Source organism: Micromonospora fiedleri (genome assembly GCF_016774385.1).
Lineage (GTDB): Bacteria > Actinomycetota > Actinomycetes > Mycobacteriales > Micromonosporaceae > Micromonospora > Micromonospora gifhornensis.
On the sequence record NZ_JAETXL010000006.1, the window covers coordinates 511,764 to 615,150 of the forward strand.

The 103,387-nt window shown below is 71.3% G+C and carries 70 protein-coding genes and 1 pseudogene (1 of these 71 running past the window's edge); 38 read left to right on the top strand and 33 right to left on the bottom strand.

Annotated features, from left to right (window positions below; translation table 11 throughout):
* Positions 1 to 546, bottom strand: the 5' portion of a protein-coding gene (locus tag JMF97_RS19425) for a DegT/DnrJ/EryC1/StrS aminotransferase family protein (RefSeq protein WP_203222813.1). It extends 597 nt beyond the left edge of the window; only the first 546 of its 1,143 coding nucleotides appear in the window; its start codon is at positions 544 to 546; its stop codon lies beyond the left edge, outside the window.
* Positions 547 to 676: 130 nt separating this feature from the next.
* Here JMF97_RS19425 and JMF97_RS19430 point away from each other — a divergent pair, with 130 nt between their 5' ends.
* The gene (locus JMF97_RS19430) at positions 677 to 1,891 is read left to right on the top strand and encodes a class I SAM-dependent methyltransferase (RefSeq protein ID WP_203222814.1); all 1,215 of its coding nucleotides are present in this window, start codon (positions 677 to 679) and stop codon (positions 1,889 to 1,891) included.
* A 68-nt stretch (positions 1,892 to 1,959) separates the two neighbouring features.
* On the opposite strand, the gene JMF97_RS19435 is transcribed toward JMF97_RS19430, so the two are convergent.
* The 14 genes from JMF97_RS19435 to JMF97_RS19500 form a co-directional block, all read right to left on the bottom strand.
* The gene (locus tag JMF97_RS19435) at positions 1,960 to 3,540 is read right to left on the bottom strand and encodes a GMC family oxidoreductase (RefSeq protein ID WP_203222815.1); all 1,581 of its coding nucleotides are present in this window, start codon (positions 3,538 to 3,540) and stop codon (positions 1,960 to 1,962) included.
* A 14-nt stretch (positions 3,541 to 3,554) separates the two neighbouring features.
* Positions 3,555 to 4,748 (bottom strand): acyl-CoA dehydrogenase family protein, encoded by a 1,194-nt coding sequence (locus JMF97_RS19440; RefSeq protein WP_203222816.1) that lies wholly within the window; start codon positions 4,746 to 4,748, stop codon positions 3,555 to 3,557.
* A 26-nt stretch (positions 4,749 to 4,774) separates the two neighbouring features.
* Positions 4,775 to 6,073 (bottom strand): aminotransferase family protein, encoded by a 1,299-nt coding sequence (locus JMF97_RS19445; RefSeq protein ID WP_238359726.1) that lies wholly within the window; start codon positions 6,071 to 6,073, stop codon positions 4,775 to 4,777.
* A gap of 179 nt (positions 6,074 to 6,252) precedes the next feature.
* The gene (locus JMF97_RS19450) at positions 6,253 to 7,146 is read right to left on the bottom strand and encodes a hypothetical protein (protein WP_203222818.1); all 894 of its coding nucleotides are present in this window, start codon (positions 7,144 to 7,146) and stop codon (positions 6,253 to 6,255) included.
* A gap of 32 nt (positions 7,147 to 7,178) precedes the next feature.
* Complete coding sequence (locus JMF97_RS19455; protein ID WP_203222819.1) at positions 7,179 to 8,108, bottom strand: 3-oxoacyl-[acyl-carrier-protein] synthase III C-terminal domain-containing protein; 930 nt, start codon at positions 8,106 to 8,108, stop codon at positions 7,179 to 7,181.
* Positions 8,105 to 8,911, bottom strand: coding sequence for a hypothetical protein (locus tag JMF97_RS19460; RefSeq protein WP_203222820.1), 807 nt, complete (start codon positions 8,909 to 8,911; stop codon positions 8,105 to 8,107). The genes JMF97_RS19455 and JMF97_RS19460 overlap by 4 nt, the downstream gene beginning before the upstream one ends.
* Before the next feature lie 148 nt (positions 8,912 to 9,059).
* The gene (locus JMF97_RS19465) at positions 9,060 to 9,896 is read right to left on the bottom strand and encodes an alpha/beta fold hydrolase (protein ID WP_203222821.1); all 837 of its coding nucleotides are present in this window, start codon (positions 9,894 to 9,896) and stop codon (positions 9,060 to 9,062) included.
* A 72-nt stretch (positions 9,897 to 9,968) separates the two neighbouring features.
* Entirely contained in the window at positions 9,969 to 10,889 is a 921-nt protein-coding gene (locus JMF97_RS19470) for a YobF C-terminal domain-containing protein (RefSeq protein ID WP_203222822.1), read from the bottom strand.
* 151 nt (positions 10,890 to 11,040) lie between these two features.
* Positions 11,041 to 11,817, bottom strand: a complete 777-nt coding sequence (locus tag JMF97_RS19475; protein ID WP_126710632.1) for an ABC transporter permease — start codon at positions 11,815 to 11,817, stop codon at positions 11,041 to 11,043.
* Complete coding sequence (locus JMF97_RS19480; protein ID WP_203222823.1) at positions 11,817 to 12,884, bottom strand: ABC transporter ATP-binding protein; 1,068 nt, start codon at positions 12,882 to 12,884, stop codon at positions 11,817 to 11,819. Before JMF97_RS19480 ends, JMF97_RS19475 begins: the two co-directional genes overlap by 1 nt.
* Positions 12,885 to 12,893: 9 nt before the next feature.
* Positions 12,894 to 13,601, bottom strand: a complete 708-nt coding sequence (locus JMF97_RS19485; RefSeq protein ID WP_203222824.1) for an alpha/beta fold hydrolase — start codon at positions 13,599 to 13,601, stop codon at positions 12,894 to 12,896.
* A gap of 114 nt (positions 13,602 to 13,715) precedes the next feature.
* Positions 13,716 to 14,984 (bottom strand): nucleotide sugar dehydrogenase, encoded by a 1,269-nt coding sequence (locus JMF97_RS19490; RefSeq protein WP_203222825.1) that lies wholly within the window; start codon positions 14,982 to 14,984, stop codon positions 13,716 to 13,718.
* Positions 14,981 to 17,083: a glycosyltransferase gene (locus JMF97_RS19495; RefSeq protein ID WP_203222826.1), complete on the bottom strand. Its 2,103-nt coding sequence runs from the start codon at positions 17,081 to 17,083 to the stop codon at positions 14,981 to 14,983. Before JMF97_RS19495 ends, JMF97_RS19490 begins: the two co-directional genes overlap by 4 nt.
* 16 nt (positions 17,084 to 17,099) lie before the next feature.
* Positions 17,100 to 18,170 (bottom strand): alpha-hydroxy acid oxidase, encoded by a 1,071-nt coding sequence (locus tag JMF97_RS19500; protein WP_203222827.1) that lies wholly within the window; start codon positions 18,168 to 18,170, stop codon positions 17,100 to 17,102.
* Positions 18,171 to 18,329: 159 nt separating this feature from the next.
* Between JMF97_RS19500 and JMF97_RS19505 the strand changes: the two genes are divergently transcribed.
* From JMF97_RS19505 to JMF97_RS31400, 4 genes are all read left to right on the top strand, one after another.
* Complete coding sequence (locus JMF97_RS19505) at positions 18,330 to 19,253, top strand: alpha/beta hydrolase (protein ID WP_203222828.1); 924 nt, start codon at positions 18,330 to 18,332, stop codon at positions 19,251 to 19,253.
* Positions 19,254 to 19,326: 73 nt separating this feature from the next.
* Positions 19,327 to 19,596, top strand: coding sequence for a phosphopantetheine-binding protein (locus tag JMF97_RS19510; protein WP_013734709.1), 270 nt, complete (start codon positions 19,327 to 19,329; stop codon positions 19,594 to 19,596).
* A gap of 6 nt (positions 19,597 to 19,602) precedes the next feature.
* Entirely contained in the window at positions 19,603 to 21,105 is a 1,503-nt protein-coding gene (locus JMF97_RS31395; protein ID WP_238359607.1) for a class I adenylate-forming enzyme family protein, read from the top strand.
* Positions 21,102 to 21,953, top strand: coding sequence for an SAM-dependent methyltransferase (locus tag JMF97_RS31400; protein ID WP_238359608.1), 852 nt, complete (start codon positions 21,102 to 21,104; stop codon positions 21,951 to 21,953). Before JMF97_RS31395 ends, JMF97_RS31400 begins: the two co-directional genes overlap by 4 nt.
* A gap of 55 nt (positions 21,954 to 22,008) precedes the next feature.
* Here the strand turns inward: JMF97_RS31400 and JMF97_RS19520 are convergent, their stop codons facing one another.
* From JMF97_RS19520 to JMF97_RS19530, 3 genes are read right to left on the bottom strand one after another with little or no spacing between them, the layout of a single operon-like run.
* Positions 22,009 to 22,998: an NAD-dependent epimerase/dehydratase family protein gene (locus JMF97_RS19520; RefSeq protein ID WP_203222829.1), complete on the bottom strand. Its 990-nt coding sequence runs from the start codon at positions 22,996 to 22,998 to the stop codon at positions 22,009 to 22,011.
* Positions 22,995 to 24,323: a nucleotide sugar dehydrogenase gene (locus tag JMF97_RS19525; protein WP_203222830.1), complete on the bottom strand. Its 1,329-nt coding sequence runs from the start codon at positions 24,321 to 24,323 to the stop codon at positions 22,995 to 22,997. The genes JMF97_RS19520 and JMF97_RS19525 overlap by 4 nt, the downstream gene beginning before the upstream one ends.
* A gap of 4 nt (positions 24,324 to 24,327) precedes the next feature.
* Positions 24,328 to 25,662, bottom strand: coding sequence for a nucleotide disphospho-sugar-binding domain-containing protein (locus JMF97_RS19530; RefSeq protein ID WP_203222831.1), 1,335 nt, complete (start codon positions 25,660 to 25,662; stop codon positions 24,328 to 24,330).
* A gap of 155 nt (positions 25,663 to 25,817) precedes the next feature.
* On the opposite strand from JMF97_RS19530, the gene JMF97_RS19535 reads away from it, so the two are divergent.
* From JMF97_RS19535 to JMF97_RS19545, 3 genes are read left to right on the top strand one after another with little or no spacing between them, the layout of a single operon-like run.
* Positions 25,818 to 26,867: a methyltransferase gene (locus JMF97_RS19535; protein WP_203222832.1), complete on the top strand. Its 1,050-nt coding sequence runs from the start codon at positions 25,818 to 25,820 to the stop codon at positions 26,865 to 26,867.
* Positions 26,868 to 26,878: 11 nt separating this feature from the next.
* Complete coding sequence (locus JMF97_RS19540) at positions 26,879 to 32,047, top strand: type I polyketide synthase (protein ID WP_203222833.1); 5,169 nt, start codon at positions 26,879 to 26,881, stop codon at positions 32,045 to 32,047.
* Positions 32,044 to 33,681, top strand: a complete 1,638-nt coding sequence (locus tag JMF97_RS19545; protein ID WP_203222834.1) for a (2,3-dihydroxybenzoyl)adenylate synthase — start codon at positions 32,044 to 32,046, stop codon at positions 33,679 to 33,681. Before JMF97_RS19540 ends, JMF97_RS19545 begins: the two co-directional genes overlap by 4 nt.
* A gap of 207 nt (positions 33,682 to 33,888) precedes the next feature.
* Here JMF97_RS19545 and JMF97_RS19550 read toward each other — a convergent pair whose 3' ends face one another.
* The 4 genes from JMF97_RS19550 to JMF97_RS19565 all read right to left on the bottom strand — a co-directional run bounded on the left by JMF97_RS19550 (position 33,889) and on the right by JMF97_RS19565 (position 35,899).
* Entirely contained in the window at positions 33,889 to 34,374 is a 486-nt protein-coding gene (locus JMF97_RS19550; protein ID WP_203222835.1) for an SgcJ/EcaC family oxidoreductase, read from the bottom strand.
* Between the two features lie 31 nt (positions 34,375 to 34,405).
* Positions 34,406 to 34,891, bottom strand: coding sequence for an SgcJ/EcaC family oxidoreductase (locus JMF97_RS19555; protein WP_307816992.1), 486 nt, complete (start codon positions 34,889 to 34,891; stop codon positions 34,406 to 34,408).
* Positions 34,888 to 35,346, bottom strand: a complete 459-nt coding sequence (locus JMF97_RS19560) for an SgcJ/EcaC family oxidoreductase (protein ID WP_203222836.1) — start codon at positions 35,344 to 35,346, stop codon at positions 34,888 to 34,890. The genes JMF97_RS19555 and JMF97_RS19560 overlap by 4 nt, the downstream gene beginning before the upstream one ends.
* A 61-nt stretch (positions 35,347 to 35,407) precedes the next feature.
* Positions 35,408 to 35,899, bottom strand: a complete 492-nt coding sequence (locus JMF97_RS19565; RefSeq protein WP_203222837.1) for a peroxiredoxin — start codon at positions 35,897 to 35,899, stop codon at positions 35,408 to 35,410.
* Between the two features lie 553 nt (positions 35,900 to 36,452).
* Here JMF97_RS19565 and JMF97_RS19570 point away from each other — a divergent pair.
* Positions 36,453 to 37,172 carry a helix-turn-helix domain-containing protein gene (locus tag JMF97_RS19570; RefSeq protein WP_238359732.1) on the top strand — a complete coding sequence of 240 codons (720 nt, stop codon included), beginning with the start codon at positions 36,453 to 36,455 and terminating at the stop codon, positions 37,170 to 37,172.
* A gap of 19 nt (positions 37,173 to 37,191) precedes the next feature.
* Here JMF97_RS19570 and JMF97_RS19575 read toward each other — a convergent pair whose 3' ends face one another.
* From JMF97_RS19575 to JMF97_RS19585, 3 genes are read right to left on the bottom strand one after another with little or no spacing between them, the layout of a single operon-like run.
* Positions 37,192 to 38,544 (bottom strand): aldehyde dehydrogenase family protein, encoded by a 1,353-nt coding sequence (locus JMF97_RS19575; RefSeq protein ID WP_203222839.1) that lies wholly within the window; start codon positions 38,542 to 38,544, stop codon positions 37,192 to 37,194.
* A gap of 50 nt (positions 38,545 to 38,594) precedes the next feature.
* The gene (locus tag JMF97_RS19580; RefSeq protein ID WP_203222840.1) at positions 38,595 to 39,452 is read right to left on the bottom strand and encodes a 2OG-Fe(II)-dependent halogenase WelO5 family protein; all 858 of its coding nucleotides are present in this window, start codon (positions 39,450 to 39,452) and stop codon (positions 38,595 to 38,597) included.
* A 59-nt stretch (positions 39,453 to 39,511) separates the two neighbouring features.
* On the bottom strand, positions 39,512 to 39,685 hold the full coding sequence (locus JMF97_RS19585) for a hypothetical protein (RefSeq protein ID WP_203222841.1): 174 nt from the start codon (positions 39,683 to 39,685) through the stop codon (positions 39,512 to 39,514).
* Positions 39,686 to 39,992: 307 nt separating this feature from the next.
* Between JMF97_RS19585 and JMF97_RS19590 the strand changes: the two genes are divergently transcribed.
* From JMF97_RS19590 to JMF97_RS19690, 21 genes are all read left to right on the top strand, one after another.
* Positions 39,993 to 41,045 (top strand): beta-ketoacyl-ACP synthase III, encoded by a 1,053-nt coding sequence (locus JMF97_RS19590; protein ID WP_203222842.1) that lies wholly within the window; start codon positions 39,993 to 39,995, stop codon positions 41,043 to 41,045.
* Between the two features lie 94 nt (positions 41,046 to 41,139).
* Positions 41,140 to 41,376, top strand: coding sequence for an acyl carrier protein (locus JMF97_RS19595; RefSeq protein WP_203222843.1), 237 nt, complete (start codon positions 41,140 to 41,142; stop codon positions 41,374 to 41,376).
* A 145-nt stretch (positions 41,377 to 41,521) separates the two neighbouring features.
* Positions 41,522 to 47,845, top strand: coding sequence for a non-ribosomal peptide synthetase (locus JMF97_RS19600; protein ID WP_203222844.1), 6,324 nt, complete (start codon positions 41,522 to 41,524; stop codon positions 47,843 to 47,845).
* A gap of 58 nt (positions 47,846 to 47,903) precedes the next feature.
* Entirely contained in the window at positions 47,904 to 48,728 is an 825-nt protein-coding gene (locus JMF97_RS19605) for a thioesterase II family protein (RefSeq protein ID WP_307816994.1), read from the top strand.
* Between the two features lie 29 nt (positions 48,729 to 48,757).
* Positions 48,758 to 49,792 carry a TauD/TfdA family dioxygenase gene (locus tag JMF97_RS19610; protein ID WP_203222846.1) on the top strand — a complete coding sequence of 345 codons (1,035 nt, stop codon included), beginning with the start codon at positions 48,758 to 48,760 and terminating at the stop codon, positions 49,790 to 49,792.
* A gap of 7 nt (positions 49,793 to 49,799) precedes the next feature.
* Positions 49,800 to 51,617, top strand: coding sequence for a non-ribosomal peptide synthetase (locus JMF97_RS19615; protein WP_203222847.1), 1,818 nt, complete (start codon positions 49,800 to 49,802; stop codon positions 51,615 to 51,617).
* A gap of 149 nt (positions 51,618 to 51,766) precedes the next feature.
* Positions 51,767 to 56,572: a condensation domain-containing protein gene (locus tag JMF97_RS19620; protein WP_238359734.1), complete on the top strand. Its 4,806-nt coding sequence runs from the start codon at positions 51,767 to 51,769 to the stop codon at positions 56,570 to 56,572.
* A gap of 220 nt (positions 56,573 to 56,792) precedes the next feature.
* A complete protein-coding gene (locus JMF97_RS19625) occupies positions 56,793 to 70,337 on the top strand; it encodes a non-ribosomal peptide synthetase (RefSeq protein ID WP_203222849.1) in 13,545 nt (4,514 codons plus the stop codon).
* 34 nt (positions 70,338 to 70,371) lie between these two features.
* Entirely contained in the window at positions 70,372 to 70,578 is a 207-nt protein-coding gene (locus tag JMF97_RS19630) for an MbtH family protein (protein WP_013734734.1), read from the top strand.
* 296 nt (positions 70,579 to 70,874) lie between these two features.
* A complete protein-coding gene (locus JMF97_RS19635) occupies positions 70,875 to 71,891 on the top strand; it encodes an asparagine synthetase A (protein WP_203222850.1) in 1,017 nt (338 codons plus the stop codon).
* Positions 71,888 to 73,207: a glutamate synthase-related protein gene (locus JMF97_RS19640; RefSeq protein ID WP_203222851.1), complete on the top strand. Its 1,320-nt coding sequence runs from the start codon at positions 71,888 to 71,890 to the stop codon at positions 73,205 to 73,207. The genes JMF97_RS19635 and JMF97_RS19640 overlap by 4 nt, the downstream gene beginning before the upstream one ends.
* Positions 73,141 to 74,127 (top strand): 3-oxoacyl-[acyl-carrier-protein] synthase III C-terminal domain-containing protein, encoded by a 987-nt coding sequence (locus JMF97_RS19645; RefSeq protein WP_307816996.1) that lies wholly within the window; start codon positions 73,141 to 73,143, stop codon positions 74,125 to 74,127. Before JMF97_RS19640 ends, JMF97_RS19645 begins: the two co-directional genes overlap by 67 nt.
* Positions 74,128 to 74,162: 35 nt before the next feature.
* On the top strand, positions 74,163 to 75,545 hold the full coding sequence (locus tag JMF97_RS19650) for a preATP grasp domain-containing protein (RefSeq protein WP_203222852.1): 1,383 nt from the start codon (positions 74,163 to 74,165) through the stop codon (positions 75,543 to 75,545).
* Positions 75,538 to 76,806 (top strand): alanine racemase, encoded by a 1,269-nt coding sequence (locus tag JMF97_RS19655; protein ID WP_203222853.1) that lies wholly within the window; start codon positions 75,538 to 75,540, stop codon positions 76,804 to 76,806. Before JMF97_RS19650 ends, JMF97_RS19655 begins: the two co-directional genes overlap by 8 nt.
* A 91-nt stretch (positions 76,807 to 76,897) precedes the next feature.
* The gene (locus JMF97_RS19660; RefSeq protein WP_203222854.1) at positions 76,898 to 77,164 is read left to right on the top strand and encodes an acyl carrier protein; all 267 of its coding nucleotides are present in this window, start codon (positions 76,898 to 76,900) and stop codon (positions 77,162 to 77,164) included.
* A 2-nt stretch (positions 77,165 to 77,166) separates the two neighbouring features.
* Positions 77,167 to 78,063: a beta-ketoacyl-[acyl-carrier-protein] synthase family protein gene (locus tag JMF97_RS19665; RefSeq protein ID WP_203222855.1), complete on the top strand. Its 897-nt coding sequence runs from the start codon at positions 77,167 to 77,169 to the stop codon at positions 78,061 to 78,063.
* Positions 78,060 to 78,731 carry a hypothetical protein gene (locus tag JMF97_RS19670; RefSeq protein ID WP_203222856.1) on the top strand — a complete coding sequence of 224 codons (672 nt, stop codon included), beginning with the start codon at positions 78,060 to 78,062 and terminating at the stop codon, positions 78,729 to 78,731. Before JMF97_RS19665 ends, JMF97_RS19670 begins: the two co-directional genes overlap by 4 nt.
* Complete coding sequence (locus JMF97_RS19675; protein WP_203222857.1) at positions 78,728 to 79,882, top strand: acyl-CoA dehydrogenase family protein; 1,155 nt, start codon at positions 78,728 to 78,730, stop codon at positions 79,880 to 79,882. The genes JMF97_RS19670 and JMF97_RS19675 overlap by 4 nt, the downstream gene beginning before the upstream one ends.
* Positions 79,866 to 80,705, top strand: coding sequence for a 4'-phosphopantetheinyl transferase family protein (locus JMF97_RS19680; protein WP_203222858.1), 840 nt, complete (start codon positions 79,866 to 79,868; stop codon positions 80,703 to 80,705). Before JMF97_RS19675 ends, JMF97_RS19680 begins: the two co-directional genes overlap by 17 nt.
* Complete coding sequence (locus JMF97_RS19685; protein ID WP_203222859.1) at positions 80,702 to 81,169, top strand: hypothetical protein; 468 nt, start codon at positions 80,702 to 80,704, stop codon at positions 81,167 to 81,169. The genes JMF97_RS19680 and JMF97_RS19685 overlap by 4 nt, the downstream gene beginning before the upstream one ends.
* A complete protein-coding gene (locus tag JMF97_RS19690; RefSeq protein ID WP_203222860.1) occupies positions 81,166 to 82,581 on the top strand; it encodes an MFS transporter in 1,416 nt (471 codons plus the stop codon). The genes JMF97_RS19685 and JMF97_RS19690 overlap by 4 nt, the downstream gene beginning before the upstream one ends.
* A gap of 90 nt (positions 82,582 to 82,671) precedes the next feature.
* Here the strand turns inward: JMF97_RS19690 and JMF97_RS19695 are convergent, their stop codons facing one another.
* The gene (locus JMF97_RS19695; RefSeq protein ID WP_203222861.1) at positions 82,672 to 83,055 is read right to left on the bottom strand and encodes a nuclear transport factor 2 family protein; all 384 of its coding nucleotides are present in this window, start codon (positions 83,053 to 83,055) and stop codon (positions 82,672 to 82,674) included.
* A gap of 361 nt (positions 83,056 to 83,416) precedes the next feature.
* Here JMF97_RS19695 and JMF97_RS19700 point away from each other — a divergent pair, with 361 nt between their 5' ends.
* The 4 genes from JMF97_RS19700 to JMF97_RS19715 all read left to right on the top strand — a co-directional run bounded on the left by JMF97_RS19700 (position 83,417) and on the right by JMF97_RS19715 (position 89,375).
* Positions 83,417 to 86,443 carry an AfsR/SARP family transcriptional regulator gene (locus JMF97_RS19700; protein WP_203222862.1) on the top strand — a complete coding sequence of 1,009 codons (3,027 nt, stop codon included), beginning with the start codon at positions 83,417 to 83,419 and terminating at the stop codon, positions 86,441 to 86,443.
* A 245-nt stretch (positions 86,444 to 86,688) separates the two neighbouring features.
* On the top strand, positions 86,689 to 88,005 hold the full coding sequence (locus tag JMF97_RS19705; protein WP_203222863.1) for an ATP-binding protein: 1,317 nt from the start codon (positions 86,689 to 86,691) through the stop codon (positions 88,003 to 88,005).
* A 186-nt stretch (positions 88,006 to 88,191) separates the two neighbouring features.
* Positions 88,192 to 88,821 carry an RNA polymerase sigma factor gene (locus tag JMF97_RS19710; RefSeq protein WP_203222864.1) on the top strand — a complete coding sequence of 210 codons (630 nt, stop codon included), beginning with the start codon at positions 88,192 to 88,194 and terminating at the stop codon, positions 88,819 to 88,821.
* Between the two features lie 35 nt (positions 88,822 to 88,856).
* Positions 88,857 to 89,375 carry a hypothetical protein gene (locus tag JMF97_RS19715; protein ID WP_203222865.1) on the top strand — a complete coding sequence of 173 codons (519 nt, stop codon included), beginning with the start codon at positions 88,857 to 88,859 and terminating at the stop codon, positions 89,373 to 89,375.
* Between the two features lie 40 nt (positions 89,376 to 89,415).
* Here JMF97_RS19715 and JMF97_RS19720 read toward each other — a convergent pair whose 3' ends face one another.
* Positions 89,416 to 90,831 (bottom strand): S8 family peptidase, encoded by a 1,416-nt coding sequence (locus tag JMF97_RS19720; protein WP_203222866.1) that lies wholly within the window; start codon positions 90,829 to 90,831, stop codon positions 89,416 to 89,418.
* A gap of 148 nt (positions 90,832 to 90,979) precedes the next feature.
* Between JMF97_RS19720 and JMF97_RS19725 the strand changes: the two genes are divergently transcribed.
* The gene (locus JMF97_RS19725; RefSeq protein WP_203222867.1) at positions 90,980 to 93,640 is read left to right on the top strand and encodes a CHAT domain-containing protein; all 2,661 of its coding nucleotides are present in this window, start codon (positions 90,980 to 90,982) and stop codon (positions 93,638 to 93,640) included.
* A gap of 54 nt (positions 93,641 to 93,694) precedes the next feature.
* On the opposite strand, the gene JMF97_RS19730 is transcribed toward JMF97_RS19725, so the two are convergent.
* Positions 93,695 to 95,341, bottom strand: a complete 1,647-nt coding sequence (locus JMF97_RS19730) for a DUF6345 domain-containing protein (protein WP_203222868.1) — start codon at positions 95,339 to 95,341, stop codon at positions 93,695 to 93,697.
* Between the two features lie 304 nt (positions 95,342 to 95,645).
* On the opposite strand from JMF97_RS19730, the gene JMF97_RS19735 reads away from it, so the two are divergent.
* On the top strand, positions 95,646 to 96,434 hold the full coding sequence (locus JMF97_RS19735; protein ID WP_307816999.1) for a metallophosphoesterase: 789 nt from the start codon (positions 95,646 to 95,648) through the stop codon (positions 96,432 to 96,434).
* Between the two features lie 217 nt (positions 96,435 to 96,651).
* Positions 96,652 to 97,575 carry a hypothetical protein gene (locus tag JMF97_RS19740; protein ID WP_203222870.1) on the top strand — a complete coding sequence of 308 codons (924 nt, stop codon included), beginning with the start codon at positions 96,652 to 96,654 and terminating at the stop codon, positions 97,573 to 97,575.
* 94 nt (positions 97,576 to 97,669) lie between these two features.
* Here JMF97_RS19740 and JMF97_RS19745 read toward each other — a convergent pair whose 3' ends face one another.
* From JMF97_RS19745 to JMF97_RS19755, 3 genes are all read right to left on the bottom strand, one after another.
* Entirely contained in the window at positions 97,670 to 98,329 is a 660-nt protein-coding gene (locus tag JMF97_RS19745) for an acVLRF1 family peptidyl-tRNA hydrolase (RefSeq protein WP_203222871.1), read from the bottom strand.
* A 201-nt stretch (positions 98,330 to 98,530) separates the two neighbouring features.
* Positions 98,531 to 99,112: a hypothetical protein gene (locus tag JMF97_RS19750; protein WP_203222872.1), complete on the bottom strand. Its 582-nt coding sequence runs from the start codon at positions 99,110 to 99,112 to the stop codon at positions 98,531 to 98,533.
* A complete protein-coding gene (locus tag JMF97_RS19755) occupies positions 99,103 to 99,720 on the bottom strand; it encodes a M14 family zinc carboxypeptidase (protein WP_203222873.1) in 618 nt (205 codons plus the stop codon). Before JMF97_RS19755 ends, JMF97_RS19750 begins: the two co-directional genes overlap by 10 nt.
* Before the next feature lie 665 nt (positions 99,721 to 100,385).
* Here JMF97_RS19755 and JMF97_RS19760 point away from each other — a divergent pair.
* Positions 100,386 to 100,970 (top strand): hypothetical protein, encoded by a 585-nt coding sequence (locus tag JMF97_RS19760; RefSeq protein ID WP_203222874.1) that lies wholly within the window; start codon positions 100,386 to 100,388, stop codon positions 100,968 to 100,970.
* A gap of 46 nt (positions 100,971 to 101,016) precedes the next feature.
* Here JMF97_RS19760 and JMF97_RS19765 read toward each other — a convergent pair whose 3' ends face one another.
* Together JMF97_RS19765 and JMF97_RS31405 are read right to left on the bottom strand one after the other, a co-directional pair.
* Positions 101,017 to 101,511: an HAD domain-containing protein gene (locus JMF97_RS19765; RefSeq protein ID WP_203222875.1), complete on the bottom strand. Its 495-nt coding sequence runs from the start codon at positions 101,509 to 101,511 to the stop codon at positions 101,017 to 101,019.
* Between the two features lie 1,679 nt (positions 101,512 to 103,190).
* Positions 103,191 to 103,387, bottom strand: a pseudogene (locus JMF97_RS31405) (type I-E CRISPR-associated endoribonuclease Cas2e); the annotation flags it as partial.

Genomic DNA, 103,387 nt, shown 5'->3' on the forward strand with positions numbered 1-103,387 from the left:
CTTGCCGTGGTCGAAGCTCCACGCCGCCATGTCACCGAAGGTGCCGCAGGCTCGTCCGTCCACCCGGGAGGCGACGGCGATCGCCGCGTCCTCGATGAGCAGGATCCCGTTGTCCCGGCACCAGTCCGCGATCGCCACGATGTCGCCGGGGTGGCCACCGTAGTGCAGCACGATCACCGCCCGGGTGCGCTCGGTGCGTACGGCGTCCAGGTCGGCGACCGACGGGTTGAGGGTGCGCGTGGCCACGTCGCAGAAGACCGGTCGGGCACCGGCCGCCGCCACCGCGTTGGCCACCCCGACGAAGCACACCGTCGGAATGATCACCTCGTCACCCGGGCCGATCCCGGCCAGCTCGACGGCGGTGAAGGTGGCCGCGGTGCAGGAGTTGAAGGAGGTCACCAACGGGCGCGGCACCCCGATGTGCTGGGCGAAGGCCGTCTCGAACTCGTCGACGCGAGCACCCTTGCCGATCCAGTTGGTCGCGAAGACCTCGGCGACCGCCGCGAGTTCGGCCTCGCCCAGCGACGGCTGAAAGATGTTGATCATAAGGTCCCCTCGTCGGTGGTAGCGACATCCTCACGCGAGGGCCACGGCGTCACATCTTCGGTTTTGCGCAGCCGAGCCGTTCCGCAACGTCGAAGAAGCCCCTCGCCGAAGGGCTCCCTACGCTGCCCGCATGACTTCATGCCGGATCTGCGGCGGCGCCGTGGGAGAACTCCTCGACCTGGGCCGGCAGCCGTCGGCCAACCGGTTCCTGAGTCCCGAGGAGGCGCCGCAGGAATACCTGTTCCGCCTGGCGATCGGCGCCTGCGACACGTGCACGATGGTGCAGCTCATGGAGGACGTGCCGCAGGAGGTGCGCTACCACCCCGCGTACCGCTACCTGGCCTCCGGGTCCGCGCTGCACCGCAAGTTCTTCGCCGGGGAGGCCCGACGTCTGCTGGAGACCGAGCTGACCGGGCCGGACCCGTTCATGGTGGAGATCGGCTGCAACGACGGGGTGCTGCTGGAGCACATCGCCCAGGCCGGCGTACGCCATCTGGGTGTCGAACCGGCGGCCTCCGTGGCGGCCCTGGCCGAGGCCAAGGGGGTCACCGTCCGCAACAGCTTCTTCGACGACGTCACCGCGGCCGAGATCCGTACCGGGCGCGGGGCCGACGTCATCTACGGCGCCAACACCGTCTGCCACATCGCCTACCAGGACGCGCTGTTCCGCGGCGTGGACACCCTGCTGGCGCCGGACGGCGTCTTCGTCATGGTGGAGCCGTACCTGGGCACCATCGTGCACGGCATGGCCTTCGACCAGATCTACGACGAGCACGTCTACTACTTCACCGCGCACTCGGTGCGGGCGATGGCGCGTACCTTCGGGTTCGAACTCGTCGACGTCGAAGACGTCCCGCTGCACGGCGGCGAGATCCGCTACACCCTGGCGCGGCCCGGTCGGCGTCCGATCCGGCCCGCCGTGGCGGACATGCTGGCCCGGGAGCAGAGCAGCGGGCTGATCGAGCGGGACACCCTCGCCCGGTTCGCCCGCGCGGTCGCGCAGATCCGCGAGGATCTGGTGGACCTGCTGCGCGGGCTGCGCGCCGAGGGTCGCACGGTGGTGGGTTACGGCGCGCCGGGCAAGACCGCGACCGTGACGACGTACTGCGGCATCGGTCCCGATCTGCTGCCGTTCACCTGTGACTCGACCCCGGCCAAGCAGGGCCTGCTGGTTCCCGGGTCACACATTCCGGTGCTGCCGCCGGCGGAGTTCGACGCGGCCCGGCCGGACTACGCGCTGCTGTTCGCCTGGAACCACGCCGAAGAGATCATGGCGAAGGAGAAGGCGTTCCGCGACCGTGGCGGCCGGTGGATCCGGTACGTGCCGCGGGTCCGCGTCGACTGAGCGGCCTACCCACCACGACGTGAGCGGTCATCCCTGGGGGGTGACCGCTCACGTTTGGGCTACCGGGTTCAGCCGGCGGCCGCCGCCGTCGCCGGTACCGGCACCGTGGCGCCGCCCCGGATCAGGTCGGCCGCCTTCTCCCCCACCATGATCACCGACGCGTGCGGGTTGCCCCGGGTGACCGTCGGCAGCACCGAGGCGTCCGCCACCCGCAGCCCGTCGATGCCGAGCACGCGCAGTTCCGGGTCGACGACCCGGCCCAGGGCACAGCTGCCCGCGGCGTGGAAGATGGAGTGCGCGTACCGGCGGGCGTAGTCGGCCAGGTCGCGGTCCGACTCCGAGGCCGGCGCCCGGTCCAGCGACTCGGCGTACGGCCGCATCGCCGGTTGCCGGGCGATCTCCATGCCGATCCGGACCGCCGCGACCGCGGTCTGCACGTCCGCCGGATCGGTGAGGTAGTTGTGCTGGATGCGGGGCTTCGCGGTCGGGTCGTCCGAGGCCAGCGTCACCGCTCCCCGACTCGCCGGGTTGAGCAGCACAGGCCCGCAGGACAACGCGTGCGCGGTGGGCGGCGCGAGGCCGCTGTCCACGAACATGATCGGCGCGGCGAAGAACTCCACGTCCGGTCCGGGCAGGTCGGCACGGGTACGCACGAAGCCGCCCGCCTCCGGGCCGTTGGAGCACAGCGGCCCCTGCCCCTGCTCCATGAACAGCTGCACGTTCTCCGGCGCACCCGACACCAGCAGGCTCACCGGCTGGGAGTGCACGTAGTTCAGCGGAATCAGCAGGTGGTCCTGGAGGTTCTGCCCGACCTCCGGCTGGTCGAGCACGACCTCGATGCCCAACGCCCGCAGCAGGTCGGCCGGCCCGATCCCGGAGTGCATCAGCAGATGCGGCGAGTTGTACGCCCCGGCGGCCAGGATCACCTCGCGTCCGGCCTCGATGGTCACCTCGGCGCCGTGCCGTCGCCCGGTCACCCCGGTGGCCCGCCCGTCGGAGATCAGCACCCGGTGCACCTGGAGATTCGTCTCGACCACCAGGTTGGGCCGGTCCAGCGCGGGCCGCAGGAAGGCGTCGGCGGTGCTCCACCGGCGGCCGTCGCGCTGGGTGACCTGGAAGAAGCCGAAGCCCTCCTGCTGCGGGCCGTTGAAGTCGTCGTTGGCGGCGTAGCCCGCCTCGGTGGCGGCTTCGACGAACGCGCCGCAGCTGACGTTGCGGGACCGGCCGTCGGAGATCCGCAACGGGCCACCGACACCGTGGTACGGCGACGCGCCGCGCTCGTTGTCCTCAGAGCGCAGGAAGTACGGCATCAGTTCGTCGTAGGACCACCCCGGCTGGCCCCAGCCGTCGTAGTCGATGCGGTTGCCCCGGACGTACACCATCGCGTTGATCGAGCTGGAGCCACCGAGCCCGCGTCCGCGCGGCAGGTACACCCGGCGACCGGCCAGGGCCGGCTCGTCGTGGGTGGAGTAGTCCCAGTCGTACTCGGTGCGGAAGAGTTTGCTGAACGCGGCCGGCACCTTGATGTTGGGGGCCGAGTCCTCGGGGCCCGCCTCGATGAGGCAGACCGTGACGTCGGGATCCTCGGTCAGCCGGGCCGCGATGATGCAGCCGGCCGAGCCCGCACCGACCACCACATAGTCGTACATGGTGTCCTCCAGCTCTAGATGTAGAGCGTGTTCGGCGACAGTCCACACAGGACCCTGCCGTACAGCTCCATGTTGGTGGGCGGATAGTGCAGCGCGTGCATGGTGACGGCGTGCATGTCCCGAGCCATCCGCTGGATCGGCACGTCGAGGTAGATCGAGGAGCCGCCGCTGGCCTGGTTGAGCAGGTCGACCACCTCGCGGCCCAGGCGGCACACCGAGCCGACGTCGGCCCGGGAGCGGGCCCGGTCCAGCACCGTCCACGGTTCGCCGGTGCGCCCCCGCTCGTTGACGAACGTGGCGATGCGGTGGCCGTGGAACTCGGCCTCGTCCTTCTTCATCACCGCTTCGGCGATCTGCAGGTGGGTGATCGGCGCCTCGGCCTGGCTCTCGTACCCGGTGTAGGTGATCTTCCGTCCGGGCAGCCGTTCGAGGAACAGCTCGATCGCGCCCCGGGCCAGACCGATCACGGTGCCGACCGAGGAGGCGTTGGCGACGCCGAGCAGCGGCGCCCGGAACATCGGCGAGTCCGCGTTGGCCTTCGAGGCGTACTGGCCCTGCAGGATCGCGCCCAGCGGCATCACCCGGTGCTGGGGCACGAAGACGTCCTGGGCCACGGTGGTCACACTGCCCGAGCCGCGCATGCCCGAGGTGTGCCAGTCGTCGACGATCTGCAGGTCGGACATCGGCACCAGCATCATCAGCGGCTGCATGCCGCCGTCCGGTGTCGGCGACATCGCGATGATCTCCTGCCAGTGGCTGTGCCAGGCGCCACTGATGAACTGCCACCGGCCGTTGAGCGTGAGGCCCCCGTCGGTGGGTGCGGCCATCCCGCTCGGGCTCAACGTCCCGCAGATCCGCACGTCCGGGGTGGCGAACACCTCGTCCTGCACCTCGTCGGGGAACAGGCCTACCATCCAGGTGGGAATCCACCAGACCGAGGCGGTCCAGGAGGCCGCGCCGTCGCCGCGCGCCAGTTCGGCCGCCACCTCCACAAGCGTCTCGGCGCTCGACTCGAAGCCGCCGTAGCGGGCCGGCACCCGCATCCGGTACAGCCCGGCGGCGGCCATCGCCTCGATTGTCTCCTCGTGCAGCCGGCGATGCTCCTCGGCCCACGGCGCGTGCTGACGCAGCAGGGGAACGAGTTCAGCGGTGCGGCGGACCAGTTCCGCATGCGTGGGTGCGGTGGCCAGGGTCACGGCGTCCTCCATCGGTCGAGTCGGTGGGTGCGAGTGCGTCAGCACGGGGCGAGCGTGCCGTCGGGGTGCAGCCGACGCAGGACCTCCACCGTGGCGGCGGTCGCCCGTCGGGCCTCCGCCTCCGTGAGCACCAGGGGCGGGGCCAGGACGAGGTTGGAGCCGTACGGCCGGACGATCACACCGTGCGCCCGGCGGACCTCGAAGGCGACCGCGATGACCTGGTCCCAGCCCATCGGCGTACGGTGCACCGGCTCGCTGATCAGCTCCAGCGCCGCCAGCGTGCCCTCCACCCGCAGGTCACCGACGACCGGCAGGTCCACCGCCGGGGCCAGCCCGGAACGCAGCCAGCCGGCGATGCGACGGGCGTTGCCCAGCAGGTCCTCCCGCTCGATGATGTCCAGCGTGGCCAGGCCCAGCGCGCACGCCACCGGGTGGCCCTGGAACGTGTAGCCGTGGAAGAAGCCACCGTCGCGCAGCAGCGCGTCGGCGATCTCGTCGCGCATCAGGGTGGCCCCGAGCGGCGCGTAACCGCCAGCGATCCCCTTGGCCATGGTGATCATGTCGGGCTGCATGCCGAGCTTGTCCGACATGAACCACTCACCCAGCCGGCCGGGGGCGGTGACCACCTCGTCGGCGATGAGCAGGATGCCGTGCCGGCTCAGCACCTCGCGCACCCGCGGCCAGTAGTCGGCCGGCGGCGCCAGCACACCCGCACCCGCCATCACCGGCTCACCGAGCATCGCGGCGATGTTGCCGGCGCCGATCCGGGCGATGGTCTCCTCCAGCTCGGCGATCAGGAAGTCGGTCGGGTCCTGATCCGGGTAGAGCTGGTCGGCCCGGTAGAGGTAGGGCGGCGACAGCTTCTCCACGTGCGGCAGGTTCGGCCCGACACCGAACTGCATGGGCGGGAAACCGGTCGCCGTACCGCTGCCGTAGGTGGCGCCGTGGAAGGCGTAGTGCCGGGCCAGGATCCAGGTGCGGTCGGGCTCGCCCTGCCGGTGGTGGTACAGCCGAGCCGCCTTGATGGCGGTCTCCACCGCCTCCGAGCCGCCGCTGCTGAAGGCGACCCGTTCGATGCCCTCGGGCGCCAGCTGGGCCAGCCGGGCGGCGAGCCGGATCGCCTGGTCGTTGCTGAACTCGTACAGGCTGGTGAAGAACTCGATCCGGGACATCTGCGCGGCGGCGATCTCGGCCATGTCCCGTCGGCCGTGGCCGATCGGTGAGTGCCAGACACCGCCGCCCGCGGCGTCGAGCAGCTCGTTGTCGTCGGCGTCCCACACCGTGCAGCCTTCGCCGCGGACGATGACGACGCGCTCGGTGACGGCGCCGTTGGGCATGGAGCGGATCAGGTGGCGGCGGTCCAGGTCGGCCAGTTCCGCTGCGGTGGCCCGGCCCGGGATGGTGGGCTGGGCGAGCTTGTTGGGAGTGATCGTCACACCCTTCTCCTCACATGAGTGGGCTGACCGACATGGTGGCAACGGCCGGATATCCGGGTCCTCTTCGAACATGCGCTTGTCTATGCGTGCCGAACCTGTTGCGGCCGGGCCAGGTCGACGACACACTCGCCCACCGTGTCGAGCCGAGGCTCGTGATCGATCAGGCGGACCCGGTCGACGGCGGCGCGGCGCCAGCCGGCCACCCCGGCGGCGAAGGCAGTCCACGGTCCGGTGCACGGCAGCCCGGCCGGGGCGGCCACGGCCCTGCCCGCCCCGGCGGCCGACACCGGTACGCCCCGCGCCAGCGCGCCACCGACCACCAGCGCCTCGCCGCGGTCACCGTTGGCCAGTCGCGCCCGGACCAGCCCGGTGGCGGATTCGGTGCAGACCCCGGTGCGCAGCTGCACCCGCAGCTCGCCCAGCTCCCCGGCCCGGTCGAAGATCAACGCGGTGGCGCGGTTCTCGGTCGGTTCCGGCGCCTCGCCGGCGGCCGGATCGCGTAACAGCGCCGTCTGTTCCAGGATCACCACCGCCGCCCGGGACAGGTCGTGCGACCCGACGTACGCCGCGGCCACCCGCAGCGCCAGGAACGGGGTGACGATCCCGTGGTCGGCCACCGCGAAGCTCAGCGGCTCCCCCGGCAAGGCCGCCGCGAGCCAGCAGGACGGCCACTGGGTCTCGGCGTCCGGCGTGCCGTGGGCCAGCACCACGAGCCCGATCGGCCGGTCGGCGCAGGCGAGCTCGCCGGCCAGGTCGGCGACCATCTCGGTGTAGGTGCTCCGGGTGCGTCCCCGGTAGTCGGCGACGTCGACGGTGAGCCCGTGGGCGACGCCCAGGTCGGTGAGGATCCGTACGCCCGGCGCGCGATACGGCCGCCCCCGGGGGTACGAGCGGGTGACGACCGCGGCCAGCGGCAGCGGGAAACGGCCGTCCGGGCCGCCGGGTCCCGCCGTCGGCGGCCCGGTCACGTACACGGTGCTGTCCTGATCATCCGGGGCCTCCCTGGTCAGTGCCGGACGACCGTCGCCGCCAGCGTGGCCCCCAACCCGGCTGCGGTCAGCACGTAGTGGTCACCCGGGCGCAGCCGGCCGGAGGCGAGCGCCGCCTGGTACCCGAGGAAGGGGTCGGCGCCGAAGCAGTGGCCCAGCTCGGCCTGGTTGTCCAGGAAGAGCCGGCTCTTCGGCAGTCCCGCCCGGGTCAGCACCCGCCACCAGGAGATCCGGTTGACGTTGTGCGGCAGGACGAGGGTGATGTCGGCGATGCTCAGGCCGGCCTGCCGGGTGGCGGCGAGGATGACCTCGGCCAGCACCTCGGTGTAGCGCCCCTGGAACTCCTCCTGGAGCCGAGGGCTCAGCTCGGGCGCCTCGTGGAACTCCCCGAGCGTGCGGGTGGCGTACGACAGCACGCGGTCGCGGTCGCCGCCCGGACCGATCAGGACGGCCGCCACCCCCTCGCCCAGCACCGCGGAGTCCACGATGAACTGGGCCACGCCGGTGAAGGTCTTCTCCCCGGTGAGCAGCAGCGCGAGGGCGTCCGGGTCGCCGTCGGCGGCGAGCAGGCGACCGCAGGTGTCGATCGCGAGCAGCGCCGAGGCACAGGCGTGCTGGCTCAGCGTGAAGGGCAGCGCCTGGTGCAGGCCCAGTTCCGCGCGTGCCTGCCACAGCGGGGTGTGCGGATAGGGGGCGGTGTGCTGGATGGTCGGGGCGTGGACCAGGTACCGCACCCGCGGCGCGTCGGTGGCGAGGCGGTCCAGCCGCCGCCCCGCCGCCACCAGTTGCTCCGCGAGGTTGCCCGGTGGGTCCCGGCGGATCCGACCGAAGCCGTAGTACTGCTGGTACAGCCCTGCGTCGACCTCGATCCCGAGCTCCGCCAGGTGATCTGCCACCGCGACGCTGCGCGGTGGCAGATAGCTGGCGACGGCGAGGATCGACGTCACGCGCGCTTCGCGACCGGTTGTTCGGTCGGTGCCGGCGACACCGGGGTCGCGTCACCGCGCTGGTGCAGACCGAAGGCGTGCAGCAGGACCAGGATGGACAGGCCGGTGAACCAGAACTGCGTGGCGATGTTGGCCGGCAGCCACCAGAGACTCACCATCGGTCCGGGGTAGTAGTTTCCGCTGAGCCAGCCGACCAGCGACCAGAGGCCGAGGAAGAGGCCGAACCCGCCGAGGAACCAGGCCAGCGGTTTGCCGATGCCGCGCGAGTAGCTTCGGGCGAGGTTGATCACGCCGATCGAGAGCAGGGCCGTGCCGAAGGCGACAAGCAGCCAGGAGTAGATGCCGACCCGGATGGTGAACCACTGCCCCGACGCGTAGGTCTGGGTGATCGCCGCCGCCAGTGTCTCGTCGCCCTGGGCGGCGAGCAGTGCCTTGGCGGTCTCGGGTGACACCCAGCCGTCGTACATGTAGGTCAGCACCCACAGCACCGCGCCCATCGCCAGCGCGATGAAACCCATCGGGGTCCAGCGGCTGTCGCCGACCTGTCGGGCCAGCAGGATGACCGCCCAGCACCCGATGGCCCACAGCAGCGGCCCGGCGAGCATCTGCTCGTGGTAGAGCTGCCAGTCCTTCTCGTTCACCATCAGCTTCGCGAACGACAGCATGAACTCGTCGCTGCCGAACGTGCCCATCTCCTCGGTGATGGCCGGATGCCGCCGGCCGCCGTTCATCTGCAGCATGCTCCCGGCCAGCAGGAGCAGCCCGCTGAAGAGCAGAAAGTTCCGTCCAAGTGGGCGTGTCACGTGATGCTCCTTCCGTGCGTGCCGGATCGGGCCTCAGCATCCCGCCGTCGGACGGGCCGGATCCACTTCCGGATTGCGCTGCTACGCACGGGGTGACGGCGACGGGCCCCGGGAGATTTCCCGGGGCCCGCGCTGCTGGTGACGCCGGTCAGCCGGCGGTGTGCTCCACGAGCGCCGCGACGAACACGTCCCAGGTCTGCGGCGGCACCTCGTGGCCGGCCTTCTCCAGCACCAGCAGGTTCGCCCCGGGGATCGCCTTCTGCAGGGCCTGGCCGTGCTCGACGGGGAAGATCGGGTCCAGCTCGCCGTGCACGACCAGGGTCGGCTTGGCGACGCTGCCGAAGTCGATGCGGCTGCCGGTGTCGATGACGAAGTGGTTCACCAGGCACGCCGCCACGTTGTCGGTGCGGTCGACGTCGGCCTCGGCGAGGGCGCGGGCGGAGCCCTCGTCGAAGTAGACCGACGGGCCGGAGTAGCGCTGCTGGAGGCCGACGATGAACTCGACAACTGCCTCGCGGTCCTCCGGGTTCGGGCCGCCGGAGCTGGTGTACTCGATGAAGTCCGACGACATCGGCGGCAGGTCGTGGTCGCCGGTGGTGGTCGAGACGAGGGTCAGCGAGGCGACCCGGTCGGCGTACTGGTCCGCGGCGACCAGGGCGATCGCTCCGGCCATCGACCGGCCCACCAGGTGGGCACGGTCGACGCCGAGCGCGTCCAGGATGCCGATGGCATCGGTGGCCATGTCGGGCAGCGAGTACTCCGGGCGGCCGGGCGGGTAGTTCGTCGAGTGCCCCGTGTCGCGGTTGTCGAACCGGATCACGTACCGACCGGCGGCGGCGAGCCGCTCGCAGAGCTCCGCCTCCCACCAGAGCATGGATGCCGAGGCACCATGGATGAGCAGGATGGCCGGATCATCGGGCTTGCCGAAGGTCTGCACACACAGGTCGACCCCGTTCGCTTCGATGATCTTCTCGCCGTTCGACATGTTGACTCCTTGATCAGTGCCGCCTTGGCACGCTACGGAAACGCCGGGATCGTCGACCCCGACCGGTGTTACTCAGGTGGCCGGGCCGGGCTGGTCGTCGATCGCCTCGACGAAGGCCTGCCGCAGCTCGGCGTAGGTGGGCCCGAGCGCCCGGAAGGTCGCCGCCGCACGGGCGTACTCCTGGGTCATCAGGTCGAGTTGCAGCGAACCCACCAGCAGCGCCTGACGTTCCAGGATCTCGGCCGGGCCGTGGCTGCCCAGTCGACGGTAGAGCATCGCGGCGTCGGCCAGCCGCCGCGCGCCCGCCTGCACCTGGAACTCGACGAGGTACTTGTACTGCATCGACTTCAGGTCCCCCTCGACCAGTTGCGCCGCCCGCTCGGCCGCCTCCGGGATGCCCGGCGCGGAGAGCAGGTCGACCGCGGTGTGCATGGCCGCCCGCAGCACCGTCTCCCGGTCGACCTCGCGGACCCGCCGGAAGTTGAACCGCACCGCGTACGCGTCGGCCTCGTACGCGAAGGTGTTGCCTTCCCAGGTTTTCAACAGCGCATCCACCCCGACGGTGACGAACGGCCACCCGATCACGTCGTGCGCCCGCACGGTGTCGCCCTCGACACCGATGACCACGATGTTGTGGTCGGCACCGACAGCCTGGCCCAGGCCCGGCACGTAGGGCAGCAGGCCCATCTCCACCGGGCCGGCCAGCACCGGCTTGTCCCAGGTGGCCTGGCGGAGCACCGCCACCGCGTCGGTCGGCGAGCCGTGGATCCGGTCGCACTCCCAGCCGGCCAGCTCCATCGCGTTGTCGATGCCGAACTCGGGCCGCCAGGCCGGCGAGGAGAAGTAGATGATGTCGTCGCCGTGGATGGCGAGGCCGAACGGCGAGCCGCCGGCGATCTCCAGCACCGCCGGACCGGGACCCTCGTCGCCGAAGAGAATCGACAGCGAGTTCGCTGCGCAGTAAGGGCTGTTGCCCAGATAGGTGAGCGTCATGCTCCGAGTTTCGGGCAGCCGCGCGGCGTGCGTCACGAGGCCGGGACGCATAGAGCACCCTGGAAGACGCCCGAGTGCCGCCGTGCCGGAGGCAGCCGGATATCCCGGTCGCGCCCGACACGGCGACCGGGATATCCGGCACGAGCGCGGATCAGACCGCGCGCTGGTAGGCGCGGAACGCACCGGTAGCTAGCCGAGCCATCACGACGAGCAGGAGCAGCAGCAGACCGAGGCGGCCGAAGACGACACCCCACTGCGGGTCCGCGCCGAGCGCCTGCCGGGCGGCCGTCACCGCCCAGTCCACCGGGTTGAACTTCGCCACCGTCTGCATCCACCCTGGCAGCAGGGCCGGCGCCATCAGGACGGTGGAGAGGAAGGTCAACGGCAGCACCAGGAACATGGACATGCCGATCAGGGTCTCCTGCGAGCGCACCACCAGCGCCATCGCGCAGGAGAACGCCGCGAAGATCAGCGCCAACAGGGTGGCCGAGACGATGGCCAGCAGCACGCCGACCACGCCGCCGTCGAATCGGGCGCCGATCAGCAGGCTCACCGCGAACACGATGAGCGCCTGGACGACGGTGACCACCGCCCAGTACGACAGCGCCCCGTTGATCATGCCGGACCGGCTCACCGGCGAGGTCAGGCTGCGGTCCATCACGCCGGTCTTCATGTCGTCGATGAACATCGTCCCGGCCCAGTTCGCCGACATGATCGCGGTCATCACGATCACGCCCGGCGTCAGGAAGGTGATGTAGGACCCGCCGCCGAACCCCGGCATGTCACTGACGCTGCTGAAGAGCTGACTGAATAGCAGCAGCCACACCATCGGCTGCATGAGCGTGAAGAACAGGTATGCCGGCTGCCGAGCGAGGATCCGCATCGAGCGGCCGGTCAGGTAGTTGGAGTGGCGCAACGTCGTGATCATCAGGCTGACTCCTCCTCGCGCCGGTCCTCCTGCGCGGACCGGTACGAACGGCCCGCGTGGTGCAGATACACCTGTTCCAGCGACGGCCGGGCGGCGGTCACGGTCGCCAGCGGTACGCCGGCCGCCTCGAACGCGGCGACCACGCCGGCCAGCACATGGCTGGCGCTGGCCGTACGGGCGTACAGGTCGGTGCCGTCCACGGTGACCTCGTCGATGCCGTCGACGCCCAGCAACGCCGCCCGCGCCGGCTCGACCAGGTCGGGCGAGGCGACTCCGGCGTGGATGGTGTCGCCGGCCAGCCCGTCCTTGAGCTGCTCGGGCGAGCCGCTGGCCACCACCGTGCCCCGGTCCACGATCACCAGGTGATCGGCGAGCCGGTCGGCCTCTTCGAGATAGTGGGTGGTGAGCAGGACGGTCAGATCACCGGCGCGGGTCAGGTCAGCGATCGCCGTCCACAGTTCGCTGCGTGCCTCCGGGTCGAGGCCGGTGGTCGGCTCGTCGAGGAAGAGCACCTTGGGCGAGTGGATCAACGCCATCGCCACGTCGAGCTTGCGCTGCATGCCCCCGGACCACTTGCGGGTGATCCGCCCGGCCGCCTCCGACAGGCCGAACCGGGCGAGGATCGCGTCGGCGTCCCGCCCCGCGTCGGCGCGGTTCGCGCCGTAGATGCGGGCCTGGAGGATGAGGTTCTCCCGGCCGGTCAGGTTCGGGTCGAAGCTGGGCTTCTGGGGGACGTAGCCGATGACCCGGCGTACCGCGGTCGGGTTCTTGGCGACGTCGATGCCGGCCACCAGGGCGGTGCCGGAATCCGGTGTGGAGAGGGTGGTCAGGATCTTGACCGCGGTGGTCTTGCCGGCGCCGTTGGGACCCAGCAGGCCCAGGATGGTGCCCTGCGGGGCGGCGAAGCTGACCCCGCGCAGGGCGGGCACCGGCGGCGGGGCGTTACGACCGCGACCCCGGGCGGCCGGCGGGGCGTAGCTCTTGACCAGATCGACCGCCTCGATGCCGGCCCGGACCTCGGCCCTCGCGTCGGGTGGCTCGGTCTGGTTGCGGGTGGTGACGGACACGCTGTCCTCCTACGGATGGGAGACGGTGGGGCGCGGGGCCCGGGCCGCTTCGAGTCGCTCGACGACCTCGTCCGGCCGACTCAGGGCGGCGAGATGCCCGCCGTCCATCTCGTCGGGGACGATCCCCAGGCGGTCGCGGACGAGGCGGCGCTGGAACTCGGCGGGGAAGAACCGGTCCTCACGGCAGAGCAGGTACCGGGTGGGCACGTCCGGCCAGGCGGACAGCGGCCAGGGATCGGCGAACAACCGGTCGGACTGCTCACGCGGTGGATGCCGCAGCGCCTCCTCCAGCACATCCGGTGGCAGGTCGTGCAGGAAGGTGGTCATCGGGTCGAACGGCGCGTCGGGGTCGCGGCCGTCGTGCACGTCCTGGGCGCGCCGGGCGGCGTCGGCGCCGGTGGCCGCCCACCACTGTCCCGCGGACTCGCCGGGTCGCGGCACCATCGCGTTCAGCAGCACCAGCAGGTCGACCGGCCGCCGGGCGCACACCAACGGCCCGACGAAGCCGGCCAGCGACTGCGCCACCACGACCAGGTCCCGACGCTCGCCGATCGCGTCCACGACCACGTCCACGTAGCGGTCGAGCCCGGCCGAGTCGTCGTCGCAGGGCAGGTCCGGGGCCACCACGTCGTGCCCGCGGGCGCGCAGCAGCGGGGTCACCCGGTGCCAGAACCAGGAGTCTGAGCCCGCACCGTGGAGCAGAACGTAGGTGGCCATGCCGGTCCTCTCTTTGCGGGCATGCCGGAGCGAAACCACGTAATCAGAGGCGGGTGGCGGGGTAAAGGACAGCCACGACACTGAGCAACCTGGAAGAAGGGGCCGGGACAGCCACTACAGCACCTCGACGTGCGGATCCCCGGCGTGGGCCAGCACGCCGCGCGCGTCGAACAGCAGCCGGGCGTGGGCCGTCAGCACCTCGGGCTGGTGGGCGGTGTGGTCCTGGAGCAGCAGACTCAGGTCCGCCGCACGCAGCGCCGCCGTCAGGTCGGCGGTCGCCGGCACCGGCTCGCCGTCGACAGTGAAGCGCGGGGTGAACGGATCGTGGTAACTCACCCGCGCGCCGCGCGCCCGCAGGTCACGCACCACGTCGTACGCCGGCGACATCCGCACGTCGCGGATGTTCGGTTTGTACGTCACGCCGAGCAGCAGCACGTGCGCCCCGGCCAACTCGCCGCCGTGCGTGCGCAGCAGGTCCGCGCAGCGTTCGACGACGTACGCGGGCATGCCGGCGTTGATCCGTTCGGCCGCGTCGATGAGCGTGCTCTCCAGCCCCACCGAGCGCGCCTTGAACGCGAGGTAGTGCGGGTCCACCGGGATGCAGTGGCCGCCCACGCCCGGCCCCGGCCGGAACGGCTCGAAGCCGAACGGCTTGGTGGCGGCGCAGTCGACCACGTCCCAGATGTCGATGCCGAACCGGTGGCAGAAGATCGCCATCTCGTTCACCAGCGCGATGTTGACGTGCCGGTACGTGTTCTCCAGCAGCTTGGCCATCTCGGCCTCGCGGGTGCCCCGGGCCCGGACCACCTTCTCCACGAACCTGCCGTACAGCTCGATCGCCCGGGTCCGGCAGCCGGGCGTGTAGCCACCCACCACCTTCGGGGTCTTGGCCATGGTGCGGATCCGGTTGCCGGGGTCGATCCGCTCCGGGGAGAACGCCAGGTGGAAGTCGACTCCCGCGGTGAGGCCGGAGGTCTGCTCCAGGATCGGCCGCACCACCTCGTCGGTGGTGCCCGGGAAGGAGGTCGACTCCAGCACCACCAGCATGCCGGGACGCAGTCGGGCGCCCACCGCGGCGGCCGCCGACCGTACCGCCCCGAGGTCGGGGCCACCGTCGGCGTCCAGCGGCGTCGGGACACAGATCACCACCGCGTCCGACGCGCCGAGCGCGGCCGGGTCGCTGCTGACCGTGAATCCCGCGATGCTCATCGCGGTCAGGTCGTCGTCCAGCACGTCGTCGATGTGCGAGCGGCCGGCGGCAAGCTCGGCCGTCACCACCGGATCCACGTCGTAACCGATGACCACCATGCCGCTGGTACTCATCTGCTGGGCCAGCGCGAGCCCGACGTAGCCCAGGCCGCACACTGTCACGTCCGCTCTCATGCCAGCGATCCCTCCTCGGCCGGCACGGTCCCACCTGCCTGGTGCATCCGGACGACCTGGCCGCGGGCCACGTCGATGTCGAACTCCGCGCCGCTCCACACGTCGGCCGGGTCCACCGGCTGGGGCTGCTCCACCACCGCGTTGCGCGACTCGGTCAGCCCGTCGAGCAGCCACTCGTAGTGCTCCGGCCGGACCTGCTCGGCCTCGCAGAAGTCGCGCAGGGTCGCCACGTAGAACGCCATGATCTCCGGGTAGTGGGCCGCGATGATCCGCTCGGCGGCCTGCTCGGCCACCACCTGCTTGTCGCTGAACGCCGCCGTGGCCAACTCGGTGAGGGTCGCCTCGGAGAGCACCTCACGCTCGATGCTCTCGACCGTCTCCGGGGTGAAGATCCGCCGGAGCACCCGCTCGCGCACGATGTCGCGCTGCTGCGGGCCGTGGGCGTAGAACCGGATCGCGTTCTGGAACATCCAGCGCAGCGGGAACAGCACCCGCTCCGGGAACGCGGTCTGCTCGAACATGACGTCCGGGTAGGCCCGCATCTCCTCCTCGATCTCACCCTGGATCCGGGTCATGTGCAGGTAGAGACCGGTGGCTCGTTCCAGCGCCGCGCTGCGGGTCTCGCCGTAGAAGACCGTCTGCCGGTGGAAGAAGTTGCGCACCATCTTGATCAGCCGGTCGGTCTCGGTCTCCGCGAAGACCTCGGCGGGGCCCAGCCGCAGGCAGCAACCGACCGCCTGCAGCACCCGGCCGGACTGGTAGTCGCTGCCGGTCGCGATCCGCAGGCCCGGGCGGCGCAACTGGTGCTGACCGCCGATGGCGAAGCTCCAGACCCGGAAGGTCTTGAGCGCGTCGCTGCTGTCCGGGAAGACCATGGTCTCCGGCAGACCCATCCCGGCGAACGCCCAGAACAGGAACAGGTCGTGCCCGATCAGGGTGTGCCACCGCCACTTCTCGTCCCGGTCCACCCCGCCGTTCTCCAGGAAGACCAGCGCCGCGTCGAACCCGCTCACCGGGGCCCGGTCCAGCACCAGCGTCCGGTCGGCGAACAGGTAGGCCCGCCGGCCGGACGGGTCGACCAGCACCCCGAAGCGTCGACCGTGTTCGTCGACGCCGGCCAGCGGCACGGTGATCGTGGTCCCGTCCGCCGTCGTCACCGTCATCGCGTCGCCGATGCGCCGCCGCTTGCCCCGGGGCAGCTCCGCGTGGGCGCGTACGGTGGCCAGGTCGACCGGCACCGCGGACGGGTCCAGGCCGGCGGCGAGCAGCCGCAGCGGCTCGGCGAACGCCGGCCGGTAGTTCCGGAACAGCCGCAGCGCGGCGGTGAACTTGTAGGTCAGGAACGGCATGACGCCGTCGACGGTCGGGCTGTCGTCGAAGATCGCCGCGATCGACCGCAGGGTGTCCGGGTGGTAGACGGTGTCCCCGTCGGACACCGCGATCGTGGCGGTCTGCAACCGTTCCCAGCGCTGGTCCCGCCGGCACATCTCGTAGACGGTGGCGATGCAGGTGTCCACGCCCAGCCGGGCCGCGTTACCGGCGCCGGGCATCTGCTGGGGCAGGCTGACCAGCCGGGCCGGGCCCGGGTTGGTCTCGATCGCCTTCGCCACGATGGCGTCCGAGCCGTCCGACGAATTGTTGTCGACCATCACCACCACCAGCCGGTGCAGGTCGAGGCCCTCCTGGTGCAGCAGCGAGTCGATGGTGGCGGCCAGGTGCGGCGCCTCGTCCATGAACTTGATGACGATGAAGATGTCCCGACCCTCGCGGATCAGGGCGTCGATGTCGGGCAGCGGCCGGCTCTGCTCCTCGCCGAAGCGGGCCCGCCGGCCGCGCAGGAACCGTTCGACGACGCGGCGCTGGCCGGCCAGGACGTCGTCGCGCAGCTCGGTGCGACCGTCATCGATCAGTGCCGCCCGGTCCAGCAGGACCCGACGGGCGTCGTCGACCTGCTCCGGCAGCAGCGGGTCCACATCGGAGCTTCGGCCCAGCGCCAGCAGCGGGCTCTCGGTCGCGGTCTCGGCCGGTTGCCGACGGTTCAGCTCCGTCCACATCCGGTGGTAAAGGGGTTCAGCAGGGTTGCCCAGGAACGGGTTCACCAGACCTCCGTTGACGTCAGGGGTTGCGCAGTAGATGAGGGCCGATGCTCGCCACGTCCGGGCATCCGCAGGTGGCCATGACCAGATCGAGTTCGCGCAGGTAGAGGTCGAGCACGGCGCGTACGCCCGATTCGCCGTCGACGGCCAGACCCCACAGCACCGGGCGGCCCGCGAAGACCACCCGGGCGCCCGTCGCGACCGCCTTGAGCACGTCGGTGCCGCGCCGGACCCCGCCGTCGAGGTAGACCTCGGCCGACCCGCCCACCACGTCCAGCACCTCGGGCAGCGCGGTCATGGTGGCGACCGAGCCGTCCACCTGACGCCCACCGTGGTTGGAGACCAGCACTCCGCTCGCGCCGAGTTGCACCGCACGCTCGGCGTCCGAGGGCGCGACGATCCCCTTGACCACCAGCGGCAGATCGGTGACGCTGCGGATCCACTCGACGTCCTGCCAGGTCAGTCGCGGGTCGACCAGGACAGCGTTGAGGTCGGCGAGGGTCGGATCCTGCTCCGTGCCGACGGGCAGGTTGACCGGTCGTACGCCCGGCGGCAGGCGGAACGCGTTGCGGATGTCCCGGTCGCGGTAGCCGATCACCGGAAGGTCGACGCCGAGCACGAGCGCCCGGTAGCCGGCCGCCTCGGCGCGCTCGATCAGACTGCGGGTGAGGCCGCGGTCGCGCAGGCAGTAGAGCTGGAACCAGAGCGGGCCGGTGGCCGCCTTGGCCACGTCCTCCAGCGTGGTGCTGGAGAAGACACTCACGATGTTCAACAACCCGGCCGCCCCGGCGGCGCGGGCCACGGCCAGCTCCCCGTCGGGGTGCGCCATGGTGTGGTACGACGTCGGCGCGACGCCGATCGGACCGGCCAGCGGCACGCCGAGCGCCGTGGTGTCCAGCGTCCGGGTGCCGACGTCGATCAGCATCCGGGGCACCAGCGTCAGCCGGTGGAAGGCCTCCTCGTTGGCCCGTACGGTGCGCTCGTCCCCCGCCCCACCGGCCACGTAGTCCCACACGTCGGTGGGGAGCACGGCCTGGGCGACGGCGGCGAAATCCTCGGCGCGGACGAAACGGGTTGGTACGGCTGGCATCGTGTCCTCCGGTCGGAGACCCGGTCCCGGCGCGGTGCCACCGGGATCGTTACCGACGACTGTGCCTGCCCCGGCGTTGCTCTTGTTCTCCGAGAATGCGCAGCCCGCGCGGTGTTCGCCCGGCTGCGGTTCTGCCACGGTGGACGGCGGAGGTGTTCGGTGACACTCGATCCGTACACGGCCGCGTTCCTCCGCCGGATGCGCGCCACCCATCCCGACCTGGGCGCCACGGTGACCGATCCGGATCAGGCGCGCCGGATCCAGGACCGCGCCCGCTATCCCCGTGGACCGGAGATGGCCCAGGTGACGAACCTGACCGCGGACGGCGTCCCGGTCCGGATCTACCGCCCGGCCGGCTCGACGGGGCCGCTGCCGGTGGTGGTCTACCTGCACGGTGGCGGCTGGGTGCTCTGCGGCCTCGACACGCACGACGGGGTGTGCCGGCAGTTGGCCGACCGGGCGAAGGTGCTCGTGGTGTCGGTGGACTACCGCCTGGCACCGGAGCATCCGTTCCCGGCCGCGCCGGACGACGCCTACACGGCCACCTGCTGGGTGCAGCGGCGGGTGGCGCAGTGGGGTGGCGACCCCGACCGGCTCGCGGTGGCCGGTGACAGCGCGGGCGGCGCCCTGGCCGCCGCGACCTGTCTGCGCGCCCGCGACCTCGACTTTCCCCGGATCGCGTACCAGTTGCTCGTCTACCCGGTGACCGACTGCCTGGCACCCCGCACCCGGGACGACACCCACTCCCTGCTCACCGCCGAGCACATGCGCTGGTACGTGGCCCGGTACCTGCGGCACACCAGCGACGGGGAGCACCCGTACGCGTCGCCGCTGCGCGCCCCCGACCTCGGTGGCCTGCCGCCCGCCCTGGTCCTGCTCGCCGAGCACGACCCGCTGCGCGACGAGGGTGAGGCGTACGCCCTCCGGCTCGCCGAACACGGTGTGCCCGTCGAGACGCACCTCGTCGAAGGCCTCTTCCACGGTCTGTTCGGCCTCGGCGACCTGGTGCCGGTGGGCCGCCGCGCCGAAACCCTCGCGGTCGCCGGCCTGCGCGCCGCGCTACGTGGGGATGCGCACGTCTGAAGATTCCCTCGCCGCACGGCGGAGGGCAGATTGGTGGCACCCCCAAGGCAACCCCGCATCGAAGGGACGAGTCATGAACAACGACCCGGCAGAACTCAGCGCCAGGATCGGCCGCGTGATGGGCGAGGTACTGGTCCGCGAGCCACTCGGCGCCGACGAGGACTTCTTCAAGAGCGGCGGCGACTCGCTGCGCGCGGTGGAGATGCTCCAGCGTCTGGCCCGCCTGGACGGCTGGGCCGACCGGCTGGGCACGCCGGAGACTCAGGCGCGCCTGCTGGAGGAGGTGTTCGAGGTGGCCACGCCGCGGGCTCTCGCCGCAGCGGCGTACGCCTCCGCGAGCTGACCCACGATGCTCAGCGACCTGTGCCGCATCCGCGCCGACGCACCGGACGCGGTGGCCGTGCGGACCGCCACCACCCGCGGATCCTGGGTCGACACGACCTGGGCGCAGCTGTCCGCGGACGCCATGGCGGCGGCCCGACGTGCCGGGTGGCAGGCGCCCGAGACCCCTGTCGTGCTGGTGCTCGACGGCACCGCCGCGGGGATCGCCACCCTCCTCGGGCTCCTGGAGGCCGGCGTGAACATCGTGCTGTTGGAGGAGCAGACCTCCCACCTGGCCGACCCACGCTCCGCGGTCCACCTGCTCGGCGCGGACACGCTGATCGGCCCACCGGCGGCCCTCACCGCCGCCGGGAACCAGTTCGCGTACCGGTGGCACTACACCGAATACCGGGCCGACACCGGCCCGGCCGGTCCGGCCGCGAGCCGGTCCAGCCGGATCTACCAGCTGACCTCCGGCTCGACGGGTGAGCCGCGGGCGGCCCGGCAGACACTGCCCGGTGTGCTGGCCGGCGCGGTGGCGTACCGGGATCTGTTCGAGGTCACGGCGGACGACATCGTCCTGGTGACGGTGCCGCTGCCGCACTCGTACGGGCTGGCCGGGACGCTCTGCGCGTTGCTGGCCGGGGCGACGCTCATGACGTTGTCGCGGTTCAGCATCCGGTCCGTGCTGGCCGGTCTCGACGAGGGCGCCTCGGTGCTGCTCGGCATGCCCATGGTGTACCGGCTGCTGTCACCGGTGCTGCGGACCCGGCCCGCGCCGCCCCGGCTGCGCATCGCGCTCTCCGCCGGAGGGCCGATGAACGCCGCCGCCGACGCCGAGGCCCGGGCCGCGCTGCGGGTGCCGGTGCGACAGATCTACGGCATCACCGAGGCCGGCCTGGTCGCCTGCGTGCCGTACGCGGTGCAGGACTGGCCGGCGGGCAGCGTGGGCCGGGCGGCACCCGGCGTGAGCCTGCGCGTCGAGGCGATCACCGACCCGACGGACCAGGAGCCGGCGCACGCCGAGCCTGGCACGACCGGTCGGCTGCTGGTCCGCGGGCCGGCCCTGTTCGAGGGCTACGCGGGCAGCGACACACCACACCTGACCCCGGACGGCTACTACGACACCGGTGACATGGTGCGGCTGGACCCGGACGGCTTCCTCACCGTGCTCGGCCGCAAGGGCGCCTTCATCAACGTGGGCGGTCGCAAGGTCAGCCCGCAGCGGGTCGAGCGGCTGCTCGGCCAGCACCGGGCGGTCCGCGACGTCTTCGTCTTCGGCATGGAACGCGACGACGGCGAGCAGGAGATCCAGGCGGCCGTCGTCCTCAACCCCGACACCGGCGTCGACGAGGTGTTGGCGTACTGCCGGGCCGGTGCGCTGATGCCCTACGAGGTGCCGCACCACCTGCACGTGCTGGAGCGGATGCCCCGCACCGGCATGGGCAAGGTCGACCGTCAGGAGGTGCTGGCGGCGACCCGTCAGCCGCCGACCCCACCCCCAATCACCCGACAGGAGAGCACACGATGACGAGCACCATGTCTGAGCAGGCGTACGACCTCGGCGGAGTCGGCGACACCGCACTGTGGATGGCGGCCTACCGGGCCCGGGAGAGCCGCCGCCCGGACCGCCTGTACGACGACCCGTACGCGGAGCTGCTCGCCGGCGACAAGGGGCGGTCCCTGCTGACCCACTTCCACACCCCGCACGCCAACGACGACGGCAACCCGTACCTGGCCATCCGCACCCGCTGGTTCGACGACCTGCTGGCCAACCTTCCGCCCGGCTCACAGGCCGTGGGGCTGGGCGCCGGACTGGACACCCGGTCGTACCGGATGGACTGGCCGGAGGGCGTCACCCTCTACGAGATCGACCAGCCGGCCGTGCTGGCGTACAAGGAGAGCCGGCTCGCCGGGTCGGGCGCGAAGCGGCGGGTCGACTGCCGGACGATCCCGGTGAACCTCAGCGACGACTGGGTCAGCGCGCTCGCCGCCGCCGGCCACGACCCCTCCCGCCCGACCACCTGGTTCGCCGAGGGGGTGCTGTTCTACCTGCCCGAGGAGGGTGCCCGGCAGGTGCTGCGCGACGCGGCCGAGCTGTCCGCCCCGGGCAGCCGTGTCGCCGCCGACCTGGTCGGCACCGGCATCTTCAAGTTCCCGTACACCCGGCAGTTCCTCAAGCGGCTCGAAGAGGCCAACAGCCCCTGGCGGTTCGGGGTGGACGACCTGCCCGCCTTCCTCGGGTCGGCCGGCTGGAGCGGCGTCGAGGTGGTCGAGCCGGGCAACCCGTCGGCCAACTACGGCCGGTGGCCGGAGAACGCCTCGCCCACGAACATTTCGATCCTGCCGCGGATCTACCTGGTCAGCGGCGTCAAGTAGGGCGCACGACGAAGGGGGCCGGGCGACGATGCCCGGCCCCCTCTCGTCGGTCCGATCAGGCGCCCTGGTCGGGCAGGGCCAGCCAGTCCGGGTTCGCCCGGGCCCAGGCCACCAGCTGACGCAGCCCGTCCTCCAGCGGCGTGTCGCACGACCAGTTGAGCACCTTGCGCGCCTTGGCGTTGTCCGGGATGCGCCGGGACAGGTCCTCGTACGCCGCGCCGAGCCGCTGCGCCGTGTCGACCTCGGTCACCGGCACGGTGCTCGCGGTGAGGCGCAGGATGGCCGCGACCACCTCGGCCATCGTCGTCTCCGTCATGCTGCCAATGTTGAACGCCTCCCCCACCGCGTCGGCGCTCGCCGAGGCGGCGAGGGTGCCGGTCACCGCGTCGTCGACGTAGGTGAAGCAGCGGGTCTGCCGACCGCCGTCGTAGAGCACCGGGGAGCGTCCGTTGAGCACCCGGTGCACGGTGCGGCTGACCACGTACGCCGGCCGCTGGCGGGGACCGTACGCGTTGAAGTACCGCACCACGGTCGCGGCCAGGCCGTGCTGGCGGACGAAGGCGAAGGTGAGGTGCTCGGCCAGGGCCTTGCTCGTCGAGTACGTCCAACGGTCGGCGGTCGTCGGGCCCAGCACCCGTTCGGCGTCCTCGGCCCAGGGGACCGCCGGATTGCGGCCGAAGACCTCGCTGGTGCTGGCGACGACCACCCGCGCGCCGACCTCGGCGGCCCGCTCCAGCACGCGCCGGGTGCCGGTGAAGTTGATGTCGATGACGTCGAGCGGGCGGGACAGGTACTGGTCGACGCCGACGACCGCGGCCAGGTGGTAGACCACGTCGACGTCGGGTCGGATCGCGGCGGCCAGCGCCTCGGGGTCGCGGACGTCGCCGGTGACGTGCCGGCTGTGCTGCCGCGCGATCCGTTGCTCCGGCGGCGGGGGCGCCGCGTCGAAGACGGTCACCTCGTCACCCTGGGCGACCAGCCGTTCCACCAGGTGGCTGCCGATGAACCCGCAGCCGCCGGTGACGACCGCGCGGGCGCCGCTCATCGCCCCACACCGCGGTATCGGTAGCCGAGTTCACGCAGCCGCACGACGGTCTCCTTAGGGAAGTAGGCCCGACCGTCGAGGACCAGGCAGGACGGGGCGACCGGCAGGGCCGCGAAGTCGATGTCCCGGAACGGACGGTGGTAGGCCAGGACGGCCACGCAGACCGCGTCCTGCACCGCCTCGGTGAGGCTGCTCGCCGGACGGACGCCGAACGTCTCCTTGATCCGGGCCTCGTCGATCAGCGGGTCGTAGAGACTCACCTCGGCGCCGGCCCGTTGCAGCTCCGCGACCAGCGGCTGGACCGGGGTGGACCGCAGGTCACCGGTGTCGTTCTTGAACGCCAGCCCCAGCACCGCGATCCGGGCGCCGGCCACCTGCCGGCCGGCGGCGGCCAGCTCGTCGATGAGCAACCGCGCCGTCCAGCCGGGCATCTCCGCGTTGACCTGCCGACCCACCGCCGGGGTACGCAGTTCCAGCCCGTGATCCGCGGCCGACCGGTGCACCATCCACGGGTCCTTGGTCAGGCAGGAGCCACCCACCCCGATGCTGGGCAGCAGGATGTTGACCGTCCCACCGCCCTTGGCCAGGGTGTTGGCCGCCGAGATGACGTCGAGCACGTCCACCTCGTACAACGCGCAGAACCGGGCCAGCTCGTTGGCGAGGGCGATGTTGAGGTCGATCCACCAGTTGTCGGCCAGCTTGGCGATCTCGGCCGCCTCCGGCGAGTCCTGCTCGATGACCTGCACGCCGAGGGCGTCGCGCCAGAAGGTCGCGGCGGCGTGGGTGGCCCGGGGAGTCAGCCCACCGACGATCATCGGGATGCTCTCCAGGTCGGCCAGCGCGTTCCCCTCCGCCAGGCGTTCCGGGGTCATCGCCAGGTCGAAGTCGGTGCCGGCCGTCAGGCCACCGGCTTCCAGCAGCGGACGCACCAGGCGGCGGGTCGTGCCCGGTGGCACGGTGCTCTTGAGCAGCACCAGCTGCCCGGGCCGCAGGTGCTGCGCGAGGGTGGTGCAGGCGCCGCGCAGCTGCGTGTCGTCGAGTGTCCCGTCGGGGCGTACCGGGGTGCCCACCGCGATGAGCACCACGTCGGTGTCGGTCAGGTCCTCGGCCCGTACGCTCGCCGTCAGGTGGCCGGCCTGCACCGACCGGGCCACCCGACCGAGCAGCGCGGTCTCGGCGAAGCGGCTGTATCCCTCGTTGAGTTCCTCCACCACCTGCTCGTCGATGTCCACGGCGCGTACGCGCATCCCGCGGTCGGCCAGGGTGGCCGCGACGCACTGGCCCACGTATCCGAGGCCGAGGACCCCGACCGTCACCTCCGACATCGCGTCACCGCCGCCGGGCGGCGAACTGCTCCAGCATCGGTACGATGCCGCCGGGTGTCGGCGAGAGCATCAGCTCCTCGTGCAGCCGGGCGGCGCCCTCGCGGAACGCCGGCTCGGTGGCGACCCGGGCCACCTGGTCACGGATCACGTCCACGCCCGGCTTGCTGAGGTCGAGCACCTCGCCGGCGCCGTGCCCGGTGACGAAGCCGCCGGTGACCGGGGCCAGCGGGTACCGCGAGCCGGTGACCACACCGTCCTCCGAGGTGGTCACGCCGATCTGCAGGTCGAGGAAGTCGACCACCAGCTGCGGCACCCGCGAGTACGCCGCGGTGACCATGCTGGCCAGACCACCGTGGTGGATCAGCAGCGAGCAGGTGGGCATCAGCTGGTCCAGCGGGAAGTAGTCGATCAGCCGTACGTTCTCCGGCACCCGGGTCACCTGGGCGAGCTGGACGTCGTTCAGCGTGGCGACCACCTCGACGTCGAGTTCGCCGAGCGCGTCGAGCAGCAACCCGACGTGGCTCCAGTCCGCGGCCATGTACGCGCGGGTGGACACCCCGAGCGAGACCGCGATCCGGGGCCGCTCCGGCACCGGGTACAGCCACGGCGGAACGGCCTCCTGGGTGACGTGCGGGATCCACTGCACCGGCAGCACCCGGGTGTCGACCGGCAGGTTGATCGACGAGGGCATCGGGTTGATCGTCCACTCGCCGAGCAGCAGTTCCCGGTCGACGTCGACGCCGTAGCGCTCGGCCATCGGTCGTACCGTCTCGACCAGCGGGTTGTCCACCCGCGACGCGCCCAGGTCGCCGGCGAGCCGGGTGAAGGTGTCCATGCTCCAGCCGACGTGGTCCGGGCCGGTGTACCGGGCCTGCCGGGCACCGACCGCGCGGGCCGCCACCGCCGCGCCCGGCATGCACGGGTCCCAGATCACCAGGTCGGGACGCCATCCGCGGAAGAACTCGACGAGGCCGTCCATGGCCGGCATCGGCGTCTCCGGTGACGCCTTGTACGGCATGAAGTCCCACATGGTGGGGAGCAGGAACTGGCTGAAGGTCATCCAGGTGCCGATGTCCTGGACCGGCAGGTCCAGGGCCGCGGTGATCTGGCCGACGTCCGCCCGCTCCCGCCCCCAGACCCCGCCCGGTCCCAGCGGATGCGGCATCGCGTCCGGGGCACACAGCGGCGCGAACGGGAGACCCTGGCCGGTGACGGCGTCGCCGATCGAGGGGTGGGAGGCCACGTACACCTCGTGCCCGGCCGACCGCAGGGCCCAGGCCAGCGGTACGACGGGATAGAGGTGGGCCGGGGCGGGCCAGACCACGAACGCGACGCGCATCGGGGCTCCTTCTGGTCGCAGTGCAGACATGAATCGCATGTCAGTCTCGGCTGGCCACCCACCGTGGGCACCTTCGATATTGCGGAAAGCCTGGTCGGCCAGCCGCGCATTCTTGAAGGTGCGCCCGTCGCGGCCCCGCCACCACGATGAGCGCCATGCCAACCAGCGACACGATCACGCTTTCCCAGGCCGACTACGTACGGCTGCTCGTGCACGGCACGACGGCCTTCGAGCTGCTCCGGACCGCCTTGGAACTGGAGCTGTTCGAGCGGCTGGAGAAAACCGCGATCGGGCTGACCGTCGACGAGGTGGCCACCGCGCTCGACGTCCAGCCGCAGGCCGCCCGCGTGCTGCTGCTCGGGTTGAGCAGCCTCGGGCTGGTCGAGGTGCACGAGGGCCGGCACGTCAACACGCCGATGGTCCGCCGCAAGCTGCTGCGCGACTCGCACCGGTTCCTCGGCCCGCTCGTCGACATCCAGGCCCGGGTCATCAATCCCGCCATGGGTGATCTCGCCGACGCCGTACGGGAGAACCGCAACGTGGGGTTGCGTCACTTCGACTCACCCGGCGACACGCTGTACCAGCGGCTGACCGCGTACCCCGAACTCCAGCAGGTGTTCTACGCGAACATGGGTGACGCCTCGGCCAAGGCGCTGGAGCAGTTGCTCGGGCTCTACGACTTCTCCGGCCTGCGCCACGTCGTCGACCTGGGCGGAGGCGACGGCACGAATGCCATCGCGATCGCCCAGCGGTATCCGGACCTGCGGGTCACCGTCTTCGACCAGCCGACGGTCACCACGCTGGCCGCCGAGCGGGTGGACGACCCCGACGTCGCGTCGCGGGTGGCCTTCCAACCGGCGGACCTGCTCACCGACCCGCTGCCGACCGACGCCGACGCGATCTGCTACCTGCACATCTTCGAGATCTGGTCGCTGGAGCGCAACACCGAGCTGCTGCGACGGTGCTGGGAGGCGCTGCCGGAGGGCGGGGTCTGCCTGGTCTACAGCTTCGTCTCCCGCGACGACGGCACCGGGCCGATGAGCGCCGGGCTGGTGTCGCCGTACTTTTTGACGCTCGCCTCCGGGGAGGGGATGACGTACTCGGCGCGGGACATGGCGCAGGCCGTCCGCGACGCGGGCTTCCGCCAGGTCGAGGAGCACCGCGACCTCGGCTTCAGCCACGCTCTCGTCGTCGGCCGCAAGTAGGCGGTGACCCGGTGTCGCTGGAACCGATCGCCATCGTCGGAATGGCCTGCCGCTTCGCCGGCGGGATCGACTCCCCCGACGCCTTCTGGGAGATGCTCCGCGACGGGCGCGACGCCGTCGGCGACCTGCCCGCGGGCCGCTGGGACTGGTACGCCCAGCAGGGCCGGGAGCACGCCACGGCCGTACGGGGAGCGACCAGCCGGGGCGCGTTCCTGGACGACATCGCGGGCTTCGACGCGGACTTCTTCGGCGTCACCCCACGCGAGGCCGCCCTGATGGACCCGCAGCAGCGGATGGTGCTGGAGCTGGCCTGGGAGGCGTTGGAACACGCGGGGATTCCACCGGGACAGCTGGCCGGCACCGACACCGGCGTCTACGTCGGCGTCGGTGCCGACGACTACGGCCGGCGGATGCTGGAGGACCTGCCCCGGATCGAGGCGTGGACCGGCGTCGGCGGTGGCTACTGTGGCGTGGCCAACCGGGTCTCCTATCTGCTGGACCTACGGGGCCCGAGCATGGTGCTGGACACCGCCTGCTCGTCGTCGCTGGTCGCCGTGCACCTGGCCGCGCAGGCGCTGCGCAACGGGGAGTGTCCGGTGGCGCTCGCCGGCGGGGTCCTGGTGATCGCCGCACCGGGCCTGTCGCTGGTGCTCGACGCCGCCGGTGCCACCGCCCCCGACGGTCGCAGCAAGGCGTTCGACGCCGCCGCCGATGGGTACGGCCGGGGCGAGGGCGGCGGGGTCGTCGTACTCAAGCGGCTGGTCGACGCCCGGCGCGACGGTGACCGGGTGCTGGCCGTGCTCCGGGGCAGCGCGGTGCACCAGGACGGCCGCACCGACGGGATCATGGCCCCGAGCGCGCAGGCCCAGGCCCACCTGCTCCGCCGGGCGTACCAGAACGCGGGGGTGGACCCGTCGACCGTCGGCTACGTGGAGGCGCACGGCACCGGCACCCGGGCCGGTGACCCGCTGGAGGCGCAGGCGATGTCGGCGGTGCTCGGGGCCGGACGCCCCGCCGACCGGCCCCTGCTGATCGGCTCGGCCAAGACGAACATCGGGCACCTGGAGGCCGGCGCCGGAGTGGCCGGACTGATCAAGGCGGTGCTCACGCTGCGACACGGCGTCATCCCGCCGAGCCTGCACGTACACACCCCGAACCCGGCCATCCCGTGGGACACCGCCGGTCTGAAGGTGGTCACCGAACTCACCCCCTGGGTGCAGACCGAGGGTCCCCGGCGCGCGGGCGTCTGCGGCTACGGGTACGGCGGCACCATCGCCCACGTCATCCTGGAGGCCGCCGACGAGCAACCGGCCACCGACGAGCAGCCAGCCACCGACGAGCCCGACCCGGCGACACCGCAGCCGGCGCTGTACCCCCTCTCCGGCGCGTCCGCCGCCGCCGTCGGCCAGTACGCCGCCCGCCTGGCCGACCGGCTCGACCGCCCGCACCCGCCCGCCCTCGCCGACGTCGGGTACACCCTGGCCCGCCGCCGCGACGAGCTGCCGTACCGGGCGACAGTGGTCGCCGCGGACCGCACCGAACTGGTCGAGCGGCTGCGGGCACTGGCCGCACCGAGCGGCGCGGGCGAGATCGGCCGCGCCTCCGCACCGGCCGGTCGGGGCGTGGTCTGGGTGTTCTCCGGCCACGGCTCACAGTGGATCGGGATGGGTCGCGAGCTGCTGCACGCCGAACCGGTGTTCGCGGAGGTGCTCGACGAACTCGAACCGGTCTTCCAGGCGGAGCTGGGCGTCTCGCCGGGCGCGGCGTTGCGGGCGCAGACCGCCCACCCGGTCGACGTGATCCAGCCGCTGATCTTCGCGGTCCAGGTGGCGCTCGCCGCGGTGCTGCGCGCCCACGGCGCGCACCCGGCCGCGGTGCTCGGACACTCGGTGGGTGAGATCGCCGCGGCGGTCACCGCCGGCCTGCTCACCCGGGAACAGGGGGCCCGGCTCGTCTGCCGACGCTCGGTGCTGCTGCGTCGGGTCGCCGGACAGGGCGCGATGGCGATGGTGGACCTGCCACCCGAGGAGGCCGAACAGCGGCTCACCGACGACGGCGACGTCTGCGTGGCGATCGCCGCCTCGCCGGTGGCGACGGTGATCTCCGGTTCGGCGGCGGCGGTCCGCGCGGTCAGTCGCCGGTGGGCCGACGAGGGCCTCGACGTCCGGATGGTCGACTCCGACGTGGCCTTCCACAGCCCGCAGATGGACGAGCTGACCGCCGACCTGGCCGCCGCCTGCGCCGACCTGCCGCCGGCCGAGGTTCCGACCGTCGCGGTCTACTCCACGGCGTCGACCGACAGCCGCACCGCCGCGCCGCGCGACGGCGCGTACTGGGCGGCCAACCTGCGCGAGCAGGTGCGTCTGGCGCAGGCCGTCGAGGCCGCCGCGGCCGACGGGTACCGGCTGTTCCTGGAGGTGTCCGCGCACCCGGTCGTGACGCACTCGATCGCCGAGACGCTCGACCTGCTCGGCGTCGAGGACACCCTGGTGGCGCACACGCTGCGCCGGCACCGCCCGGAACGGGAGAGCCTGCTCGGCGCGGTCGGCCGGCTGTGGCGGCACGGCGCACCGCTGGACTGGGCGGGACCGTGGCCGACCGGGTCGACGACCAGCCTGCCGCCGATCGCCTGGCAGCATCGCCCGTTCTGGTACGACGAGCCGTCGGTGCGTTCCTTCCTGACCGAGCAGCACGACCCCGAGGGCCACACGGTGCTCGGCGGCCGGATCACCGTACGAGGGGCGACACCGGCGCACGCCTGGATGACCTACCTCGACCGGGACTCCCGGCCGTACCCGGGCGACCACCCGGTCCGGGGCGTGGAGATCCTGCCGGCCGCGGTGCTGCTGAACACCTTCCTGACCGCCGCCGAGACGCTGGTGGGGGCACGACCCGAGCTGACCGACGTGGCCCTGCGGGTGCCGGTCAGCGTGACCGCCGCCCGGTACCTGCAGGTGGTGCACCAGGACGGGATCGTCCGGCTGTCCTCGCGGATCGCCGACGGCGACGAGTCGGCCTGGACCACCCACACGACGGCGGTGGTGGCAGCCCCGGCCGCCGTCGACTCCGAGCCGGTGCTGTCCGTACCGACCGGCGGGCGGCTGCCCACGACGTACGTGGTGGACCGCCTCGCCGAACTCGGTGTCGCCGCGATGGGTTTCCACTGGCGGGTCGAGCAGTTGCGCCGGGACGGCCGGACGCTTACCGCCCTCGTGGACGCCGGAGATCCATCGGGAGGCTGGGCGCCGGTCCTCGACGCCGCGCTGTCGATCGCCTCGGTGGCCTTCGACGGGCCGCCGATCCTGCGCATGCCGGCGCACATCGGCCGGGTCAGCCTCGGCCCGCTCGCCCCGCAGCGGGTCCGGGTCGTGGTCCATCGTGGCGACGACGACACGTTGACCGTCGAGATCGCCGAACTCGGCGGGGTGGTCCTCGGCCGGCTGCACCGGTTGCGGTACGGCACACTCGACCAGGACAGCGACGCGGTCACCGATCCCCGCAACCTGCTGCACGAGGTCGCCTGGACCCCGACGGAAACGCACCAGGGCGGGCACCGGCCACCGGCGCGGGTGCTGCTGGTCGGCCCGCCGAGCGCCCTGCGGGACCGGGTGGCCGCGGCACTGCGGGTGGCCGGGGTGCACCGCAGCACGGTCAGCGGGCCGGCGGATCTGCCGTCAGGCGTCGGCGGCACGGTGATCGTCGTACCGGGGTCCGGTGCCGGCGGCGAGCCGGCCGCCCGGGCGGCCTGGCTGCTCGCGCAGACCGCGCAGCGTCTCGCCGAGGCCCGGTCGGACGGCACCCGACTCTGGTGCGTGACCGAGGGGGTCCGGGAGAGTGTGGACCCGTCGACGCTCGGCCACGCCGCCCTGTGGGGGCTGGGCCGCATCGTGGCCGGGGAGCATCCCACCCTGTGGGGTGCGCTTGTCGACGTCGGCACCGATCCGGCGGACCTCGGCACGTTCGTCGGCCTGCTCGGCGGCCGGCCCGCCGACCCGCTCGTCGCGATCAGGGACGGCCGGGTGACAGTGCCCCGGCTCCGCCCGCTCACCGAACCACCGACCCGTCCCCCGCTGGTCTGCCGCCCCGAGGCGACATACCTGATCACCGGTGGGCTCGGTGCCCTCGGCCTGACGGTGGCCCGTTGGCTGGCCGACCGGGGCGCACGGCGACTCGTGCTGGCCGGACGCCACACCCCGCCGCCCCGGGACACCTGGCACACGCTGACCGATGCGCGGGACCGGGCAGTGGTCGACGCCATCGACGCGCTGGAACGGCTCGGGGTCACCGTGGTGACCGCCCAGGTGGACGTCGCCGATCCGGCGGCGCTCGCGGCCCTGACGTCCCCGGCACCGCTCGGGCTGCCGCCGATCCGGGGCGTCGTGCACGCCGCCGGTGTGCTGGACAACCGCACCCTGCTGGAGCTCGACGAGGCCTCGTTGCGCGCGGTGCTGCGTCCCAAGGTCGACGGGGCGCTGGCGCTGCACCACCGGTTCCCGCCCGGCGAACTCGACCTGTTCGTGCTCTTCTCCTCCTGCGGCGGACTGCTCGGGCTGCCCGGTCAGGCGAGTTACGCCGCCGGCAACGCCTTCCTCGACGCGCTCGCGGCCCACCGCCGGGCGGCCGGTGACGTCGGCACGCTCAGCCTGGCCTGGACGTCGTGGCGAGGGCTCGGCATGTCCACCTCCAGCGAGGTGATCGACCTGGAGCTGGCCGCGCGCGGCACCGGCGACATCAGCGCCGCCGAGGCCCTCGGCGCCTGGGAGCTGGCCGCCCGGCAGGACCGGGAGCACGCCGTGGTGCTGCGGACGCTGCCACCGGCCCCCGGGACGCAGCGGCCGGCCCTGCTCAGCGAGCTGACCGCGCCGGCCGCCGCCGCGCCGCCGACGGAGAGCGAGGCCTGGCGTGAGCTGGCCGGCGGCACGCTGCGGGAGTTCCTGGCCGACACGGTACGCGGCGAGGTGGTCGCGACCACCGGCCTGTCCGCGGCGGAGATCGACGACCGGCAGCCCCTGACCGAACTCGGCCTGGACTCGGTGATGACCGTCCGGATCCGACGGAACCTGGAACGCCGGCTCGCCATGTCGTTGCCGGCCACCATCTTCTGGGAGCGGCCGAGCGTGGACGCGGTGACAGAACTGCTGGCCGACCTGGTCGGCGCGGTGGCGGAGGAGGCGCAGTGAACCCGTCCGGGGTGGTGCCGTGGCCGGCGGAGGTGGCGCAGGTGTACCGGGCGGCGGGCTGCTGGCGCGGCCGGCCGCTCGGGTCCTACCTGTGGGAGTGGGCCGAGCGGCACGGTGACCGGATCGCGGTGGTCGACGGCGACCGTCGACTGAGCTATCACGAACTCGCCGTCCGCACCGACCAGCTCGCCGAGCGCCTGGCCGGTCTCGGGCTCGGTCGGGGTGACGCGGTGCTCGTCCAGCTGCCCAACTGTGCCGAGTTCGTGCTCACCACGCTCGCCTGTTTCCGGCTCGGCGTGGTGCCGGTGATGATGTTGCCGCCGCACCGCGAGTACGAGCTGACCGCCATCGGGACGCACGTCGAGGCCCGGGCGTTGATCGTGCCCGCGCGGTGGCGCGACTACGACCACGAGGCCCTGGCCCACCGGGTGGTGGCCGCCTGGCCGCATCCGGCGCACGTGCTGGTGGCCGGCGGGGAGGCCGTACCGGGGCGGATCGACCTGTGTGGACCCGCCACGCCCCCCGGTGACGTCACGGCCCGCCGGGACCGACTGGACCGGGCCGCCCCCGACTCGGCCGAGGTGGCGCTGTTCCTGTTGTCCGGTGGGACGACGGGCGTGCCGAAGGTGATCAGCCGGACCCACGACGACTACGAGTACAACATCCGGCAGGTCGTCGCGGCCTGCGAGTTCGGCCCCGACACGGTCTACCTGACCGTGCTTCCGGCCGGGCACAACTTCCCGCTGGCCAACCCGGGCATCCTCGGCACGCTGAGCGTCGGTGGTCGGGTGGTCCTGCTGCCCTCGCCACGCCCGGAGGCGGTCTTCGCCGCGATCGAGCGGGAACGGGTCACGGTGACCTCGGCGGTGCCGGCGGTCGCCCTGCGCTGGATGGAGGCCGCCGCGGACTGCGGGTACGACCTGTCGAGCCTGCGTCACGTGCAGGTCGGCGGCTCCCCGCTGGCGCCCGAGGTGGCGGCGCGGATCGGCCCCGCGCTGGGCTGCCGACTCCAGCAGGTGTACGGCATGGCCGAGGGTCTGATCTGCTACACCCGGCCGGACGCCCCCGACGAGGTGGCCCACCGGACGCAGGGCACCCCGATCAGCGAGTACGACGAGTTGCTCATCGTCGACGCCGACGGGGTCGCGGTGCCCTACGGGCAGATCGGCGAGCTGTGGACCCGGGGTCCGTACACGCCGCGTGGCTACTACGGGGTCCCCGCGCAGAACGCCGAGTCGTTCACACCCGACGGCTGGTACCGCACCGGGGACCTGGTGCGCCGTACGCCGGGTGGTGAGGTCGTCGTCTGCGGCCGGGTCAAGGACCTGATCAACCGGGGCGGCGAAAAGATCTCGGCGGCCGAGGTGGAGACCCTCGTCCAGGAACTGCCGGCGGTGGCCGAGGCGGCCGTGGTGCCGGTCGCGGACCCCGAGGTCGGCGAGCGGGCCTTCCTGTTCGTCCGGCTCCTGCCGGGCCACGAGCTGGATCTGGCCGACGTCGCCGAGGCGTTCGCGGCGCGCGGGGTGGCCGCCTTCAAGGTGCCGGAGCGGCTGGCCGTCCTCGACGAGCTGCCGCACACCCCGGTCGGCAAGCCCGACAAGGCCGCGCTGCGCCGCCTGGTCGCCACCGCCTGATCCCCGCCCTCGCCGACACCGGGCACCCGCCTGTTCCCATCCCTGGCGACACCCGTCAGCCGGCCGCTCCCCTTGGTCGACACCCCAGTCGGCCGCTCCCATCTCTGGTCGACACCGGTCAGCCGGCCGCTCCCCCGCCGCACGGTCAGGGCACACGAAAGCGGTGACGTCGCCGGGTCTCCCCGACGGCGTCACCGCCGTGTCGAGCTAGTTCCGTACCGGGCTGCTCTGGTGCGACATCAGCTCCAGAGTGCCGTCCGAGCGCCGCACGACGACCCAGGTGGCACGGATGAGGTCCTGCGGGGCGACCTGGTCCTGGCCGGGCGGGATGATCCCACCCTCGGTGATCACCAGAGCGACGTCCGCGGTGAGGAAACGGACCTCGATCGGCCACCCCTTGACGCGGGCGCCCTTGAAGCCGCCGGCGAACGCCTCGGCCATGTAGGAACGGATCTCCTCCCGGCTGGTCAGCTGACGGTCACCCATCAGCAGACTGCCGTTGGAGGCGAAGACGTCGGCGAAGGCGTCGGCGTCGTTGGCGGCCCAGGCCGCCTGGATGCGCATCGGTACGGTGAGCACCGCCTTCTCGTCCTCGGCGGTGAAACCGCGGTAGTAGTCGGTGTCCTCACGAGTGCCGGTCGCAGCGAGCAGTGCCGCAGCGGATCCCCACGTCGTCGTGGCCACAGTGGTCATTCTGTCGTCCTCTTCTCCGCCTGTCGGTTCATCAGCTGCCGATCGGGCTGCTCTGCAGGGACATGACCGTCCAGTCACCGTCCGAGCGGACGAACACCCACGTCGACCGGCTCTTGTGATGCGGGAGCGGCTCGTCCTCACCGGGCAGAACCAGGCCACCCTCGGTGACGGCCACCGCCACCTCGTCGGTGAGCAGTCGGACGTCGATCGGCCGGTCCACCAGGCGTACGCCCTTGTAGGCGCCGGCGAACCAGTCGGTCAGGTACGCCCGGATCCGCTCGCGGCCGTTGAGCTGTTCGTCGCCGAGGAGCAGGCTCCCGTTCTCGGCGAACATGTCGGCGACGGCGTCCGCGTCGTTGTCGTCCCACGCCGCCCGTACCCGCAACGACGCGGTCAAGGCCGCACCCTCCGCGCCGTTGGGGAAGTCGCCGTAGTTGGTCGCCCATTTCTTGGCCTGGTCGACCAGAGATGCGGCCTTGTTGGACATCCGGTGGTCCTCCTCCAGTCCTTCGGTCACCAGCGCAGGGTGGCGCCCTCGCCACGCGGGCTGTTCTGGTAGCTGGCCAGGTACCACTGGTCGTCGCGCTTCACGACGACCCAGGTGGAGCGCACCGCAAGCTCCGGGGCGATGTCGGTCTCGCCGGGGGCGAGGATTCCGCCGTGCGTACGCAGCAGGGCGACGTCGTCGTTGATCAGCCGGACGTCGACCGGACGACCGGTGACCCCGGTGCCCTTGAACGGGCCGGCGTAGGCGGCGGCCATGAAGGCCCGGATCTCGTCGCGGCCCTTCTTGTACACGTCGCCGGGAAGAATCATGGAACCGTCGGGGGTGAAGACCGCGGCGACACCGTCCGCGTCGTTCTTCGCCCAGGCGGCGACGAGACGCAGCGGCACGCTCAGTGCCGCCTTTTCCCGCTCGCTCGTGAATGAGCCGTAGTAGGCGTCCAGGGCGGACTCGGTACTTGTCGGCATGGGAGTCTCCTTAGCAGGTCGGGAGGCTGCTTACTCATCGTCCGGTGTCGTCGGCCGGGTCTCATCTCTTCGATTGCGCGGTCAGCCGGGCGTCGTTCACCGCGGCCAACGCCCGACGCCAGCCCGCCTGGTCGCGGGCGTCACGGGGACCGTTCATCTCGGCGAAACGCACGATCCCGTCCCGGTCGATGACGAACGTGCCGCGGTTGGCGATCCCCATCTGCTCGTTGAAGACGCCGTACGCGGTGGAGACCGCGCCGTGCGGCCAGAAGTCGGAGAGGATCGGGAACTCGAAGCGTTCCTGCGCGGCCCAGGCGGCGTGCACCGGCGTCGGGCTGACACTCACGGTCAACACCTGGACCTGGTCGTTGAGGAAGTCGGCCAGGTTGTCCCGGACCGCGCACAGTTCGCCCTCGCAGACGGCGGTGAAGGCCAGCGGGAAGAAGACCAGCAGGACGTCGCGTCGACCGGCGAAGTCGGACAGACGTACCGGCTGGTTGCGCTGGTCGGGCAGGGTGAAGTCGGGTGCAGCGGTACCCGTTTCGATGGTCATCGTCGCTCCTCGTCGGTCAGGGAGGGTCGGTATGTGGGTGACCGGGAACGGCACACCGACCGGCACGGGCACGATCTGCGACGAAAGAAGCCGGCACACCGGACCGACATTTGCGACGGCAACAGAATTCCCTTTCGAACGGCGTACGGACGTCCGCCGTAAATCGCGCGTCAGGGAAGACTCGGCCCGGCACGCAACGACATTCCTGGCAATCGATGCTGTGCTATCAGCATCCTGCCGGTGGGGACGCCCGAAGTCTCCTTGATTCGTGCTCTCCGCGCGTTCGACCCTGGCAGGATGGGCGGCGGCAACGGCCACGGCCCGCACCGAACAGGACACCGGCCGGCCCACCACGCCGAGCGTGACGCCGGTGTGGACATTGACCCGGGTAGGGGCGACCGGTAGCATCGGGCGGCCTAATGATCTGTAAACACATCATTAAGTGATCGCTACAGTGAGGAGCTCACGCGCAGTGAACATCCCGAGCCGGTCACTTTACCGATACGTCACCGAGAACCCCGCGGAAAAGGGTGTCGAGCGAGCCATCGCCGTCATGTACGACAATCTCGCCGACCCCGTCACCATTGACGACATGGCCCGGGCCGCGATGTTCAGCAAGTTCCATTTTGCGCGGATGTTTCACCGCGCCACGGGCGTCTCGCCGGGTCGTTTCCTGTCCGCCCTGCGCCTGCAGCACGCCAAGCGACTGCTGCTGGACACCTCGCTCTACGTCTCCGACATCAGCCTCCAGGTCGGCTACAACAGCGTCGGCACCTTCAGCACCCGCTTCACGCAGCACGTCGGCCTGTCCCCCACCATCTTCCGCCGTCAGCAGGGCTTCACGCCGGTCATCGGCACCACCGCGGCACGCGGCGGACGTGGGCAGGTGCACGGCGAGATCCGCTCTCCGGGGTCACCGCCCGGTCTGATCTTCGTCGGTCTCTTCGCCGACCGGATGCCCGCCGGCTGGCCGGTGCGCTGCACCGTCCTCGACCGCCCTGGCCGGTTCGCGCTCACCGACGTGCCCGACGGTGACTGGTATCTTCTCGCCCATTTCGTCAGCACCAGAGACCTCGACGAGGCGGCGAGTCACGCGTACACCGGCGCCGACGGGCTGGCGGTGGGGGTCTACGGCCCGCTGCGGGTACGCGGCCGCGCGGTCCACGCCGAGTTGGGGCTGCGCCCGATGACCCTGCTCGACCCGCCGGTGCTGATGGCGCTGCTCGACGCCCGCAAGGCCGCCCGCGAGGTGCTCGCCCGCCGCGCCGGATAGCCGACGGGCAGGCGGCGGGTCACACCGGACGCTGGAGCACCTTGAGTCGACCGAACGCTGCCAGGCCTTCCAGTCCGCCTTCGTAGCCGTACCCGCTCAGTCCGCGACCGGACAGCGGTGACATCGGGTCGGCGCCGGTGGCGCAGTTGATCGACACCCGGCCCGCGTCAAGTCGTTGCGCCAGGGCGGTCGCCCGCGCCTGGCCACCGAAGACGAATGCGCCCAGGCCGAACGGTGTCGCGTTGGCCGTCGTCACCGCCTGGTCCTCGTCGGTGAAGCGCAGGACCGGTGCGATCGGGCCGAAGGGTTCCTCGTGCAGGACCCGCGCCTGCGCCGGCACGTCGGTCAGGACGGTGGCCGGGTAGTACCAGCCCGGTCCGCCGGGACGCCGACCACCGGTGATCACGGTGGCGCCCCGGTCCACCGCGTCGAGGACCAGCGCGTGCACCTCGTCCCGCCGGGCCTCGGTGTGCAGGGGTCCCATGGTGCCGCCGGGTTCGTGGTCCAGGCCGGGTACCGCCGCGCTGAACCGGTCGACGAACTCCGCGTGGATCCGCTCGTGGACGAGGAATCGGCTCGGCGCCGCGCAGCTCTGCCCGGCCGAGCTGAACTTCGACGCGACCAGGGCCGGTACGGCGGTGGCCAGGTCGGCGTCGTCGAGGAGGATGGCGGGGGCGTGGCCACCCAACTCCAGGACGCACTCGGCCAGGTGACCGACCGCACCGGCGGCGACCAGTTGCCCGGTGCGGTGCGAGCCGGTGAAGGTGATCAGCCGGAACTCGGGTCGGGCCACCAGCGCCGCCGAGCCGACCGCGTCGGTGTGAACCACCTGCAACACGTCGGTCGGCAGCCCGGCCTTAATGGCCAGGTCGGCGATCTCCCGTACCACCGACGGGGTCGTCTCCGGTGCCTTGACCACGACGGTGCATCCCATCGCGAGCGCCGGCCCCAGTTTGCGGGCGAGCACGACGGCGGGGAAGTTGCTCGCCACGATGGCGAGGACGGGGCCGACCGGGTCGACGAGGACCTGCCGGTGCAGCCCGTCGCCGGCTGCGATCGTCCGCCCGGCGCTCGCCTGGCCGGCCGCCTCGGCGGTCCAGGCGAAGGTCTCCGCGGCGCGGTCCAGTTCGGCTTCGGCCTGGGCGACGGTCTTGCCGGTCTCCAGGGCGAACCGCGCCCCCAGGTCGGCGGGGCGCTGCGCGATCAGCCGGGCCAGTTCCTTCAGGATGGTGCACCGGGTGGTCACCGCAACGGCGGACCACCCGGGCAACGCCACTGACGCTCGGTTCGCGATCTCGGGTACGCCGTCGGAGGTGAGGAGGGTGAGGTGACCGACCACGTCACCGGTTCTGGGGTCGTGGACAGCTGACATCTTCCTCACCTCACGGACGGCCATTTCGTACGGACGGAGCAGGGGTCGGCTCAGCTCCAGGTGACGACGTTCTGCGGGTCGGCGTACGCCATCATCGCGGCGAGCGTGGTGCGGGTCTGCCGCTCGGTGGTGTTCGGCTCGACCGCGTGCACGTGTGCGCCGTTGAAGATGTACACGTCACCGGCGTGCACGTCGATCCACTTGGACTCGACGTCGACCAGGCACTCGTGCGGGTACGGCGAGCCGGTGTACTCCACGCCGAGCCGGCGCTTGCTCTCCAGGTCCGGCTGGATGTTCCAGTACACGAGCCGGCCGCCGCCGCCCTCGTTCTCCAGGCAGATGTTCAGCGCGGCGATCGGGTTGCCGAACACCTTGTTGCGCTCGAAGTCGGCCATCTGCGGGTCGGAGCACTGCGAGTCGTCGTCGTGCGGCTCCAGGGCGAAGGCGCCCCGGCCGTGCCACGAGCGGAACAGGGCGATCGCCGCGCTGCGGCCCTCGTGCTCGGCGGGCCGGACGACGGCGCCGCGCTTGGCCAGGGAACTGCCGAGCCCGGCGTAGAACTCCTTCATCGGGTCGTTCGGCACGTCCAGCAGGTCGCGCAGGATCGGGTTGGCCTCCTCGGCCTCGTCCAGGTACTGCTTGGTGGGCTTGTTCCAGGTGTACGCGCCGATGTAGTAGCCGGGCGCCTCGACGCCGCGGACCTTGCGGTGCGGGCTGTCCCAGAAGCGCTGGGAGATGTTGGCGGCGACCTCCGGCGCGACCATGCCGCGGAACATCACACCGGCGACTTTGCCGTCAAGAACGTCAATTACCGCTTCCGGGTCGAACTTGTCGTATTCCCGGAAAGTGAAGTAGTCCTTGTTTCCGGACCAGCCGGTAATGGGGCGGAGGCTCAGCGAGCTCGTCATTTCTTTACTCCTCGACTGTGTAGGGGAGACGGATCGGTGAGGGGGCACTGCTACCGGGATCAGTCCCAGGGGTTGTTGCCGGCGGTGGTGGCGGTGGGCGACGGGGACGGGGACGAGGGGACCACCGTGGCGGTGGCCGGGGCCGTGGTGTCGGCCTGTGCCACCGAGGCACCGAAGAGGACGAGGGCTGCGGTCGTAGCGGCGAGAGCGAAGATCTTGGCGGTGCGGCCCATTGTCGGCTCCTTTTTCGGTGTTTCCCTGTGGCGTTGAAATGAAGCTAACAACGGCCGGAATCTTGGCCTTATCCCCGCAACTATCCCGGCGCTATCACCCCTTTCACCGACCGCCGGCACGGCGGGCAGCCATCGGGGGACGCCGACGTGGACGCCGCGGTCGGGTGGGGACGCATGACGTAGCTGCTGCGAGGGTGCCGGGACAACTGCCGCTCGGGGGCACCGACCGCGGGTTCACTGGCAACACGACCCAGCAGGGCGTGGCCGCCGGGAGCCGGCTGGCTCACCGGACGACAGTAGAGGAGGGGTGACCTTGTCGGCGCATGTCGAAAACGAGAGCACCACCAGGACGGCCGTCATCGCCGGGCTCGGTGCGTACGTGCCGGATCAGGTGGTCAAGAACGAGGAGATAGCCGCAAGACTCGGTGTCACCACGGACTGGATCCGCGACCGCACGGGAATCGAGCAACGGTTCGTCCTGAATCCGGAGGGCGCCACCTCAGACCTCGCTGTGGAGGCGGCCCGACGGGCCCTCGACTCCTGCGGCAACCCGGACATCGACTTCCTGATCCTGGCGACCTGTACGCCGGACCACCTGTTCCCGTCAACCGCACCGTCGGTCGCCTCCCGGTTGGGGTTCAAGGGGATCGCCGCCTTCGACCTCAACGCCGCCTGTTCCGGGTTCGTCTACGCGCTGTCGGTCAGCACCGGGATGCTCGCCACCGGGGCGTACCGCACGGGTCTGGTCATCGGTGCCGACGCGATCTCGTCGATCCTCAACCACGACGACGAGGTCACCGGGCCGATCTTCGGTGACGGTGGTGGCGCCGTGGTCGTCCGCGCCGGCCACCGTGGCGAGACCGGCGCCGTCTCCGTGCAGCAGCTCGGCAGCGACGGTGACCTGCTCGACATCATGAAGACGCCGGGCGGTGGCTCGCGGCAACGCGCCGCCGGGGTGCCCGTCGACATCGACAGCAGCTACTTCACCATGTCCGGCCGGGCCGTTTACAAGCACGCGATCAACCGGATGAGCACCGTCTCCCGTTCCGTGCTGGAGCGCTTGGGCTGGACCCCCGACGACGTCGACTGGCTGATCGCCCACCAGGCCAACCGGCGCATCCTGACCGCCACCGCAGAGGAGATCGGGATCGCACCCGAGCGAGCGGTGATCAACGTGGACCGGGTCGCGAACACCTCCGCCGCCTCCATCCCGCTGGCCATGGTCGACGCCGTGGAGTCCGGCGCGCTGACGGCCGGCGACAAGGTGCTGCTCGCGGCGTTCGGCGGCGGGGCCACCTGGGCTGCGGCCGGCCTCACCTGGCCGGAGTTGACCCTGGCCCCGACGCAGACGGTCCGCTGAGCGCAGCCGTCCGGGGCCGTCGCGCCAACGGCGGCCGTACCACCCGCAATCGAACAGGCACTTCACCGAGTGGCCCCGAAGAAAGGAAGAGAACATGCCCAACACCCTGGAGAAGGTCAGCGAGATCGTCCTGGAGCAGGTGCCGGACGTCGAGGTCGCCATCGGCCCGAACCTGCGGATCAGTCAGGACCTCGGCATCGACTCCCTGACCTTCGTCGACATCCTCGTCAAGATCGAGAAGGTGTTCGACGTCGAGTTCAGCGACAACGAACTCGCCACCGTGCAGAGCGTCCAGGACATCCTCGATCTCGTGGAGCAGAAGACGCCGTGACCGGGTTCCCCGGCACCGTCCACCGCAGGCCGCAATCGCGTCGGTGACCCCGACCGCCTCCGCATCGCATCGGGGCGGTCGCGGTGGACGGTCGCCGGCCGTCGTCCGTCCGTTCCGCATCCCGTGTCCAGATGGGGGTTTCACCATGTCCGATCCGTCCGCCGGCTCGCGGCCGCTGAACGCGGCACAGCTGGGCGTCTGGTACGCCCAACGGATCGATCCGGGTAATCCGGTCCACAACATGGGCGGTTACCTGGAGATCCAGGGGCCGCTCGACCCGGACGCGCTGATCGCCGCAGTGTGCGCGCTGGTCCGCGAGGACGAGACGGTGCGGCTGCGCTTCACCGAGGTGGACGGCACGCCGACGCAGCAGCTCGGGCCGGCACCGGACTTCACCCCCCGCCTGGTGGACCTCAGCGCCGAGGCCGATCCCCGGGCGGTGGCGCTGCGGCACATGCACGACGACCTGAACCGGCCCCTCGACCTGGAGCACGACCGCCTGTTCCAGCACGAGATCTACCGGCTCGGCCCGGAGCACCACCTCTGGTATCTGCGGGCACACCACCTCATCCAGGACGGCTACAGCGCGACGGTCATCCGTCGGCGGGCCGCCGAGCTGTACACCGCTCTGGTTACCGATCGTGGTGGGGCCGGGGCGCCGCTCGGCTCGTTCACCGCGATGCTCGACGGTCAGGACCGGTACGCCGGCTCCCGGGCACAGCAGCGGGATGCCACCTACTGGCGCAAGCTGATGGCCGACGTGGTGTATGCCCCGCCCGCACCGGCAGGTAGACCCGCCAACCGGGTCACCCGGCAGATGACCCGGTTGGACGGGCCGGGATTCGACAGTCTCCGCCGGTTCGCCCAGCGGGCCGGCACCACCTGGCAGCAGGCACTGATCACCGCCACGGTGCTGCACCGGCGGATGTGGACCGGCGACGACGACGTCCTGCTCGGGCTGCCGCTACCGGGACGGCTCGACCCCCGGTCGACCGCCACACCCGGGATGATGGCGAACATCCTCCCGCTCTACTGCCGGGTCGACCCGGCGCAGACCGCGGAGGAACTGGCGGCGCACGTCGCTGCGCTGGCCCTGCGTGCCCAGTGGCACCAGCGGTACGGCGGCGATGACCTGCGACACGACCTGGGTTGGCCCGCTGACCAGGGACGCCAGTTCGGGCCGGTGATCAACTTTGTGGCCGGGGACGACCATGACGACTTCGCGGGTCTGCCCGCCCTGTACCACCTGCTGTCCACCGGCGGCACCATCGAGGACGTGGGGTTGACCGTCACCCACCACCCCGAGGGCGGTCTGCGCATCGACGTCAGCACCGACAGCGCGTACACCCGGACGCTGGACCTCGACGCGTACCAGCGCACCTTCCACCGGATCCTGGCGAACATGACCGCGCGCCCCGGCGGCACGGTGGCCGAGATCGAGGCCCTGGACGCGGTCGATCGCGAGCTGGTGCTGCGGGAGTGGAACACCACAGCGGTGCCGGTGGCGGACCGCTCGTTGGCGGACCTGTTCACTGCCCAGGCGGCGGCGCGCCCGCAGGAACCGGCGCTGGTCCACGGCGAGGTGGTGCTCTCCTACGGGGAACTGGCGCAGCGGTCCGGGCGGCTGGCCGCGCACCTGCTCTCGATCGGGGTCCGCCGGGGTGACGTGGTCGGGGTGCTGCTGGAGCGTGACGTCGACTTCGCGGTCGCGGTGATCGCGGTGACCCGTACCGGGGCGGCGTACTCGATCCTGGATCCTGATTTTCCCGACGAACGGTTGGCAGTCGTCCTGCGGGAGACCGACGCCTCGGCGTTGGTGACCCGCGAGGCGCTGGCCTCCCGGGTCGACGCGGTCTGCCCGACGGTACGGGTGGACACCGATGCCGCGACCATCGCCGCCGGCGGCACCCTCGATCCGCAGCCGCACGTCGACCCGGGTGACGTGGCGTGCGTGATGTTCACCTCCGGGTCGACCGGGACACCGAAGGGGGTGCTGGCGCCGCACCGCGCCCTGGTGGGCACGGTGCAGGGTCAGCAGTACGCCACCTTCGGCCCGGACGAGGTGTTCCTGCAGTGCTCACCGGTGTCGTGGGACGCGTTCTCGTTGGAGTTCTGGGGCGCGCTGCTGTTCGGCGGCGTGTGCGTGCTGCATCCCGGGCAGCGTCCCGACCCTGCCGTGATCGCCGCGCTGGTGCCGCAGCACGGGGTGTCCATGCTCCAGCTGTCCTCCGGACTGTTCAACGTGCTGGTCGACGAGTACCCCGAGGTCTTCGCCGGGGTCCGGGTGGCCTTCACCGGCGGTGAGCCCTCCTCCGGCCCGCATGTGCAACGGGTGGCGGCCCGCCATCCGCACCTGCGGGTGGCCAACGCCTACGGGCCGGCGGAGTCGATGGGTTTCACCACCACCTTCGACGTGCCGACCGGTTTCACCGGCGTCGGTGTCCCGGTGGGCCGGGCGGTGGCCAACAAGCGGGCGTACGTGCTGGACCGCCACCTGCGGCCGGCGCCGGTGGGTGTCGCGGGCGAGATCTACCTGGCCGGGGTGGGGCTGGCCGACGGCTACCTCAACCAGGCGGCGCTGACCGCGCAGCGGTTCGTGGCGGACCCCTTCGGAGGCGACGGGCAACGGCTGTACCGCACCGGCGACCTGGCCCGCTGGTCGTCCGACGGACAGTTGGAGTTCGTCGGCCGGATCGACGGCCAGGTGAAGGTACGCGGCTTCCGGGTGGAACCCGGCGAGGTCGAGGCGGCCCTGCTGGGTCACGCCGACGTCGCGCAGGCCGTGGTGCTGGCCTCGCCGGACGGCAACGGCACCCTGCGCCTGGTCGCGTACGTGGTGCCGAAGGCCACCGGCACCGACGGGGCCGCCCTGACCGGGTGGCTGCGCCAGCGGCTGCCGGAGCACATGGTGCCCAGTGCCGTGGTGCTGCTGGACCGGATCTCGTTGACCGCCAACGGCAAGGTCGACCGGCGGGCCCTGCCGGAGCCGGAGTTCGGTGCCACCGCGGCGACCCGTCGGGCCCCCCGCGACGCCCGCGAGGAGATCCTGTGCGGCCTCTACGCGGAGGTCCTCGGGATCACCGAGGTCGGGGTGGACGACAGCTTCTTCGACCTGGGCGGGCACTCGCTGCTCGCCGCCCGGCTCGCCGCGCGGGCACGCGCCGTGCTCGGCGTCGAGTTGAGCATCCGCGACATCTTCCAGTCCCCCACCGTCGCCGCCCTCACCGCCGACCTGCCCGCCACCGGTACGGCCCGGACCCGACCCGCTCTCGTCGCCGCGACGCACGGCGATCAGCTGCCGCTGTCGTACGCGCAACGTCGCCTCTGGCTGATGGACTCGATCGAGGGACCGGGCACCACCTACAACGTGCCGATGACGTTCCGCCTGCGCGGGGCGCTCGACGTCGACGCCCTCACCGCGGCGCTCGGCGACCTGGTCGACCGGCACCAGGTGCTGCGGACGGTCATCACGTCGGTCGACGGCCAGCCGTACCAGCAGATCCTGGCACCCGCGTCGGTCACCGTGACCCGGCACGAGGCGACCGCCGACGACCTCGACCAGCAGCTCGTCGCCGCCGCCCGGCACGTCTTCGACCTGGCCATCGAGGCGCCGCTGCGGGTCACCCTCTTCGCGCTCGGCGACGAGGAGTACGAGCTGCTGATCCTGCTGCACCACATCGCCACCGACGGACAGTCGCTGCGCCCGCTCCTGGGTGACCTGGCCACCGCGTACGCCGCCCGGCGTGCCGGGCGGGCCCCCGACTGGATGCCGCTGCCGGTGCAGTACGCCGACTACGCGCTCTGGCAACGGGCCGTGCTCGGCGACCGCGACGACCCGGACAGCACCCACCACACCGATCTGCGCCACTGGCGGCAGGCGCTCGCCGGGCTGCCCGAGGAGACCGGGCTGCCGCTGGACCGGCCCCGACCGGCAGTGGCCGACCACCGCGGCGACGCCGTGGCGGTACGGATCGACCCCGAGGTGGCGCGCCGGGTCCGCGAGGTGGCGCGGGAACAACGCTGCACCGCCTTCATGGTGCTGCAGGCCGCCCTGGCCCTGACCCTGCGCCGGTTCGGTGCCGGCACCGACATCGCCATCGGCACCCCGGTCGCCGGCCGCTCCGACGAGGCGTTGGCCCCACTTGTCGGCTTCTTCGTCAATACGGTCGTGTTGCGCACCGACACCTCCGGCAACCCCTCCTTCGCCGACCTGCTGGTGCGGGTACGCGGTGCCGACCTGGACGCCTTCGCCCACCAGGAACTTCCGTTCGACCTGCTGCTGGAGGACCTCAACCCGGTACGCACACTGGCCCGGCACCCGCTGTTCCAGATCTGCCTGGGCTTCGACGACGCCACCGACGCCGAGCTGCACCTGCCCGGTCTGCACTGCGAACGCGGCAGCATCGTCGTCACCGGCGCGGCAAAGTTCGACCTGGAGTTCCTGCTGCGCGACGAGGGCGCCGACGGCATCGGCGGCGGCCTGGTCTACCGCACGGCCATCTTCGACGAGGCCACCGTCGAACGGCTGCTCACCGCCCTGGACCGCACCCTGCGGCAGGTGCTGGCCGACCCGTCCCGCCCGGTCGACGAGGTCGACGCCCTCGACCCGGTGGAACGATCGGCGGTCCTGCACGACTGGAACGCCACCGCCGTCGACGTGGCCGACGAGTCGCTGGCGCACCGGTTCGCCGCCCAGGTGACGGCCGACCCGCACGCGGTGGCGCTGCGCCACGAGACGACCGCCCTGACCTACGGCGAGCTGGACGCCGCGGCGAACCGGTTGGCCCGGCACCTGACGACGGCCGGGGTGCGTCGCGGCGACCTCGTCGGCGTCCTGCTGGAACGCGGCACGGACTTCGCGGTCGCGGTCGTCGCCGTGGTGAAGACCGGTGCGGCGTACGCGGTGCTGGACCCGGAGTTCCCCGACGAGCGACTGCACCGCATCGTCACCGAGACCGGCGCCGCCGCGCTGGTCAGCAGCGCCGCGCTGGCCGAGCGGATCACCACCGACGCGCCGGTGGTGCGGGTGGACACCGACGCCGCGCTGATCGCCACGCAGCCGGCCACCGACCCCGGTGCCCCCGTCGGCCCGGACGACGTGGCCTGCGTGATGTTCACCTCCGGCTCCACGGGTGTGCCGAAGGGCATCCTGACCTCGCATCGCGCCCTGGTCGGCACCCTGGTCGGCCAGAGCTACGCCGACTTCGGCCCGGACGAGGTGTTCCTGCAGTGCTCACCGGTGTCCTGGGACGCGTTCTCGCTGGAGTTCTGGGGTGCGCTGCTGTTCGGCGGGACGTGTGTGCTGCAACCGGGGCAGCGCCCCGAACCGGCCCTGATCGCCACCCTGGTCCGCGACCACCGCGTCACCATGCTCCAGCTCTCCTCGGGCCTGTTCAACCTGCTCGTCGACGAGTACCCGCAGGCGTTCGACGGGGTCCGGTACGCCTTCACCGGCGGCGAGACGTCGTCGGTGACGCACGTGGCAAGGATCCTGCAACGGTGCCCGGACCTGCGGGTCGGTAACGCCTACGGGCCGGCCGAGTCGATGGGCTTCAGCACCGTGTTCCCGGTGCCCGCCGGCATCACCGACGCCGGCAGCCTGCCGGTGGGTCGGGCGGTGGCGAACAAGCGGGCGTACGTCCTCGACGACGGGCTGCGACCGGCACCGGTCGGCGTCGTCGGCGAGGTGTACCTGGCCGGGATCGGTCTCGCGCATGGCTACCTCAACCAGTCCGGCACGACCGCGCAGCGGTTCGTCCCCGACCCGTTCGGCGACCCCGGTGACCGGCTCTACCGCACCGGCGACCTGGCCAGGTGGACGGTCGACGGGCACCTGGAGTTCGCCGGCCGCCTCGACGGCCAGGTGAAGGTGCGGGGCTTCCGGGTCGAGCCCGGCGAGATCGAGTCGGTGCTGCGCGGCCACGACCAGGTGGCGCAGGCCGCCGTGGTCGCCGCCCCCGACCCGACCGGGACGATGCGCCTGATCGCCTACGTCGTCGGCGACACCGACCCGGCCGGCCTACGACAGTGGCTGCGGCAGCGGTTGCCCGAGCACATGGTGCCCGCCGCCGTGATCCCGCTGGACCGGATGCCGCTGACCGCCAACGGCAAGCTCGACCGACGGGCCCTGCCGGAGCCGGAGTTCACCGCCGGGACCGGTCGGGCGGCCCGCGACGCCCGCGAGGAGATCCTCTGCGGGGTGTACGCGGAGATCCTCGGCGTGCCGACCGTCAGCATCGACGACGACTTCTTCGACCTCGGCGGGCACAGCCTGCTCGCCGCGAAACTCGCCGCCCGCGTCTGCGCGATCCTCGGCACCCAACTCACCATCCGCGACATCTTCCAGGCCCCCACCATCGCCGCCCTCGCCGCGCAACTGCCCACGGCGGCACCGGCCCGCAGCCGACCCACGCTGCGTCGACGCACCGAAGCGGGCACGGCGTTGCCGAGCAGCCCGCAGAGCACCTGACCGCACCCCGATTCCCTGCACCACCCGACCGTGAAGCCGTCCAGGAATGGAGCGCATCGTGGACCATGCCCACTTCGACCCGGCCGGCGCGATGCCGGACCGGCATCCGTCGCCCGCCCCCGACGACGTCGTCTGGGTGCTGCCCGGCGGCGCCGGAGACGCCCCGCACCACACGTCGCTGCTGGTGCTGCCGCACTCCGGTGGCAACGCGCACGCGTACGCACCGTGGCGGGACCTGCTGCCCGAGGGGGTACGCCTGCTCGTCGGGCAGTACCCCGGCCGGGGCGCCCGGTTCAGCGAGCCGCTGCCCGAGACGATGGCCGACCTGGTCGACCCGGTCCTGGCCAGCCTGCCCGCCGACACCGACGACCTGGTCGTACTCGGACACAGCATGGGTTCCCTCGTCGCGTACGAGGTGGCCCGTGCCCTGACCGAGGCCGGCCGCCCGCCCCGCGCCCTGGTCGTCTCCGCCTGCCGGGCACCGTTCCTGGTCAACCCGAGCCCGGTGCATCCGGAGGACCTCGACGACGACGCGCTGGTCGCCGCGATCAAGGAACGGGGCGGTACGGAGAACGGCATCCTCGACGAGCCGGAGCTGCGGGAGCTGGTGCTGCCCTCGATCCGGGCCGACTTCGCCATCGACGACGCCTACCACAGCCCGCCGGCGGCACCGCTCACCTGCCCGGTGGTCGTCTTCGGCGGCAGCACCGACCCGGTGGTGCCGGCCGACGCCCTCGGCCGCTGGGCCGAGATCACCGACGGGCCGGTCACCACGCACGTGCTGCCCGGCGGCCACTTCTACTTCAACGACCAGCTCGAAGCCTTTCTCACCCTGGTCACCGGTGTCCTCGACGGCTGCGCCGTCCGGCCGGAATTCGCCTGACCCACTCCACCTCGCTCAGGAGGATCTCGATGTCCCTCACCGCCCAAGCGCCCGTAGTCCACCTCGACGTGCGGCACGAACCGGGCAAGCCGGCCGTCCTCGTCACCCCGTCCTTCGACGACCTCGACGACGCCGTCGGATGGCTCACCACGCAACGCGCGGCGATCCGCGCCGAACTGCTGCGCAGCGGCAGCCTGATGATCCGCGGCCTGCCCGTCGGGGACACCACCGACTTCGCCCGGGTCCGCGACGTGCTGATGCCGCAGCAGACCGGCTACCGGGAGAAGGCCACCCCGCGTACCGACTTCGGTCAGGGCGTCTTCTCCTCCACCGACCTGCCCGCCGCCCAGCCGATCCGGTTGCACAACGAGAACAGCTACACCCTCGACTTCCCCGGCACCCTGCTGTTCGGGTGCGTCACCGCGCCCGAGGAGGGCGGTGCGACGACCGTCGGCGACATGCGCGAGGCGCTGCGCCGGATGCCCGCCGACCTGCGGGAACGCTTCGCCACGCACGGCTGGCTGCTGGTGCGCAACTACTCGGAGCTGGCCGGCCTGCCCTGGCAGACCAGTTTCGCCAGCGACGACCCGGCCGACGTGCAGTCCTACTGCGACGAGAACGTGATCGGCTACGAGTGGCTCGACGAGGAGGAGCTGCGCACCCGGCAGCGTCGCTCGGCGATCGTCACCCACCCGGTCACCGGCGAGCAGTCCTGGTTCAACCACTACGCCTTCTGGAACCGATGGACCCTCGACGCGGACGTCCGTGACGTGCTGCTGGACACCTACGGCGACGACGGGCTGCCGTTCGACACGTACGTCGGTGACGGCTCGGCGTTGACCCGGGAGGAGGTCGAGAGCATCGCCGCGGTGTACGAGCAGGTGACCGTCCGCGAGACCTGGCAGGTCGGCGACCTGCTGATGGTCGACAACATCCTCAACGCGCACGGGCGGGAGGCCTTCTCCGGCGCCCGCAAGATCCTGGTGGCGATGGGCGACCCGGTCGCCCTGGCCGACTGCGCCCCGCAGACTCCCCCGTCCACCACCGTGTCGGACGGGAAGTGAGCCGACGATGACCAGTGCAGTGATCAACCACCGGGTGGCCGAACCCACCGTCGCGGCGGTGCCGGCGGCGGACCTGCTCGACCGGCTGGCCGGGGTGCCGGCCGACCGGGTGGCCGTCGTTCACGGCGATACCAGACTCACCTTCGGCCAGCTGCGGGAACGCGTCGGCCTCGTCGCCGGTCGACTCGCCGCCCGCGGCGTCGGACCGGAGAGCGTCGTCGCGCTCGGCCTGCCCCGGGGAGTCGACCTGGTGGCGGCCCTGCTCGGCACCATGACCGCCGGCGCGGCGTACCTGCCGGTCGACCCGCAGCTGCCCGTCGACCGACGCCGCTACCTCGTCGACGACGCCCGCGCCGACCTGCTGATCGTCGACGGGGACACCGAACCCCTCACCGCGTCGACCCCGCAGGTGTCGCTGGCGGCACTGACCACACCGGACGACGGCCCGAGCGCCGGGTACGCGCCCGTGCCGGTCGGCCCGGCCACCCTCGCGTACGTCATCTACACCTCCGGCTCCACCGGCCGGCCCAAGGGCGTCGAGATCAGCCGGGGCGCGCTCGCGTCGCTGCTGGCCGAACTGGAGTCCACCGGGGTCGTACGCCCCGGTCCCGGCGCGGTCGGTTGGAACGCCTCACCCTCCTTCGACGCCTCCGTGCAGCAGTGGATCCGCCTGTGCCGGGGCGACACGGTGGTGGTGCTCGACGAGCAGACCCGCACCGACCCGGCGCTGCTCGGCGCACTCGTCGAGCAGCATCCCCTCACCGACCTGGACATCACCCCGTCGCACCTGGAGTTGCTGCTGGAGCACCTGGCCGCCTCCCCGCGCGGTGCCGAGGGCCGGCCGCTGACCCTGATCGTCGGCGGCGAACCGATCAGCCCGACGCTGTGGGGTCGGCTCGGTGAACTGGTCGACGCCGGGATCCTGCGCGCGGTCAACGCGTACGGCCCCACCGAGTGCACGGTCGACGCCACCGTCGGCCGGATCACCTCGGACCGGGCCCCGCACATCGGCACCGTCCTGCCCGGTCTGCGGCTGCGGGTGCTCGACGACGCCCTGGCCCCGGTCACCCCCGGCGAGGTCGGGGAGCTCTACCTGGCCGGGTCGCGGGTCGGTCGCGGCTACCGCCGCCGCCCCGGCCTGACCGCCGAGCGGTTCGTCGCCGACCTCGACTCCGATGACGGCACCCGGATGTACCGCACCGGGGACCGCTGCCGACAGCTGCCCGACGGCCGGCTGGAGTTCCTCGGCCGGGTCGACAGCCAGGTGAAGGTGCGCGGCCACCGGATGGAACTGGGTGAGATCGAGTCGGTGGTCGGCGCCCACCCCGCGGTGGCCGAGACGGCCGTGCTGGTGCACGAGGAGGACGGGCAACTGCTCGTCGCCTACTACCGGCCGTCCGCGCCGGTGGAGGCGGCGGCGCTGCGCGAGTGGACGGCGCGCAGCCTGCCCGGGTACATGGTGCCGGGCGCGTTCGTCGCCGTCGACCGCTTCCCGCGGACCAACAGCGGCAAGCTCGACCGGGCGGCCCTGCCCGCCCCCACCCTCACCCCCGCACCGCAGGTGCCGTCCGGTGTGTCCCCGACCGGCCCGGTCGAGGAGCTCATCGCCCGGGTCTGGTCCGAGGTGCTGCGGCAGCCGTCGATCAGCGCCGAGGACAACTTCTTCAAGCTCGGCGGCCACTCGCTGCTGGCGATCAAGCTGGTCTCCCGGGTCCGCGCGGAACTCGGCCTGAGTCTGCCCATCCGCGCCGTCTACGAGAACCCGCGACTGCGGGACCTGGCCCGGGCCATCGAAGCCCGGCTGGAGCCGTCGGCCTCGGCCTGACCGGCACGTACCACCGGCGTGCGAGCCGTACCGGCGCTGCTCGGACGGCTCGCACGCCGGCCCCTATCCGGACATTGACTTTCGTGAGTTCCACGGCTGCGCGGCGGTAGTCGGGTCGTGGCCGAGCAGGAGGAGTTCCCGTGATCCCGATGTCGTACGCGCAACGCCGGTTGTGGTTCCTGAACCGGTTGGAGGGCCCGTCGTCGACCTACAACGCGCCGGTGGTGCTGGCCCTGTCCGGGGTGCCCGACCCCGAGGTGCTGGCGGCGGCGCTCACCGACGTGGTCGACCGGCACGAGGTTCTGCGTACCGCCTTCGCGATGGCCGACGGCGAACCGGTGCAGCGGGTCCTGCCCACGGCCACCGTCGCGGTCCCGGTCCAGCGATGCGCACCGCAGGAGGTCGACGCCGAGGTGCGGCGCTTCTGCGTCGGTACCTTCGACCTGGCCGAGCAGGGCCCGCTGCGGGTCCGGCTGTTCGTCGGCGGGCCCGACGAGTCGGTGCTGGTGCTGCTGCTGCACCACATCGCCACCGACGGGGCGTCGATCGGCCCGCTGCTGCGGGACCTGTCCACCGCGTACCGGGCCCGGCTGGCCGGTGTGGCACCGGGCTGGGAACCGCTGCCGGTGCAGTACGCCGACTACACCCTCTGGCAGCGGGAACTGCTCGGGCAGGTGGACGACCCGGACAGCGAGCTGTCCACCGCACTGGCCTGGTGGCGGGAGAACCTGGCCGGTTCCCCGTCGGCGCTGCCCCTGCCGTTCGACCGGCCCCGCGCGACGGGGACCTCCGGGCGCGGCGGCACCGTCACCGGCCACCTCGACGCCGACACCCACCGCCGCCTGGTCGACCTCGCCCGGTCCCAGCGGGCCAGCACCTTCATGACCATGCAGGCCGCCCTGGCCGCTGCCCTGAGCCGGATCGGGGCGGGCACCGACGTACCGATCGGCGCTCCGGTCGCCGGCCGCTCCGAGGAGGCCCTGCACGATCTCGTCGGCTTCTTCGCCAACACGGTGGTGCTGCGCACCGACGTCTGCGGCGACCCGACCTTCGTCGACCTGCTGGCCCGGGTCCGCGACGCGGACCTGGCCGTGTACGCCCACGAGGAGGTGCCGTTCGACCTGGTGGTGGAGCAGCTCAACCCGGTCCGGGCACCGGGACAGCACCCGTTCTTCCAGGTGATGCTGACCGTCGGTACGCACACCCCGACCGACCTGCGCCTCGGTGAGCTGCCCGCCCGAACCCTCCCGGTCGACCTCGAGGTGGCCAAGTTCGACCTGACCGTCTACTGCACCGAACTGCGCGAGGCCGACGGCACACCGGCAGGTGTGCAGGTGGAGTTCCAGTACCCGGTGGACCTGTTCGACCGGGCCACCGTGGAGTCGATGCTCGCGGTCTACCTGCGGCTGCTGCGGGCCGTGGCCCTCGCCCCGACCAGCACGGTCGGTGCCCTGAAGGTCGTCACCGACACCGACGCCGCCGGGTTCGCCGAGCGGATCGCCCGGGCCGACGCCACCCGGGTACGCCGACCGGACCTGCCCGACGACGGGCCGGTGAGCCTGCGGGAGGAGATCCTCTGCGGCCTGTTCGCCGACGCGCTGGGCACCGACCGCATCGGCCGCAACGACAGCTTCTTCCGCCGGGGCGGGCACTCCCTGCTCGCCATCAAACTGGTCAACCGGGTCCGGGCGGTGCTGGGCGTGGAGGTCGGGCTGCGGGACTTCTTCCTGGACCCCACCGTGGCCGGCCTGGACCGCCGGATCGGGACCCTGGCCGGCACCGGGGCGCGCCCGCCACTGGCCCCCGCGGCACGGCCGGACCTGCTGCCGCTGTCGTACGCGCAACGTCGGCTGTGGTTCCTCGACGAGATGGGCGGGGCCAGCCGGATGTACAACATCCCGGTGGTGCTGCGCCTGCACCGGCCGCTGCAACCGTCGGCGCTGACCGAGGCGGTCCGGGACGTGGCGGACCGGCACGAGGTGCTGCGGACCGTGTACGCGGTCATCGACGGTGAGCCGTGCCAGGTCGTACTGGACCAGGCCCAGCCCGAGGTGACCGTGCTGGACGTGCCGGTCGCCGACCTGCCCGGGGTGATCGACGCGGTGACCGGACACGTCTTCGACCTCGGCACCCAGATCCCGTTCCGGGTGTGGCTGCTGCGCCTGTCCGACGGTGCTCAACTGCTGGTGGTCCTGGTGCACCACATCGCCGGTGACGGCTGGTCGACCGGGCCGCTGCTGCGGGATCTCGCCGTGGCCTACGAGGCGCGGCTGGCCGGTACGGCGCCGGGCTGGGAGCCGCTGCCCGTGCAGTACGCCGACTACACGCTCTGGCAGCGTGATCTGCTCGGCGGTGCCGGAAATCCGGACAGCGCGCTGGCCCGGCAGCTCGGCTTCTGGCGCACCACGCTCGCCGGGGCACCGCAGGTCCTCGACCTGCCCGCAGACCGGCCCCGCCCGGCCCAGGCTAGCCACCGCGGTGACGTGGTGCCGTTCGGAATGGACGCGGATCTGCACCGTGCGGTGCTGCGTACGGCGCGCGACAGCGGTACGACAGTGTTCATGGTGTTGCAGGCCGCGTTCGCCGCCCTGCTGTCCCGGATGGGTTCCGGCACCGACATCCCCATCGGCACCGTCGTCGCCGGACGCACCGACGAAGCCCTCGACAACCTCGTCGGCTTCTTCGTCAACACCCTCGTCCTACGCACCAACCTCACCGGCAACCCCACCTTCACCGAACTGCTCACCCGCGTCCGCGACACCGACCTCGCCGCCTACGACAACCAGGACCTCCCCTTCGAACGCCTCGTCGAAGAACTCAACCCGAACCGGTCCACCGCACACCACCCGCTGGTCCAGGTCACCCTGGTCCTGCAGAACACCGGCAGCGTGCAGAACGGCGCGGCCGGGCCGAGCGCGCTGGCCGGCACCGAGGTCCCGTTCGACACCGGCACCGCGAAGTTCGACCTCACCCTGGGAGTACGGGAGGAGTTCGACGGGGGTGCGCCCAAGGGCCTCAAGGGTGCGCTGGAGTACGCCGCCGACCTGTTCGACCCGGCCACAGCGCAGCTGCTGGCCGACCGCTTCGTCCAGCTGCTACGTGCGGTGACGGCGGACCCCGGCACCCGGATCGACGACCTCGACGTCCTCACCCCCGCCGAGCGCCGACGCTACGGCCCCGCGGCCGAACACGGCTGCCGGGCCGAGTCGGTCGGGCTCGCCGACCTGGTCGCGAGGCACGCCGCCCACAACCCGCAGGCCGTCGCGGTGGTGTCCGGGTCCGACCGGATCCGGTACGCCGAACTGGACGCCGACGCTGACCGGCTCGCCGCGCACCTGGCCGCGCGCGGCGTACGTCGGGGGGACACCGTCGGTGTGCTCCTGGAGGCGGGTCCGACGTTGGCAGTGGCCGTTCTCGCCGCGCTGCGGGCCGGGGCGACGTACCTGCCGCTCGACCCGGCGGCACGCGATGACAGGCTGGCCGCCCACATCCGTACGGTCGTGCTCGCCGCGGTGGTGACCACGTCGGACCAGGCGACCCGGCTGGCCGGGCTGCGGGTCGGCCGTACGGTGCTGACCGACGTGGATGGTTGGCGTGAGCGGTCGGCCGCCCCACCGCCCGGGCCACGCGACCCCGGCGACGGGGCCGTCGTACTGGTGGTCGATGACGCGGACGGGCCGCGTGCGGTGCGATATCCGCATCGGGCACTGGTCGGCGCGGCGCGGCGCGCCGGACTCGACACCGACGCCGCTCAGGTCTGGCTGGGGTGGGCCGCGCCGGCCGGTGGCGAGTTCATGATGCCGCTGTGGTCCGCGTTGAGCACCGGAGCGACAGGCGTGCTGCCGGCACCGGCCCCGCCGTCCGCCGCCCGGCTGGCGCGGCTGGTCGCCGAGCAGGGCGTCACCAGCCTCACGGTCACCGCGGAGCTGTTCGCGCTGCTCGTCGAGGAACACCCACAGGTGCTGACCCGGCTACGGCAGATCCTCGTCACCGGTCGTACGGCGGCGGCCCACCTGGCCCTGGCCCGTGATCGTCATCCCACGCTGCGCCTGGTGCACGGGTACGGCGGCGTCGAGGGCGGATGGTGGGCGCTGGGCCGGGTGGTCGACACACCGCCGGTCGGTCCGGATGTGCCGGTGGCGCAGGACGGGCTGCGCTGTCACGTCCTCGACGATCGGCTGCGGCCGGTGCCCGCCGGGGTCCGGGGCGAGTTGTTCCTGTGCGGTCCCGGACTCGCCGACGGCTACCCGGACCGGCCCGGTGCCACCGCCGCCCGCTTCGTCGCCGATGCGGGTGGTGGCCGGATGTTCGCCACCGGCACCTCGGCGAGTTGGTCCGCCGAGGGTGGCCTGCGGGTGCACGGACCGGTCGCCGCGCCGACCTGCAACGGGGTGCCGGTCGACCCGGAGCGGGTGAGTGCGGCGTTGATCAGCCATCCGTCGGTGCGCTGGGCGGTGGTGTCCGTCCGGGCAGACGCCGATGGTGGCGAGCAGTTGGTGGCGCACGTCGTGCCGACGACGTCGTCGGTCGATGTCGCGCAGGTGCGGCGGCATGTCGCGCAGCTTCTGCCGGAGCACCTGGTGCCCGCGCGGGTCGTGGTGTTGAGGACGGTTCCGCTCACCGGAGACGGTCGGCTCGATCATCGTGCGCTGCCCGACCCGGAGGACACCGGTGCCGGGAAGACCGCCCGGGATCCGCGCGAGGAGGTGCTGCGGGAAATCTTCTCGGAGTTGCTCGGTGGGCGTCCGGTCGGTCTCGACGACAACTTCTTCCGCATCGGCGGGCACTCGCTGCTGGCGGTGCGACTGGTCAACCGGATTCGGTCGACGTTGTCGGTCGAGGTGACGATCCGGGACGTGTTCCAGGCGCCGACCGTGGCGGCGCTCGTGGAACGGCTGACGGCCACCGTGACGCCGGCCCGGCCGACCCTGCGCCGTCGAGCCGGCGTGCGGTAGACCTGCCCTGGCGGCGGGAGCATCCTGCCGCGCCGACTGCCGCTGCCCCGGTGGTGTGCTGACTAGCCTGATGTCAGCGCACCGCCGGGGCTTTTTCCTTCCGGCGGGCCCTCTCCGCCGGCAGTCGACGGCCGGACGCGGCACCAGTTCCGTCCACTTTGGAGTTAGACACGCGACCGTCCGGGGCCCACCCCGTCCGCAAACCGCAGGAGGAAGTGCAATGCCATCGATCGATTACGCGGAACCGGTTGTCCAGGCCGGGCCGGGCCGCGACGACCGTCGGGCGAGCACGGTCCTCAACGGCGGGCCGCTCACCGGGCCGGTCGTCGGCGTGTCGCAGGCGTTCGCGCAGCGGGTCGCCGTCGACCCGGACCGCCCGGCCCTGGTCGCCGGGGCGACCCGCCTCAGCTACGCGGAGTTGAACGCGGCTGTCGCACTGCGCGCCGAACTGTTGCACGCCGAGGGTGCCGGACCTGGCCGGCTGGTGACCGTCTGCCGGGCCCGCAGTGTGGAGGCGATCGTCTCGGTCCTGGCCGTGCTGCGTACCGGGGCCGCGTACCTGCCGCTGGACCCGGCCGCGCCGGACGCCCGCAACGAGGCGATCCTCGCCGACGCCTGCGCGGGGACGCCGCCGGCCCTGGCCCAGGTGATCGCGCAGGGCGAGGTGGTGCTCAGCGGGGCAGGCGTGCCAGCCGGTACGGCCTACGTCATCTACACCTCCGGTTCCACCGGAACGCCCAACGGCGTCCTCGTCGGACAGGCCGCCCTGGCACACTTCGTCGCCGGAGCGACCTGCCGGTACGGTGTCACCGCCGACGACCGGATGCTCCAGTTCGCCCCCCTGCACTTCGACGCCAGCGTCGAGGAGATCTTCCTGACCCTCACCGCCGGCGGCACACTCGTGCTGCGCGACGACGACATGCTCGACGTACCGGCGCTGCTGGCCGGTTGTGTCCGCCACGGGATCACCGTTCTGGACCTGCCGACGGCGTACTGGCACGAGCTGGCGTACGCGCTCGCCACCGGGGTCGCCGAACTACCCCCGACCCTCCAGACCGTGATCATCGGTGGTGAGGCGGCGCTACCCGAGCGGGTGGCCCGCTGGCGGCAGGCCGTCGGCGACCGGGTACGGCTGCTCAACACGTACGGGCCGACCGAGGCGACCGTGGTCGCGACGGTGGCCGACCTGTCCGGGCACGACGACGCCGACGAGGTTCCGATCGGGCTGCCCCTGCCCGGGGTGCGGGCGGCCGTCGTCGACGGTGAGCTGTGGCTGCTCGGCGGCGCGCTCGCCGACGGCTACCTGGGCCGTCCGGAGTTGACCGCCCACCGGTTCACCACCCTCGGCGGGCAGCCCGCCTACCGCACCGGTGACCGGGTCCGGGTCCGGGACGACGGTCAACTGGACTACCTGGGCCGCCTCGACGACGAAGTCAAGATCAACGGGCACCGGATCGATCCGGCGGCCGTCGAGTCGGTCCTGCTCGGCCTCGACGGGGTACGCGAATGCGCCGTCGTCGCCCAGGACCTCGGCAACGGCATGAAGCGCCTGGTGGCGTACGTGGCCGGCACGGTCAGCGCGGACGAGGTCCGCGGCTATCTCGCGCAGCGGCTGCCCGCCGCTGCGGTGCCCGGCGTGGTCCGGCTCGTGGGTGCCCTGCCCCGCAGCAGCACCGGCAAGATCGACCGGAGCACGCTGCGGGCCACTCCGGCGTCCGGGCCGGGTGGCCCCACTCCCGCCGAGCCGTACGCCGGCTCGGGGTCGGCCGAGTACCTGCCCGAGCCCGGCGAGGAACTCATCCCGCTGTCCTACTCCCAACACCGGCTGTGGTTCCTCCACGCCATGGAGGGCCCGTCGGCGACGTACAACATGCCGCTGGTGATCGAACTGGACGGGGTGCCGGACCAGCAGGCGCTGGCCGCTGCGCTGACCGACCTGGTGACCCGGCACGAGGTGCTGCGCACCGTGTACCCCTCGGTCGACGGCACACCCGTCCAGCGGATCCTCGACGACCCCGACCCCCGGCTGCTGGTCGTGCAGGACTGCCATGGCGACGACGTCGACACCCGGTTGGCCGAGTTCATCGACGGTACCTTCGACATCGCGACGCAGTCGCCACTGCGGTCCCTACTGCTCGTCGACACGCCGCAGCGCTCGGTGCTGGTGGTGCTGATGCACCACATCGCCACCGACGGCTGGTCACTGGCCCCGATGCTGCGCGACCTGGAGATCGCCTACCGGGCCCGCCTGGCCGGAACGGAACCGGACTTCGAGCCGCTGCCCGTCCAGTACGCCGACTACGCCCTCTGGCAGCGGGAACTGCTCGGTGACGCCGACCAGCCGGAGAGCCTGATGGCGCGGCACCTGTCCTGGTGGCGCGAAACCCTCGCCGATCTGCCGGCTGTGCTCGATCTGCCACTGGACCGGCCCCGCCCGGTCGAGTTCGGCCACCGGGGCGCCTCGCTGTGCGCGGTCCTCGACGCCGACACCCACCAGCGCCTGCGCAACCTCGGCGACACCCACCAGGCCAGCGCGTTCATGCTCTTCCACGCCGCGCTCGCGGCCACCCTCACGCAGCTCGGCGTCGGCCCTGACGTGCCGGTCGGTACCCCCGTCGCCGGACGCGGCGACGAGGCGCTGCACGACCTCATCGGCTTCTTCGTCAACACCGCCGTCCTGCGCACCGACCTCTCCGACGACCCCAGCTTCGCCGACCTGCTCGTCCGGGTACGCGACAACAATCTCGCCGCGTACGCGCACGCCGAGGTCCCGTTCGACCTGCTGGTGGAGCGACTCAACCCGGTCCGGTCGCTGGCGCACCATCCGTTCTTCCAGGTGATGCTGACCGTCAACACGTCCACCCCGGACCAGCTGCGGATCCTCGACCTCGACGGCCGGATCGCCCCGGCCGGCCTCGACACCGCCAAGTTCGACCTCAGCTTCTCCTGCATCGCCACCGCCGACGACGCCGAGGTCGAAATCTGGCTCCAGTACGACGTGGACCTGTTCGACGCCGACACCGCGGCCCTGATGCTGGAGACGTACCTGCGGCTGCTGCGGGCCGCCACCACCGACCCGAGCACCCCGGTCAGCACCCTCGACGTGCTCACCGCCGCCGAGCAGGCGGGCCTGGACGAGCGGCGCCTCGCCGCCCGTACCCGCCCGGTCGGGGTCCCCGCATTCGTCGGCGGGCACGACGGCTCTCCCCGTACCCCGGTCCTGTGTGACCTGTTCGCCGAGGTGCTGAGCCTGCCCACGGTGGCCCCGGGCGACGACTTCTTCGCCCTCGGTGGACACTCCATGCTCGCGATCCGGCTGGTCAACCGGATCCGGTCGGTACTCGATGTCGAGGTCGGCATCCGCGACATCTTCCTCGCCCCCTCCCCTGCCGCGCTGGGCCACCGGATCGGCGAGCTGACCGCTCGGGAGCGGCTCGCGCTGGTGGCCGCGGCGCCGACCGAGCGGTTGCCGTTGTCGTACGCGCAGCACCGGCTGTGGTTCATCAACGAGCTCAACGGCCCCAGCGCCATCTACAACATCCCCGTCGCGATCCAACTCGACAACGACCTCGACGCGGAGGTTCTGGTCGCCGCCCTGGCCGACGTCATCCACCGCCAGGAGGCGCTGCGTACCGTTTTCCGCACCGTCGACGGCGAGCCCTACCAGGTCGTCCTCGACAACCCCGCTTCAGGGCTGACCGTCCTCGACCTCACCGCCGATGAGGTACCCGCAGCCGTCGAAGCCGCCGTCGGACATGTCTTCGACCTGAGTGCCGACCCGATGCTGAAGACCTGGCTGCTGCGCCCCGCCGACGCCGCCCAGGTGTTGGTCGTGGTCCTGCACCACATCGCCGGGGACGGCTCCTCCATGGCTCCCCTGCTGCGTGACATCACCACCGCCTACCAGGCGCGCCTAGCAGGCCGCACGCCCGACTGGACCCCACTGCCGGTCACCTACACCGACTACACCCTCTGGCAACGCGACCTCCTCGGCGACGCCGACGACCCCGACAGCCTGCTGAATCGGCAGTTGACCTTCTGGCGGGAGACGTTGACCGGGGCCCCCCAGGTCATCGACCTGCCCGCCGACCGGCCCCGCCCGGCCCAGGCGAGCCACCGCGGGGGTGCGGTGCCGTTCCGGCTCGACGCGGACCTGCACCGGGCCGTGCTGCGACTCGTCAATGGCAGTGGCACGACCATCTTCATGGTGTTGCAGGCCGCATTCGCCGCCCTGCTGTCCCGGATGGGTTCCGGCACCGACATCCCCATCGGCACCGTCGTCGCCGGACGCACCGACGAAGCCCTCGACAACCTCGTCGGCTTCTTCGTCAACACCCTCGTCCTACGCACCAACCTCACCGGCAACCCCACCTTCACCGAACTGCTCACCCGCGTCCGCGACACCGACCTCGCCGCCTACGACAACCAGGACCTCCCCTTCGAACGCCTCGTCGAAGAACTCAACCCCACCCGCACCACCGCACACCACCCCCTGTTCCAGATCATGCTGATGGTCGGCAACACCGCCCAGCCCGATCCCGACGGATCGCCCTTCGTCGGTACGGAGATCCCCTTCGACATCGGCACCGTCAAGTTCGACCTGACCCTCTCCATCCGCGAACAGGTGGACACCAGCGGCGCCCCCGCCGGACTGAACGGCGCCCTCGAATACGCCACCGACCTGTTCGACGAGCACACCGCCGCGATGCTGGCCGACCGGTTCGCCCGGCTACTGACCGCCGCCGTGGCCGAACCGCGCCGACGCGTCAGCGAGTTCGACCTGCTCAGTGACGAGGAGCGTGACCAGCTCCTCGTCGCATACAACGACACCACCGTCCCGCCCACCCGGGGTTGCGTCCACGAAGCCTTCCAGGAGCAGGCCCGGCGCACCCCCGACCACACCGCCGTCACCTTCGGTGAACAACAACTCACCTACGCCGAAGTGAACCGACGCGCCAACAGGCTGGCCCACCGACTCGTCGCGGCCGGCGTCGCACCACAATCCACCGTCGGCGTCCTCATGCACCGTGGCGCCGACCTCGTCATCGCCAGCCTCGCCGTACTCAAGTGCGGAGCCGCCTACGTACCGGTCGGCACCACCCTGCCACCAGCTCGCGTACGCACCATCATGACCGACGCGAACGCCCCCGTACTCCTGGTCGACAGCCACGCCAGCACCAACCCCGCACTGGCCGAAGAACACACACACGGCACCGTCATCGTCCCCTTCGACAGCCCCACTGATGATCAGACCGGCAGTCGCGATGACGACCTGAACCTGCCGTTGGACGACCAGTCCCTGATGTACGTCATGTTCACCTCCGGCTCCACCGGTCGCCCCAAGGGCGTGGGTGTCACCCACCACAACGTTCGCGAACTCGTCAACGACCGCTGCTGGAACGCGGCACACCATCGGCGGATGCTGGTGCACTCCAACTACGGCTTCGACTCCTCCACCTACGAGATGTGGGTGCCGCTGTTGCTCGGCGGCGAACTCGTCATCGCGGCCGGGGAAGGCGCCGACCTGGCGGAGATCGCGCGCACCATCACCCGGTACGACGTCACCGCCGCCTACTTCACCATGGGCCTGTTCCACATCATGGCCGACGAGGGGCTGGACACCCTGGCCCGGTTGAAGGAGGTCTGGACCGGAGGTGACGTGGCCTCCCCCGCCGCCGTCGCGCGGGTGCTGGAACACTGCCCGGACACGGTGCTGGTGCACAGCTACGGCCCGACCGAGGTCACCTTCGCCTCCCACCAGCAGCGGTTCGACACCGACCGGGGCGAGTTCGGCGGGGTCCACCTGGGCCGGCCGCTGGACAACAACCGCACGTACGTGCTCGACGAGCGGCTGCGCCCGGTGCCCCTGGGCGGCACCGGCGAGCTGTACCTGGCCGGCGAGCAGGTCGCCCGCGGCTACCTCGGCCGGCCGGGACTGACCGCCGAACGCTTCGTCGCCGACCCGTTCGACCCGGCCGGTGGGCGGATGTACCGCACGGGTGACCTCGTCGCCTGGAGCGGCCGGGGTGAGCTGCGCTTCGTCGGCCGCGCGGACGGACAGGTCAAACTCCGCGGCTTCCGCATCGAACTCGCCGAGATCGAGGCCACCATCACCGCGGACCCGGCCATCGGTCAGGTCGCCGTGATCGTCCGCGAGGACCGGCCCGGCGACAAGCGGCTCGTCGCGTACATCGCGCCCGCTCACGGGGCAGCTGCCCGGACCGACGCCGACTGGGAGGCGGCCGTACGGCAACGAACCGCACGGACCCTGCCCGACTACATGGTCCCCTCGGCGGTGGTGGTCCTCGATCAGCTACCGGTCACCGTCAACGGCAAACTCGACCGCCGCGCCCTGCCCGCCCCCCAGCAGCAGCGCGTCGGCCGTGCCGCCCGCACCCCGAACGAAGAACTCATGTGCGACCTCTTCGCCGAGGTCCTCGGAGTTCCCACGGTCGGCATCGACGACGGCTTCTTCACTCTCGGCGGACACTCCCTGCTGGCCACCAAACTGGTGAACCGGATCCGGGCGGTCTTCGCAGCGGAGATCGGTGTCCGGGACGTCTTCCAGACGCCGACCCCGCTGGGACTTCTCGACCGGATCCGTGAGCTGGCCGGTACGCCCGTGCGGCCTGCGCTGGTGGCGTCCGCACCGGATGGCCCGGTGCCGTTGTCCTACGCGCAGCGCCGTCTCTGGTTCCTCGGGGAGCTCGACGGCCCGAGTGCGATCTACAACATCCCCGTCGCCATCCGACTGGACCAGGCAATCGACCCGGACGTCCTGGCGGCGGCCCTCGCCGACGTCGTCGAACGGCAGGAGGTGCTGCGCACCGTCTACCAGGTCACCGACGGCGAGCCCCATCAGGTCGTTCTCGACGGGGTACGCCCCGAGGTGACCGTGCGGGACCTGACCCCCGACGAGGTGTCGGCGGCGGTGGAGGCGGCGGCCGGACACGTCTTCGACCTGGCCACGCAGATCCCCGTACGGGTCTGGCTGCTGCGCCCGGCCGGTGCGCCCCAGGTGTTGGTGGTGGTCCTGCACCACATCGCCGGTGACGGCATGTCGATGGCACCGCTGCTGCGGGACCTGTCGACGGCCTACGCAGCGCGGACCGTGGGACAGCAACCGCAGTGGGCGCCCCTGCCGGTACGGTACGTCGACTACACCCTCTGGCAGCGGAATCTGCTCGGCGCGGCCGACGACCCGGACAGCCTCCTGGCCCGGCAGCTCGACTTCTGGCGGCACACCCTGGCCGGCGCACCGCAGGTGCTGGAGTTGCCCGCCGACCGGCCCCGCCCGGCGCGGGCCAGTCACCAGGGCGACGGCGTCCCATTCACTGTGGACCCGGCTACCCATGCCGCGCTGCGTCAGGTGGCCCGTGCCGCCGGCACGTCGATGTTCATGGTGATGCAGGCCGCCTTCGCGGTGCTGCTGTCCCGGATGGGCTCCGGCACCGACATCCCCATCGGCACTGTGGTGGCGGGTCGGGACGACGAGGCCCTCGACGACCTGGTCGGGTTCTTCGTCAACACCCTCGTGCTGCGGACCGATGTCTCCGGTGCCCCCACCTTCACCGAACTGCTGGCCCGGGTTCGGGAGACCGACCTGGCCGCATACGAGCACCAGGACATTCCCTTCGAGCGTCTCGTCGAGGAGCTCAACCCGGCCCGCACCACCGCGCATCACCCGCTGTTCCAGGTGATGCTGATGGTCCGGAACGCCGTCGGGGCCGATTCCGACGGATCCCCGTTCGCCGGCACCGAGGTCGGGTTCGAGGTGGGCACCGTCAAGTTCGACCTGACCCTCTCCGTCGCCGAACGGCAGGACCCCACCGGCGTCCCCGACGGGATGGACGGCATCCTCGAGTACGCCTCCGACCTCTTCGACACCGAGACGGTCCACGACCTCTGCGCCACCTTCATCCGGCTGCTCGGCGCATTCGCCACCGAACCCGACGCCCCCGTCGGGCGGCACGACCTGCTCACCGCCGACCAGCGTCACACCCTGCTGAACACCTTCAACGACACCGGGGTTTCCGCACCGGACCTGCGGGTCACCGAGGTGTTCGCCCACCAGGTCGCCGCCGGCCCGGACCGGATCGCGCTGATCGACGGCAACACCCGGATGACGTACGCCGAACTCGACATCGCCGCCGACCGGCTCGCCCGGCATCTCGTGACGGTCGGCGTACGGCGCGGGGACATCGTGGGTGTGCTGCTGGAGCGTGGCCTGCCGATGGCCGTCGCCGTCCTCGCCACGCTGCGCGCCGGTGCCGCGTACGCCCTGCTCGATCCGGAATTTCCGGACGCCCGGCTGACCGCCCTGGCCGACGACGCCGCACCGGCCGCGCTGGTCACCGCGAACGACCTGGCCGGTCGGCTCGGCACCGCGCGTCCCGCAGTCACCGTGCTGGTCGACGAGGCGGGCGCCGTCCCCGGTGTGCCACCTGCGGATGAGCCCGCCCTACCTGCCGGCGACCCCGGAGACCCGGCCTGCATCATGTTCACCTCCGGCTCCACCGGAACGCCCAAGGGGGCGCTCGCGTCCCACCGGGCCATCGTCGGAACCCTCACCGGCCAGGACTTCGTCGACTTCGGACCGGATCAGGTGTGGTTGCAGAGCGCGCCGGTCTCCTGGGACGCGTTCGCGCTTGACTTCTGGGGCCCGCTGCTGCACGGCGCCAGCTGCGTGCTGCACCCCGGCCAGCGGCCGGAGCCGGCCCGGATCGCCGAACTGGTCGCCCGCCACGGGATCACCACCATGTGGCTGTCGGCCGGGCTGTTCAACGTCATGCTCGACGAGTACCCCGACACGCTCGCCGCCGTCGGGCAGGTGATGACCGGCGGTGAGGCGCCCTCGGTGGAGCACCTGGCCCGGGCCCGCCGCCTGCTGCCCCGACAGCGCCTGATCCACGCGTACGGGCCGGTGGAGAGCATGATCTTCACCAACTGCCACCAGGTCCAGGCACCGCCTGACCATGCGCCGGTCCCGGTCGGTGCGCCACTTGTCAACCGCGCCTGCTACATCCTTGACGATGAGCTGCGGCCGGTCCCGGTCGGCGTCACCGGCGAGATCTATGTCGCCGGTACCGGGCTGGCCGACGGGTACCTGCGCCAGACCGCGCTGACCGCCGAGCGCTTCGTCGCCAACCCGTTCGATCCAGCCGGCGCCCGGATGTACCGCACCGGCGACCTGGCCCGCTGGACCCGCGATGGCGCGGTGGCGATCGTCGGACGGGCCGACGACCAGGTCAAGATCCGGGGATTCCGAGTCGAGCCCGGTGAGATCGCGGCGGTGCTCGCCCGACAGCCTGGCGTCGGCGGGGTGGCCGTGATCGTCCGTGAGGACCGGCCCGGCGACAAACGGCTCGTGGCGTACCTGACGCCCGCTGCGGAGGGGTCGGAGCTGGACGAGGGCGAGCTGCGCCGCGCCGCCGCCGAGACACTCCCCGCCCATCTGGTGCCGGCCGCCTTCGTGGTGCTGGAGCGGCTGCCGTTGGCCCCCAACGGCAAACTCGACCGTCGCGCCCTGCCCGCACCGCAATACGGCCGGAGCACCGGACGTGCCCCCCGTACTCCCAACGAGCACCTCATGTGCGACCTGTTCGCCGAGGCACTGGTAGTCCCCGCAGTCGGCGTCGACGACGGCTTCTTCGACCTCGGCGGACACTCACTGCTCGCCACCAAACTGGTGAACCGGATCCGGGTGGTCTTCCGCACCGAGATCGGGGTGCGGGACGTGTTCCAGGCTCCGACCCCGGCCGGACTGCTGCACCGCATCCGGGAGCTGGCCGGCACGCCCGTACGGCCCGCGCTGGTAGCAACCGAGTCGACCGGTCCGGTGCCGCTGTCGTACGCCCAGCACCGGCTCTGGTTCATCAACGAACTCAACGGCCCCAGCGCTGTCTACAACATCCCCGTCGCACTCCAACTGGACCACGACCTTGACGCGGACGTCCTGGCCGCCGCCCTGACCGACGTCCTGCACCGCCAGGACGCCTTGCGTACGGTCTTCCGCACCATCGACGGCGAACCCCACCAGGTCATCCTCGATGACCCCGGACCAGGACTGACCGTTCGGGACCTCACCCCCGACCAGCTACCCGCGGCCGTCGAGGCCGCTGTCGGACACGTCTTCGACCTCAGCACCGATCCGATGCTGAAGACCTGGCTTTTCCGACCCGCCGGCGCTCCCCAGGTGCTGGTCGTCGTCCTCCACCACATCGCCGGCGACGGCGCCTCCATGGCGCCCCTGCTGCGCGACCTCACCATCGCCTACCAGGCCCGCACCGCCGGCCACGCACCCGACTGGACTCCGCTGCCGGTCAGCTACACCGACTACACCCGCTGGCAACGCGATCTCCTCGGCGACGCGAACGCCCCCGACAGCCTGCTCGCCGGGCAACTCGACTACTGGCGCACCACCCTCGCCGACGCGCCGCAGGTACTGGACCTCCCGGCCGACCGGCCGAGGCCGGCCCGTGCCAGCCACCGTGGCGACGCCGTCCGGTTCACCCTGGACGCGGCCGGCCATGCGGCGCTGCTGCGGGTGGCCCGCACCACCGGTACGTCGGTGTTCATGGTGTTGCAGGCCGCGTTCGCCGCCCTGCTGTCCCGGATGGGTTCCGGCACCGACATCCCCATCGGCACCGTCGTCGCCGGACGCACCGACGAAGCCCTCGACAACCTCGTCGGCTTCTTCGTCAACACCCTCGTCCTACGCACCAACCTCACCGGCAACCCCACCTTCACCGAACTGCTCACCCGCGTCCGCGACACCGACCTCGCCGCCTACGACAACCAGGACCTCCCCTTCGAACGCCTCGTCGAAGAACTCAACCCCACCCGCACCACCGCACACCACCCCCTGTTCCAGATCATGCTGATGGTCAACAACACCGCTCCGACCGACACCACGGGTTCACCCTTCGCCGGCAGCGACATCCCGTTGGCCATCGGTACCGTCAAGTTCGACCTGACCCTGTCCGTCGGTGAGCTGACCGACGCCACCGGCGCACCCGCCGGACTCGACGGCGCCCTCGAATACGCCACCGACCTGTTCGACGAGCACACCGCCGCACTCCTCGCCGGACGACTCACCCGACTGCTGCACTCGGCCGTCGCCGACCCGGAACAGCGCGTCGGTGAACTGGACCTCCTCAGCGCTGAGGAACGCCACCAACTCCTCATCGCCTACAACGACACCACCGTCCCCGCCACCCGAGGCTGCGTCCACGAAGCCTTCCAGGAGCAGGCCCGGCGCACCCCCGACCACACCGCCGTCACCTTCGGCGAACAACAACTCACCTACGCCGAGCTGAACCGACGCGCCAACCTGCTGGCCCACCGTCTGATCGTGGCCGGCGTCACACCCCAGTCCACCGTCGGCGTCCTGATGCACCGGGGTGCGGACCTGATCGCGGCCAGCCTGGCGGTCCTCAAGTGCGGTGCGGCGTACGTGCCGGTCGGGACCACCCTCCCACCGGCCCGGGTACGCACGATCATGACGGACTCGGCGGCTCCGGTGCTGCTGGTCGACCGGCACGCCGAGACCAACCCGGCCCTGGACGCGGAGCGGGAGCACGGCACCGTGATCGTGCCCTTCGACGGCCCGACCGGTGGCCGCGACGACGACCTGAACCTGCTCCTGGACGACCGCTCGCTGATGTACGTCATGTTCACCTCCGGCTCCACCGGCCGGCCCAAGGGGGTCGGAGTCACCCACCACAACGTCCGCGAACTCGCCGCCGACCGGTGCTGGAACGCCGCCCACCACCGCCGGATGCTCGTCCACTCGAACTACGGCTTCGACTCCTCCACCTACGAGATGTGGGTACCACTACTCCTCGGCGGCGAACTCGTCATCGCCCCCGGAGAAGGCGCCGACCTGGCAGAACTAGCCGACACCATCACCCGGCACCAGATCACCGCCGCCTACTTCACCATGGGCCTGTTCCACATCATGGCCGACGAAGGACTCGACACCCTCGCCCGACTCGAAGAGGTCTGGACCGGCGGCGACACCGCCTCACCAGCCGCCATGCAGCGAGTCCTCGACCACTGCCCCAACACCGTCGTCGTCCACAGCTACGGCCCCACCGAAGTCACCTTCGCCTCACACCACCAGCGCTTCGACACCAACCGCAGCGAATTCCCCGGCATCCACCTGGGCCGTCCCCTCGACAACAACCGCACCTACGTCCTGGACGAACACCTCAACCCCGTACCCCCCGGCGCCACCGGCGAGCTCTATCTCGCCGGCGAGCAGGTCGCCCGCGGCTACCTCGGACGGCCGGGGCTGACCGCCGAGCGCTTCGTCGCCGACCCGTACGACCCCAACGGCGCTCGCATGTACCGCACCGGCGATCTCGTCGCCTGGACCAGCCAGGGACGGCTCCGCTTCATCGGTCGAGCCGACGGTCAGGTCAAGATCCGGGGCTTCCGCATCGAACCGGCCGAGATCGAAGCCACCATCGGCGAGGACCCCGGCATCGGGCAGGTCGCCGTCATCGTCCGCGAGGACCGGCCAGGCGACAAGCGACTCGTCGCTTACGTCGTCCCCACCCAGGCGGCCGCCCCACGCGACTGGGAGGCGACCGTACGTCAGCTCACCGCCCGCACGTTGCCCGACTTCATGGTGCCGAACGCGGTGGTGGTACTCGACCAACTCCCCGTCACCGCGAACGGCAAACTCGACCGGCGTGCCCTACCCGCCCCCCAGCAGGGACAACGCAGCGGACGAGCCCCCCGGACCCCCGACGAACACCTGATGTGCGGCCTGTTCGCCGAAACCCTCGACGTCGCAGCGGTCAGCGTCGACGACAACTTCTTCGAACTCGGCGGACACTCACTGCTCGCCACCAAGCTGGTCAGCCGGATCCGCGACACATTGGGCCTCGACATCCGGGTCCGCGACCTGTTCGACCGGCCGACCGCCGCCGGGCTGCTCGACGGCACGCGGCGCGGGGAAGCCTCCGAGGTCCTGGTGCCGCTGCAACCGTCCGGTGGACACCGCCCGCTGTTCTGTGTCCACCCCGGCGCCGGCATGAGCTGGTCGTACGCCGGACTCGCCCGGCACCTCGGCCCGGAGCAGCCGATCTACGGCCTCCAGACCCGGGCGCTGAGCCTGCCCGGCTACCGGGCCGCAGGAGTACCCGAGTTGGCCGAGGAGTACCTGGCGGAGATCCGTCGGGTGCAACCGCACGGCCCGTACCGGCTGCTCGGCTGGTCCTTCGGCGGGGTCGTCGCACACGCGATGGCCACTGTGCTGCAACAGACCGGCGAAGAGGTCGAACTGCTGGCCATGATGGACGCCTACCCGGTGTCCGTCGAGGAGGCGGCCCGGCCGCGCACCGAGCGCGAGACCATGCTGATGCTGCTCGGCGACGACGACGGAGAGACCGGTGAGCTGCCGGACGGGCTCCTCGACCGGTACGACCCGGCGGCGGTGGTCGAGGTCCTGCGCCGTCGCGACCCGGTGCTCGCCGGTTTCACCCCCGGCGAGGTCCACGCCCTGGTCCGGGCCGCAGTCAACCACGCCGACATCATGGCCGCGTACCGGCCCGGGATGGTCGCCGGTGACCTGCTGTTCTTCTCCGCCGGCCGTGCCGGCGTGGCCGACGGCCCGTCACCGAAACTGTGGGAAGAGCACTTCAGCGGCGTCATCGAGTGGCACGACGTGGCCACCACTCATCTTCGGATGACCGAACGGGAACCACTCGCGGAAATCGGCGAGAAGCTCGCCGCAAGACTTGCCGAATTGGCATAAGAGAACTCCGGAAACCTTCTAGAAGGGAAATGACATGGCGAATCCGTTCGACGACGAGAACGGCACGTTCCTGGTGCTGGTGAACGCCGAGGCCCAGCACAGCCTCTGGCCGGTCTTCGCCGCCGTACCCGGCGGCTGGCAGACGGCCTTCGGGCCGGCCGGCCGGGCGGAGTGCCTGGCGTACGTGGAGAGCTCCTGGACCGACATCCGACCGCGGAGCCTGGTGGCGCAGTACGCGTAAGGAAACGCCAGGTCAGATCACCTCCAGCGGCCCCTGCTCACCTCGTGAGCAGGGGCCGCTCAGTCGTGTCCACACGCCCGTCACTGCCGCTTCGACTGCCCACCTTTCTGCCCGTCCAACTACCGTCTGCCACCACCGGGCACTCCTATATTCGACGTGTGGGAAATAGCGCGACCGAATGGGTCGACCGCGAGCCGGTGCAAATCTCCGGTGCGTGATTCGCACACTTCGACACGTCTGCTGTCGGCGCTGCCGGCCGTCGTAACCAGGTACGAGCAAAGACCCCGGGAGGCGAGATGTACCAGGCAGAGCAAACGGTGGCGGTGAGAAAAGCCGCCGCCTACCCCGGTCTCCTCGGCGAGCACCTGATCGCCGAGAAGACCAGGGCCGCCATGGCGGTCCAGCAGGAGGCGTTGTACGCGGCGCGGGAGTTTCTGCGTGGTCAGGGCTTCACCGAGCTGCTGCCCCCGCTGATCGGGCCGGTCACCGACCCGGGTGCCCGGGGCGCCAAGGCACTCGATGTCGACTTCTACGGCCACACGTACAAGATCATGACGAGCGCGATCCTCTACAAGCAGGCGTCGCTGCGCGGTTTCCCGAAGCTGTTCTACATCGCCCCGAACATCCGGGTGGAACCGCCGGAGACCGTGGACACCGGCCGGCACCTGGTGGAGTTCCACCAGATCGACGTGGAGATCGCCGGTGGTACCCGCGAGGACGCGATGGACACCGCCGCCGGGCTGCTCACCCACGTCGTCGCGCACGTGTTCGACACCGTGCCGGACGTGCTGCGGCAGTTGGGCCGTGACCCCCTCGACTTCGCCGAACTGTTGACCGGCAAGTTCGACAGCTGCACCCACACCGAGGCGGTCCAGCGGTTGCGCGACCAGGGTCACCCGCAGAGCCCGGACGCCGAGATCAACTGGGCGGGTGAGGAGATCCTGTCCCGGGAGGCCGACCGGCCCTTCTTCATCACCGACTACCCCAAGGGATCGCGGGGCTTCTACGACCGGGAGAACCCCCAGGACCCGGGGGTGCTGCGCAACTTCGACCTGATCGCCCACGGCGGTTTCGGGGAGCTGGTCAGCGGCAGCGAGCGGGAGGCGGACTACGCCACCCTGGTGACCCGGATGCGGGAGAGCGGCGAGAACCCGGCCAAGTACGACTGGTACCTGCGGCTGATGCGCGAGGGCCTGCCGGCCAGCGCCGGCTTCGGCATGGGCTTGCAGCGCCTGGTCCGGTTCCTGACCGGTTTGGACGCACTCTGGCAGGTCAGCGCCTACCCGAAGCTTCCCGGCGTGGTATCGCCGTGAGCGCTGAGGGTGCAACGCAGCGGGGCGGGGTCTACGCGCCGGGGCTGCCCGAGGGGCTGATCCGGCAGCGGGCCCGCGAGGGTGTGGCCGCGGTGTTCCCGCCGGTCGACACGTACGGCCGGCGGCTGCACGGCGCCGGCGACGAGGAACTTTCCGGCCCCGACTCCGTCACCGACGACCTGGACCTGGCCCGCCTGGTGCCGCCGGTGTTCATGCCGCGGCGGCTGGAGAAGCTGATCGATCTGGGCCGGGAGCCGCTGCACGACGACGTGGACCTGGACACCGTCATCGGCGGCTTCCGCTCACCCCTGCCGGTGTACGTCTCGGCGTTCGGCTCGACCCGGGTCGCCTCCGGTGACGCGGGGATCGCGGCCAGCCGGCAGGCCGGCCGGCTCGGCATCCCGATGGTGATCGGCGAGAACATGGTGCCGGTCGGCGGGTACCGGCGGGCCGAGGCCGCACAGTCGCCGATCCTGGCCCGGCTGCGCGCCTACGCGCAGGAGTGCCCGCCCGGCGTCGGTGGTGTGGTGGTGCAGCAGAGCACCGAGGACGCCGACTCCGAGGTGTGGAACCTCGTCTACAGCGACACGTCGGTGCGCGAGCTGCGGGACTCGGGTCGGTTGGGCTTCGAACTCAAGACCGGTCAGGGCGCGAAGCCGGGCCTGGGCGGGATGACCGCGGTGGACGCCGAGGAAGCCGCCCGGCTGGCCGGTCAGTTCGCCGTCCGGGACGTACTCGGTCCGGATCGGTGGCTGCGCTGCGCCACCCCCGGCACCTTCACCGAGGAGATCCTGCGCCAGCAGGTCCGGTTCATGCGCAACAACTTCCCGCGGGCCCGGGTGTGGGTGAAGTTCCACCCCGGACGTGACGTCGCGCAGGCCGCGACCACCGCCTGGCAGGCCGGTAGTGACGCGGTGACCGTGGACGGCGCGCAGGGCGGCACCGGGTGGGCGCCTCGGGCGTTCCTCGACCAGGTCGGACTGCCGTTGGGCGAGTGCCTGCGCCGCATCGGCCACCCCCAGGGTTGTCTGCTGGCCACCGGCCGGATCTGGGAGGGCGGCCGGGCGGTACGCGCGTTGGCTTTGGGCGCCACCGCCGTCGGGCTGGGTCGCGCCGCGCTGCTCGCCGTCGACGAGGACCCCGAGAACGGGCTCATCCGCCTGGTCGAGGCCCTGGCGCTGGAGGCCCGGCTGCTGGTCAGCGCGGTCGGCAAGTATCGCGCCGACGCCCTGACGGCAGAGGACCTGTGGTGGCCGACAGCCGCCCCGACGGCCGCGTGGCCGGCGCGTACCGCACCGATCGGCAGTGCGGCATGACCGCGCTGTTGGACGTCGGATGCCACCTGCCGGCAGGCAGCGTGGACATCGGTGACATCTGCGTCGACGCCGACCCGAAACGCTTGTGGACCTACCGGCGCCTGTTCGGGCTGAAGAAGGTGCTCCGCGATCCCGGGCAGGACCTGCGACCGCTGCTGGTCGCGGCGGTCGATTCGCTGACGGAGTTGCGCGGCAACGAACACCGGGTCCGCTACGTGGTGCTGGGCCGGACCATCGTGCCGGCGGTCCGGGCCGGGGAGACCCTGCTGGAGGATGTCTGCGTCACGCTGGGCCTACCGAACGCGGTCGCGTTCACCCTGACCCAGCACGCCTGCGCCGCGGGTCTGCTCGCCGTGAATCTCGCCGGACGGCTACTCGCCGCAGACGGCGATCCGGATGCCCTGGCCCTGGTGCTCACCGGCGAGAAGGCCTTCGCCCCGATCCTGGAGACCATCCCGGAGAGCACCGTGATGGGCGAGGCCACCGCCGCTTGCCTGGTCACCGCGAACGGTGAACGGGACCGGCTGCTCGGCGTCGCCACCCGCACCCTGGGCCAGTTCGCCGAGTCGGTCCCACCGCAGCCCCTGCACCCGGACTTCGTCAAGGACCACAACGAGGTGCTGGCCGAGGTGATCCGCCAGGCGTGCCGCAACGCCGGGGTCGACGTCGATGACCTGGCACTGCTGCTGCCCCACAACGTCAACATGTTGTCCTGGTCGTGGACCTGCCGCCTGCTGGACGTGCCGCTGGAACGGGTCTACCTGGACAACATCGCGGTCACCGGGCACTGCTTCGGTGCCGATCCATTCATCAACTACGTCCATGCCCGCGCGGCCGACCGGCTGCGCCCGGGCGATCTGTACCTGATGGCCGCCGTCGGGCTCGGCGCGACGTTCACCGCCGCCGTACTGCGGCACTGACCCGACGAACCCGCCGGCAGAAAGGAAAACAGCCGATGTCACCTCCGGATCCGACATTCCTAGAGGGTGTCAAGAGTGCCTGCACCGGAGCCACCGGCACTCCGTTCGTCCTGCTGGGCAACTTCGAGGTCGAGGACGAGTGGGCCCGCGACGAGGTGGGGCTGCCGATCTTCGGGGGCCGGGCGTCCACCGCGATCGTCAATCGGATGGACGAGTTCGCCGTCCTGCTGGCCGGCCCTGGCGACCACGTCGTGTTGAAGTCCGCCCCCGACCCCGACTACCTGGACTACCTGGAGGGGCTGGGGATCGAGCTTCCCGGGATCCTGCTCACCGACGAGCACGACCCGGCGGCAACGGTCAGCGAGGACGCGCTGCGATCGCCCCGGTTGCTGGCCGCGCTGCGATCGCTGGCCGCGAAGGGGGCGTACCTGCTGCCACACGGCATGTCGGCCCTGGAGCAGCAGTTGTGCGAGCTGACCGGGCTGGCCCCGGCGCTGCCTGCGGTGTCGGTGGTCAAGGCGGTCAACAGCAAGATCTACAGCCGGCGGGTGGCGACCGACCTCGGCCTGCCCCAGGCCGTCGGCTGGGAGTGCGAGACCGTGGACGAGTTCGTCGCCGCGGCGGGCGAGGCGGCACGTGCCGTCGCCGCCGGGCGCCGGGTCGGCGTCAAGGACGCCTACGGGGTCTCCGGCAAGGGCATCATGGTCGTCGATGACCTGCGCCGGATGGACCAGCTCGTCCGGATGGTCACCCGACGTGCCGAGCGCACCGGCGACCAGCGCGTGGCCCTGGTCATCGAGGAGTGGGCGGACAAGGCGCTGGACCTGAACTACCACTTCACCGTCGCTCGCGACGGCTCGGTCCGGTTCGACTTCGTCAAGGAGGCGCTGACCGAGAACGGCGTCCATAAGGGACATCGTTTCCCCGCCCGGCTCTCCACCGAGCACGCCGCGCAGCTCGTCGTCACCGGTGAACGGCTCGGCGCGCGACTGGCCGCCGACGGCTTCCACGGCGTGGTGGGGGTCGACGCCATCACCACCACCGACGGCGGCCTGCTGCCGGTGCTGGAGATCAACGCCCGGAACAACATGTCGACGTACCAGACCGGGCTGCAGGAGCGCTTCATGGGCCCGGACAGCGTCGCCCTGGCCCGCCAGTACGACCTGCGGCTGACCGGGCCGGTGACCTTCGCGGACCTGGGCGACCGCCTCGGAGACCTGCTGTTCGACCGGGACCGGGGCACCGGCCTGGTGGTGAACAACTTCGCCACGGTCAACGCCGCGACCCCCGAACCCGGCGACACCCGCCCGTACGTGGGCCGCCTGTACGGGCTGCTGCTGGCCCGTACCCAACAGGAGCTGACCGACCTCGACAACGCCGTTGTCGCGGCTGTCCAGAAGGAGACCGTCCATGTCTGAGTCGACCGCGCTGGGCGGTGTCCCCGTCACCGAACTTGTGGAACGGTTCGGCACCCCCCTGTACGTCTACGACGGCGCGACGATCACCGACCGGTACCAGCAACTGCGCGAGCGGTTGCATCCGGCGGTGCAGATGTTCTACTCGCTGAAGGCCAACCCCAACATCAGCGTCTGCGCGCTGCTGCACTCGCTGGGCGCCAGCGCCGAGGTCTCCTCCCTGACCGAGCTGGTCACCGCGGAGCGCGCCGGTGTCCCCGCCGAGGACATCATGTTCCTCGGCCCCGGCAAGAGCCGTACCGAGCTCACCGCGTGTCTCAAGGGTGAGGTCACCCTCATCTGCGAGTCGTTCGGCGAACTCGCCCTGATCGACGAGCTGGCCGCAGAGCTGGGCAGCACCGCCCGGGTGGTGCTGCGGGTCAACCCGAGCTTCGCGGTCAAGGGCAGCGGCCTGACCATGGGCGGCAAGCCCCGCCAGTTCGGCATCGACGAGACGGCCCTGCTGGCCGAGTCCGACCTCGCCGGCCGGCACCCGTCGGTGCGGCTGTGCGGCTTCCAGGCGTACCTGGGCACCCGGTTCCTCTCCGAGGCGATGATCGTCGAGAACACCGCGCGGATCCTCGACCTGGCCGAACGGCTCGGCCGGCACCTCGCGGTGGACCTGGAGGTCGTCGACGTCGGTGGCGGGCTCGGTGTGGCGTACTTCGCCGGCGAGCAGGACCTCGACGTCGCCGCGCTGACCGACCAGCTCAACCCGGTCTTCGCCGCCTTCCACGCCCGCCACCCGCAGACCGCCCTGGTGATGGAGCTGGGTCGGTACCTGGTCGGGCACAGCGGCACCTACGCCGTCACCGTGCGCTACGTCAAGGAGTCGATGGGCGAGCGCTTCGCGGTCGCCGACGGCGGCACGAACCACCACATGGCCGCGGTCGGCATCGGCTCGTTCGTCAAACGCAACTTCCCGATGCGGCTGCTCAACCGGGACAGCACCGCCGAGCCGGTGAAGTGGAACGTCACCGGCCCGCTCTGCACCCCCAACGACACCATCGGCAAGGCCGTCGAGTTGCCCGGCGACCTGCGCCCCGGCGACGTGATCGGGGTCGACCGCTCCGGCGCGTACGGCCCGACCGCCTCGCCGGTGCACTTCCTCAGCCACGGCTACCCGGCCGAGGTGCTGATCCACCAGGGCGAGCCCCGGCTGGTCCGCTCCCGCGACGACGTGGAGAGCATGCTCGCCGCGCAGATCCTGCACGACTTCCGCTGACCGCGCCTGCCCCACCGCACACCACCTGCACCGATCCCCGTACCGACCGCGTCACCTCCCCCAAACTCACGCCCGAAAGGCAGGCCCTCTGATGAACGCCACCACCGTCGAGACCGGCACCGAGCAGATCGTCACCGTCATCGTCACCGCGCTCGAGGAGGTGCTGCGCCAGGAACTCACCGACGTCACCGTCGAGACCCGTCTCTTCGATGACCTGAACCTGGACTCCACCAGCGTCCTCGCCCTGCTGATGACCCTGGAGGACGCCCTGGACACCCAGGTCGACCCGGAGAGCCTGGAACAGGCTCACCTGGAGTCGGTGGGTTCCCTGGCCGCCTTCCTCGCCGAAAGCCGCTGACCATGTCGGCCCTGCGACAGCCCGCCGGACGTGCCGGACCAGCGCTGGAGCGCATCGTCACCCGCACCTTCACCCGCCCGCAGATCCCGTGCGACCCGGACGACCGGACCAACCTGCTGGAACGCATGTCGGCGCTCTACGGCGACTTCACCGACGTGTCCTGGCTGACCGACGGTCCGATGGTCAGCTACCACGACATGGTCCGTACGGTCGTCGCGGAGCTCGGCCCGGAACTCGTCGGCGTCGACCTGGCGATCACTGTGGACGCCAGTCCTGACTGCCGGCACCAGAGTTTCCCCGGGCCGGTCCTGTCACACGTCCTGACCGGCGACCCGATCATGCTCGGGGTGTCGGAGCAGGGCGTGGCGGGCCCGTTCACCGCGCTGCGGATCGCCCACGGGTATCTGCGCTCCGGCGCGGCCACCCGAGCCCTGATCCTGATCATGGAGCAGTCGACGCTGCCGCCCGACGACGCCGCGGTCCGGCCGGTGCAGGACGTCGCCGTGGCACTGCTGCTCGGAGCAGAGGGCACCATCGGGCTCGGCGTACCGACGGTGGCGGTCACCCGTACCGGGGCGGCTGCGGCGATGGAGACCGACGTCGACCTGCTCGTCGCCGGCACCGGCCTGGCCGACCTGCCGGCAGGGGTACCTGTCCGGTGGGCCGCACCGGGACACCCCTGCGCCGGGGTGTGGCTGGCCCTCGCCGAACTGCTCGACAGCCCGCCGGACGGCGGCCACGTCCTGGTCGCCGACCGTGATCCGGTGCTGCCGTACCGGTGCGCCGTCACCGTCACCCTGCCGGCACAACGCCCCGAGACGCCGTGGCAACCGGCCGACGTCGTCGCGCCGCCCGCCCTGCGGCACCGTCCCCAGAAGGTGAGGGAACTGGTCCGATGACCATCACCGTCAGCACGCCGGCCACCGCCGCCGACCTGCGGCGGTACCGCACACTCGCGTACACCGCAGGGGCGGTCACGGCACTGGGCGCGCTCCACGCGGACACCAGCCCCGGGGTGGTGCCGGTCGGACCGGGCGGCCACACGTTCCTACCGGCCGCCGTCTACGCCGCCAGCGACCGGTGCGCCACACCGGACGGTCCACGGCCGCAGCCGTACGGGCAGACGGTACTGGACCGGGTCGGCACCGGCGACGGGGAGCTGATCGCCTGGCGGGTGTCGGACGGCGGCCCCGACCCGGACACCGGGACGGCCTGGACGGCCGGGATCGCCTGGATCCGGCTCGGCCTGACCACCCGGCTGCTCGATGTGGCCGCCGCGCACCTGCGCGGCCGGACCGTCGCCGGCGTGGTCACCCTGAACCTGCCGATGGTCCGGGGAATCCTCGCCGACGCGGCCGCCGGGATCGCCGAGGCCCAGGCGCTGCTGGACACCGACGTGTACGGGGCCGATCTGCACCGGGTGCACCGCGCGCTCGACGAGACCGGTCGCAGCTGCCTGCACCTGTTCGGTGCCGCCGGTTTCCTGACCGACGGGCCCGGCAGCGACCTGCGCGTGTCGGAACTGCTCGCCGAGACCTACCCGCCCCCGAACGAGGAGGCGCCATGAACACCGACTTTCTCACCGACCTGCGTGCGCAGGCCCGCGCCTACGCGGACCTGCTGCGCCCCACCGCGCTGGATCTCGACCGGAACCCGGACCTCGCGGTCTCGGCACCCGGCTGCGGACTGCCGTGGCGCCGCTTCGCCGGCCTGCCCGCCGAGTACAACCCGGACCCGCTGCGGGTCGGCGGCCGCCCCGTCCTGCTGGACACCTGTGTCGAACGGGTCGTCGTCCTGGAGGAACTGGCAAGGGTCGATGCCGCCGCGGTGCTGGCCCTGCCCGGCCCGTCGATGTCCGCGTCCGTCATCGCCGACCTCGCCGACGACGACCAGCGGCAACGGTACTGGGACAGCATCGCCGCCGAACCCAGCTGGACGTTCTTCGCGATGACCGAGCCGGCGCACGGCTCCGACCCGGGCAGCATGCACACCACGCTCCGCCGCGACGGCGACGGCTTCCGGCTCCACGGCACGAAGCGGTACGTCGGCAACGCTGCACGGTCCCGCCTCGGCGTCGTCTTTGCCCGCCGCAACGCCGGTCCGCTGGGTGTGCTGGCGGTACTCGTCGGCACCGACCTGCCCGGGTTCACCGCCGCACCGCTGTCCACGCTGGGGCTACGCGGGCTGCAGCTCAGCGAGTTGCGGATGGCCGACGTACCGCTCACCGAGGCAGACGTTCTCGGCCGGCGCCGCTCCGCCACCCGGCAGGGCATGTGGGCGGCCACCCGCACCTTCAACCGGTACCGCCCCGTGGTGTCCTGCCTCGCGCTCGGCGTCGCTCAGGCCGCCTACGACCTGGTCGTGACGCAGCGCCGCCGGTACCGGGTCGACGAGCGGCACCTGCTCACCGACTGGAAGCAGCGCCTCGCCGGCACCCGCGCCCTGGTGCTGGCCGCGGCCCGATCCGTCGACGCGGATCCACACGACGGCACACTCGCCTCCGCGGCGAAGCTGCGTGCGACCCGCCTCGCCGAGGAGATCACCACCACGGCGGTGCGGCTGCTCGGGCCGGGGGCCCGCTGGGAGCACCCGATGCTGGACAAGCTCCTACGCGACGCGCGGGCCTTCGAGTTCATGGAGGGCACCGGCAACATTCAGCGACTCACCCTCGCCGAGGGCTATCTCCAGGGACGGCTGACCGATGTCCGCGCCGCGTAAGCCCGTCTGGGTCGACGTCGGGACGCCGCCGGGCACCGACGTGTGGCACATCGTCCTGGACGTCGAACGCGAGATCGTCGACCCGTTCATCGCGCTGCTCGACGCCGACGAGATGCGGCGCGCGCACCGGCTGCGCGACGAGCAGGCGGCGCACCGCTTCGTGGCGGCGCACGGGGCGGTGCGGTCGGTGCTGGGCAGCTACCTCGACGTCGCGGGCTACGCGCTGCACTGGGCGCGCGGTCCCAACGGCAAGCCGTACTTCGACGGCGAGTGGCGTCGGTGGCAGTGGAGCCTGAGCCGGTCCGGCGGGCACGCCCTGCTCGCCGTTCGCCTGCACGAGCCGGTCGGGGTGGACGTGGAGCAGATCCGCGACGACGTGCGGGCCGGTGCCCTCGCGGCCCGGTTCATGCCGCCCGAGGAGGCCGCCGAGGTCGCCGCTCAGCCCGACGACGCGACGCGCAACGCCGCCTATCACCGGTTGCTGTCCCGCAAGGAGGCGTGCGTGAAAGCCAGCGGCGGGCGACTGCTGGACGGGCTGCGCCTCGGCGTCCTGGTACCCGGGATCGTCGAGGGCACCGGCGCCTTCGTCGGGCAGCGCTGGTCGCTGCGGGACCTACCCGCCCCGCCAGGCTTCGTCGCCACCCTGGCCACCGTCGGTGACCGGCCCCGGCGGCTGCGGATGTTCGAGTGGGACTGGCAGGGCTACCCGTACGCCGCCCGCACCGATAGACCGACCGGCCAACCACCGGACCGACCCGAGATCACCCGACCACCGGGAGACGAGGACTCGTCCCCGCCCGACCTTTCGAGGAGGGCCGCATGAGACACCATCCGGAACCCACCGGCCGGCGATGCCGGCCGACCAACTCCACCAGGCCGGGCCGGAGCCGTTGCGGTGAGCACGACGACCGGTGCGGCACCCGACGGCCCGCCGGTGGACCGTACCCGCCGAGCGCTGCGCCGCGGGTCCGCTTCACCCCCTCGGCGATACCCGTCCTGACCTGTACGCCCGCTCGGCACGAAGCGGCGCTGCGGGGTGCCGCGGAGGCACTGGCCCGCCTGGGGCGCTCGGATCTGGGCGGCAGCCTGAGGGTCAGCGCTCCCGGTCCGGTGGACGCCGCCGCCGAACGCCTCGCCGCACGGCGGGCCGTCGAGAACGCGCTGCACGGCGGCTGCGGAAGCGTGCTGCTCCCGCTGCCCTACCCGCCGGACCGGCAAAGCCGGGACACCACGCCACCGCCCGGGCCCCGACCAGCGACTCCCTACCAGAGCGAGGAACTCCGATGACATCAACCGAGTTGCCAAAGACCGCACCCGACGGGGTCCAGGCGGCGGTGCAGTGGCGGAAGGTCATCACCCTGACCGCCAGCCAGGGCCTGTCGCTGACCGCCGACTACGTCCTGCTCGTCGCCCTGGCCTGGACCGCGGTCCAACTCGGCGGCGTCGGCGCGATCACCACCCTGATGCTGGCCGGCACCATCCCCCGCGCCCTGACGCTGGTCTTCTCCGGCCCCATCGCCGACTCGTTGGGGGCCCGGTTCGTCCTGCTGCGCACCACCTCCGCCCGGGCACTGCTGCTCGCCACCGGCGCGGTGGTCGTCTTCACCACGCCGTGGTTCTGGCCGCTGGTGGTCGTCGCCGCCATCGAGGGGGTGCTGCTGGGCATCGGCAGCCCGGCCGCCAGCACCCTGATGCCCCGGCTGGCCCAGGGCGAGCAGTTGGCCCGGGCGAACTCACTGTCGTCCCTGGTCACCCGGCTCGCGCCGATCATCGGGACCCCGATCGGCGCCTGGCTGATCGCCACCGGTGAGCTGTGGGAGGCGATGGCGGTGGTGGCGGCCACCTGCGGGGTCTCGTTCGCCGCGATGTGGGTGGTCACCCGTGGTATGGCCGGTGGTGACCGGACGCCGGGCGAGAACATGCTCCGACGCTCCGGCGACGGCATCCGCCTGCTGCGGGCGTACGGCCGCCTGCGTTGGCTGTTCATCTGCGCGTTCCTGCTCGACATGGCCTTCGGCTGGCCGATCGAGGTGGCCCTGCCGCTGATTGTCGATGGGCGGGGCTGGGGTGTCGGTTCGGTGGCCGTGGTCGTGGTCGCGTTCAGCTGCGGCGCGATCGCCGCCGGGTTGACCGGTGCCCTGCTCGCCCACCGCATCCCGCTGATGGTGCGCCTGGTCGTCACGGGCGTCGGCATCGGTCTGGGCATCCTGGCGATGGCGGCGATGAACTCGGTGTTCGCCCTCGCCGCGGTCGGCGCGGTGGTCGGTCTGATGGCCGGCCTGAACGGCCCGGCGATCGTCACCGTCTACCAGCAGGCGTCCCCGCGTGCCCGGATGGGCACGGCGATGTCGATGCTGACGCTGGCCGGCATCGGCACCGTTCCGGTGTCGATCGTGGTCTTCGGCGCGCTCTCCGCCGTGATCGGGGTGACCGCCACCTGGTTCGTGTGCGGTTTCGTCGCCCTGGCCGCGCCGGTGGCGGCGCTGCGGGCGCTGCGTCAGCCGCCTCCCGGACCGGAGAGCCTGGGCGGCACCGACACGGCGGCACCGTCCCCCGAGCCCGAGCCGGCCACCGCCGAGGCGCAGCCGACTCCGGATTCGCAGCCGACGCCCGAGGCCCAGCCGGTGCCGGTGGCCTTCGAGGGGTCCGATCGCGACCCTGCCGACCAGGTCCTGGTCACCGCGAGTCGCAACGCATGACCCGACGCGGGTGCACCGTGACCTGGTGCCCCGCATGGTGAAGCGGCCGGGATCCGTGGGCTGACGCCCCGGATCCCGGCCGCTGTTCCGTCAGTGCGGCGCGACGTAGTAGAAGCGCCGGTAGCCCAGCAGCATTCCCTCGTCGGTCAGGGTGAACACGTCGACGAAGTCCAGCGCGGTCCGACCCGGAAGATCGGTGTACCGGCCGGTGACGGCGACACCGTCGCCGTCGGCGATCACCTTGTAGATCTGGTGGTGGCTCGGCGGGCCGGCAACCCGGGCATGGGTACGCAGCACCTCGTTGCGCCCGCAGCCGTGCGCCATGTCCGGTCGCTGGACCTGCACGTTCTCGTCGAGCAGTGAGCCGTATCCGTCAATGTCGCCGATGTTGAGATAGTGGTACGACAGGCGCACGTGGTCGACCCCGACCGCAGTGGCGGCACTGTACTTCAGCGAACCCCCATGGCAGGTCATCCGGCGGTCTCCTCTTGTCTGGCTAGCCGGCCCCCACCCGTGTGTGCGGCCGGCGAACATAATCTCCACGAGACGGACAACTCCCGCCTATCACGGCGCTTTCTTCGCCGTCGCGTCTATCCGTGCCGGCGGGTGGTTCGGGTGGTTCCGCCTACGGTAACGGCGGCGGCACGCCGTGCGGGAGTTGCATTTTCACGCCGTTCCCGCGGGGCGACAGCCTGCAGAGCTGCAGAAATACAACAGAAACGGGCAATATCCATCGATAGCCATAGAAGCATCGCGCATTCGTTTCGACTGCTGGACAAATGCATCCTCAATGGAGTGCACTGTTTCGACAGAAACGTGTCGGCCCGGGAGTACCATGCGCAACCTGATCCTCACCAGCCCGGTCGCTGAGGCTGGAATCGTCTTCCGCGTTCTCGGTCCGCTACAGGTCGACGGGCCGACCAAGACGGTTCGGATCCCACCGGGGCGCCAGGAAGTCATCCTCGCCTGCCTGCTCATGGAGGCGGGCCGGCTCGTCGACACCGACCGGTTGCTCGACCTCGTCTGGCCGGACGAGGCACCGGACACCGCCCGTACCCAGATCCAGATCTGCGTGTCACGCCTGCGCAAGAGCTTCACCGAGGCGGGCGTCAGCGCCTCGGTGGTCTCCCGTGCCCCCGGCTACCTCCTGCGCACCGATGACGACAGCGTGGACCTGCAGGTGTTCAACCGGCAGGTGATGGCCTCGCGGGTGCTGGTCAAGGAGGGCAGGCTCGCCGAGGCGGCCGAGCGGCTGCGCGCCGCCGTGGCCCTGTGGCGGGGGCCCTGCCTCAGCGGCGTACCCAGTGACGCCCTGCGCACCCGGGGGCTGCGGCTGGACGAGGAGCGGCTGGCGGCCATCGAGACGTACCTCGGGCTGGAACTGAACCTCGGGCGCGGCCACGAGCTGGTCGGCGAGATCAGCCAGCTGCTGCACGAGCATCCGCTGCGCGAGCGGCTGCGCGGACAGCTGATGCTGGCGCTGCACCGCTCCGGCCGACAGGCGGAGGCGCTCGACATCTACCGGGCCGGTCGGCAGCTGCTCAACGACGAGTTGGGGCTGGAGCCGGGTGAGGAGCTGCGGCAACTGGAGACCGCCATCCTCACCAGGGATCCCGCCCTGCACCTGCCGGCGACGCCGGCCCCGGTGACCGCGTCACCGCGCGTCCCCGAGGTTCCCACCGCGCCGCTGTCCCCGTACGGCGAGGAGCAGCCGCACCAACTGCCCGCCGACACCGCGGACTTCGTCGTCAACGAGCCGATCCTGCGTACGATCGAGGCCGCGCTGGTCGGCGGCGACGGGCGGCGGGCACTCGGGCTCGTGGTCATCGCCGGCAAACCCGGCATCGGCAAGAGCGCGCTGGCCACCCACGTCGCGCACCGGCTCGGCGCCCAGCGGTTCCCCGACGGTCAGCTCTACTGCGACCTGCGGGGGGTCGGCGTCGACACGGTCAGCGCGAAGGACGCCCTCGGCCGGTTCCTGCGGGCCCTCGGCATTCCCGGCCCGGTGATACCGGACAGCACCGACGAACGCGCCGAGATGTACCGGACGCTGCTGGCCTCCCGCCGGATGCTCGTGGTCCTGGACGACGCCGCGAACGAGGCCCAGATCATGCCGCTGCTGCCGGGCAGCAGCAGCTGCGCGGTCCTGGTCACCAGCCGGTCGAGGTTGACCGCGCTGCCCGGTGCCCAGCGGGTCGAGCTGGACGTGCTCGACCAGGAGCAGGCCCTGCAACTGTTGGGGCGGGTGATCAGTGCCGACCGGGTGAACCAGGAGAAGGAGGCCGCCATCGCGTTGGTCCGTACGGTCGGCGGGCTTCCGCTGGCGTTGCGGATCGTGGCCGCGCGGCTGGCCGCCCGGCCGCACTGGAACCTCGCGTCGATGGTGCACCGGCTGGCCAACGAGCGGCACCGGCTCGACGAGCTCGCGCACGGCGAGATGACGATGCGGGCCAGCCTGTCGCTGACCCACGACGGCCTGCGCCGCCCCGACCGGCGGCTGCTGCGGCTGTTCAGCCTGGCGCAGGGGCCGACGGTGCCGGGTTGGATCGCCGGCGCCCTGCTCGACGACGACCGGCCGTTCCCGTCCGACCTGCTGGAACCCCTGGTCGACGTGCAGATGCTGGACGCGGTGGCGATCGAGCGCACCGGGGAGTTCCGCTACCGGTTCCACGAGGTGATCCGGCTGTTCGCCCGCGAACAGCTCACCCTGCACGACGGCGAAGCCGTGCAGCGCGCGGCGACCGAACGGATGATCGGCGGCTGGCTGTCGATCGCCGAGCAGGCGCACGCCCGCATCTACGGCGGCGCCTACACCGTGCTTCAGGGCGACGGCATGCGGTGGCATCCGCCGGCCGGTTACGTGGAGAACCTGCTGACCGATCCGCTCGAATGGCTCGACAGCGAGCAGCCCAACCTCTGCCTGGCCGTCGAGCAGGCCGCCCACGCGGGTCTGCACGAGCTCTCCTGGAACCTGGCCACCACGCTTGTCACCCTGTTCGAGGCGCGCGGCTACTTCGACCAGTGGGAACGGACGCACCAGCGGGCACTGCAGGCCACCCGGGACGCGGGCAACCGACGCGGCATCGCCGCCGTACTCGCGTCGCTGGGCACGATGCACCTGAGCCGGCAGCAGCCGGACGAGGCGCGGCAGTCGCTGACCGCGGCGCTGGAGATCTTCGACGACCTGGAGGATCTGCACGGCCTCGCCCTGTGCCGCCGGGATCTCGCCCTGCTGGACCGGCAGATCGGTGAGGACGACCGCGCGCTCGTGCTCTACGAGCAGGCGGCCCGTGACTTCGATCGGGTCGGGGACGTGATCGGCCGGGCGACGGTGCTGACCCAGAGCGCGTACGTGTGGATGCGCCGCGGTCACACCGCCATGGCGCAGGAGCAGCTCGACGAGGCGCTTGCCGCCTTCCGTTCCGTCGGGTACTCGCACGGGGAGGCGCACGCGTTGCGCCGTGCGGGGCAGGTGCTGCTGCGCCGGGGTGAACACGCGCAGGCGGAACAGGTGCTGACCAAGGTGCTGGAGATGGTCCGCCGCAGCCGCGACATCATCGGCGAGGGGCACCTGCTGCGCAACCTCGGTGAGGTGTACGAGGCCAGTAGCCGCCACGAGCAGGCCCGCGAGGCGTACACGCAGGCACTGACCGTACGGGAGAAGATCATCGACCTCGGCGGTGCGGCGCTGGTACGCCTCGACCTGGCCCGGCTGCTGTTCCACATCGGCGAGTTCGCCGAGGCCGGCGGGCTGCTGGAACAGGCCACGGAGACCTTCCGGGCCCGGGGCATGCGGGCCGAGCTGCGTGAGGCGGAACGGCTGGCGCAGGAGCTGCCCACCGCGGACCCGTCCGCCGCCTGACCTCGCCGCTATCACGGTTATCACGGCGCGGCGCACCAGCGGCGCGCCCACCCTCGACAAACCCTGAGAAGCCCCCTAATGAGCTGCGGAAACGTCGCCGATTGGCGGCATGATGGCCGGCCGATAGTGAGATCCCGACCATGGTGTGTGACGGCGGTTGTCCCGGTGTCGTGAGCAGTGCCGGGCGGCGCTTCCAGGCGCGCTACCCCCGCGCCACGACATCGTGATAGGGAGTGGGACACCAGATGAGCATCGACCTGCCGACCGGCGACACCGTGCCACTGTTCGGATTACTGGTACGCCAACATCGCATGCGTATCGGGCTGACCCAGCGCGAACTGGCGGACCTGTCCACCGTCAGCGTCCGGGCGATCCGCGACCTCGAACAGGGCCGGGCCCGCCGACCGCGCCAGGACACCGTCCGGCTGATCGCCGACGGCCTGCGGCTCGGGGCACGGGCCCGCGCCGACCTGGAGTCGGCCGCCGGGGAGGGTCGGACCAGCTGGGCGGTGAAGGCCGGCTACGAGGCCGACCCGCCGGCACCCCCCTTCGCCATCGACGTGCAGCTCGGGCGGGAACCGGAGACCGCCGTCATCGTCGATGAACTCGCCACCGGCGCCGAACGGCTGGTGACCGTCGTCGGGATAGACGGGGTCGGCCGGACCCGGCTGGCCGTCGAGGTGGCGACCCGGATGCACGCCGCGGACCGTACCCCGGTGCTCTGGTGTCCGGTGACCGGCCCGACCAGCGGTGACCGGCTCTCCACCCTGGTACGCGCCGCCGCCGACCAACTGCTCGGCGACGGGACGCACCCCGCGGACGGCACGGACGCCATCGCCGCGCTCGTCGAGATCGTCGCCGACCGGCCGCCGCTGCTGGTGCTCGACGGGGTGCCGGAGGTCGCCCACCCCGCCCGCCTGGTGCAGCTGCTGCGCGACTGCCCGGGCCTGCGCATCCTGGTCACCGCCGCGTTCCCGCTCGGGGTGCCCGGTGAGCGGCACTTCCTGCTCAACCCGCTGGCCGTCGCCGACGAAGGTGAGCCGTTCGACGCGCACGCGCCCGCCGTCCGGATCTTCATGGAGCGGGCCCGCCGGTTCCGTCCCGACGTCGACCCGGACGCCCGGGAGACCGCCCTGATCGCGGAGATCTGCCGCCGCCTCGACGGGATACCGCAGGCCATCCACGCCGCCGCCTCCTGGCTCGTCGTCTACGACATCGCGACCCTGCACCACTGCCTGCACGACGGTCCGTCCGGACTGCTGCACCACCTCGCCGGCCCCGACGGCGGCACCAGCCTGCGCGACGCCCTGGAGCACCGGCTGGCCACCCTGCCCACCGCCGAACGCGACCTGCTCGACGCGCTCTGCGCCCAGGGTGAGACCTTCGACCTGGCCGAGGTGATGGCGCTGACCGGCCGCAGCCTGCCCGACAGCGGCCGCGCGGTGCGCGCCCTGGTGCTGCGTGGTCTGGTCCGCCCCTGGTACACCGGCGGCCAGTCCCGGTTCCGGATCCTGCACCTGGTACGCGCGGCCCAGCTCTGCGCTCTGGACGTCCGGGTCTGACGGTGCGGTGCGGCCGCGGCGGCACGCCACCCGGCGTGCCCCCGGCTCGTCCGCAGCCTGCCCTCGTCGCATTCACTGCGTCCGATAGGATCCGCTGGTCTGCTCAGCTCTCACCGCGACGTGTGTGCGGCCGGAGTCCCGCCCGCCCACCGACAGCTGCGCGGCCGGCACGTCGGAAGGCTTCGCATGAGACAGCGGCACACCGAAGCGGATCCGCCTCGACCGGTGGCCGCTGGGCAGCAGGACGTCGCGCACCAGCTGCAACTCGCCGCCGCCGGCGATCAGGTGGCCTGGAACGACCTCGTGGACCGGTTCAGCCCGCTGCTCTGGTCCATCTGCCGGCAGTTCGGGCTGAGTGCGGCCGACGCGGCGGACGCGTTCCAACTCACCTGGCTGCGACTGCTGGAGAATCTCGACACGATCCAGGATCCGGCTCGCCTGCCCGGTTGGCTCGGCACCACCTGTCGCCGGGAGTGTCTGGGTCTGCTGCGGCCCACCAAGCGGGTCCGGCCCACGGACGACGACCGGCTGCTGGATCGCTTCAGCGGACCGTCCTCGTCGGCCGACCAGCCGGTGCTGATCGCGGACCGCAACGCCCGGCTGTGGCGTGAGTTCGGCCGGCTCGACGCCCGCTGCCAGCGAATCCTGCGACTGCTGCTGATCGATCCGGACGGTGACCGGGTCTCCTACGAGTTGGTGGCCTCGGCGCTGGAGATGCCGGTGGGTAGTCTCGGCCCGATCCGGGGGCGGTGCCTGGCACGACTACGCCGCCTCCTCGACGCGGAGGGTATCAGTGACGCGCTTCGCGACTCGTAGGAGGAAACGGCAACCCGAGGGCTGAGGGAGGAATCGTGGACGACGAGCACACGGGGCCGCAGATGCCGGCGCCGGGGGCGGACGATCGGCTGCTGGCCCCCCTCGGCGAGCTGATCCGGGCGGCGGACCCACCGCCGGCCATGGCGGTGGAACTGGCCAAGCAGAGCTTCGGTCTGCGCCGGGTCGACACCGAGTTGGCGGCGCTGGTGGCCGACTCGGCGTTGGACCCGGTCGGGTCCGCAATACGCGCCGGCGAGCAGGGCACCCTCCCCCGGCTGCTCACCTTCGAGGTCGAGGGCCCGGACGACACCCCGCAGGCGGTCGAGGTGGAGGTCAGCGGCTCCGGCCCATACCGGCGGCTACTCGGCCAGCTGCATCCGCCGGGGGCGGCCCGGATCGAGGTACGGCAGCCCGGGGGTGACGCCGCCGCTGCGGTGGACGCCGACGACCAGGGCCGCTTCGTCGTGGCGGAGGTCGCTGTCGGGCTGATGCGGCTGACCTGGCATCGCCCCGGACGGGGCGCGATCGCCACGGCCTGGGTGAGACTGGACTGACGGTGCCGGCCGGCGTGACGCCGACCGGCAGCCGTGGTCCTCAGAGCGGGGTGCCCGGCAGCACCCGCAGGATCCGCCCGTAGTCGGGGAGGGTGTGCGCTCCGGCCAGCAACGCGTCCAGCGCGTCCCGGGGAGTCAGTTTGGGGTCGTTCAGGCAGGCCCTGGCGACCAGGCCGCTGATCTGCGGGGCGGAGAACGACGTGCCGCTCCAGAGGGCCCAGGAGTTCGCCGGGAACGTGTAGTCGGCCACCGCCGGGTCCGGCACCGGCGGCAGGGTGCCGGTCACGAACGTGGCGACCACGCCGACGCCGATGCAGGAGCAGTCGACCCAGTCGCCGTGGCTGGAGAACGGGGCCGGTTGCAGGTCCGCGGTCAGCGCACCGACCGCGACCACACCGTCGAAGGCCGCCGGATACATCGGATCCTTGCTGCCGTTGTTCCCGGCGCTCGCCACGATCAGGACCTCCGGGAACCGGTCCACGACCGTCCGCACCGCGCTCTGCAGGGCCAGTGGCGGCACACCGTCGACCGCGGGTGTACCGATCGAGGCGTTGATGATCAGCCGTACGCCGTCGGCGGTGGCCTCGTGCACGGCGCGCAACATCGCCTCGGCGGCGTCCTTGTCGGTGCCCAGCCCGTCGCTGCGGGTGAACCGGTACGCCCGCACCTCACAGCGGGGCGCCACCCGCTGCACGACGCCGGCGGCGAAGCTGCCGTGCCCGGCGGACCAGTCGAGTCGGCCGTCCCCCGCGCGGCCGTTGACGACCGGCAGTACGTCGAGGAGTTCGGTGTTGTCCGACCGTCGGACGATGCTGTCCAGCCAACTGTCGGTCCGGTCCTCCGGGGTGATGCCGGTGTCGATGACCGCCACCCGTACCGCCGCAGCGCCCGGTTTGCCGGCAGCTGCGGTCTGCGGGAAGTCGCCGAGGGCGGCGGTGGCGAACGGATAGTCGTCGCCCTTGATGATGTGCCCGAGCGGTACGACCAGGTGCGGCGCGGCGGTGATGCCCAGCTTCGTCAACTGGCCGACGTCACCGGCCAACTCCTGTGGGGTCTTGCGACCTTCGAACACCCTGGTGGGCCGCTCCGGCGACCAGCCGCGCTGCCACGGCCGGTAGCCCAACCGGCGCAGCACTCGTTGCGGGTCGGATTCCGGTCGGCTCGCTTCGAAGTCGACCACCAGCTGACCCCGCGCGACGAGGACGTAGGTCCGTCGTCCGGCCAGGTCGGTCACCGGGTACCTGTCGAACGGCAGGGCGAACTGCCGCGGCGCCCGCTCCTGCCGCTCCCGCATCTGGTCGATGATCTCGCTGGTGCGCCCGCGTCTCGGGTCGACGATCATCACCTGTAGTTGCCGGCGGACGTGGGTGGCGTCGATCTTCAGCTGCTTCCCGGAGCGGTGCTCCGGGAACTCGTCCGGGGCCGATGCCGAAGGGTGCCTGGGCTTGATGGTCACAGTGACGCTCCTATTGAGGATCGTGGTGGTTCCCGGTGCGGTGACGGCAATCAGATTCGGTCACGGCTCGCGGTACCACCAGCAATAACCCGACGCTGGGTACGGATAGACTGCGGACATTGACGTACGGCGACGAGCGGTCCCCACGATGACCGCTGATCTTTGCGCGGATCTCGTGGCAGAGGCCGATGCCGCGTACTCCAGAGTCGTCCTCGACCCCGCGAGATACACCGCGACGGCGAGGGAAATCGTCGACCTCGCCCGCCGGGCGGGCAACGACGAGGCGCTGATCGTGGCTCTGCGGGCGCTGGCCTGGACCCGCCACGCGGTACTGGACAACGAGACGGCCAAGCGTCTGCTGGATTCCGCGGCCCGGCTGGCCACCCGCCGTGGCCTGCACCGTCGCCTCGGGGAGGTGCTCCTCACCCGCTCGGTGGCGCTGCAGGAACTCGGCCGGTATCCCGCGGCAACCCGGGATCTGCGGCGGGCGGCGGGCCTGGTATCCCCGCAGCAACGTCCCGAACTGCTCATGCAGCTCGCCATCCTGGACCACAACGCCGGTCGGGTGCGCTCGGCCGCGCGTCAGTACCGGGTGGTGCTCGCCGAGCCCGCCTGCCCGCCGGTGATCTGGGTAAAGGCGGCCAACAACCTGTCGTACGCGCAGACCCAGCTCGGTCGTCCGCAGGCGGCGCTGGCCTACCTGGACCGGGCCGCCTCGCTGGCGAGCGAACTGGGACCGATGCTGTCGGCGGTCATCGAGAACAGTCGGGCCTGGTCCAGCTTCCATGCCGGCAGGTTCACCGAGAGTCTGCGCCGGTTCGCCGAGGCCGGCCGGCTCTACACCGCGGCCGGGCTGCCGCTCGGCGAACACTACCTGGACTACACCGACGCGCTGGCCGAACTGCGTCTGCTGGACGAGGCCGCCGCGGTCGCCCGGCTGGCCGCCACCGACCTCGACCGGCACGGTGCCCGGCTGATGGCCGCGGAGGCCCGGCTGCGCTGTGCCCGGCTGGCGCTGGCGTTGGGCGACATCGACACGGCCCGCGCCGACGCGACAAGCGCCGTGCATGACTTCCGGCGGCAACGCCGCACCGCTTGGGCGGCGTGGGCCGCCGTCACCGCCGTGGAGGCGGACGCCGTCGCGGACGGTTTCACCACCATCGCGGTACGCCGGCTCGGTCACGCGGCGGCCACCCTGCATCGACTCGGTCTGCGGGCCAACGCGGTGGAGGCGCATCTGGTGGCCGGACGGGCGGCGTTGGCCACGGACGACCAGCCGCGAGCGAGACGCCACCTGGCAGCGGCCGGTGCCCTGGCGGACGGGCAGCCGCTGCTGGTGCGGCTACGCGGACGGTTGGCGCTGGCCCTGCTGGCCGACACCACCGCTCGACCCCGCACGACATCGGCGTACGGCCAAGGAGCGGCGCCCGACGCGGGTGCCGTGGTGCGGCACTGCGCGGCCGGACTGGCCGACCTCGCCCGCCACCGGGCGGCGCTGCCCTCGGTGGAACTGCGTGTGCTGGCCGCCGGGCACGGCGTGGAACTCGGCGACCTCGGTCTGCGTCACCTGCTGCGCACCGCTCCCCCGAGCCGGGTGCTGCACTGGCTGGAACGCACCCGAGCCGCTGCCCTGCTGACCGTGCAACCCACTGCCCACGACGACCTCGACGACCTCGTGATCGCGCTGCGTACGGTCGAGCAGGAACTGCGGGCGGCGCGGCGCGAACGTGGCCCACTGCCGCGCACTCTACTGGCCCGCCAGGCCGCGTTGGAGGCGCAGATCCGGCGGCGATCGTGGGGCCGCGAAGGGAAGACGACGCGGTCGGCCGAGATCGTGGCCGCGGGCCAACTCCGTGACCTGCTCGACGGCGGGTGGCTCGCCGAGTTCGCGACGGTGAACGACACGATCGTCGCGGTCCTCGTCGGCCCGCACCGGACCCGCCGGATCCAGCTCGGCGCACTGTCCACGGTGGAACGGGAGACCGCCGCGCTGCACTTCGCGCTGCGGCGACTGCTGCGCGGCGGCCGCTACACCGACCAGGCGCGCTCGGCCGCCCGGACCTGCCTGGACACCCTCGCCGAGTTGCTCATCGCGCCACTCGGGGTGCCGCCGGGGGCACCGCTGGTCGTGGTGCCGCCCGCGAAGCTGCTGCGGGTGCCCTGGTCCCCGCTGCACCCGGGACCGGTGTGCGGCGCACCGTCGGCCACCATGTGGGCGCGGAGCCGACGGGCGGCCGAGTCCCGGCCGGCGGGACAGCGGGTCGCGCTGGTGGCCGGACCCAACCTGGACGGTGCGGTGGCCGAGGTGCAGGCCCTCGAAGCCCGTCACCCCCGGGCGACGACGCTGCTGCCACCGCAGAGCACCGTCGAGGCCGTCGTCGCCGCCCTCCGGCAGGCCGACCTCGCGCACCTGGCCTGCCACGGCCACCTGCGCTCGGACAGCCCGCTGTTCTCGGCACTCGAACTCAGCGACGGCCCGCTCACCGTGTACGAGTTGCACAGCCGGGCCGTCGCCCCGCACCGGGTGGTGCTGGCCGCCTGCGACTCCGGAGTCGAACGCGACTACGAGGGCGACGAGGTGCTGGGTTTCGTCAGCGCGTTGATGGCCGGCGGTACCGCCGGAGTGATCGCGTCCGGCGTACCGCTGCCGGACGGCGCGTCGCTGGCGTTGATGCCACGGCTGCACGACCGGGTCGTCCGCGGCGAATCGCTGGCCGGCGCGTTGTGGGCCGTGCGGGCGGCCGAGCAGCCGGCTTCCCCCGCCGATTTCGTCACCTGGTGCGGCCTGACCGCCTACGGCGCGGCCTGAAACGACCGCGCCGGGGGCCCGGGCATCGCCCACGGCCCCCGGCGGGTCAGCGACTCAGGAGGTGCCGGAGATGTACCACCAGCCGGTCAACGACGAGGCGGGCACGTCCGGGCCGACGTTGCCCTTGCCCCAGAAGTAGTCGTCGAAGTTGACCAGACCGCCCGGCCCGACCGGACCCATGGTCGCCCACACCACCGACGCGGGCTGGTCGTCGATGGAGGCCTGCGCCCACGCCTTGCGCACCGGCATCGGGTTGTTCCACCAGAGGAACGGCGACCGCAGCATGTAGTTGGCGAACGTACCGCCGTGGCTGGCGCTGTGGTACGACACGGTGTGGAAGCTGTTGAGCTGGTGCAGGCCGTCGAAGGCGCCACCCCAGCGCTGCCACCACCGCTGCCCGCCGGAGTCGTTGGCGAGCACCAGGCAGGTGAACAGGCTCATCCACTCGACGTCGCCGTTACCCCAGCGGGCCTCGGTGTTCGCCAGGAACGTGTCGTCCCTGCTGCTGCACCCGGAGAAGCTGAACCCGGTGGGCGCTCCGTGACCCTGCCAGTAGGTCATGTCGACGTGGTCGGTCCAACTGCTGTCGGTGCCGCCGAACGCCGGGTCCTTGAAGTCCCGCTCCCAGGCGCTGCCGTTCAACCAGCTGAACTCGACCGGGATGCCGCGCGAGCTGAACTGGCCGTTGAACGAGGCGAGGTTGGTGCCGGTCCACGGCAGACCGGAGCACGGGCCGGTGCCCTCGCTGCCCACGTCGACGACGCCGAAGGACTGCACGCCCGGTGCCGCGAACGCCGTCGTCGGCCGCCGCGGCGGCACCGGTACCGGATCGATCTCGGGCAACTCGGCGTCCACCGCCGCCGGAACGAAGATGATCTGCGCCGCCGAACCGTCGGCGTTCACCCCCGAGCAACGGAAGCTCGGCTCGATGCGGTCCACCTTCGCGTCCAGGGCAGGTGCCGGGTAGGCGTAGTCGGCCTGCCGGATCCGTACGGCGCCCTGCATGGCCTTGGCGCACCGCTCCCGACCGGCCTCGGGGTCGAGGACCCGCACCGGCTCGCCCTTCTCCAGCACCCGCGTGCTGTACGACAACTGGGTGACCTCGCCGTCCGGGCCGAAGCCGACCCGGATTTTCGCGCCCGGCCCCTCGTACGGCAGCCCGTCCAGGCTGAACGAGAACGACACGGTGGTGTCCAGCGCCGCCGAAGCCGTCGGCTTGCCCTTGGCGTCGACCATCTCCAGGCTGGTGTGACCGACGGTGGGCCGGGCCTGCTCCGGGTAGAGACCGACACGAGCCAGCGCCTCGCGGGTCAGGCCCAGCGCCTTCTCCGCCTCGATCGGACGCAGCCGAGCCAACGCCGCCTTGTCCAGGACGCTGCCGACCGTCGGGTTGCCGTCCTCGTCCTTACCCGTGTCGCCGACCGAAATCGACGGAATGTGCAGGAACCCCTTCTCGTCGACGAACCGCACACTGCCGTCCGGTGAGTGGGAGAGACGCTTGATGCCGAACGCCTCACCCAACTCGATGGCCTGAGCCTCGCTGATGCCCGTGGCCAGAACCTGGTAGGTGGGCAGTTCGTCGCTCGCGGCGGCGGAGACCGGCGCGCCGGACGCAGCCAGCGTTGCGGCGCCGGTGGTGCCGGCCATGGCCAAGCCGAAGCCGAGCCGCCACCACCGGCCGCGAGAACGTTGATGTGACATGAGAACCTCCCGTACGACGAAGGCGCGCGAACCGCGCCACCACCAAGACGACGGAGGTCGCCACCCGATACAGGGTCGGCATGTCAGCTACCTGACTGGTGCTCTCCTCAACGTAAGACGGCCACCGCGTGATCACCAATGGTTGACAGGGGACAGCCGAGATCGCGCGGTGGCCGCGTGCCACACCCTGCCTGGAGTTGACTACTGGTCATCCCGCAGCGTTGTGCTCGTTCCTGGTGGCCCCGGAGCCCGGTGGCCCGGTCATCGCATTTCCTGCCGTACCGACGACGGTAGAGTCGGTGCGGTGACGGACCCTACCGCACCGCTCTACGTCGCTGCGGACATTCATGGCCACCGGACGGAGTTCGGTCGCGCACTCGTCGAAGCCGGCCTTGTCGACCCGAGCGGTCATTGGTGTGGCGGACACGCTCGATTGTGGCTGCTCGGCGATTATGTCGACCGTGGCCCCGACGGGATCGGTGTCATCGAGGACATCTGGACCCTGACTGCGGAAGCAGCCGCCGTTGGCGGCGAGGTACGTTGCCTACTGGGCAACCATGAGGTGCAGTTGCTCGCCGCCCACCATTTCGGCACAACGCCAGTCGTCGGGCTCGACGAACCGGGTTGCTTCCGCAGTGGTTGGGCCAGATTCGGCGGCTGCGACGATGATCTGCGCCGGTTGACGGACGAACACATCGCGTGGATTTCCGCCCTGCCGGCCGTCGCGGTCGTTGACGACATCCTGCTCGTACACTCCGATACGGTGCGCTACCTGGAGCGCGGATCCGATGTAGAGGCTGTCAATTCTGGTATGCGGACTGCCCTGCAGACGCGGGACGTCAACGTGTGGCTGGAGCTTGCGTACCAGATGAGTGGTCGTGGCGCATTCCGCGGCGACGACTCGGCGGACGTCGAGGCTGCGGTTTCGGCCATGCTCGACCACCTTGGCGGCACGGAGATCGTGCACGGCCACAGCACCCTGACGAAGCACTTCGGAATAGCCCCCGAGGACGTCAAAGGGCCACTGCGGTACGCCGGCGGCCGGGTGTTGGCCATCGACGGCGGCCGCATCATCGTCACCCGGCTACGGTGAGCACCGCCCGTGGTCGGACGACGGCACCCGCCGCCCCACCACGCCGCAGGTCAGTGCCAGGTCCAGACGGCTGAGCGCGCCTACTACTGGCCGTAACCCGGTAGCTCCCCCTCGGGAGTGATCTGGGAGAAGGGAAGACGAGCTGCCGCTCCGGGGCGAGTGCCACTGTGCGCTCGCTCCGGAAGTCACCGTTTCATGTTCTCGGGGGGGCTTGGCCATGTTCGCAAGGTTCCTAAAAGGCTTTGTGCTGACGCCGGTGCTGGCCGGCTCGCTCGTCCTTACCGCCGGCTGCACCTCCGAACCGGGCGACGTCAGCGATGCCCCGACCATTCCCTCGGACCCCGCCGAGCAGCCTTACGACCTGTTCCTGGGCGAGCAGTTGGGAATCGTCGACTACGCCCAGCGCAAGGTGCGCAACCAGTGCCTGGCCGAAGCGGGATATCGACAGAACCTGGAGGTGATGGCGGCCAAGCCGCACAACCCCTTCGGCCACCTCATCGTCACGGCGCGCAGCTTCGGCCCCACGAGCGTGGAGGAGGCAAGGCGGTTGGGCTTCGGGCGGGAGTTCCCGGCGGACCCACCGGCGATCATCAGCACGGATCCGGCCTACGACGCGGCGAGCGAGGCGTGCGACAGGAAGGCGTGGCACCGGATCGGCAAGGACGCGGCCAGGACGTACAGGGAGTACTTCGCCCTCGGGAACAAGCTGGAGGGCCCGTTGCAGGCCGCCCAGGACATCGAGCTTCCGGCGGATCTGACGACAAAGCTCATCGCCTGTCTCGCCGAGCAGGGATACCGCCTCGATGACCCAGGTCAGTTCCTGAAGCGCCCGCTGCCGGAGTTGTTCGGTGTCGAACTTGGCGACTTCTCGCAGGAGGGGGCGCAATGGCAGCCGAACAAGCGGCCGGGGACAGTCGAAGTAGGGCCGACGAGAGGTCCGTTGCGGTACGACCCCAAGCCGGAGGAGTCGAAGCTCGCCGTTGCCTGGTTCACCTGCCGGCAACGGACCGACCTCACTCGCTACCAACTGGACGCTGCGCACAAGGTCGAGGACGAGGTCGTCAAGCAGAACGAGACGTCGTTCGTGGAACTCAACCCGAAGCTTGAGGCACTCGCGCGTACCGCCGCCGAATTGATCTGATCAGCTCGCGCTTTCTCACGGCGTTGTGGTTGCCACACGTTGAAGAACTGGCCGGGAACGCGGCAGGAGGTCGACCTGCTGGACCTGATCTTGGTCACGGCATCAGATGGACGCGGATCCGTCTGGCCGTAACCGCCGCATCCTCCAGGACGGCCAGACGGGGCTCGGCGGATTCGAGCAGGTGTGGATGACGCAGCAGTGCCAGTGGCGACAGACGCCGGTCTGACAGCACCTCGTCGATCATCAACCGGTCACCGCCACAGACCAGGGCACTGATGGCATCGTGCGGATCGGCGACAACACCGGGCGCATGAGGCAGCATGATCCGCGCCGCGATGTCCGCCGCCCGCGACGTGGCAGCCTGCGCCTGGTTGGCGCGGCGACGCGCGTAGCGCTGCTGCGAGGATCCACCGGCCGCGGTGCGACCCTGCACATAGAAACGCTCGACCTTGGAGACGGTGACGGTCCTACCGTCCACGACACCGACGGCCACCGCGCCCTTACGGGCCAGCAGCACGGCGATCCGGGGCGGCCGGGTGACGCACGCCAGCAGCGTGTCGACATCCTTCACATCGGCAAGCCCCGGCGGCGGATACAGCGTGGCGGTATCACCGTTGCTCACACCAGTCACCACCAAGCCCTGCTCGGTGGCGCCGTCGTGGCGGCTGTAGAAACCGTCGAGCCAACCACGAATCCGCTCCGGTGAGATCTCCACCCACCGCCCGCCACCCGCAGCGGGTCGCGCCTTGACCACGTGAACACCACCTGTCGGGAACGGCTGGCCCGCACCCACCATGCTCACATGAAGTCGAGATCACTTCAGTGCATTGATTCACATCCGTACACGCGCTCAACGGCCACCGCCCTTTGCTGGGCGGTGGCCGTTGATTCATGTGGTGATGTCAGGGTCCAGGTGATTGCCGTGGTTCGTTGATTACTGCATCGACTCTGTGGCTCACCAGTACTTGGGCAGATCGTAGAAGTGGTTGCCGTTCAGGTTGTCGACGGACTTGTCCGCCATCCGGTCCGCGATTCCGAAGAGGCCGGCCTGCACGACCTGGGTCAGCATGCCGTTCTGCTTCTGGCCCCACGCGTGCGACTGGCCACGTACCTCGAACAGCACAGTGGCGCTGCCGTTGAGGGCGAAGGCCGACCTGGCCTGGCCGGCGTAGTCCCGGTCGTAGCTGTATCCGTCGGCGACCTGGTAGTGGACGTAACGGCTCACCCCGCCGACGAAGGGCGAGTTGGTTCCCGATCCGTTACCCCCGTGGTCGATCATGCCGAGGGCGGCAGCCAGCGCGTGACGGCGAGAGGCATCCTGGTCGAGCAACGGCCAGTCGGCGTACCGCGGGTTGCCGTCGACCTCCGAGCCGAGCGGCGGGAAGTCCAGCGACACCGTCACGTACTGCTCGGTGTCGTTGTTCTGGTTGCACGGGCCCATGTGGTGCAGGTCGACGTAGGCGTGGACCTTGCCGAACTCGTCCCGGAGGTTGACGTACAGGTCACGCAGCGCCCGGGACTCGTTGGTCAGGTACATGCCGGGGAGGGTTTCGTTCGTCGGCCGGGTCTCGGGGGGGACGGCTCGGCGGTGAGGTCGGCGCTGAAGTCCCGGTTGATGTCGAAGCCCTGTGCGCCGTTGTTGTAGTAGTACGGCGGGTTCGTTCCGGCCAGCTGCGGGAACTTCTGGACCACCTCGCTCCACGGGAAGTCGTTCTGCCGACGGTTCAGCTCCGCACCGTCGGGGTTGAACTTCGGGACAGCGACGATGGTCAAGTTCTCGCGGATCGCCTTGGCCTGCGGACTGCCGCTGGATCCGAGGGTCTTGAGCATCTGCAGCAGGGCCTCGGTGCCGGTCTTCTCGTTGCCGTGAATCTCGCTCGTGATCAGCAGTACGCGGTCACCCGTGCCGACCCGCGCCGCGTAGATGTCCCGACCCCGATTCGACTCTCCGATGACGTCCACGTTGACGCGGCCGTGGCTGGTCGCCTCGATCTGCGCGAGTCGCTTGCCGAGTTCCTCGTAGCTGGTCCAGCCGGAGGTGGCCCGCTCGCCGGGAAGGTTCCTGCAGTCGGCGTTCCCGTTCTCAGCCGACGAGGACGGCGCGAAAAGCGTGACAGCACACAGCGTTGCGACGGTTGTCGACACCAATAGGCGCCTTTTCATCATGGCCTCCTACAGTTGTATAAGTAATGCACTGGAGCCGTTTCTCCGGCAGGGCGGCCGCGCCAATCGGATGCGCAAAAACTAAAGGCGTCAGTGAATTTAAATGCAGCTCGGCGTACGCATTTGAGGAAATCTTGAGCTTCCGGCATCGAGTGCCGGGGCGGCAAAGAGCGCGACGGCCGGCTGCGGTGGCCCGATCCGGGCCGATCTCGTACTTCGTTCGGTCGTCCAGCGCGGTGTCCATGAACGTTTGCCGGGTCGATGACGGGCCGGGCGGGGGACTGACGGCCCTGACTCACCTTTCGGTGGTGACGGAGTGCTGTTATCCGAGGAGGATGCGGTGGCGGAGCCCGACCTCGTCATGGCCCTCCACAGGGGCATGTGCGGGCAGACGTCCCGACGGAGTCAGAAAGCCCCGCGCCAACAAGCGCAACTAATGCTGTCCGGACTACTGCACTGCGGCATCTGCCAGCGACGCATGATCGGCAGCTTCAACAACGACCGCTGCACCTACGCCGCTGAGTACGCCGACGCCAACCGCCCACCCCCGCAGCGTCTACGTCCGAGAGGACCACATCCTCGAACAACTCGACCCATAGCTCACCCGAGCCTTCTCACCCAGCCGACTCACCGCCACCATCCAAGCCATGGCCGACGCGCAACACGACGACATCGACCAGCAGGCGATCAAGGCGGCACGGGAAACGCTCGCCACCTGCGCGCCCCGGCTGGACCGCTACCGCGCCGCCCTCGACAGCGGCACCGACCCCACCATCGTCAGCCGATGGATCGCCGACGTCCAAGCCGAACAGGTCACCGCCGAAGCCACCCTGCGCCGCCTCACCGGACGCCGGACCATGACACCGGACGAGATCCATCACATGGTCAAAGCGCTGGGAGACATGGCCGCGGTCCTCCGTGAGGCGGACCCCGCAGACAAGACACTGATCTACCGCGAACTGGGGCTGACCCTGACCTACCGGCCGACCGCCCGCACCGTATCCGCTCAGGCGAACCCAAGTGGATCATGTACCAAATTGTGTCCGAGGGGCAACACAAACCAAAACCCAACCGGGTCCGACGCTGTCGACGTCGATCCCGTTGGTCTAGCGGCCGATCGTTGGCGGTGTTCCACTCTCGACACCTACGTGGTGGAGGCAGTGTGGAGCGCCGCCTTCTCAGCCTCTATGGAGTTCTGGTCCTGCTCTCCCCTCGTTTGTCTCTGCGCATAGCCTACGTCGAGCCGCAGACGATGTCCATTTGGTCACCCTATAGGGGTTATGCAGCAGGACCGTCCTTCAGCAGCCATTCTGCGATGGCGGAATAGTCCGCGTCGGTGAGGCCACGGAGTCGGTCCACGCGGTACAGGAGCGCGGAAGCACTGTGGTGTGCCGCCACCCAGGTCCGGTCGACATCCGTGATCTCGTCGTCGACCCAGACGAAAGAGCGTCCCGCGGCCCACTCGGCGAGGTGGCGTGTCTTCCAGTGCAGCCGACCGTCGTCGTCATCTTCGTCTAGCCAATCGACGACAGGCAGCTGTGGTAGGCCGAGCCGTGGGGCGAGGACCTCGTTCGCTTCGGCCATCCAGGTCGTGGCCCAGACCAGGTCGCACGGCAACGCGGCCAGGCGGCGACCGTGTTCGGGGTCGAGCCCGGCCAGCAACGGGTTGGCATCATCGTCCATCTGCCGCCCGCCACCGGCGAACGGCAGGAGCGTTCCGTCCACATCAAGGAACAGCAGTGCGCGTCCGGTCACCGTGATCTCCGTTTCCATGTTCAGCGAGGCGGTTGCGGCGCTACCAGGTGACCGTTTCCAGTGGTCCGAAATCTCCGAGGATGATGCGATCCGGGATCTGCTTGATGAAGTTGCCCAAGCATTACGGGACTGACTTCAGGGGCTTGTCGGCGTACCTGGGCGAAGGCCTTGGTCGGGTCGTATAGCTGTCCGGTGGCCAAGCAGTGATGGAGACAGCCAAGTAGCCGGTTGAACAGGTGGCGTAGGGCGGGCCGTTCGGGATTCATTAGGTAACGGGGGCGCTGTCGGCGCACAGCGTCGGCATCCCCGTCCCATGGTTGCCCTCCGTAGATGCGATCGTCGGGCACCCTGTCTACACACCACATCGACCGCTCCGGGACGGCCACCATGTCGCCTCGACGACGAGCCGTTCGACGCTCCCCAGAACCGCTACGCTGGACCCCGACCACCAGCAGGCGACCGGACACGTAACCCCACAGGAAGCAAGAGGATCTTGCAAATGAAGTAAAGAAAATCAGCTCACTTGATCTCTAGAACCACAGGTCAGGAAGTCTGCTCCCCGCGCACGCGGGGGTGATCCCGACCACCGCAGCGCACTCCGCGCCAACCTGGACTGCTCCCCGCGCACGCGGGGGTGATCCCCCGCCACCAACATCATCGTCGCGGACGGGACTCTGCTCCCCGCGCACGCGGGGGTGATCCCCCGCCACCAACATCATCGTCGCGGACGGGACTCTGCTCCCCGCGCACGCGGGGGTGATCCCCCGCAGGTACGGCAGTGATCGGCGTCGTACTGCTGCGCCCCGCGCACGCGGGGGTGATCCGTCCTCAGCGCTGCACTCCGGCAGCGTCTCGGCCTGCTCCCCGCGCACGCGGGGGTGATCCTGGCTAAGTAGGTTCGGCGCAATTCTGACTTAGCTGCTCCCCGCGCACGCGGGGGTGATCCCTTGTCCGGCAGCTCGGCCAGGTGCACGCTGATCTGCTCCCCGCGCACGCGGGGGTGATCCGCAGCTGGGCGTCCCGTACGTGTGGGGCGGAGTCTGCTCCCCGCGCACGCGGGGGTGATCCCCGTCCAGGAACCCCCCGGGAAACCACCCAGGACTGCTCCCCGCGCACGCGGGGGTGATCCCGTCGTCAATGGGGTCATCGCCACCGCCGGCCCCTGCTCCCCGCGCACGCGGGGGTGATCCCGCGGCGCCCATCCTTACCTCCACGCTCCAGGCCTGCTCCCCGCGCACGCGGGGTGATCCCAGGCCGTGGACCCAGGACCCGGCCGACTGTCGGCGCCGCGTGGAACTGGCTATGGCACACATTCTGGGAGTCGCGTTCGTCGGGGTTCGGGTTGGGTGCCCGGGGTGAGGACCATCTCGGCGTTGCTTCCGCAACTGATCGGCCTGCGGCTGGAAGCGGTGGTGGTCCGGGCGTCGGAGTCAGGATTGCGGCGGCGTCGCGGACAGCGCGGGCCTCGTGCGTGGCCTGTGGGACCTGGTCGGGCAGTGTGCATCGTCGCTATATGCGGCGGCTGGCCGACGTCAGGTTGGGCGGCCACGAGGTGCTGCTGGCGTTGACGGTCCGCCAGTTTAACTGCGTCGATAATGGATGCCGGCGACGGACGTTCGTTGAGCAGGTACCCGGGCTCACACGTCGGTATGCCCGTCCCACGGTCCTGGCGGTCGGTGACCTGCAAGCGGTCGAGTTCATCTGGGGCTGTCTTCTTCGCCTGGTTTCGGGATCGCCACCGAGGTGTGGCCGATCTCTGGAGAACGGCGCCCGAAGCGGCGGCGTTTTGATGCCTTGCTCCAGCCATGTGACAGGGCTGGGTTGTAGGTCTTCCGGTCGGTGGGTCGACGGATCAGCGTAATGCCGTCGAGGTCGACAGGCTGCCAGTGGTGGT

Coding starts and splice junctions, on each gene's coding strand:
- JMF97_RS19615 (WP_203222847.1), top strand. CDS start 49,800: ATGACCAGTGCAGTGATCAACCACCGGGTGGCCGAACCCACCGTCGCG.
- JMF97_RS19445 (WP_238359726.1), bottom strand. CDS start 6,073: ATGCCCAACGGCGCCGTCACCGAGCGCGTCGTCATCGTCCGCGGCGAA.
- JMF97_RS19520 (WP_203222829.1), bottom strand. CDS start 22,998: ATGAGCGGCGCCCGCGCGGTCGTCACCGGCGGCTGCGGGTTCATCGGC.
- JMF97_RS19600 (WP_203222844.1), top strand. CDS start 41,522: ATGTCCGATCCGTCCGCCGGCTCGCGGCCGCTGAACGCGGCACAGCTG.
- JMF97_RS19630 (WP_013734734.1), top strand. CDS start 70,372: ATGGCGAATCCGTTCGACGACGAGAACGGCACGTTCCTGGTGCTGGTG.
- JMF97_RS19565 (WP_203222837.1), bottom strand. CDS start 35,899: ATGACCATCGAAACGGGTACCGCTGCACCCGACTTCACCCTGCCCGAC.
- JMF97_RS19530 (WP_203222831.1), bottom strand. CDS start 25,662: ATGCGCGTCGCGTTCGTGGTCTGGCCCGCCCCGGCCCACCTCTATCCC.
- JMF97_RS19670 (WP_203222856.1), top strand. CDS start 78,060: ATGACCATCACCGTCAGCACGCCGGCCACCGCCGCCGACCTGCGGCGG.
- JMF97_RS19685 (WP_203222859.1), top strand. CDS start 80,702: ATGAGACACCATCCGGAACCCACCGGCCGGCGATGCCGGCCGACCAAC.
- JMF97_RS19710 (WP_203222864.1), top strand. CDS start 88,192: ATGAGACAGCGGCACACCGAAGCGGATCCGCCTCGACCGGTGGCCGCT.
- JMF97_RS19695 (WP_203222861.1), bottom strand. CDS start 83,055: ATGACCTGCCATGGGGGTTCGCTGAAGTACAGTGCCGCCACTGCGGTC.
- JMF97_RS19740 (WP_203222870.1), top strand. CDS start 96,652: ATGTTCGCAAGGTTCCTAAAAGGCTTTGTGCTGACGCCGGTGCTGGCC.
- JMF97_RS19660 (WP_203222854.1), top strand. CDS start 76,898: ATGAACGCCACCACCGTCGAGACCGGCACCGAGCAGATCGTCACCGTC.
- JMF97_RS19465 (WP_203222821.1), bottom strand. CDS start 9,896: ATGTCGAACGGCGAGAAGATCATCGAAGCGAACGGGGTCGACCTGTGT.
- JMF97_RS19500 (WP_203222827.1), bottom strand. CDS start 18,170: ATGCCAGCCGTACCAACCCGTTTCGTCCGCGCCGAGGATTTCGCCGCC.
- JMF97_RS19580 (WP_203222840.1), bottom strand. CDS start 39,452: ATGACGAGCTCGCTGAGCCTCCGCCCCATTACCGGCTGGTCCGGAAAC.
- JMF97_RS31400 (WP_238359608.1), top strand. CDS start 21,102: ATGACGAGCACCATGTCTGAGCAGGCGTACGACCTCGGCGGAGTCGGC.
- JMF97_RS19675 (WP_203222857.1), top strand. CDS start 78,728: ATGAACACCGACTTTCTCACCGACCTGCGTGCGCAGGCCCGCGCCTAC.
- JMF97_RS19760 (WP_203222874.1), top strand. CDS start 100,386: ATGGCCGACGCGCAACACGACGACATCGACCAGCAGGCGATCAAGGCG.
- JMF97_RS19470 (WP_203222822.1), bottom strand. CDS start 10,889: ATGACGCTCACCTATCTGGGCAACAGCCCTTACTGCGCAGCGAACTCG.
- JMF97_RS19435 (WP_203222815.1), bottom strand. CDS start 3,540: ATGTACGACTATGTGGTGGTCGGTGCGGGCTCGGCCGGCTGCATCATC.
- JMF97_RS19635 (WP_203222850.1), top strand. CDS start 70,875: ATGTACCAGGCAGAGCAAACGGTGGCGGTGAGAAAAGCCGCCGCCTAC.
- JMF97_RS19440 (WP_203222816.1), bottom strand. CDS start 4,748: ATGGAGGACGCCGTGACCCTGGCCACCGCACCCACGCATGCGGAACTG.
- JMF97_RS19690 (WP_203222860.1), top strand. CDS start 81,166: ATGACATCAACCGAGTTGCCAAAGACCGCACCCGACGGGGTCCAGGCG.
- JMF97_RS19610 (WP_203222846.1), top strand. CDS start 48,758: ATGTCCCTCACCGCCCAAGCGCCCGTAGTCCACCTCGACGTGCGGCAC.
- JMF97_RS19765 (WP_203222875.1), bottom strand. CDS start 101,511: ATGGAAACGGAGATCACGGTGACCGGACGCGCACTGCTGTTCCTTGAT.
- JMF97_RS19705 (WP_203222863.1), top strand. CDS start 86,689: ATGAGCATCGACCTGCCGACCGGCGACACCGTGCCACTGTTCGGATTA.
- JMF97_RS19585 (WP_203222841.1), bottom strand. CDS start 39,685: ATGGGCCGCACCGCCAAGATCTTCGCTCTCGCCGCTACGACCGCAGCC.
- JMF97_RS19625 (WP_203222849.1), top strand. CDS start 56,793: ATGCCATCGATCGATTACGCGGAACCGGTTGTCCAGGCCGGGCCGGGC.
- JMF97_RS19595 (WP_203222843.1), top strand. CDS start 41,140: ATGCCCAACACCCTGGAGAAGGTCAGCGAGATCGTCCTGGAGCAGGTG.
- JMF97_RS19620 (WP_238359734.1), top strand. CDS start 51,767: ATGTCGTACGCGCAACGCCGGTTGTGGTTCCTGAACCGGTTGGAGGGC.
- JMF97_RS19485 (WP_203222824.1), bottom strand. CDS start 13,601: ATGGCCACCTACGTTCTGCTCCACGGTGCGGGCTCAGACTCCTGGTTC.
- JMF97_RS19750 (WP_203222872.1), bottom strand. CDS start 99,112: ATGTACCTGACCAACGAGTCCCGGGCGCTGCGTGACCTGTACGTCAAC.
- JMF97_RS19490 (WP_203222825.1), bottom strand. CDS start 14,984: ATGAGAGCGGACGTGACAGTGTGCGGCCTGGGCTACGTCGGGCTCGCG.
- JMF97_RS19550 (WP_203222835.1), bottom strand. CDS start 34,374: ATGACCACTGTGGCCACGACGACGTGGGGATCCGCTGCGGCACTGCTC.
- JMF97_RS19655 (WP_203222853.1), top strand. CDS start 75,538: ATGTCTGAGTCGACCGCGCTGGGCGGTGTCCCCGTCACCGAACTTGTG.
- JMF97_RS19525 (WP_203222830.1), bottom strand. CDS start 24,323: ATGTCGGAGGTGACGGTCGGGGTCCTCGGCCTCGGATACGTGGGCCAG.
- JMF97_RS19725 (WP_203222867.1), top strand. CDS start 90,980: ATGACCGCTGATCTTTGCGCGGATCTCGTGGCAGAGGCCGATGCCGCG.
- JMF97_RS19535 (WP_203222832.1), top strand. CDS start 25,818: ATGCCAACCAGCGACACGATCACGCTTTCCCAGGCCGACTACGTACGG.
- JMF97_RS19665 (WP_203222855.1), top strand. CDS start 77,167: ATGTCGGCCCTGCGACAGCCCGCCGGACGTGCCGGACCAGCGCTGGAG.
- JMF97_RS19560 (WP_203222836.1), bottom strand. CDS start 35,346: ATGCCGACAAGTACCGAGTCCGCCCTGGACGCCTACTACGGCTCATTC.
- JMF97_RS19650 (WP_203222852.1), top strand. CDS start 74,163: ATGTCACCTCCGGATCCGACATTCCTAGAGGGTGTCAAGAGTGCCTGC.
- JMF97_RS19570 (WP_238359732.1), top strand. CDS start 36,453: ATGTACGACAATCTCGCCGACCCCGTCACCATTGACGACATGGCCCGG.
- JMF97_RS19575 (WP_203222839.1), bottom strand. CDS start 38,544: ATGTCAGCTGTCCACGACCCCAGAACCGGTGACGTGGTCGGTCACCTC.
- JMF97_RS19430 (WP_203222814.1), top strand. CDS start 677: ATGACTTCATGCCGGATCTGCGGCGGCGCCGTGGGAGAACTCCTCGAC.
- JMF97_RS19730 (WP_203222868.1), bottom strand. CDS start 95,341: ATGTCACATCAACGTTCTCGCGGCCGGTGGTGGCGGCTCGGCTTCGGC.
- JMF97_RS31395 (WP_238359607.1), top strand. CDS start 19,603: ATGCTCAGCGACCTGTGCCGCATCCGCGCCGACGCACCGGACGCGGTG.
- JMF97_RS19680 (WP_203222858.1), top strand. CDS start 79,866: ATGTCCGCGCCGCGTAAGCCCGTCTGGGTCGACGTCGGGACGCCGCCG.
- JMF97_RS19510 (WP_013734709.1), top strand. CDS start 19,327: ATGAACAACGACCCGGCAGAACTCAGCGCCAGGATCGGCCGCGTGATG.
- JMF97_RS19700 (WP_203222862.1), top strand. CDS start 83,417: ATGCGCAACCTGATCCTCACCAGCCCGGTCGCTGAGGCTGGAATCGTC.
- JMF97_RS19475 (WP_126710632.1), bottom strand. CDS start 11,817: ATGATCACGACGTTGCGCCACTCCAACTACCTGACCGGCCGCTCGATG.